Here is a 115,343-nt window from a genome sequence, read left to right on the forward strand (position 1 = left end):
GTAGCGGAGCGTAGACAGATCTACGTGAGCAACGGAAGGCCCGGCTGAATTCAAGATTCGCTGTCGAATCAGCTTCTTGTATAGGCCACGTGATCTGAAGATGATTTTTTGAACAACCGCTAGTAAAGGTGTTTTACTTGTCACTATTCCCGGACTATGTTATAATTTTTTTGGCAATCATGAAGATAGAACCGTTGTTTAAAGAGTGGGGAAACCCACTCTTTACTCTTTGGTATACAGGAATGAACCTATGGAGGTAATGTACGCTTGAGCACACCGAAGATCAAAGCGACCGTGGAGCAAATGGTCACGCCTTATTTGGAGGAAAATGGCTTTGAGCTGGTTGACGTGGAATACGTCAAAGAGGGGAGCAATTGGTTCCTCCGCGTATTTGTGGATAAGACGGGCGGTATTGATATTGATGACTGCGGCCGAATCAGCGAATATTTGAGTGAGCGTCTTGACGAGAACGATCCGATTCCTTCGGCGTATTTTCTGGAGGTATCGTCACCCGGCGCAGAACGTCCGCTTAAGAAAGCCGAGGATGTATTGAGAGCAGTTGGTAAAGACGTGTTTATTACTACATATGAACCGGTAGACGGCCTGAAAGAATTTGAAGGCCGACTTCTTTCCTTTAACGACGATGAGTTGGTCGTAGAAGCAGGGAAGAAGAGTCACGCCATTCCATATAGCAAAGTTGCCAGCGCCAGATTAGCCATCATTTTTTGATATGAGTTGGCCTTTTTTGTAGCTTTCGCCTGCGGTATTTTTATATCTTCTAGATTGGCCGCGGCGGGCGCGGCTTTACTTATGCAAAGAAATATGCATCTGCAACGTTTAATTGTATGTGATTATGTGTGACCTACAGGGGACTATTGAAAGGGGGAACTCGAGGCAAATGAGTATGGATTTTATCGAAGCCTTGAATGAATTAGAAAGGGAAAAAGGGATCAGTAAAGATATCTTGTTCGAGGCGATTGAAGCTGCGCTGATCTCCAGCTATAAGCGTAACTTTAATACGGCGCAAAATGTACGGGTAGATATGAACCGCCATACTGGAGCAATCAAGGTATTTGCCCGCAAGCTGGTCGTTGAGGAGGTACTCGATCCGCGTACGGAGATTTCGTTGCCAGCGGCCCGGGAGATCAACGCCAATTATCACCTTGATGACATTACCGAAATCGAGGTGACACCTCGGGACTTCGGCCGGATTGCGGCACAAACTGCCAAGCAGGTTGTGACCCAGCGTATTCGCGAAGCGGAGCGTGGTCTAATCTACAACGCTTTTGTCGAGAAAGAAGACGATATTGTTACGGGTATTGTGCAACGTCAGGATTTACGCAACATTTATGTTGATCTTGGCAAGATTGAAGCGCATCTTCCACTGAACGAGCTGATGCCTAATGAGAAGTTCAAGCACGGAGATCGTATCAAAGCCTACATTACGAAGGTGGAGAATACGACGAAGGGACCGCAAATTTTGTTGTCCCGTACGCATCCGGGTTTGCTGAAGCGCTTGTTCGAGCTGGAGGTTCCGGAAATTTTTGACGGCGTGGTGGAGATTCGCTCCGTGGCTCGTGAAGCTGGCTTCCGTTCCAAAATTGCCGTGTATTCCCGCAACAGTGAAGTGGATCCGGTAGGTTCGTGCGTAGGCCCCAAGGGGACCCGGGTACAAACCATCGTGAACGAGCTGCGCGGGGAGAAGATTGATATTGTACGTTACTCTGAGGATGTGGAGGAGTACGTAGCCAACGCGCTGAGCCCTTCCAAGGTGCTAGAGGTGCAAGTATTTGAAGCGGAGAAGATGGCACGTGTTATTGTGCCGGATTATCAGCTTTCATTGGCTATCGGTATTAAGGGGCAAAATGCTCGTCTTGCCGCCAAATTGACCAGTTGGAAAATCGACATTAAGAGTGAGAGCCAAGCGGAAGAGGAATTCGGAAGAGAGAAGACGGAACAAAGCGAATTGCCTCAGGATTCCATCTCCGTAGATTAACCCGGGAGGTGGCGTGATGAAGACAAGAAAGGTACCATTGCGTAAGTGCGTAGCCTGTCAGGAAATGATGCCTAAGAAAGCATTGATTCGCATTGTGCGCTCCCCGGAAGGGGAAGTGTCGATCGACCTGACAGGGAAGAAGTCGGGGCGCGGGGCTTATCTGTGTGGTAAGGAGGCCTGCTTCAAGCTGGCCCAGAAGAACCGTGCGCTGGATCGTGCGCTCAAGGCCCCGGTAGGGGTTGAGGTATATGAACAGTTAGCTCGCGACTTCCTGGCCGTGGAGGAACAATTTAACGCCGCTGGGGCGCAGGAAGAGCATGAAGATGAATAGGCAGCCTTTATCGGGGCTTGGCTTGGCCATGCGAGCCGGGAAGCTGGTGACCGGGGATGAGATCGTGACGAAGGCGATTCGTTCCGGTGAGGCCAAGCTCGTCATTGTAGCGAAGGATGCATCAGACAATACTCAGAAGAAGTTTCGCGACAAATGCGGAACCTACAATATCCCCTTGATGGTCGGATTTGACCGCGAGCGGCTCGGAAACAGTGTAGGGAAGCCGGAAAGGGTTGTCATGGCCCTCATCGATCAAGGGTTTGCCGATATGATTCGTAAAGCGATCGTGAAAACGTCGGAGGTGGAGTATATTGAGTAAACAAGAAAAACAAGATAAGCTCAGAGTGTACGAATATGCCAAGTCGCTCAATATGAGTAGCAAGGAAATTATTACCATTCTTAAACGGCTGGATATCCCGGTGAACAACCACATGAGTGTCATGGAGAACAATGCCGTGACCCGGGTGGAGCAGTTCTTCAAAGATATCAAGAGCAATGCGGCAGCGAAACGCGAGAACTCGGGGCGTTCGGAGGCTTCTGCCAAATCGTCGGCTTCAGCTTCCGCAGGAGGAAGCCAGACACCGAAAACTTCAGCCGGAGAGGGCTCCGCAACACGTGGAGAGCAAGGACGCCAGACCCAAGGTAACCATAGTTCTGCAAGAAACCAAAATCAACAGGAAAAGCAGGTAAGCATGAATAATAGAACAAATACAACTCAAAATGTAACGAGCGGCAGCACGACTGTCCAGGAAAGACAAAACCGTCCGACCAGCAATCAGCAAGGAAGTCGCCCACACGGGCAACAAGGCGGCGCAAATCGTGGCCCTCAAGGAAATAACCGCAGCCAGGGTCAGGGTGGCGCTCCGCGTCAAGGCCAGGGTGGAGGAGCCCCGCGTCAGGGTCAAAGTCAGGGTGGTGGCGCACCACGCCAAGGTCAAAGTCAAGGTCAAGGCGGGGGCAATCGCAATGGACAGCAGCAGAACCGTAGCTATACTTCAAGCAATAACAGCGGTGGAAGCGGCAATAACCGCAGTCAAGGCCAAGGTCAAGGCCAAGGTGCCAGAAAAGGAAACAATAACGGTGGCCGCAGCCAAAGAGGCTTTGATGATCGCGGCGGCAATTACAGAAACAATCGTGGTGGTAAAGGCGGCCGTGGTGGTAGAGGCGGCAACCAGCAACCGCCACGCGAGAAGATTGATAACACGCCGAAGAAAATCATTGTACGGGGTACAATGACTGTTGGCGAAACAGCTAAACTGCTCCATAAGGACGCTTCAGAAGTAATTAAGAAGCTGATCATGCTTGGAGTTATGGCTACCATCAATCAGGAACTGGACATCGATACGATCTTGCTCTTGGCAGGCGACTTCGGAGTCGAAGTTGAAGTGAAGATTCCGGTGGAGGAAGATCGCTTCGAGACACTTGAAGAGGTTGATGAAGAAGCCGATCTGAAGGAACGTCCTCCGGTTGTGACGATTATGGGTCATGTTGACCACGGGAAAACCACACTCCTGGATGCCATTCGCTCGACCAATGTGAGCAGTGGTGAAGCTGGGGGAATTACCCAGCATATCGGTGCTTATCAGGTAGAAATCAACAACAAGAAAATTACCTTCCTGGATACTCCGGGTCACGAAGCTTTTACCGCTATGCGTGCTCGCGGAGCGCAGTTGACGGACATTACCATTATCGTAGTAGCGGCAGATGACGGCGTTATGCCACAGACGGTTGAGGCAGTTAACCATGCCAAAGCAGCAGGTTTGCCGATTATCGTAGCAGTGAACAAAGTCGACAAGCCGGATGCAAATCCGGATAAAGTGAAGCAGGAACTGACAGAGTACGGACTCGTGCCGGAAGAATGGGGCGGGGACACGATCTTTGTCAATGTTTCGGCGAAGCAAAGGATCGGTCTGGAAGGCTTGCTCGAAATGATTTTGCTCGTTGCTGAAGTTAATGAGTATAAAGCTAACCCGAACAAACGGGCTCGCGGGCTTGTCATTGAAGCCGAGCTCGACAAGAGTCGTGGACCTGTAGCGCGCATCCTGATACAGCATGGTACGCTTAAAGTTGGGGATGCCTTTGTGGCAGGGAACTGCTTTGGACGCGTTCGGGCCATGGTCAACGATCGGGGTCGTCGCCTGAAAGAAGCCGGACCTTCCACGCCGGTGGAAATTACCGGTCTGACCGAGGTCCCTCAAGCGGGTGATCCGCTTATGGTGTTTGAAGACGAGCGTAAAGCACGCTCCATTGCCGAGAAGCGGGCAAGCGATCAACGTCAATCGGATCTGGGTGTGAATACACGGGTAACGCTGGATGACTTGTTCCGTCATATCAAAGAAGGCGAGATCAAAGACCTGAACGTCATTATTAAAGCCGACGTACAGGGTTCGGTCGAAGCCCTCAAAGGCTCGCTTGAGAAGATTGAGGTTGAAGGTGTACGCGTGAAGATTATCCATAGTGGTGCCGGAGCTATTACAGAATCCGATATCATTTTGGCAGCAGCCTCCAATGCTATTGTTATCGGCTTTAACGTTCGTCCGGATAGCCAGACGAAGGCGACTGCCGAGCAAGAGAAGGTGGATATCCGTCTTCACCGGGTAATCTATAATGCGATTGAAGAGATCGAACAAGCGATGAAGGGGATGCTTGATCCGGTCTATAAGGAAGCAGTCATTGGCCATGCTGAAGTCCGCAATACGTTCAAGATCAGTAAAGTGGGCACAATCGCTGGCTGTATGGTAACCTCGGGTAAAATCACCCGTTCTGCGGAAATGCGTTTGATCCGCGACGGGATTGTCATATATGAAGGTAAAATCGATTCTTTGAAACGGTTTAAGGACGACGCCAAGGAAGTTGCACAAGGTTATGAATGCGGAATTACCTTGGACAATTACAATGACCTTAAAGAAGGCGACGTCATCGAAGCGTTTATCATGGAAACGGTGCAGCCGAAGTAAGGTAGGTGTGAACAATGGCCAAAAATCGTACCGGCCGTGTAGGAGAGCAGATCAAGAAAGAACTCAGTGTGCTCATTCAAAGTGAACTCAAGGACCCGCGCATCGGCTTTGTTACCGTGACCGGCGTCGAAGTCACCAACGATCTTTCGCAGGCCAAGGTGTATCTCAGTGTATTTGGCGACGAGGAGAAGAAGGATGAGTCGCTGAAGGGAATTGAAAAAGCGACCGGTTTCCTGCGGACGGAGCTTGGCAAGCGAATCCGACTTCGCCATATTCCAGAGCTAATCTTCAAGATCGATGAATCGATTGCTTATGGAAGTCGAATTGAGAAGCTCTTGGGAGATATTACACACGATAAATGAATGTAAAAGGAGACGGCAATGCAGACCATGAATCGGGAGCTGCATCAGAGCAAACAATTTCTGATGGAGCATGACCACTTTCTCGTAGTGTCGCATGTACAGCCGGACGGAGACGCAGTCAGTTCCACCCTAGCGGTGGGCTGGCTTCTGTCATGTCTGGGTAAAAATTACGTTATGGTCAACGAAGGACCTATCCCCAAACGGATGGGTTACTTGTGGCAAGCGGATCAGATACATGATCTTTCGGCAGTTCCGCTGGATCGGAAATTCGAGTATGTCATTTGCGTGGATTGTGCCGATTTCAAACGGGTTGGAAAAACCAAGGAATGGTTCGCGGATGGGGCAAAGCTGTTGAATATTGACCACCACCCGACGAATGATGCCTTTGGAGCCGTCAATTTGGTGGTGTCTGATGCAGCAGCTACGGCTGAAATTTTATATGATTTTGTAGTTTATATGGGGCTTGAATTGAATAAGGAAGTGGCCACAGCGCTTTATACCGGGCTTCTGACGGATACAGGCGGATTCCGCTATTCAAACACAACCCCGAAGGTGATGGAAATTGCCTCCAGATTACTGGAATACGGAGTAGATGGACCGGCTCTGTCCGAGCTGTTGCTTGAACAGATGACGCTGCCGCAGCTGCGCTTGCTAACCAGGGCTTTGAACGGTTTGCAGATAAGCGAAGATGGACTGATCGCCTGGGTATCGATCACTGACGAGGATCTGCAGGTGACTGGCGCCAGCCATGAGGATATGGAGGGTATTGTGAACTATCCTCGCAATATTCAGGGAGTGGAGACCGGCATGTTATTCAAGGTCATTGATGAACAGGCAGTCAAAGTGAGCATGCGCTCCGCAGGTAAAGTGGATGTGGCGAAGGTAGCGAAGCACTTTGGCGGCGGCGGACATGTCCGGGCTGCAGGCGCTCGGATGGAAGGGACGCTGGATACCATAGTTCCTCAAGTTCTGGAGCAGGTGAGGCTGCAATTATGACATCGTACGAGGGCATATTGCCTATTTATAAGCCGACTGGCTTTACTTCGCATGATGTGGTTGCCAAGTGCCGAGGCATCCTGCGAATGAAGCGTATCGGGCACACCGGTACACTGGACCCTGCGGTAACCGGCGTGTTGCCCTTATGCCTGGGACGGGCTACACGGATGGTTGAATACTTGCAGGAAATGCCGAAGGAGTATGAAGCCACCCTTGTACTGGGAATAGCTACCGATACAGAGGATATGACGGGGAATGTGGTAGAACAAGCTGATCATATTATCGTGACGGAAGCTCAGGTACGAGAGGTGCTGAGCCGCTTTATCGGTACAATCTCGCAAATTCCGCCGATGTACTCTGCCTTGAAGCAGGATGGGAAACGTCTTTATGAGTTGGCCCGTGAAGGCAAGGTCGTGGAGCGGCAACCCCGTGAAGTGACCATACATGAACTGGAACTGTTATCGTTCCAAGCAGAAGGGGCTCATCCGCAAGTCTCCTTCCGTGCTCTTTGCTCGAAAGGGACTTATATTCGTACACTATGCGTGGATATCGGTCAAGCTTTGGGGGTTCCTGCCGCTATGAAGCAGCTTGTACGTACGATGTCCGCCGGATTTACAGGGGAGAAGTGCTTGACGTTGGAGGAAGTAGCCCGTCATGCTTCGGCTGGAACCTTGCAGGAGTACATATTTCCGGTGGACTATGGTGCCCGGCATCTTCCCGCTCACACGGTGGTTGCCGAGAAGGTGGCTGGCGCTTTGCAAGGCCAACGCCTCTCCGCTGCGGTAGTTGCCCCAACTGTCACACGTGGGGAGACGATTCGCCTTTATGATCCGGAGCAGCGGTTTCTAGGTATTTTTCGAGCCGAGGAAGAGTCTGGGGCTGTCAGGGCAGTTAAAGTCTTCTTGCCTGAGTAGGCCAAAATGGCGAGTTCAAAAAGTCGGGTTTACAGGACCAAGAAGGTTGGATGAAGCTAGGGAGTGAGTAGCGGAGCTACACGTTTTCGGAGAAAACGACTTCGGAAGCATGGGTACGTGAGCAACTGAAATGTTTCTGAAGGAAACATACTACGGAAGCATATGCTAGGCCCGGTTGAATTCAAGATTCGATGTCGAATTTACTTCTCGAACAGCTTCGTCCTGGGAAGACGACTTTTTGAACCTCTAATAAGTTAAAATGCTAATCCGTGGGAAGTGGCAGGTGATATGATATGCAAACGATCAGATTGGCTTATCCGTTAACTAAACAATTTATAGAACAAAATTCCCGGCCTCAGGTGCTGGCTATCGGACAGTTTGATGGACTGCATTTGGGACATGCGAGTGTTATTCAATCCGCGGTACGACTAGCGTCGGAGATTGGCTTGCCTGCTTCCGTGATGACGTTTCATCCACATCCGAAGGAAGTGATGAAGAAGGGGGATTACGACGGCTACTTGACACCGCCTGGGGAGAAAGAACGCATTCTTCGGGAGATGGGTGTGGAGTACGTGTACATTGTCGAATTTGATGATGCCTTTTCCCAAGTCAGTCCTAAAGATTTTGTGACGGGTATTCTCGTCCCTCTGCAAGTGCATACGGCTGTGGCGGGCTTTGACTTTCATTATGGTTATCGTGGTGAAGGAAATGTCGACATGCTTCGCGAGCTAAGCGGAAATGCTCTGGACGTTCACACGGTCCCTCCGTTTCTAATTGACGGGGAGAAGGTAAGCAGCTCCGAAATTCGCAAAGCGTTGCAAGAAGGGCAAATTGAGCAGGCGAATCGCTGGTTTGGCCGCTCTTATTCATTGAGGGGAACCGTGATGCACGGAGAGAAGCGTGGTCGCCAGCTTGGCTTCCCAACAGCGAATCTTAAGCTGTCGGAGCATTATGTAGTGCCTGCCAGCGGCGTTTATGCCGTGCGAGCAACCCATGGGCAAGACAGCTATGGCGGGGTCATGAACGTAGGAGTCAAGCCTACGTTCCATGAAGATGGCAAAGTCTTCTGGCTGGAAGCGCACTTGTTTGACTTCTCGGGAGATTTGTACGATCAGGTTCTCTCCGTAGAACTGGTTAGTTATATTCGGCCAGAGCGCAAATTCAACTCGCTAGACGAACTCATTGCGCAAATTGGCCATGATGCAGACACAGCCAAGCAGCTGCTAAGTGTATTGCCGTAACGGCATTTACTTTTGTCTGGAGGCTATGGTATACTATGTAACGTTGTTATGCGGAATTTATTTCTTGCTGGCAATAGGAACCTTGGCTTGGTCGTACGGTTTCACCGCCGGCAACGAGGCCAATGGCGATTTGATATGAAGGAGGTGAACAGGATGGCATTAACTCAAGAACGTAAACAACAATTGATCCAAGAGCACAAGACTCATGAATCCGATACCGGATCTCCAGAGGTGCAAATTGCTATCCTTACGGAGAACATCGTGAATTTGACGGACCACTTGCGTACGCACAAGAAGGACCATCATTCCCGTCGCGGTCTTCTGAAAATGGTTGGTCAACGTCGTAAATTGTTGGCTTACTTGAAGAACAAAGACGTAAGACGTTACTCCGCTTTGATCGAGAAGCTCGGATTGCGTCGTTAATATGCAATGTTTGATCGAAGCAGCCTAGTTGCATGGCGGACGCTGGCATAGCGTGCGCCGTGCGGCCAGGTTGTTTTTTACAAATCAGACCTTCCCATAAACTATTGGAACGAGCGGCTCCGTCAGGAGCTTTTGTTACGAATGGGGTTATCTCCCGTAAAGCAGGAAATAATGAACCCAGTACCGAACTTTTATTCAAGATAAGGAGGGATTTCATGGAGAATCAAGTGAAAATGCAGCTAGGGGGAAGAACCCTGGTGCTGGAAACTGGCCGTTTGGCCAAGCAGGCAAATGCAGCGGTCATGGTTCGGTATGGTGATACGGCAGTATTGTGTACCGTCACAGCATCCTCGGAACCGAAAGACCTGGATTTTTTTCCGCTGACGGTTAACTATGAAGAAAAATTGTATGCTGTGGGTAAGATTCCCGGCGGATTTATCAAACGTGAAGGACGTCCCAGCGAAAAGGCGATCTTGGCGAGCCGCCTGACGGACCGTCCGATTCGTCCGTTGTTCCCGGAAGGGTTCCGTAATGACGTACAAATCGTCAATTTAGTCATGAGTGTGGATCAGGATTGCGAGCCGGAAATTGCTGCTATGATCGGGACTTCAGCCGCGCTTAGCATCTCCGATGTTCCGTTCAATGGGCCAATCGGTGGTGTCGCTGTCGGACGTGTGAACGGTCAATTTATCATTAATCCGGACATTGCCCAGCAGGAAGCCAGTGACATTTATGTCGTTGTTGCCGGGACTAAAGATGCCATTATGATGGTTGAAGCCGAAGCCAATGAAGTGCCGGAGGATGTGATGCTTGAAGCGATCATGTTTGGTCATGACGAGATCAAGAACATCGTAGCGGTCATTGAAGAATTGGTGAAGGTAGCGGGCAAAGAAAAGATGCAAGTAAAGCTGCATGCTGTTAATGAGGACGTGAATGCGGCGGTTCGTGCATTTGCTCAGGAGCGGCTGGTGGAAGCGGTCAAAATTGTCGAGAAGCATGCGCGTCAGGATGCTATTGATGCCATTAATGAAGAAACGGTGGCTCACTTCGAGGAGCAATACATAGAGACGCCTGAGTTGCTTGGCGATGTCAAGGAAGTATTGCATGATATCGTGAAGGAAGAAGTGCGTCGTCTGATTACTCATGACAAGGTTCGTCCCGACGGGCGCAAGCTGGACGAAATTCGTCCGATTGAATGCGATACCGGCCTGCTGCCGCGCACACATGGTTCAGGCTTGTTCACACGTGGGCAAACGCAGGCGCTTAGTATCTGTACGTTAGGTGCGCTGGGCGACGTGCAAATTCTCGACGGGATCGACCTGGAGGAATCCAAGCGCTTCATGCACCATTATAACTTCCCTCCATTTAGCGTAGGTGAAGCTCGTCCGCTTCGGGCTCCGGGCCGTCGTGAAATTGGACATGGCGCCTTGGGTGAACGGGCATTGTCCAAGGTAATTCCTTCGGAGACGGAATTCCCGTATACGATTCGTCTCGTATCCGAAGTGCTTGAATCCAACGGATCTACCTCGCAGGCCAGTATCTGTGCCAGCACCTTGGCCATGATGGATGCAGGTGTACCGATTAAAGCTCCTGTAGCTGGTGTGGCGATGGGCTTGATCAAGGACGGAGAACATGTGTCGATTTTGACAGACATCCAAGGGATGGAAGATCATCTTGGCGATATGGATTTCAAGGTGGCTGGTACTAGCGAAGGTGTAACTGCTATTCAAATGGATATCAAAATTGACGGTATCGACCGGCAAATTCTGACCGATGCGCTGTCACAAGCTAAAGAAGGCCGGATGTTCATCTTGTCCAAAATGACAGAGCGGATTCAGAAGCCGAATGAGCAATTGTCTCCATATGCACCGAAGATCGTAATCATGCAGATCAATCCGGACAAAATTCGTGATGTGATCGGAGCTGGTGGCAAGATCATCAACAAAATTATTGAAGAAACCGGTGTGAAGATCGACATTGAGCAGGATGGACGTGTATTTATCGCATCGACCAGCCAAGAGATGAACAGCAAGGCCCAATCCATTATTGAGGGCATTGTTAAGGAAGTTGTTGTTGGCGAAATTTATGTCGGTACGGTAAAACGGATTGAGAAGTTTGGTGCATTTGTAGAAATCTTGCCAGGTAAAGACGGACTGGTGCACATCTCTCAACTGTCTACAGAGCGTGTAGGCAAAGTGGAGGATGTAGTGGCGATCGGCGATACCGTAACCGTGAAGGTTACCGAGATTGATCAACAAGGCCGTGTAAACCTTTCACGCAAGGCTGTATTGACTGCGGAAACGGAAAAATCTTCTTAAATAAGAGGAAGCTGATTTTTGAACAAATACTTGTTTAAATGTAGAAGCTGCGGGAAAAGAGACAGAATATTAATTCTGGCTCTTTTTTAGTACTATTTTTCCTGAGTGTATGGGCGCAGACTTGCCAGGTTGTTGCATAATCCCACGCTTGTCAACATAAGATGGGACAACAACCAAAGGAAAGGGATGGGCCTTTGCATGGATCGGAACAAGTTTGCCATCATCGCAATATGTATTGCCTTGGTGATGATTCTGGGACAGTTCGCGGGAGTTCGTGCGTTTGTGCAGCGGGGGAATGATACGGAGGTTGATAGCTTTGCCTTCCGATTGCTGACGGGTCAGATCGATGGGGAAGCAAATCAGGAGACACAGGAGCCAGGCGACGGTCGCGATACGTTATCCAGGGAGGAAGCCCTGATTCGCCAAATTCGTCAGGCTGCTATTCAGCATCGCATAGAACCGATAGATGCCGTAGTAGACCGGGTATGGAAGGCGATTCCGGGTTATAACGGCCAGGAAATTGATATTGAAGAGACTTATGAGCAAGCAAAGCGCTTGCCCAAGGATACGCCAATTCCCTACGTATATAGGGAAATCACTCCCAAGGTGATGCTGGATGATTTGGGTCCCCAGCCTATATACCGGGGAAATCCGAATAAACCGATGGTCGCTCTGATGATCAATGTAGCTTGGGGCAATGAGTTCCTAACCCCGATGCTGGATACGTTGGACGAGATGGAGGCCAAGGCGACCTTTTTCCTTGATGGAAGCTGGTTGAACAAAAATGAAGCCTTGGCCCTGGAAATTAAAAAGCGGGGGCATCAGATTGAAAATCATGCCTACTCCCACCCGAATATGAGTCAGTTGGAGTCCACGCGGGCCCGTCTGGAAATCACCAAGACGAAGAAGCTGCTCCAGGAGCGGCTTGGTATAGAAAACCGCTGGTTTGCGCCACCTTCGGGAGACTTTGACCAGCAAACGGTAAAGCTTGCTGCCGAGGAAGGCCTGAAGACGGTGCTCTGGACTGTAGATACAGTGGATTGGAGGAAGCCGCCGGCCTCAGCCATCGTCTCCAAAATCGACAGCAAGATCGCCCCTGGCTCCTTGGTGCTGATGCATCCGACAGCTTCAAGCCGAGATGCGCTAAAGGATATGATCAAGGTGATTCGGGGCAAGGGACTGGTGCTAGGTACTGTAGAGCAAACGCTGTCTTCAGACCGGGTGAAGCAACCGCAAAGTTGAGCTTGCTCGCTTTTTTTGATAGGATAGGGATGCATTTATGATGCTTTTTTGAAACGGGTTTTGCGGGTTGCAAAACTTTGAAGGAGGGCCTTAGATGAACAGGCTACAATTAAAAAACGGCCTTCGGGTGGTGATGGAGCGAATACCGACTAGCCGTTCGGTATCGTTTGGCATTTGGGTCAAGACGGGCTCGCGTAATGAAGTACCGGAACAAGGCGGAATATCTCATTTTATCGAGCACATGTTGTTCAAAGGAACAGAGCGCTTTGGTGCCAAGGACATCGCCGAGCAGTTCGACGCTATTGGCGGGAATGTCAATGCGTTTACTTCCAAGGAATATACATGTTATTATGCCAAGGTACTGGATGAGCATCTGCCAATTGCGGTTGATGTGTTGTCTGATATGTTCTTCCGCTCCTTGCTGGATGAGGAAGAGCTGAGGAAAGAGAAGAATGTTATCGTTGAGGAAATTTCGATGTATGAGGATACTCCGGACGACATCGTGCATGATTTGGTCTCCCAGGCGGCTTACGGTGAGCATCCGCTGGCCTTGCCGATTCTTGGAACCGAAGAGAAGCTTCAGACGATGAGTTCTGAGCATCTGCGGAACTATATGCAGGAGCATTATACCATCCAGAACACGGTCATCAGTGTGGCCGGAAATATTGATGATGGAGTAATCCAACTGCTTGAGAAACATTTTGGAGATTTCTCCAATCGGGGAGTATCCGCGTTGCCTAGTGCGCCGGACTTTTTGGGCGGTTTGGAGTACCGGCGCAAGAAGACGGAGCAAAACCATATCTGTCTCTCATTCCCGGGTCTCCCGATTGGTGATGACAAGCAATATGCGATGGCCTTGCTGAATAACACCCTTGGCGGCGGGATGAGTTCCCGGCTGTTCCAGGAAATTCGCGAGAAGCGTGGATTGGCTTATTCGGTCTATTCCTATCACAGCTCCCATGCCGATAGCGGGTTGTTTACGGTGTATGCCGGAACTGCGCCTCGCCAGACCAAAGAAGTGCTGGATCTGACCAAGGAGATTTTGGCTGATGTGTCTGTAAACGGCATGACGGACAAAGAACTGAGCAAAGGGAAAGAGCAGCTAAAGGGCAGCTTGATCCTGAGCCTGGAAAGCACGGGAAGCCGAATGAACCGCTTGGGTAAAAATGAGCTGATGTTAGGCCGGCATTATACATTAGATGAGATGATAGCTCGTATTGAGGCAGTAACTATGGATGATGTTAACGCAGTGTTAAAGAGAATGTTCCAGCAGCCGTTTTCATTAGCTATGGTAGGCTCGTCCGATCGGGTAATATCGGGAATAAGGAGAGATGAACTTGTCATTTGAAGTACAACTCCAGCGTCTAGCAGGGAACGAAGATATTGAATTGCCACGTAAAATGTCTGAGCTGGCCTCCGGGTTTGACCTGTATGCCGCCGTCAGTGAGGAGCTGACATTGGCACCCGGACAACGCTTGCTCGTACCCACCGGGATTGCGATTGCTATGCCAGGAGGCCTGGAAGCGCAAATCCGTCCACGCAGTGGACTGGCATACAAGCACGGGATTACTTGTCTGAATTCGCCGGGAACCATCGATGCGGATTACCGCGGCGAAATTAAGGTGCTGCTGACGAATTTGGGCCAGGAGGCCTTTGTCATTCGCCGCAATGAGCGTATTGCGCAAATGGTCTTCCAGATCGTGCCTGAAGTAGAGCTTGTTCAGGTGGACGAGCTGACCGAGACGGTTCGCGGCGCCGGTGGCTTTGGACATACGGGAACCAGATAGGGACACAGCTTCAAACTCAAAACCTTCAATGATCGCCTTTGTGCGGATATCATTGAAGGTTTTTTTGCGTTTCACCACATTTCGGCTGTTGGCATAAGATGGTTTATACTGTGTTGCTTGGAAGGAGTGCTATCTGCGAATGCTGACCGGAATATCGATTGTATTCCTTGGTGGAGACGCCCGTCAGGTAGAAATCATTAATAAATGCTTGGAACTGGATGCCGGAGTATCGGTTGTTGGTTTCGACCATCTGGACCCTCCGCTTACAGGAGTATCCCAGGAGAAGATAAGCCCTGCTTTGCTGGCTAACGCTGATGTAATCATTCTTCCAGTAACCGGTTGTGATGATCAGGGGACCATTCCGGCACCGTTCTCGGCAGAGCAGCTTGTCATTGAGCAGAAGTGGTTCTCGTCTATCCGCCGAGGCACCTTGGTGTATACGGGCATTGCCAAGAAGCTGCTCAAGCAAATGGGAACAGAGCATGGCTTTCGTATTATTGAATTGCTGGAACGTGATGATATCGCCATTTACAATTCTATTCCTACAGCCGAAGGTGCTGTAATGATGGCGATTCAGAATACGGATATCACGATTCATGGATCGACATGTATTGTGCTGGGCATGGGGCGCACCGGATTTACCCTGGCCAGCACACTGCAAGGGCTGGGAGCAACGGTGAAGGTTGGAGTACGGCGGGAGGACGATGTGGCAAGAGCTGTGCAAATGGGCTGGAAGCCTTTTGCAACAAGGGATTTGGCTGCGAATATTGGGGAAGTTGACTTGATTTTTAATACAATTCCGACTATGATAGTCACAGCGCAAATCATCTCGAAATTGCCCCGTAGAACAGTTGTTATTGATCTGGCTTCCGCTCCTGGAGGAACGGACTTCCGCTTCGCGGAGAAGCGGGGGATCAAGGCAATTCTGGCTCCCGGCATCCCCGGAATCGTGGCTCCCAAAACGGCTGGAATCATTATGGCCAATACGACGTGTCAGTCGATTTTGGAAGAGTATCATTTACGGGGGGATGAAGAGTGAATTGGCAGGGGAAAACGGTAGGATACGCTATTACGGGCTCGCATTGCACGTTCGCCGAGGTTATGCCGCAGATTCAGCGCTTTGTGGACGGAGGCGCAAAGGTGGTACCCATTATATCCCATACGGTACTAATGACGGACACCCGGTTTGGCAAATCGGAGGATTGGCGGAAACAGTTGAAAGATATTACCGGGAATGATATCATTTCTTCAATTGTGGAGGCTGAGCCGCTTGGTCCAAGCAAATTGCTTGATGTCTTGGTTATTGCTCCCTGTACAGGGACTTCAACAAGCAAGCTGGCGAATGCCGTAACAGATAGCCCTGTATTAATGGCGGCAAAGGCGCAGCTGCGCAACGGACGCCCGCTGGTTATTGCCGTGTCCACCAACGACGGTTTAGGATTTAACTTGGCGAATATCGCCAAGTTAATTGTAGCGAAAAATATCTACTTTGTGCCGTTTGGTCAAGATAATCCGACAGCCAAACCTAATTCGCTGGTCGCGGACATGAGTTTGGTGCCGGAGGCTTGTTATGCGGCGCTGGAAGGTAAACAGCTTCAACCCTTAATTATTGAACGCTTTCATGCTTGAATTTCGTCGCATTCATCATACAGTAGAGTTTCGGAAGAGAGACTACGCTCCGGATGAGCAACAGAACATGAATATCGCAGGGGGAAGCCCTGCGACGCCGAATAGTGGACTTGGAACGGGTGGAACGTGCCTTGTAGATTGCTCTGGGGGCGCAGCTTTGGAATGCTGTAGAATTGCGGAGAGATCAGAAAGCCAGGGGTTCCGGGTGAGATGGGTGTCATTATCCATCCGGTGATCGCTGGTTGTTGAACAAACGGAATGAAGTCATCGCTTTACTCCGCATTTAGTTAACTGGAGGAATACCCATGCGCATTTTGGTACAAAAATTTGGCGGCACGTCTCTATCTACACAAGAAGCCAGGGAGCATGTCGTTTCACACATTCGCCGGGAGCTGAACAATGGTTTCCGGCTCGTCGTGGTGGTTTCAGCCATGGGACGGAAAGGCGACCCTTATGCCACGGATACTTTGCTTGGACTGGTAGCCGAAGGGGGCGGGAGCTTGCCGCTTCGGGAGCAGGACATGTTGATGGCCTGCGGCGAGATCATTTCAGCATCAAAGCTTTGCAGCCTGCTGACGGAACGGGAAATATCATCCGTTGTTCTTACCGGTGCACAAGCAGGCTTCCGAACGGATGGCCAATATGGCAATGCTAGAATTCTGGACATTGTCCCGACCAGGGTGCTGGAAGAGATGAAGCATAAGGATGTCGTCATCGTGACGGGCTTCCAGGGACAGAACCAGAGCGGGGACTTTACGACGCTGGGCCGTGGCGGCAGCGATACGTCGGCAACGGCGCTTGGCGCTGCCCTGCATGCGGAGATGGTCGATATTTATACGGACGTGAACGGTATTCTGACGGCGGATCCGAGAATCGTAGAGGATGCCAAGCCACTGGAATATGTCAGCTATGCAGAAATTTGCAATATGGCGCATCAAGGTGCCAAGGTTATTCATCCGCGTGCGGTCGAGATCGCTATGCAGGCCGGCATTCCGGTGCGCGTGCGTTCCACTTTTTCGGAAGGGGAGGGGACGCTTGTGGCTAACCCGGAAGGCTTTCGGGATGTGCAAATGGGTGTGGTTGACCGCTACGTGACCGGTATTGCTTATGTGGCCAATATTACGCAGATTCGGGTCGAGTCCGAGGATGCGGGAGTTCATCATCTGCAACTTCAGGTCTTTAAAGCGATGGCGGAAAACGCGATCAGCGTTGATTTCATTAATGTGACCCCGTCGGGGGTCGTTTATACGGTGTTTGACAAGGATGCGGACAAGGCGCTGGCTGTACTTCAGACGTTGAAGCTATCGCCGCAAATCTGCTCCGGCTGTGCCAAGGTATCGGTGATTGGGGGGGGCATCAACGGAGTTCCGGGCATCATGGCCAATATCGTTGAGGCTTTAACCGATCAAGGTATTCAGATTTTGCAGTCAGCAGACTCCAATACGACGATTTGGGTGCTTGTGCATAAGGATGATATGGTTGATTCATTACGAGCCCTGCATGCCAAGTTTGAACTCGCAAGGTAATAGACAACAGAGATTATGAGATTAACATAAATTGCACAGCGGGAGATGGGAGGAGGAAATGGCGTGATTGATTTTGGACGAATGATTACAGCCATGGTAACGCCTTTTGACAATCAAGGAAAGATAGATTGGGATCAGGCTGCAAGCTTGATTGATTACTTGGTGGAGGAACAGCAATCCGATAGCCTTGTGGTCTGCGGTACGACAGGGGAATCGCCAACTCTGACGGATGAGGAGAAGCTGGAGTTGTTCTCCTTTGCCGTGAAGCATGCAGCAGGTCGTTGCAAGATCATTGCCGGTACAGGCAGCAATAATACCGCTCATTCCATTCATTTAACCAAGCAAGCCCAGGAGCAAGGGGCCGATGGCATATTGCTGGTCGCTCCTTATTACAACAAGCCGAACCAGGAGGGGCTTTATCAGCATTTTAAAGCGATAGCGGAGGCAACTACGCTGCCGGTGATGTTATATAATGTGCCAAGCCGTACGGCCGTTAGTCTGACCGTGGAAACAACGCTGCGCCTGGCTCAAATTCCTAATATCGTCGCCACCAAGGAGTGTGCTTCCCTGGATCAGGTTGCGTCTGTAGTTTTGGCCGCTCCGTCTCACTTCAAGGTGTATTCTGGTGACGATTCCTGTGCATTGCCCGCCCTTGCTGTGGGGGCTTACGGGATTGTCAGTGTGGCCAGCCATATTGCCGGCCGCTCCATTCAGAGCATGATCCATTGTTACCTGGAGGGTAAGGTGGCAGAAGCGGGCAAGCTGCACCGTGAGCTGCTTCCGTTATTCAAGGGGCTGTTCGAGTGTCCGAATCCGGTAGCTGTAAAATATGCATTGAGTGAAACCGGTCATCCGGTGGGCTCGGTGCGATTGCCACTGGTGCCGCCCAATGAACAGGAAGCATCCCGGATTCGCGACTTATTATAAAGCTAACACTCCAGAAAACAAACCTATGCTGTGCTTCCAGAAACCGATGCCTTTTCAGATGGCATCGGTTTTTTTCATGTCGAGAAAGGAAAGGTTAAATAGAGGTAAACGGTGCTGACTTGTGTTTTGCCAAAATAATCATGTATAATGGTGTCAAGTGACTGGGTGCGGTGAATTTTTATGAAGATAATGACTTTGAGAACGGCAAGACCGTCCATATATTCGAGGCGGTTGTTTATTCCTGCGAATATGTTGTCGCCATGCAGTGATCGGAGCCATTTCCATATGAAATACGAAAACAACGTCCAATAAATTAGGAGGGTTAGATAGACTTGTCTAAAAAAATGAATAATGAGAAATTGACGATTTTCGCCTTGGGCGGCGTCGCAGAAATCGGTAAAAACATGTATGTCGTCCAATATGGCAATGACATTGTAGTCATTGACTCCGGCTTGAAATTTCCAGAAGAGGACATGCTCGGCATTGATATCGTCATTCCCGATATCACTTACTTGACGGAAAATCGCGACAAGGTAAGAGGGATTGTGCTGACGCACGGACACGAGGATCATATCGGCGGATTGCCTTATGTACTGAAGAATTTGAACGTACCGGTCTATGGTACGAAGCTGACTTTGGGACTGGTGGAGAATAAGCTCAAGGAAGCGGGACTGCTCGGCGAGACCAAACGGGTACTCATCCATGCCGATTCCGTAATCGAGCTTGGCTCAACGATGAAAGCGAGTTTCTTCCGTACCAACCACAGTATTCCCGACTCGGTCGGCGTATGTATTGAAACACCGGAAGGCAATGTCGTTCACACGGGAGACTTCAAATTTGATCATACACCAGTCAATGATCAATATGCAGATTTGCACCGGATGGGCGAAATTGGGAAAAACGGAGTTTTAGCTCTTTTGTCGGATAGCACCAATGCAGAGAAGCCAGGCTTCACTCCTTCTGAGAAAAATGTTGGCCTTGTGCTAAATGATATATTCAGTAAAGCGAACCAACGTGTGGTTGTGGCTACATTTGCTTCCAACGTGCACCGGATTCAACAGGTGATCGATGCAGCTTATGCAACGGATCGCAAGCTGACGATCATCGGACGCAGCATGGTGAATGTGGTGTCCATCGCCAGCGAGCTTGGTTACTTGAATGTTCCTGATGGCATATTGATCGAGCCTGAGGAAGTAAACAAGATGGCTGCGGATCGCGTGGTTATTCTTTGCACGGGTAGCCAAGGAGAACCGATGTCGGCTCTGACGCGCATGGCCCGTTCGACGCATCGCAAGGTTGATATTTTACCGGGAGATACCGTGATTATTGCGGCTACGCCGGTTCCGGGCAACGAGAAATATGTAGGACGAACTATTGATGAATTGTTCCGTTTGGGAGCAGAAGTGATTTACAGCGGCTCTAATTCGGGAGTTCATGTATCTGGTCATGGTAGTCAGGAAGAATTGAAGCTGATGCTGAATTTGATGCGTCCGAAATATTTCATTCCCATTCACGGTGAATACCGTATGCTGCGCAAGCATGCCCTGCTGGGTGAGTCTGTCGGGGTAGATCCGGAAAATATATTCCTGATCGACATTGGCGAAACGATTGAAATTCAAAATGGCCAGGCTCGCAAGGCGGGCAAAATTCCCGCTGGTAACGTCTTGATTGACGGTTTGGGTGTGGGAGATGTCGGAAATATTGTATTGCGGGACCGCAAGCTGTTATCCCAGGACGGAATTCTGGTCGTTGTGGTTACACTAAGCAAGCAAGATGGTAAAATCGTGTCGGGACCGGACATTATTTCTAGAGGTTTTGTTTATGTTCGGGAGTCCGAAGGACTGTTGGATGAAGCCAATCGCATCGTCTCCAGTACCTTGGAGAAGCTGATGAGTGAGAATGTGAACGAGTGGGCTTCTCTGAAGACGAATGTTAAGGATTCGCTGGGACGTTTTCTGTTTGAGCAAACGCGCCGTAGACCGATGATCCTGCCGATCATCATGGAAGTATAACGATAAATACAAAATTTTGATGCTATTTACCTGCATACAAAGATTAATGCACACAGTCGCCTCTTCTTCGCACTGGTAATTTTGGACGGTTACCAGCGGGAGAGGGGGCTTTTTTTGTTTATGCGGCGATGGTCAGTTTTTCTTCTGTATAGAGTCAGGAAGGTAGTCGGCATACTAAAGATTACATATCAACTTTTTGAGTTACCTCGAAAAGAAGGCTAATGGCCAAACCGAAAGGAAGGCTTACCATGAATCCTTACTTAAATCAACCAAATTCCCGTGAAGAATCCGAGCTGCCTGCCATTCAGCCCCCACCAGCCGATCCCGGGCCCAAGGAGGCAACGGTTCCCGAGATCATTCAGCAGCTTGGGCAGACCAGCGTGCCCACACAGGGCGAATCCAATGTCTATTGCTTGACGATTATTGGTCAAATTGAAGGACATCTGGTGCTGCCTCCGCAGAACAAGACCACCAAATACGAGCACTTGATTCCTCAACTTGTAGCGGCTGAGCAGAACCCTCGTATTGAAGGATTGCTAATTATTTTAAACACGGTGGGCGGCGATGTGGAGGCAGGATTGGCGATCGCTGAGATGATCTCCTCATTAACGAAGCCCACCGTTACGGTCGTTATCGGAGGGGGGCATAGCATTGGTGTGCCCATTGCTGTGGCTGCGGATTATTCTCTGATTGCCGAAAGTGCAACCATGACCATTCATCCTATCCGAATGACCGGGCTAGTCATAGGGGTTCCTCAAACTTTTGAGTATATTGAAAAGATGCAGGAACGGGTGGTACGATTCGTGACTGCTCACTCACGCATTACGGAGAAAGACTTCAAGGAGCTGATGTTCAAGACAGGTGAGCTGAATCGGGACATTGGAACGGCTGTTGGCGGCAATGATGCGGTGAAGTATGGGCTGATTGACGCGATCGGTGGCATCGGAGAGGGACTGACCCGACTGCATGCTTTAATGGACACCAAGCGGCAAACGAGTAATTCGGGAGGGATGCCACAATGACTCATTACACGATATTGCCAGAGGAAGCTTATTGGGAGAATGCGGAGAATCAAGCGGCCTACAACGAAATCGAGCTGCAGGGAATTTTGATGCAAGTACGGATGGAGGGGGGCAACAGGGCTACGATTATTCGTCTGCTCCGCTGCCAATTAGAGGATTATCTGAATCCCGACCTGGCACCGGGCCGAGAGATTGCTTTCTTCCCGGTACTTATGGCGAAAGAGCAAAATTAAGAACATATGCCCGCATTCCTCCTAGGTTCCCCCTAGATGAATATGGTATAATATTCAACTAGGGGGTGTTTTCGTTTTGGCACGGAAACGGAAGAAGAGGAAAGCTGCCCTGGGCAGTATGCTTAAATATGAAATATACGGAATCATCCTGATTACGTTATCCATTATAGCTTTGTCAGGGGAAGCGGCTGTTGGCAGAACATTGTCCAAAATGGCGGCACTGGTCCTCGGCAAGTTTTATTTTGTGATACCGCTGGTTGGCATTTACTTGGGCCTTTCCGTAATGATTCAACGGAAATGGCCCAATCGCTGGAATACGCGGCGGAGTGGAGTGCTGCTCGGCGTGTTGGCACTTTCACTGATGAGCACTATCTCCGCTATGGGACAGAAGCTGGCTCCTACGGGATCACTCGGAACGGGAAGTATTCTTGGACAAATTCATCGTGATTTGCAAGGCTCATTGTTCCAGTCTCCAACGCCAGACGCTGGCTTTAGCTTGCTTGGACTGGACATTAGTGGTGGCTATGTGGGCGGCTTGGAATTCGCTCTGCTGTTCTCTTTGTTCGGTATGGCAGGGGCCAAATTGATCATGATCGTTATGCTGGCTATCAGCTTTATGCTGATTACCGGCTTATCCTATGTGGATTTGTTCCGCCTTCTGCGTACCAAACTGGGCACGCTGGGAGAGCAGCTTGGCCAGAAGATTCGCATGTTGCGTCCAGTGCCCGTTCGCGGACGGCCGAATAAGATGAAGAAACCGTCACCGGTAGCGTCTATGGCGGAGGAAGACCTGGAGGAAAATGAAGAAGAACTGTACGCTCCCAATAGCGAGGAAGAGGCTCCCGCAGTGGCCTCCGCCGTCCGCAAGAAGCCGGTATTCTTCCAGTTATTTGGTTACAAGGGGCGTCAGAAGCAACCAGAGGTACAAGCCTCCGACTTGGTGGAGACCGAAGAAGCTGCTCATGGAGCAGATATTGCGGTCCACGAAATGCCAGGGAGAGAAATTAACTGGAACGAGCTGAGCTATGCCAGCAAAGGAACAAAGGAATCACTTGGCAACGAAGGACCAGATTTACCCGGGACGGACAAGGGAAGCACGGGCCCGATTATTCGCGATTTCTTCGATCATATTCAGCGGGAAAGCCTGCAAAGCGAGGAAGAGCAGGATGACAGTGAACTGGACAGTATTGCTGCTTCTCCTGTGGAACCGTTTGGCGAGGATGCGGAGCAAAGTCCCGACTTTCCGGATAGTCTAGATAGCAACGAGGGTGGGGCGATAGGCGGAGAGCTGGATGGTGAGTTCCCGGACAGTGGTGAACCTGCTCTGGTAACACCATCACCTAAGCCGGCTCCAAAGCCGTATAAGCTCCCTTCCTTCCGTCTGCTTGCGAAGCCGACAGGGGCTGGTAAAGCTGGAGATCAGGCCGATTATATGCAGACGGCACGCAAGCTGGAGGCGACGCTGGAAAGCTTTGGTGTTCGTGCCAAAGTGTTGGAAGTTGTGCGGGGACCCGCAGTTACAAGATATGAAATTCAGCCTGATATCGGGGTGAAGGTGAGCCGGATCGTCAACTTGACGGATGATATTGCGCTGGCACTGGCTGCCAAGGATATTCGGATGGAGGCTCCGATTCCCGGCAAGTCTGCTATTGGTATTGAGGTGCCGAATAATGAAGTGTCGGTAGTTACGATGCGTGAGGTCATGGAGACGCCAACGTTTATGGAAGCTGAGGCTAAGCTAACCATTGCCTTTGGCCGAGATATTTCGGGACAGACGATTGTGGGCAACCTGGCCAAGATGCCGCATTTGCTAGTAGCTGGGGCTACAGGCTCGGGCAAATCGGTGTGCATTAACGGGATTATTACCAGCATTCTGTTCAAGGCCAAGCCGGACGAAGTGAAATTTCTGATGGTTGACCCGAAGATGGTTGAGTTAAATGTATACAATGGCATTCCGCATTTGCTGGCTCCTGTGGTTACCGATCCACGCAGGGCATCGCTTGCGCTGAAGAAGATCGTTGTCGAAATGGAGAAGCGTTATGAACTGTTCTCCAAATCGGGAGCTCGTAATGTGGAAGGCTACAATAAAATGATGAAGGATAACCCTGAAGCAATTTTGCCTTATATCGTGGTAATTGTAGATGAGTTAGCCGATCTGATGATGGTTGCAGCCAGTGATGTTGAGGATGCGATTGCTCGACTGGCCCAAATGGCTCGTGCCGCCGGCATTCATTTGATCATAGCTACGCAGCGGCCTTCTGTAGATGTCATCACAGGGGTCATCAAAGCGAATATACCATCACGGATTGCGTTTGGCGTATCCTCCCAGGTCGATTCGCGGACGATTCTTGATATGGCCGGAGCTGAGAAATTGTTAGGCCGCGGTGATATGCTGTTTATGCCAATGGGAGCCTCCAAGCCGGTTCGTGTGCAGGGTGCTTTTATGAGTGATCAGGAAGTGGAGACCATTGTTAATTACGTTAGAGGCCAAGGCCAAGCTGAATATGATGAGAGCCTGGTGCCGGAGGTAGACGACGAGGTGCAGGAGCATGAAGAAGTATTGGACGAGCTGTATGATCAAGCCGTTCAGATTGTACTTGAAGCCAAGCAGGCTTCAGTTTCCCTTTTGCAGCGTCGTATGCGCGTGGGGTACACCAGGGCAGCGCGTCTGATTGATTCCATGGAAGCCCGGGGAATCGTGGGGCCTTATGAGGGCAGCAAACCACGTGAAGTGTTAATGTCTATTGAGCAATATAAGATGGGCAAGATAGGATAAGATGCAAGCCGATATGCGGATTTACCGTATGTCGGCTTGTGCATTTATGAGCGATCTATTCGCCAGCTTTGGTGACACCTTAACGGATGGCTTATATCAAGGAATGATGAAGCTGGCGATCAATGTTAACCAAATGGAGCGAAATAATAAGCAGGAGGCGTAGACAAATGTGGTTGACAATCTTGATCATCGCACTGGTGGTGACTGGAATAGCTTGGTTTCTAAGAGGGCCTTATTCCAAAACGAAAGCGGAATTTGACCGTCAGGCAGCGAATTATGTCAGCAGCCTGGTGCCAAATGAGTCCACGGTGTTTACATTAACAGATATTCAGAAGCTTCCCCAGCCGGTTCAGGCTTATTTCAGGTATTCCGGTTTTCTGAATCAGCCGAAGATGTCCTACATGAAAATATCGTTTAAAGATGTTGATTTTGTACTGGCGCCACAGAACAAAAGACTGAAAATGGACTATACTCAGTATAATTTCGCGGATGAGCCTGTCAGGCTGGCCTACATCGATGCTGCCCTATACGGCATCCCCTTTGAAGGACTTGATACTTATATTGGCGGTCATGGAGGAATGAAGGGAGTGTTAGGAAAGGGGATTTCCTTATTTAATCAGCGTGGTAACGAGATGGATCGGGCATGTCTCGTCACTTTCCTGTCGGAAAGTCTAATTCTGCCCAGCGTTGCTTTGCAGCCTTATGTGGCTTGGGAGCCGGTACATGACCCCAATCAAGCCAAAGCGACGATTACCTATGGAGGTCTTACGGCCAGCGGAATCTTTACGTTCAGCGAAGAAGGGGAACTGCTGGCTTTTACCACAGAGGACAGAGCCATGATTACTCCAAATGGGCAGTCTCGGCAAGTCTCATGGTCGGCTCTATTCAAGGATTATCAATTTATCAACGGAATGCGGCTGCCAACTCATTTGCAGGCGGTGTGGAATGAGGAGCAAGGTGATTTTATCTATTTTGACAGCCATCAATTTGCAGTGAGTTACCGATAGCTCCAGCGAAGCAGACGGGGCGTTTAGCTTGCCTGAATTTTAGGGTGCATAGGAAGGGAGGGTGCTTGTCATACTAAAGTTACCCATCCTTGTTAATCCACTAAAAGAAAGGTAGAGCTAAACGTATGAATAAAGCAAAAGTCTGGTTAGCCTTCGGTCTAGTGCTGTTTCTGTTCGGAATCGGATACGGAGCAAGTACTTTATGGCATACGGTTCAGGCCAGCGGGGTCCCTTCTCAGGAGGCGGAGCCTGTGTTCAGCGATCAGGTGATTGATTATGGGGCATATGGCAAGGACGTGTATGAGCTCCAGGGCCGACTATCCTACCTTGGCTTTTACCATGGCAAGCTGGATAGTCAATTTGGTCCCAAAACCCGGGATGCTCTGAAATGGTTCCAATCGGAGTTCGGGATGCCGGTCGATGGTCTGGCTGGTCCAAAAACAAAGCTCAAGCTATATAATGCCACGAAAAATTGGAAGCCGGGTATGGAATACGCGAATAGCGGCGGCGGTGGTACAGGCGGCAAGGGAGGAGGAAATGCCGGATCTGGCGGGAATGTCAAAGCCGAATCTGAGTTGGCTCCGTCCAATACCATGGGATTGTCTGAGAATGATTTGAAGATAATGGCCAATGCCGTTTACGGTGAATCTCGCGGAGAGCCATTTGAAGGACAGGTGGCTGTAGCAGCCGTCATTCTGAACCGGGTGAAATCTCCAAGCTTCCCGAACACGGTATCTGGCGTTATTTTTCAACCGGGTGCATTCACTGCAGTAGCCGACGGGCAAATCTGGCTGGAGCCTAATGAGAGAGCCAGGAAGGCAGTGCAGCAGGCGCTTAATGGCTGGGACCCCAGCGGCGGATGCTTGTACTACTTCAACCCTAATACGGCCACATCCAAATGGATTTGGACCAGACCACAGGTGAAGACCATCGGGGAGCATATTTTCTGCATGTAAAATAAATAGGTTCAAAAGGTTACTACGGAAGCTTAGGTTTGGCCGGTTGAATTCAAGATTTGATGCCGAATTTACTTCTTGGATCCCTTAGAGATCAGAAGATGACTTTTTGAACTACCTCTAAGAAAGTGGAAGGAGCAGCCGATTGTTGTCAGGTTGCTTCTTTCCTTTGAATTGGTATAGAATGGAACTGGATTTCAGGATTGATAAAGTCTCTGGCAAAGGAGTTTTCGTTTTGAACAAAACGGCATTTGAACGCGGCAGTGTGGGGCATATTCGGTTGCATGTATTACCGACCAAGCGATTTAAGACGTTTGCGATATCCCTCTACGCAGGTTTGCCGCTGAATGAACAGAAGGTTACAACTACGGCGCTTACCCCCTTTGTTCTGCGGCGGGGTACGGAATCCTATCCGGAAACGACTCAGTTCAGAGAGCAATTGGAGCATTTGTACGGAGCCGGATTCGGGTTTGATGTATATAAACGCGGAAATTACCAGCTTGTTCAGTTTCGTATGGACACAATCAATGATTCCTTTGTACAAAGTGAAGGATCGTTGCTGGATAAGAGTTTTGCCTTTCTAGGCGAGGTGTTTACCAAGCCGGCCTTGGAGAACGGAGCCTTTCGTACAGGTTATGTCCATTCGGAACGGGAGTCGGTTCGTAAGAAGCTGGAAGGTATTATTAATGATAAAATCCGTTATGCCGCCGAGCGCTGCATGGAAGAGATGTTCAAGGACGATCCCTATCGTCTACACCCCCTGGGCGAACGTAAAGAACTGGATGCCATTACGCCAGAGTCGCTATATGCGGCTTATCAAGAATGGCTGCAGCAAGCCCACTTGGACCTTTATGTGGTGGGAGACACCTCTCTGGCCGAGGTGGAAGAGCTGGTTGCCAAGCATTTTAGCTTAAACCGTTCGTTCACTCCGCAATATGAGCCGGAGAAGGTAAGCTTGCGCTCTGGAGAAGTGAAGTCGGTCACGGAAAAATTGGATGTTAATCAAGGCAAGCTGAATCTAGGGATGCGGACATCCATTACATATGGGGATGAACGTTATGCCGCCGCCTTGTTATATAACGGAGTGCTTGGAAGCTATCCGCACTCCAAGCTGTTTATTAATGTGCGGGAGAAAGAGAGCCTGGCTTATTATGCAGCTTCCCGATTTGATGGTCACAAAGGGATCGTAAGTATTCAATCTGGAATCGAAATTGCTAACTATGAGAAAGCACTGCAAATTATTGAAGCCCAATTGGCCAGCATGCGTGCGGGAGAGATTAGCGAACTGGAGATGTCGCAGACAAAAGCCATGATTCGCAACAGTTTGCTGGAAATGCAGGATTCTGCTTTCGAAATGATCGCATACGACTTTAACCGCGTATTGTCAGGTAAGGAGCGTTCTGCCGAACAATTGCTTCAGCAAGTGGAGCAGGTGACGGTTCGCGATATTGTGCAGGCTGCGGAAACCGTACAATTGGATACGATATACTTTCTAACAGGGCGGAAGGAGGAGTAGCCGGATGGATACTATTCGTTACGATGCGTTGCAAGAGACGCTTTATTATGAAACGATGGATAACGGTTTGCAGGTTTTTGTACTGCCCAAACCCGGCTTCCAAAAAATATATGCTACGTTTTCCACGAAATATGGTTCTATTGATAACCATTTTCGTGTAGAAGGTGAAAAAGACATTGCAGTCCCGGACGGTATCGCTCATTTCTTGGAGCACAAAATGTTTGAAGAGCCAGAAGGCGATATTTTTGCTACCTTTGCTTCCCAAGGAGCTTCGGCTAATGCGTTTACAAGCTTTGACCAGACGGTGTACCTGTTCTCAGCTACAGACAACATTCCGGCTAATCTGGAGACATTAATTAATTTTGTCCAACATCCTTACTTCACAGATGAAAATGTGGAAAAGGAAAAAGGCATCATTGGCCAGGAGATTGGCATGTACCGCGATAATCCGGATTGGCGAGTTTATTTTGGCTTGATTGAAGCGATGTACAAGGTCCATCCGGTACACATCGATATCGCCGGAACGGTAGAATCGATCACCACGATTACCAAAGAAACCTTGTATACGTGTTACAACGCCTTTTACCATCCCAGCAATATGCTGTTGTTCGTTGTAGGAGGTGTTCAGCCAGAGGAAGTGTTCGCCTTGGTGCGCCGCAATCAAGCGGCGAAGAAATATGAGCCGCAGGGTGCCATCGATCGGTTGTTTGATGATGAGCCTCAGGAGGTTTCAGAGAAACGGCGGGAATCGCGTTTGCCTGTATCACTGCCAAAATGCTTGTTCGGCTTTAAGGAAACCCGTCTAGGCTTAAGCGGGGAGGAATTGCTGCGTCGGGATTTGACGACCAAGCTAGCGCTGGATTTGTTATTTGGCTCCAGCACAAAGCTGTATCAAAAGCTTTATGATGCAGATCTGATCTCGGATAGCTTTGGTCATGAATACAATAGCAACCCCAATTATGCTTTCTCAGCGATTGGTGGGGATACAAAGGACCCGGACCGCTTGCTTGCTGTTATCCGCGAGGAGGCAGAGGCCCTGTTATCCACCGGCTTTAAGCAGGAGGATTTCGAACGGGCGCGCAAGAAGAAAATTGGCGGTTACCTGCGTATGTTGAACTCGCCGGAGAACATTGCCCATGAGTTTACCCGTTATCGGTTCCGGGGCGGAGATTTATTTGCAGTATTGCCGCTGTATGAGTCGTTGACGCTGGATGAAGTGAATACCCGGCTGCGCGAGCATATGGATTGGGAGCAATTAGCCGTATCTCTCGTGGTGAGCCCATAGATGACACAATTGCATGGGGGAGGGAAAAAGTTTACCGATATGACCGTGCTGATTACCGGGGCAAGCCGGGGAATTGGAGCCGAGGTCGCTCTGAGGTTTGCCTCTGTAGGCATGAATGTGGTCATTCATTACATGAATTCTCACGAGGCTGCCAATGAGGTTGCCCGTAAATGTCTTGAGCTGGGGGCCAAGGCTTACACTATGGCGGCTGACCTGAGAAGCAAGGAAGAGATTGTTCGAATGAAGAAACGATTGGATCATTTTGGGCTATATCCTGATATTCTGGTGAATAATGCAGGGATATCTCATTATGGTCTGCTTTCGGATGTAACCGAAGAGGAATGGGACGATATAATGAACGTAAATTTAAAAAGTGTCTTCCTGTGTACCCAACTATTCATGCCATATATGATTAATCAACGTTTCGGGCGAATCATCAACGTTTCTTCCATTTGGGGGATCTCCGGAGGGTCCTGTGAGGTGGTCTATTCGGCAGCCAAGGGGGGAGTTAATGCCTTTACAAAAGCATTGGCCAAGGAGCTTGCTCCTTCAGAGGTGACTGTCAATGCCATAGCCCCGGGTCCGGTAAAAACCGATATGATGGTAAGATTTGACCCGGAGGAACTGCGGCAACTGGAAGAGGAAATTCCGGCCGGCCGCCTAGGCTCACCGGAGGAGATATCGTCGCTCGTTTATTTCCTGGCTCTGCCGGAATCAGGTTATATTACCGGTCAAATCATCAGCCCCAATGGGGGATGGCTCACTTAAAGCGGTTGTTCAAAAAAAGCCGCCTGAGGCAAATGTTACAAGGGTTTTGGTGGTTCTACACCGCATAAAACCGCTGTTAATTTCGCATATTACAACTGTTGAGCTTAAATCGTCAACCAAAGGAGGATTTATCATGTCAACAGTACTCAAAAATTTTGATAGCTGGAAGAAATTCCTTGGAGAGCGCGTGGAGGATGCTGAAAAGGTAGGCATTAGCGATGAGACTATCACTAATTTGGCCTACGAAATCGGGAGCTTTCTGGATCACAAGGTGGATCCGCAGAATGAATCCAACCGTGCAATCAAGGAAATTTGGGATGTGGGTACCGAGGAAGAGCGGAAAACCATTGCCCGTTTGATGGTCAAGTTGGCCAAGAAAAACGCATAGATGGCCCCTTGAAAAGCTCCCGATCTGGGAGCTTTTCACCCATTTATCCTATTGGCTTGCCTTTCATTTTCATTTTATATATCATAAAACACATATGAACATGCACGTTAAATATATTCTCTAAAAAGATCCACCAGGTTTAGGGATTTTTTGACAAACAGGCAGGAATTAAGACCTAATTTGTCGAATGGTGTATGAGCGACTGAAGAAGGTGCTTGGCAATGACGCAGAAACAATGGTATTTAGAGTATACAATACATAAAAATCGCCCGGGACTTTTGGGGGATATTGCCTCTATGCTGGGGATGCTGGAGATTAATATTTTGACGATCAACGGTGTAGAAGGCAAAACGCGGGGGCTGTTATTGGAAAGCGACGATGATGGAAAAATCGAGCAAGTCAGCAAAATTTTGAGCAAGGTGGATAGCATCACAGTAACCGCCCTACGCAATCCGCGGCTTGTTGATTTGCTGGCCGTTCGGCATGGCCGCTATATCGAGCGCGATTCCGATGACCGCAAGACGTTTCGGTTCACGAGGGATGAACTTGGTATTTTGGTTGATTTTCTCGGCGAATTGTTCAAGAGGGAAGGGCATCAGGTGATCGGGCTTCGGGGAATGCCGCGGGTTGGCAAGACGGAGTCGATTATAGCCGGTAGCGTTTGCGCAATGAAGCGGTGGACCTTTGTCTCTTCAACATTGCTAAGACAAACAGTGCGAAGCCAGCTATCCGAGGATGAGGTTAATCCCCATAACGTATTTATCATCGATGGGATCATCAGTACCTTGCGCTCCAACGAAAAGCACTATCAATTGCTTCAGGATTTAATGGCTATGCCATCTACCAAGGTGATTGAACACCCCGATGTTTTTGTGAAAGAATCGGAGTATAGTTATGATAACTTTGATATAATTATTGAATTGCGTAACAATCCAGAGGAGCAGATCGTTTACGATACGTTTAAGACAATTTATACAGACGATGTGTAATGACATACTAAATATAACTTGATTGCAGGAGGTGATGGCCGTGTCGGATTTGGGGCAACAGTTACGGGAAGCTCGTCTTGCCCGTGGTTTGTCGCTTGATGATGTACAGGAAATGACGAAAATTCGCAAACGCTATTTAGAAGCCATCGAATCGGGTGATTACAAGGTGCTGCCGGGTAGTTTCTATGTCCGGGCATTTATTAAAACATACGCGGAAACGGTTGGTGTAGATGCAGATGAACTACTGGCTGAACACCGCCAGCATGTTCCCGATGCGACTCCCGAGGCGACCATGGAGCCGGTGATCCAGAAGCGCCGGAGCCGTCAGCATTCAGAGCGTAATTCAAAATGGCTGTCTACAACGCTGATGTGGTCCTTCGCTATTTTGATTCTTGTCGTCATCTATATGTATTTTACCTTATGGGGCAATCCGGGCCGGAATGCGGACGGACCTGAGCCAGATCCTACACCGGTGACTGAAGGTAAAGCGCCTGAAAGCAATAACGACAGCGACCAGGGGAATACAGGAAATTTGCCGGCGGATGGGGATGCCGTAGGCGGCAACAACGGCACGGAGAATGGAAGCGGGAACGATGCGGGTACAAATGCAGGAACGGATCTGAACAATGAAGAGAACGCAACAAATGAGCCTGGAGATGGTACAACAGGTGAGTTGACGCTTGTGCCGGACGGTAAACAGGGAAGCACAACCAAATATAAGGTGCAAAATGCTGGAAATACACCTGCGATGGTTACTATTACAGCAACCGGTGAAAGCTGGGTAGAAGTCAGAAAAGGCAGCCGAAAGGGCGAAAAGCTGTATTTTGGAGCAACGAAGGACGGCGATGTACTGACGTATGAAATTGGTCCAGAGGGCTTGTTTGTGATCTCCGGGGCTTCAAAGAATACAACGATTACAGTGGCAGGGGAAACGCTGGAGGATGGCAAAGCGACTTCAAGATTTTTGCTTAATCTCGATAACGGAGAGCCTGCTGGCGAGGATTCCGCAACGACGGAAGACGAGAGTATCGATAGTGGCGGAGAATAATATGAATCGATATACGCCGGATGTGATTAGAAAAGGATGGGTGAAGAATGGCTTCGGAAAGTGCCTTTGATATTGTCTCTAAAATGGATATGCAAGAATTAACTAACGCCATTGATCAAACGGAACGGGAGATTGCCAACCGCTTTGACTTCAAGGGAAGCAAAAGTGAGCTTAAGGTGGAGAAAGATGTGCTCGTTGTTGTCTCCGATGACGAGTACAAGCTGAGCGCTGTCATTGATATTTTGCAATCGAAGATGATCAAGCGAGGATTGCCCATCAAGAACTTGGACTATGGCAAGGTAGAGCCTGCTTCCCTTGGAACAGTCCGTCAGCGCATCAACCTGAAGCAAGGCATCGATCAGGAAAACGCCAAGAAAATTAACGTCTTAATTCGCGATTCCAAGCTAAAGGTGAAGAGCCAAATCCAGGGTGATCAAATTCGAGTTACGGGTAAAAGTAAGGATGATCTGCAGCAAGTGATGCAAATGTTGCGCAAGGCGGATTTGACGGTAGATTTGCAATTTACTAACTTTAAATAATTGTTATGATGGTCTCTTGCAGTCCTTGACGGGCTGCGGGAGGCCCTTTTCATATTTTTGACAGCCAATGCAATGGAATATTATACTTGTATAGGTTGTTAAAATCCTTGCTAGAGTAGGATGAATGGGGCTCGAAATACGATGGAGGACAAGACAGATGACTGAAAAAGTAAAAATCGTGACACTTGGCTGCGAGAAAAATCTGGTCGACTCGGAGATTATGTCCGGATTGATTGATCAACGTGGTTATTCCCTGGTAGATGACCAGGAAGACGCGACCGTTATCATTGTCAACACGTGCGGATTCATCGATGCGGCCAAAGAGGAATCGGTAAATACGATTTTGGAGATGGCCGAGCTTAAGGATACCGGCAGACTTAAGGCGCTCATTGTCTCTGGCTGTCTGACGCAACGGTACAAGCAGGCCCTCATGGAGGAAATGCCGGAAATCGATGGAATTGTCGGAACAGGGGATTTTCATCATATCAACCGGATTGTGGACGAGGCGTTGAAGGGTAAGCAGCCGGCTCTTGTTGGTAATCCCGTCTTTAACTACGAACAGGCGCTGCCCCGCAAGCTGACAACGGCACGCTATACGGCATATGTGAAAATTGCTGAAGGATGCGATAACAGTTGTACCTTCTGCAGCATCCCGATGATGCGCGGGAATTTTCGCAGTCGGTCCATGGAATCCATCCTTGAAGAAGTCAAGAACATGGCTGATCAAGGGGTCAAGGAAATCAGCCTTATTGCTCAGGATTCCACGAATTATGGGACGGATTTGTACGGTGAATTCAAATTGCCGGAGCTGATGGATAAGGTTAGCGAGGTAGATGGGATTGCCTGGGTGCGTTTGCACTATGCATATCCTGGTTTCTTTACCGATGAACTCATCGAGGTTATGGCCCGCAATCCGAAGATTTGCAAATACGTGGACTTGCCGTTGCAGCATAGCGAAGATGCCATTCTGAAGAGAATGCGCCGTCCGGGACGGAACCGCGATGCCCGCGAACTGATTCATAAAATCCGGGAGCGTATTCCTAACGTTTCCTTACGTACTTCCTTAATCGTTGGATTTCCAGGCGAAACTGAAGAGGATTTCCAGCGGTTGAGCGAGTTTGTAAAAGAGATCAAGTTTGACCGGCTAGGGGTTTTTACTTACTCCAAGGAAGAAGACACGCCAGCTTCTCGTTTGCCAAATCAAATAGACGAAGAAGTTAAGGAATGGCGAGCCAACACTTTAATGGAAATACAACGCGAAGTAGCCAATGCCGAGAGCGGCAAGTATATCGGTCAAGTGCTAGATGTGTTGGTTGAACGTTATGATGGACGCAGCGACATTTATGTGGGACGCTCCCAGTATGATGCTCCGGAAATTGATGGCGAGGTATATATTACAAATTGTAAGACTTCGATTGGCGAGTTGACGAAAGTGCGAATTACGCATGCTTATGATTATGATTTGTCCGGGGAGGCCGTTTTGTGAATTTGCCCAATCGCATTACATTAACACGTATTTTTATGATTCCAGTAATGCTGGTGTTCCTGCTGGTGGATGCTGGCTGGCTCTCTTACGAGCTTGCTCTGGGCGCTTATTCCTTGCCGGTGCATCAGCTAATTGCTGCTATTTTGTTCATTATAGCCGCAAGTACCGATGGCATTGATGGCTATATTGCCCGCAAATACAATCTGGTGACCAATCTCGGCAAGCTGCTTGATCCGCTGGCGGATAAGCTGTTGGTAGCTACGGTACTGATTGGTCTTGTTGCGATGGGGAAATGCGATCCCTGGATTGCGGCTATTATTATTAGCCGTGAATTTGCCGTTACCGGCCTGCGTGAGGTTGCACTGCTGGCTGGTTCGGTCATTGCCGCCAGCAAATGGGGAAAGGCAAAGACGGTTACGCAAATTATTGCCATCTCCGCATTGCTGCTGAACAACTTCCCCTTCCAGTGGTTATCGATCCCTTTTGATGAGATTGCCATGTGGTTGGCCGCTGTCATTACGCTGTATTCGGGGATTGATTACTTTGTGAAGAACAAAAGTGTGCTTTCTTTTTCCAAAGCGTAATCCGGGACAAGCCGGAAACGATCAGAGGGGGCTTATTGAAGATGAAAGCGGAAATTATTGCGGTGGGAACAGAACTGCTGCTGGGCCAGATTGTCAATTCTAATGCACAGTATCTCTCTCAGGAGCTGGCTGCTCTAGGAATTGATGTGTATTTTCAAACGGTGGTGGGCGATAATATGAGCCGACTTGCTCATGCTGTGGAGACGGCGGCAGGCCGGGCGGATGTATTAATATTTACCGGAGGGATCGGTCCTACCCAGGATGATCTGACCAAAGAAGCGTTAGCGGGTGTGCTAGGGCGTTCATTGTATGAGGATGCCGAGGCCATGGATAACGTGGAGCGTTTTTTTCAAGGACGTGGTGTTCCTATGACAGAGAACAATCGGCGTCAAGCGCTGGCGATTGAAGGGGGAACGCCGCTGCCTAACGAGACAGGCCTGGCGGTAGGGAATGCCATCGAGCAGGATGGCAAGTTCTACATTGTGCTTCCGGGTCCGCCGAAGGAAATGAAGCCGATGTTCGAGCGCCAGGCAAAGCCCTGGATTTTAGAGCGTGTATTGACCGGAGAGCAGCCAATTTATTCGAAGATGCTGAAGTTCGCCGGGATTGGAGAATCGGCTCTGGAGACCAAGCTGCTTGACTTGATTCAAGAGCAGAGCGATCCAACGGTCGCCCCCTATGCGAAGGAAGGCGAAGTTACGATTCGTATATCGACAAAAGCAACGGATGAACAGGCGGCCATGCATAAGCTGGATATCGTAGAACGAGAGATCGCCTCACGCTTGCCGGAGCATTTGTATGCCAACGTAGATGTGCCTATCGAGCAGGTTATTCTTGATACTATGAAGGAGCGGGGCTTGACGCTGAGCGCAGCGGAGAGCTGCACCGGGGGCCTGCTTATGGAGATGTTCACAGCCTTGCCCGGCAGCTCTGCTGTATTCCAGGGAGGTATCGTTTGTTATTCCAATGCCCTCAAGGAGAAGCTGCTGGGTGTTCCCCATGAGCTGTTAGAGGGAGAAGCTGCTCCCGGCGCGGTGAGTATGGAAACGGCCAAGGTATTGGCTGAACAGGTTCGTCTTACGGCAGACACTGATTTCGGGCTCTCCATCACCGGTGTTGCCGGTCCGGGTCAATCGGAGCGTAAGCCTGCCGGTCTTGTCTATGTTGCCATTGCAAGACAGGCTGCTGACACGGAGGTATTTGAACTTAACATTAAAGGAAACCGTGATGCCGTACGCCTGCGTTCGGTCAAGACGTTGCTGTATCGGCTGTGGCGCGCCCTTCAGGAATAGGTTATCATGCCAAACAGAGATCGCCGTTAGCTCGTCAGCCAGCTCCCAGCCTTGACGTTTTTGCGGATATTCACCTATAATCAGGGTACGGAAGAACCGTGGCAAACTGACTCAGTTGTGCTGCGGTTCTTTTTTATTTGGATTAACTAAAGAAGGAAAATAAGCGACTGAGTCCTTACGAAGAAAGGGGGCTAAGTCTCGAAAAGGAGTGGTTGCACCGGAAGGTCATGCCGGTTGAGATATGTGGTGAACAATCAACTCCATGCTGACATGGGAATACAAGCATAGGTTGGAGCTTGTATCGGTGGCATCCCGTAATTGTTGAGCATACCCCAAGAAAAAAAATACGAATATATGTTCGAAAAAAGTGCTTGGCAAACCTACCAAAACAAGGTACAATTATAAACGAAAAGATGAACTAAGCGGTTATTTATTATGTATTTTATATAAGGATGTGAGCTGATTGTCAGATCGTAAAGCAGCGCTGGAGATGGCGCTTCGCCAGATAGAAAAGCAGTTCGGTAAGGGGTCGATCATGAAGCTGGGTGAATCGACACATATGCAAGTGGAGATCGTTCCGAGCGGTTCAATTGCCTTGGATATTGCGCTTGGCACAGGTGGACTTCCACGGGGACGGATTATTGAAGTGTACGGACCGGAATCGTCAGGTAAGACGACCGTAGCATTACATGCGATTGCCGAAGTGCAAAAGATTGGTGGACAAGCTGCCTTTATCGATGCGGAGCATGCACTGGACCCTTCCTATGCAGGCAAGCTGGGCGTAAATATCGACGAGCTGCTATTATCCCAACCGGATACAGGAGAGCAGGCGCTGGAGATTGCGGAAGCGCTCGTGCGCAGTGGGGCGGTAGACATTATCGTCATTGACTCTGTAGCAGCCCTCGTTCCTAAGGCTGAGATTGAAGGCGAAATGGGCGATTCTCATGTGGGCTTGCAGGCCCGCTTGATGTCGCAGGCTTTGCGGAAGCTCTCCGGGGCCATCAGCAAATCCAAGACGATTGCGATCTTTATTAACCAGTTGCGCGAGAAGGTCGGCGTAATGTTTGGTAATCCCGAGACAACACCAGGTGGCCGGGCTTTGAAATTCTATTCGACAGTGCGTTTGGATGTGCGTCGGATTGAGACAATCAAGATGGGCAATGATATGGTCGGGAATCGTACAAGAGTCAAGGTAGTCAAGAACAAGGTAGCCCCACCGTTCAAGCAGGCAGAAATTGATATTATGTATGGTGAAGGTATTTCCAAGGAAGGCAGCATCATTGATATCGGCGTAGAACTGGATATTGTAGATAAGAGTGGTGCGTGGTATTCCTTTGCTGGTGAGCGTTTGGGTCAAGGTCGCGAGAATGCCAAGCAGTACTTGAAGGAGCATGGCGACATTGCCGATGTGATTGAACAGAAGATTCGGCAGGCCAGCAACCTGACCACTTCCGTAGCTCCGACCTCCGCTGAAGAATTGGAAGCTGAGCAACAGGAAGAACAAGCGCTTCTTGAAGATAAATAGTCTTTTAGCCTAGACGCTAGTGAGCGCTCTGATCCTCGGCTGTTGCCGGGGCAGAGCGTTTTTTATTGGTATAAATCGCCGGGAGGGATCTGGTTTGGATAACGGAATGAAGGATCACGGGAACTCGTGGCCAAGACCGGGCGAGAGAGATCGTGGAGGAAAAAAAGAGGAACGGGAAATTGTTGATATCTCTGACGAATCCTTTTGGCAGCCTCTGCCGAAAACAGTAGAAAAGGAGCAACGCCAGGAGATAGAAGAGGACATCCAGAGGTTGGATGCTTTGCCTGAAGATATGGAGTTGACTATCACCTCGGTATTGATGCTGAAACGCCCCAAGCACAGCTATCAGATTCGTTTTGGCAGCTACAGTCTGGAGGTTCACGAGGATGTAATGATTAAATATCGCATGATTAAAGGTGCGGTATTTACCAAGGCTGAACTGGAGGACATTGTGGCTGCGGATGAGCGCCAGCAGAGCTATATCCATGCTCTGAAATATTTAGGCATGAAGCCGAGGACAGCCTATGAGATATCCCAACGTTTGGGTGAAAAAGGGTGGGGCCAGCCTGTGATAGAGGATGTTTTGACCCGTTTGCAGAGCGAGGGGTATATCGATGATGCTGTGTACGCTCAGGAATGGGTCTCCCAGCGAGTGAGGAACCGTGGCAAGGGGAAGTTATGGGTCGGACATGAACTTCGCCAGAAGGGGGTCTCCAAGCCCTACATTGAGGAGGCACTGAGCCGCTTAAGCGAAGAGGATGAGTATGATAGCGCCCTGCAGCTAGGGAGCAAGAAGTGGAGAAGCCTATCGGGGGAGCTGCTTGATAAAAAGCGGAAGACAGGAGCTTTCTTGCAACGCAGAGGATTTAGCGGCGGGGTTGTCTCGCGGGTGATGCGCGAGCTTGGCGGACGGGGCGACATGAATGGATTGGACGATTGGGAAGAAGAATAGGATTAGGCAGGTAACTCCTGTCATGGCTTGACAATATCTTTTGTCAAATAATAAAATGAAATATGAACCTATATCGCATCATCCCTTTTTTTCCTTCCAAAACAACGGGTGGCGATGGATTCTGTTCTTCAATCATGAAGGCAAGGCACGGCCTTTAAGCGGTGCGTTGCTGCGTGAAACCGCCGAACTAAATGGGCAAGTCATGTATGTTTTAAATGATGATGAACTAAGGAACGAAAGTAACTAAAAACTGCAAACATCCCAAGGAATGCCTTGGAGGAAACAACGGGGAGGTGAACAGATGAGTCCTGTAATCTGGAGCGTTCTCGTTGCAGCCGCTTTATTCTTTGGGTTCGTGATCGGATATTTTATTCGCAAGTCTCTTGCCGAAGCTAAAATTTCCAGTGCCGAACAAGCTGCCGTTCAGATCATAGAAAATGGTAAAAAAGAGGCAGAAGCACTGAAAAAGGAAACGGTTCTGGAAGCTAAGGATGAAGTCCACAAGCTAAGAGCCGAAGCTGATAAAGACATTCGTGAACGTCGGAATGAAATACAACGACAAGAAAGACGATTGTTGCAAAAAGAAGAGTCGCTGGATAAAAAATTAGAATCGCTGGAACGTAAAGAAGAACAAGTGGTCAGCAAAGAGAAACGCATTGAAGAGACACAGCAGCAGATTGACTTGATTTACAAAAATCAAGTGCAGGAGCTGGAACGGATTTCTAATCTCTCGATGGAAGATGCTCGTACGATCATCTTGAACAACGTGGAGCAGGAAGTGCGCCATGAAACTGCACAGATGATTAAGGACATTGAGCAGCAGGCAAAAGAAGAAGCGGATAAGAAATCCCGGGAGATTATTACGCTTGCTATTCAGCGTTGCGCAGCCGATCATGTTGCGGAGACTACGGTGTCCGTTGTAACGTTGCCTAACGAGGAAATGAAAGGTCGGATTATCGGCCGGGAAGGCCGGAATATCCGTGCTCTTGAGACGCTTACCGGGATTGATCTCATTATCGACGATACGCCGGAAGCGGTTATTCTGTCAGGCTTTGATCCGATTCGCCGTGAAATTGCCCGTACGGCACTGGAGAAACTGGTGGCAGACGGACGGATTCACCCGGCAAGAATCGAAGAGATGGTAGAAAAATCGCGTCGGGAAGTGGATGAACGTATTCGCGAATATGGTGAGCAGGCTACCTTTGAGGTGGGTGTGCATGCACTGCATCCTGACTTGATCAAAATTTTGGGACGTCTCAAGTTCCGGACAAGCTACGGTCAAAATGTATTGAAGCACTCGATGGAGGTTGCTTACCTGGCAGGGCTGATGGCCGGGGAGCTTGGCGAAGACATTACACTCGCCAAACGGGCAGGCTTGCTGCATGATATCGGTAAAGCGCTGGATCATGAAGTGGAAGGATCTCATGTCGAAATCGGCGTAGAGCTGGCTAAGAAATACAAAGAGCATCCGGTAGTTATCAACAGTATTGCCTCGCACCATGGCGATTGTGAAGCGACTTCCGTTATCGCTATGCTGGTTGGCGCAGCCGATGCTTTGTCAGCGGCAAGACCAGGGGCACGTCGTGAAACGCTGGAAACGTACATTCGACGTCTTGAGAAGCTCGAAGAAATCTCCGAGTCTTTTGAAGGAGTCGAGAAGTCGTTTGCCATTCAGGCGGGTCGTGAAGTCCGTGTTATGGTACAACCGGAAAAGATTGATGACGCGGAAGCGTTCCGGTTGGCGCGAGATATTACGAAGACGATTGAAAGTGAACTGGATTACCCGGGGCATATTAAAGTCACCGTGATCCGCGAGACGCGGGCGGTTGAATACGCCAAGTAAAGGTTATGCTGAAGAAGTGGCCCCTCGCGGGCCGCTTTTTCATTGCCTGACCAGGGCTTAAAGCATCTGCTGCACTCAAGGCGGCTGGTTTGCAAGTGAAGGAGGGTACAACATCAAAGTTCTATTTATCGGAGACATTGTTGGAAATACGGGACGTAAGGCGCTTAAGGCAACATTGCCCCATTTGAAATCCAAGTACAATCCGCATATTATTGTGGCCAACGGGGAGAATGCGGCAGCGGGGCGGGGAATTAACGCCAATATTGCCAGAGAGTTCTTCGAGCAAGGCATTCATGGGTTAACGATGGGCAATCATACCTGGGACAATAAAGAAATATTTGATTTCATTGACGATGAGCCGCGGATGGTTCGTCCTGCGAACTTTCCTCCGGGAACTCCTGGCCTGGGTTTTACCGTGGTTAAGGGAAATGGCAAAGAGCTGGCGATTGTTAACCTCATGGGCCGGACCTTCCTGCCGGCGATAGATGATCCTTTTCGAGCTGCGGATGAAATTGTGGCTCAGTTGGCCAAAAAGCATAAATGTATTTTAGTGGATTTCCATGCCGAAGCGACCTCGGAGAAAATTGCCATGGGCTGGCATCTGGATGGCAGAGCTTCTATGGTAGTAGGTACGCATACTCATGTGCAAAGCAATGATGACACAATCCTTCCACAAGGAACGGCCTATTTGACGGATACCGGCATGGTAGGCTCACGTGAAGGCATCCTTGGTATGGAGCGTACGGCGGTGTTGCGTAAATTCACAACTCAGCTTCCGGTCCGCTTCCAGGTCTGTGAAGGCAAATGGCACTTTCATGCGGTCATTGTCGATATTGATGAAGCTACCGGCAAAGCGCAGAAAATACAAAAGATCCGTCTGCTTGAGGACGAATGGCTGATGGACTAGGAAGGCTTGGCTTTGCTGAAATCATCGATGTCCTTGCTGTCAAGGCATCGCGAAGTTTGTCTCCGAGAAAAAGAAGGAATTATTTGAGTTCTCACGAATATCTTCTAAGTAGTGGAATTCAACTAATTTCCCAGGGAGGTACGAACGATGGAAGTATTAAAGGTTTCAGCAAAATCCAACCCCAATTCCGTTGCCGGCGCTCTTGCTGGAGTTCTTAGAGAACGTGGCGGCGCTGAATTGCAAGCCATTGGGGCAGGTGCTCTCAACCAAGCCATTAAAGCTGTAGCGATCGCCCGGGGATTTGTTGCTCCAAGCGGTGTGGACCTGATTTGTATTCCGGCGTTTACGGATATTGTTATTGATGGTGAGGATCGTACGGCCATTAAATTGATTGTTGAACCAAGGTAATTATTACGATAGAAAGACCGCCTGTTTACAACGGTAAACAGGTTTTTTTGTGTTTGTTTTTCATAACCTAAGATAATATGAGAAATATTCAGAAACCTCTATAAGGAGCAAGGAGGAAGTTCGATGAGTCTACCCGTAAGTGATTTTCATTGTGACGCATTATCCAAGCTGCAATTGAATCCCAAGCTGAATTTTGCCGGATCCCGGAAGCTGGACGTAAACTTGCGCCGGATGAAGCAAGGGGGAATCCAGTTGCAATGCTTTGCTATTTTCTTGTCTGAAAAGCTGGGAGCTCCCCGATTCGGACATATCCAGGAACAAATAGACCTGTTCTATAATCATATCGTTCGCTTGGGGGTACGCCCTATAGGCTTCGCCGAAGACTTGAAGGAGCTGGAACAATCCCGGGGAATCGGTGGCTTGTTATCGCTGGAGGGGGCGGATGGCCTGGAGGGAAATCTCGATCATGTACGCAAATGCTTTGAACGGGGCGTGCGTATTCTTGGCTTAACCTGGAATTATGCCAATTGGGCGGCTGACGGCATTCTTGAGCCGAGAAACGGAGGACTGACACAGGCAGGCAGAGAACTCGTGGAATTGTGTCATGAGCTTGGTATGATTCTTGACGTGTCGCATTTATCAGTAAAAGGCTTCTGGGAGCTGCAGGAACTGGCCGAAGCAGCGAGTCGGCCGTTTATAGCTTCGCACTCCAATGCCTACAGTGTGTGCGATCACGCACGCAACTTAAGGGATGACCAGATTGAAGCCATTATCAGACTCAACGGACGCATCGGCTTGACCTTTGTTCCATGGTTTGTGAAGAAGGGCCGACATCCATCAAGCCATGATCTACTCCCTCATATTGAGCATATATGCGCACTCGGAGGTGCTGATCATATCCTATTTGGCTCCGATTTTGATGGGATCGAATCGCATTTAAGACATTTAAGCCATGCCGGCGATTACGCCAAATTCCAAGACATGCTGCTAAAGCATTATCCAGAAAGGCTTGTTCGCGGGTGGTTGTCCGGCCACGCAGCCGCATTCCTGCGGGATTGGCTACCCTTACGCAAGAAAGCGCTTTAATTCATCCAATTGCGAGATAGAAATGATCGAAAACTACTATATGAAAAAAGGCGAGAAAACGCTTGCTTTTTATACGGACGCGACATAAAATTGACATGAATCTGAAACACAATGTTCACAAAATTTCGCGTTTATATTCTTTTTTCCATTGCGATACGATTAAAGGGGTGGGCGATCTTGATTAATCAATTGTCTTGGAAGATCGGTGGTCAGCAAGGTGAAGGGGTTGAAAGTACGGATCGCATTTTCTCGACGGCCTTAAACCGGTTGGGGTACTATCTGTATGGATATCGGCATTTCTCCTCTCGAATTAAAGGAGGGCATACCAACAATAAGATACGGATCAGTACCAAGCCGATTCGTGCAATTTCCGACGATTTGGACATCTTAGTCGCTTTTGACCAGGAAAGTATCGATTTAAATGCGCATGAGCTTCGTAGCGGCGGGGTGATCGTGGCCGACGCCAAGTTTAATCCAACGGTTCCGGAAGGCCAGAAGGCTCGTTTGTTCCCGGTACCGATTACGCAGCTAGCTGAAGAACTGGGCACATCATTAATGAAAAACATGGTTGCTTCCGGAGCCTCGTGGGCGTTGCTCGGACTTCCGCTGGACGTTTTTAATCAAGCTGTGGAAGAAGAGTTCGGCCGGAAAGGCCAAGCCATCGTGGAGAAAAATATTGAAGCCGTGAAGCAAGGCGCGGAGTACGTGTTAGAGCTTGCAGGCGGGCCGCTGGAAGAATTCCGGCTTGGGCCTGCGGACGGCAAGCAGAAGCTGTTCATGATCGGGAATGATGCTATCGGTTTGGGAGCCGTTGCGGCAGGATGCCGGATTATGAGTGCTTATCCCATCACGCCAGCTTCAGAAATTATGGAATACCTGATTAAGAAGCTGCCTAAATACGGCGGAACTGTGGTGCAAACGGAGGACGAGATTGCGGCCATCACGATGGCGATTGGCTCCAGCTATGCAGGTGTGAGAACGATGACTGCTTCGGCTGGCCCCGGCCTGTCTCTGATGATGGAGGCGATTGGTCTGGCTGGCATGACAGAGACTCCGGTCGTCATCGTGGATACACAGCGTGGTGGACCGAGCACCGGTCTTCCAACCAAGCAGGAGCAAAGCGATATCAATGCTCTAATTTATGGAACTCACGGGGAAATTCCGAAAATCGTCATTGCGCCAAGCTCGATTGAGGAATGCTTTTACGATACGGTAAAGGCATTTAATCTGGCGGACAAATATCAGGTGCCAGTCATTGTGGCTACGGACCTGCAGTTGTCCCTGGGCAAGCAATCCTGTGAACCGCTGGATTACAATCAGGTAACGATCGACCGCGGTTATTTGGTGAAGGACATTCCGGATCGCGATGATTCCAGCATATTTAACCGTTATGCACTTACTGAGAATGGCATTTCACCACGTGTTCTGCCAGGAGAGAAGAACGGAATCCACCATGTTACCGGGGTGGAGCATGATGAGTCGGGACGCCCATCGGAAAGTCCGGTTAACCGGAAGAAGATGATGGATAAACGCTTGCGGAAGCTAACTCAATTAGAAGTGAAAGATCCGGTTCATTTGCAGGCGCCTCATACTGAACCTGATTTGCTTATTATCGGTATGGGTTCCACTGGCGGTACGATTGATCAGGCACGATTGCGCTTGGCTGAGGCTGGAGTGACCACTAACCATATGACGGTTCGTTTGATGCATCCGTTTCCGACGGAGCAGGTATTGCCGCAGATCGTCAAGGCAAAGAAGGTCGCTATCTTGGAGAATAACGCCACCGGCCAATTGGCCAATCTGATCAAGCAAAATGTTGGGTATCATAATAAATTGGTTAACATTCTTAAATATGATGGAAATCCTTTTCTTCCTTTGGAAGTTTATAAAGAGTGCCTGAAAGCCGTCTCGGATCAAGCCAAAACGCAGGAGGAGCTGGTTAGAAATGGCAACCTTTAAAGAGTTCCGCAATAATGTAAAACCGAACTGGTGCCCGGGCTGCGGTGATTTCTCCATCCAGGCTGCTATCCAGCGGGGAGCGGCGAATGTCGGTCTGGAGCCAACGAATTTGGCCGTCATATCCGGTATTGGTTGCTCCGGCCGAATTTCGGGCTATATTAACGCCTACGGTCTGCACGGTATCCATGGACGTGCGCTGCCCATTGCCCAAGGGGTGAAGCTGGCTAACCGGGACCTGACCGTCATTGCCTCGGGGGGCGACGGGGATGGCTTTGCCATTGGGATGGGGCACACCATTCACGCCATACGCCGCAATATTAATATCACTTACATCGTAATGGACAATCAGATCTATGGATTAACCAAAGGGCAAACTTCTCCGCGCAGTGGAGAGGGCTTCAAGACGAAGAGTACGCCGGAAGGCTCCATTGAATCTACGTTGTCTCCACTGGAAATTGCCCTGGCTTCGGGCGCAACATTTGTAGCCCAGTCATTCTCTAGCGATATCAAGCAATTAATCTCATTAATTGAACAAGGAATTCAACATGAGGGCTTCTCCTTAATCAATGTGTTCAGCCCCTGTGTCACCTTTAATAAGGTGAATACCTATGATTGGTTCAAGGAGAACATCGTTAATCTCGATACGATCCCGGATTATGATCCCGGTAACCGTGCCTTGGCGATGACCAAGCTGATGGAGACAGGCAGCATGATTACCGGCCTGATCTATCAGAATAAGGAGAGAAAGAGCTATGAGGACTTGGTGCATGGCTTTAGGAAGGAGCCGCTAGCTCATCAATCCTTAGCTTTACCTGAGCCTGAGTTTGACAATCTTGTAGCAGAATTTAGATAATTGATCAAAAAGGCGTCCATTTCCCATGGACGTCTTTTCCTTTTTGGCGGCAATAGGTGTATAATGAAGAGCGATGTCAATTGTTAACGATATAGAGAATATACGAGGAGTGTTAGTAGACATGAGCAAAATTGTATCTGTCGGCGTATCTGCACGTCATATCCATCTGACCCAGGAGCATATCGAAATCTTGTTTGGACAAGGATATCAGCTTACTGAATTTAAGCCTTTGTCGCAACCTGGCCAATTTGCTGCCAATGAGCAGGTAGCTGTCATCGGAACGAAAGGGCAATTTGATAAGGTTCGTATTTTGGGCCCGGCTCGTCCGGCTTCCCAATTGGAAATTTCCCGTACAGATTCCTTTGCAATTGGTGTAAAGGCTCCGGTTCGCGAATCCGGGAATATTGATGGAACGCCTGGAATTACTGTGAAAGGTCCAGCCGGAGAGATTGAATTGAAGGAGGGCGTCATTGTCGCCGCCCGCCACATCCATTTTCATACCTCGAATGCTGAGAAATGGGGCATTAAGGACAAGCAATTGCTGAAGGTTCGTTTGAGTGGGGAGCGTGGTCTCGTATTGGAGAATGTTATTGCCCGCGTATCGGACAACTTTTCCTTGGATATGCACATCGATACAGATGAAGCCAATGCAGCAGGTGCCAAAACGGGCGATACGGCTGAAATCATTGATTAATCAGCCAACAATATGATTTAAATAAGTAAAGGACTGGCCTTGGCGCTATATTCGCCGAAGGCCAGTCCTTTTTTTGCTCATACGTCTGATGATCCGGGGATAGCTCTAATGCTGCGGCATTTGCTTGGACAATCCCTTCATTTGATCAATGACTTGCTCAAGGGTGGACGAACAATTTCCATAAAGCTGCTTGGTTCTATCATCTGTGGCTGAGCGGGCCAATGATTGCAGCACCTCTTCACATTTTTTGAGCTGGGCTAACAGGACAGAGGCTTGCTCCTGAGGCTGCGGAATATTGATCCGATCATCGTAAAGGTCGACGTAGAATTGGCCGTAAGCGTCAACTTGTCCCAGGTTGACCTGTTCAAGTGAGACGCCCAGCTTCTTGAGCTCGTTATTCAGCCAGCGGTGACTAAGCCCGAGAGCGGCCATGGGCTCGTTCATGATGTTGCCGCTAAGAATAATAGTCTGTGGCTCCGGCTCCGGGGGCACCTTAAGCCCAAGCTGTGCGGGGGTGAGAGGCTGATGCTCTGTTTTCAACAAAGCATTGATTTGTCCATCGGGTTCCATTACGGCAAATTCCACTTCAGCTGTTTTGAAGATGCTCTTCTTCCTTAACTGCTCCAGTAGTTCCTCATTGGTGAGTCGTTCTTTTTTTAAATTACCCTCCAATATTTTTCCATCCTGAATCAAGACTGTGCTTGAGCTGTCAATCCAGCTTCGAAATCGTTTGCTCTTAAGCTGCACATATTCCACACTAATGGAAATGAGAAACCAGACACCTACTGCTACCAGCCCAATATACCATTCGACATCGACATCAAGGGAGATATAAGCTGCAAGACTGCCTATCGTGATGCCAGTTGTGTATTCAAAGAAGCTAAGCTGGGAGATTTGCCTCTTGCCGAGCAGCCGGGTGATGATAAATAGCACCACCGCCGCTAACAACGTACGCAGGATGATCTCTACCCATATTGGCATATATATGCTCCTTTCTCAACGGGGAAGAGCTTGGAAATATATGTTGATTATTTGCGAAAAGAGAAGCTTTTAACAAATCCAATATATGGGATTTTCGCTCCAATAGTTGTCCATGCTCAACTTCGACTCCTTTAACCTATAAACTTCACGAATAAAACGTATACATTACCCTATTACACAGTATAAAAATTAGAGATCAATAAGTAAAGAAAATAATTTTCTAAATTAACGGATATTAAGAAAAAAATAAACATAATCATTTACAAAGAGAATTTGTTCTGTTAATTTAGTACACATGAAACAGCCAAATCACAAACAAGGAGGAGTTAAGCAGATGGAAGCATTGGATGTCATCGTCGTGGGAGGTGGCATTTCCGGCGTCATGGCTGCCGTAGCGGCCGCCAAATCAGGAGCAAAGACGCTGATCGTAGAATCACAGGGTTATCTGGGTGGTACTCTGACGGCGAATGGCGTAGGGCCTATGATGACCTTTCACGCTGGGGAGAAGCTGGCTATACAAGGCTTAACCAATGAGTTGATCAACAGGTTGAGAAGAATAGGCAAATCGCCGGGACATATTTTCGACACCGTAGGATTCACGTATTCGGTTACCCCGTTCGATGCCGAGGCACTTAAGGTGGAATTGGAATCTATGATTTTGGAAAATGGAGGGCAAATTCTGTACCACACGATGCTGGCGGAGGTGCACACCAAGGATCAGCGAGTCACTGAGATCACCGTATGCAATAAGTCTGGCTTAAGCAAGCTTGCGGCCAAGGTTTTTATAGATGCCACAGGTGACGCAGATCTGTCCGTGCGTGCTGGAGCAGCTTTTACCAAAGGGCGGGAAAGCGATGGAGCCATGCAGCCGATGACGCTGAAAATGAAGATGATCAATGTCGATATCGCCAAGGTGAAGGCCTATATTCATGCGCATCCGGAGGATTTCCCGCTATACAAAGGGGATACCTCCATTATTGAGCAAGCTCCAAGATTGTCAACCGCAGGTTTCGTCAGCCTGTTCCAGAAGGCCAAGGAGCGGGGCGAAATTTCCATCCCGCGTGAGGATATCCTCTTTTTTGAGACCAATACTCCGGGCGAGGTTATTTTGAATACAACGCGCATTCTTGGACATGACGGAACAGATGCCTGGAGCCTTAGCCGTGCAGAGACAGAGGGAAGGAAGCAGTGCAGGGAATTGGAGCGTTTCGTTAAAAAATATATACCGGGCTTTGAAAACGCTATCGTGGAATCAACCGGCCCTTCTGTGGGTGTCCGAGGTTCCCGCCAAATCATCGGTCTATACACGCTGACTGCTGCCGATATCCTCTCCCAGACTGCATTTGAGGATACGATTGCCCATTCCGGGTATCCCATCGATATTCATAACCCTGACGGGGAAGGGACGAAGCATGAGAAGTTGGAGTGGGGGGGAATGTACAGCATTCCGTATCGGTGTCTTGTGACACCATCGCTTGATAACGTCATCGTTATCGGACGCTGTTTGTCAGCTACCTTTGAAGCCCAAGCTGCGGTGAGAACGACGCCGACCACAGGGGCGATTGGACATGCGGGCGGGGTTGCAGCTGCGCAGGCCGCTTTGCATAATCTGCATGTCCAGGAGGTGGACGTGGCCAGGGTGCAGCAGGTATTAAAGGAACAAGGAGCTTATCTGGAGGTATAAGAGGCTGAAGGACAACTCCAATTTGAACACTAAAAGTGCGTGTTCAAAAAGTCGGGTTTGCAGGACCGAGAAGGTTGGAGGAAGCCAGGAACTGAGTAGCGGAGCTACACGTTTTCGGAGAAAACGACTTCGGAAGCATGTGAATTCAAGATTCGATGTCGAATTACTCCTCGAACAACTCCGTCCTGGGAAGACAACTTTTTGAACAACCTCTAAAAGGAGATTTGAACGATGAGTTCGATAATGTGGATACAGGCAATTGGCATTTTACTCGTATTTATTTTGTTTGCAGTGTTAATGATGACCCGGAAGCTTCCTACTATTCTGGCGCTGCCCAGCATGGCGATTTTGTTTGCACTGATTGCCGGCGTACCCTGGTCTTCAGGCGCCCCTGATACAGCTACGATCAGTGCGACGATTTTGGCTCAAGGCTCCATGCGGTTATCTACCGCGATTGCCGGCTTGATCTTCGGGGCCTGGTTTGGACAAATTCTGAACAAAGTAGGCGTGACCAAAGCGATCATTCGCAAGGCCGCAGAGTTGGCGGGAGACAAGCCGATTTTGATCGCGTTGTTATTCTTTGTAACCGCTTCGGTGATCTTCTCCGCCGCAAGTGGCTTGGGGATGGTTATCCTTGTAGGTACCATTATTATTCCGATTATGCTAACCGCCGGCATTAGCCAATTTCTGTCCTCGGTTGTATTACTGACCTCCGTTGGCGTCGGGGTCCTGTTTAATGTATCGAACTGGGCGGTTTATGTGGATGTGATGGGTCTGCCGGTGGCGACGATCGCTAATTACACCCTTATCGCCGCTTTGCCGTTGATTGTGATCAGTATGATTATGATCGTCTATTACGCCCGCCGAGATGGAAAGGGCCGCAAGGCATGGGCGATGCCGGCTAACTCCCCGTCCTCCGATGGCCGGAAGGTGCCTACGATCGCTCTGATCAGTCCGCTGGTCCCTGTAGTTATGGTCTTCGTATTTAAAATGGATATCGTGCCCGCTGTCATTATTGGCGCGGTGGCTACACTGCTCTTGTCTTGGCCAAAACGTCCGGTGCATGTACTTTCCAGCTCTTTGGTTGAGGGCATTCAGGACGTAGCCGGAGCTTTGGGATTGATGATTGGTATCGGGATTCTGGTAAATGCCGTTATGGCGCCACAGGTGACGGCTATTATTTCGCCGTTAATCGAGTCGGTATTGCCGGGAAGCCCACTCATGTACATCCTGTTCTTTACGATCCTGTCGCCATTAGCTATTTACCGTGGTCCTTTGAACGTATGGGGACTGGGAAGCGGTATCGCAGCTTTATTTGTTGGAGCAGGCATGACTCCGATTGCAGCTATGCTGGCGCTTCGGGTGGTCAGCAACGTGCAAGCGGTGTCCGACCCTACCAACTCGCATAACGTTTGGGTAGCGGATTTCACCAAAAGTGATATCAACGACATTTTGAAGCGGACTTTGCCTTGGATGGTGACCGCTGTACTGATCTCGATGATCTGGGGCGCGTTTGTTGTTTTTTAAAGATTATAGAATTTATAAGTTTTCAGCGGAGCTGAACAATTCAATAATCGCGTAGTACATCAATAGATGTTTTTCTTACGGTGGATGCAAGCATTTAGCAGTATGGGAAAACGGATGGGGAGCCGGTATGAATTGGCATCGAGTAAATGTCCATATCGGTGCAGAGCCTATTGGGCCACCATGCTCGTAGAGAGATAGGAGGGAGCCATGAAATGGGTAGAAAAGTAAGAGTAGGCATCGATGTCGGCGGGACATTTACGGACGCGGTTGTCCTGGATAATGAAACATTTGAAATTATAGAAAAGATGAAGATTCCGACCACTCATCATGATGAAGACGGTGTAGCCAAGGGGATCGTGCAAATTTTGCAGACCATCCTGCAAAGCAAAGGGATCGCCCCGGAGGATGTGGCTTTTATTGCCCACGGGACTACGCAGGCGACGAACGCGCTTCTGGAGGGAGATGTGGCGAAGGTGGGCATCCTCGGCATGGGGGCAGGCATTGACGGCCTCAGTGCGCGTAGTGAATCTAATCCGGGGCAGATCGAACTGGCGCCCGGCAAGTATCTTCACACCTACCATACGTATCTGGATTCCAGGCATTTGCAGGATGAAACGGTGGAGCAGGCTCTGAATGAGTTGCTGGGCCAAGGGGCGGAAGTCATCGTCGCATCGGAAGCCTATAGTGTGGATGATCCGGCTAACGAGTTGATTATCGCCCAGGCGGCTGCCAGGCGCGATGTGTTCGCAACAGGTGGACATGAAATATCACAGCTGTATGGTCTGCGAACGAGAACAAGAACGGCGGTCATTAATGCCAGCTTGATTCCGAAAATGATGGAAACCGCCAATATGACCGAGAAGTCTGTCGTAAATGCCAACATTACCTCTCAATTAATGATCATGCGCTGTGATGGCGGGGTCATGAGCATCGAAGAGGTACGGAAGCGTCCGATCCTGACGATGCTCTCCGGGCTTGCGGCAGGTGTTGCAGGGGCGTTGATGTACGAGAAAATTTCCGATGGTATCTTTTTCGAGGTCGGCGGCACCAGCGTAGATATTTCCGTCATCAAGAACGGAAAAGTCATGATTCAGAATGCGCAGGTCGGCGGACACCGCACTTACCTGCAATCGCTGGATGTTCGTACATTGGGAATCGCAGGCGGCAGTATGATCCGCGTGGCGGATGGCCGAATTACCGATGTGGGTCCGCGAAGCGCCCATATTGCCGGGAAGGCCTATGAATGCTTTGCTTCCCCGGCGCAACTGCAGAACGCGGGTGTTGTATTTATCAGTCCACGTGAAGGTGACGCCCCGGAATACGCCATTATTCGAGGCGGCTCCGGAGAGGAATTCTCGTTGACTTTGGCAGGAGCAGCCAACCTGCTTGGCTACGTTCCCGAGGGAGACTATGCTTATGCCGGGAAGGAGAGCGCCCGTCTGGCCTGGGATGCCTTGGGCGCACATCTCGGCATATCCGGGGAGGCAGCGGCCCGTCAGGTCATGGACCTTGCTATCGAGAAAACGATGAAGACGGTTAATGAGATGATCGCGGATTATGAGCTGGACCGATCCTTTGTCACTCTAGTGGGCGGAGGAGGCAGTGGGGCCGTCTTGATTCCGGCCATGGCCGAAAAGGAGCAGATGAAATGGCAGATTGCCAAGAATGCGCCGTACATTTCCACGATTGGCGTGGCCTTGGCCATGGTGAAGGAACAGATCGAACGCACGGTTATCAATCCCACGGAGGCGGACATCAAGCGGATTCGCAGTGATATTATGGAAAAAATCGTTCAGTCCGGAGCCAGCGAGGAAACGGTAGAGGTTACCATTGAAATTGATAATCAGAAGAACATCTTGCGAGCTATCGCTACCGGATCGACGGAGCTTCGCTCCAAGGATTTGGGGCAGGCCGCAATGACGGAAGCCGAGATGCGGGCTATTGCCGCAAGCTCTATCGACGCCTCGGCGGATAGCATGTTCCTGGCCGCTAAAACAGGCCGTTGGCATTTGTTCGTCAATGAGGAGGTACGCAAAGCGTTTTTTGGCTTGATCAAGAGGAAACGGACCTCGGTCAGTGTGGTAGACAGGGAAGGCGTTGTGCGCTTTAAGCAGGCCGGGGTGCGCTATGGGGAGTTCAGCAAGAAGCAACGGGATGAGGGCTTTGTTGCTTTTCTCGATGAGCATACGATTTATTCGGATGCCAACGCAACGATTCCGAAGGTCTTCTTGTTCTTCCGCGAGAAGATGCTGGATTTGACAGGAATGCAGACAAAGGAGCAATTGCTGTCGATCGTGGACATGGAGACGGAGCTGCTTAGCGAAGAGGAAGCTTGGCTTGCGGTTGCATATCAGTAGTATGCCGGGTTAGAGCGAGGGGAGAGTGCATGGTGCAGATGGCGAACGGGGAAAATGTGGTGCAGATGTTCGAGCTTGGCGCTTTAGGGCTTGACGACGAAATATTGGCTTTGGCCGAATTGGAGCGGGACCCGGTATTCCATAAGCTGGACGCCGGCAGATATGGCTATTATCTTAAGCATTCACTGCGGGCGGGAAGACAGGCTGCCCGCCCGCTTCAGGGGCAGGACATCCGTATGCTCCTGAGAGAAGCGGGTATTGAGTTCATGGTGGCCGAATCTGCGGGGACAGGCGCCATGAAGGTGGCGCTGCGAGCCCAATTGGATTGGAGCGGGAAGGTACCGCATATTATGGTATACCGTGAATCTCTGCGTCAATTGCAGACCGCGGCTGAGGCCAATGGGGCCCTCGGCCCGGTTACCTTTGAAAAAATCGTGGACATTCATTTGGCTCATGAATACTATCATTGGCTGGAATATCGCAGCGGACAATTTACTAATGAGCTTCTGGAGCCGGTAGAGTGCTGTAAAATAGGCCCGTTCCGAAGGAAGGCTACGGTCTTGCAGACCAGTGAAATCGCGGCGCACACCTTCTGCAAGGAAATGCTTGGACTTCCCTATTTGCCAAGCCTGCTGGACCATATGTACTTGATTCAAACGGGGGAAATCAAGGTGGAGCAATTCGCGAGAAATGTGAAAAAGTGGAAGATGATTTTAGCTAGTATGGACTCCGTATGCTATAATAAGTAAATCGTTATTGCGCGAGACCGTTTTCAGAAGAAGCGGTATTCGCACAAGCAGGAGGACATGTCATGGCTTCGCAAGTACCCGCGGTAATTGCAAAAATTATTTCGCTCAACAAGAAGTTTACTTATGGTGAAAATCAGATTGCCCAGTTTGTCATTCATCATCCCGAGTTCATTACCCAACATACGATCACGGCGCTGGCCAATGAGATTGGCGTTTCGGAGACCAGCATTAACCGTTTTTGCAAAAAGATTGGCTTCAAAGGCTTCAATGATTTCAAGATTGCCATCGCTCAGGATACCTTCTACCGGGAAATGCAAACGCGGAAGAAGGAGCGCCGGGAGATTACCCCGATCGACGGGCTGGCGCTTGATTACAACGAGCTTGTGATCAATACCTCTGCCATGATCTCCGAGGATACACTGCGTTATGTAGCGGAGGCGCTCAAGCAGGCCAGACGCATCCATATCTTTGGGATATTCGATTCCTTTCTGTCGGCTATGGCCCTTAAGAATCGGCTGTCCTTGATCGGCATCAGTGCGGAGGCCAGCAGCGACAGCCGGGCGATGAAGATCGCAGCGTCGCAGGCTACGCCGGAGGACGTTGTCATTGCGTTTTCCCGTTCCGGGGCAACGCAGGAGCTCATTGCTGCTGTGTCAGCGGCCCAGATGAATCAGGCCAAGACGGTGGCGATTACCTGTTATGATTCATCCCCAATTACGGAAGCGGCGGAGAAGAATATCATCGTACCGGACAAGATGTCGGTCAACAACAGCGCGATGATGTCGAACCATATTACCTTCTTGTTCGTCGTGGATGCAGTCATGAGCCTGCTGATTTCTTCGGACAAATCTTATTTGAAGAAGAAGCTGGACAGCGAGGGGATTATCTCCAGCCGCCCCTCCGTCACAGAATACTATTAATCTCGCGACTTTTAGAACATGGACTAGTAAGAAACGGCCCGCCATCATGGCGGGCCGTTTCTTTTTTCATCTATACAAGAGCGAGTCAGGTTGATCGTTATATTATGATTTGCTTAATGCCAATTCCAGACGAACCTGAATGTCATTTTCAGTAGACAACACAACACTATGCGGATTCTCCAAGCCGAAGTCGTCGAAGGTAACCATTGTGCTGCCGGACAGCAGCAGTTGTTCATCCTTGTACATGACTGTGCCAGCAAAGGTAACCTCCTTATCAATGCCTCGCACATTCAATGTTCCTGTCATGGTGAAATCGTAGGTGGCGCCTTCGGTCCAGTCTGTTGGCAGTCCCTCAAAGCTTGATGTCTTGAAGATAGCATTCGGAAATTGAGCTACATCGAAGTAGTCCGCGGATTTGATATGCTCGTCCCGCTGCGCATTGCTGGAGTCCACCGTGTTCATGTCGATAGTTCCCGTAGCTGTACTTTGAGCCAGGTCGTTCACATCAAGCTGCCATTGTCCGCTAACGACATTGTTAACGAAGTTAACCGTTTCTTTAGAGGTGGTAACAGAGAAGTACACCTTGGAGTCATCAGTAATCTCCCAATTGCCATTCACCAGATCCTGGGAGATCGCTGCTCCAGATGCACTGGCTGTTTGCTCGGAATTATTGCCGGAAGGATTGTTTGCAGGAATGATGGATTCAATCTCAACGTTGTTTCCCAAGTAATTGTTCATCAGAGCATAAGCGCCGCCGCCGATGATGCCTGCTGACAATACACCCGTAATCAGCCAAGTAATTGTTTTTTTCTTCACAGTAGTTCCTCCTGAAAGCTTTATTATTTTCTCTGCGTAAAAGTCTAGCAAAGTAACATGTCAGGAAGATGTCAAACTAAAATTTGTTATTTAAGTTTCTATTTCCCCTTGCAGGACGGGAACGTCTATGTCAAATTAAAGATTACATTATGCACTATCAAAAGGTTGGAGGGGTCCGTGTGAAGGCGATCCTGATTGTGGAGGATGAGGAAGCCATCTCGCGTGTGCTTGCAGCATACTTGAAGAAGGCAGGCTTTCAGATTGCCCGAGTTAAGGACGGGCAAGAAGCCATGGAGAAATTTGAAGCAGGTGATTACGCTCTGGTCTTGCTGGACGTTATGCTGCCGGGGATGAATGGCTGGGAGCTGCTGAAGCAGATTCGCTCGAAGAGTCCGTGTCCGGTCATTATGCTGACTGCCCTCGGACAATTGGAGGAGCGATTGGAAGGATTAGAGAACGGGGCCGATGACTATATGACCAAGCCGTTTGTCCCCGAGGAAGTAGTTGCCCGGGTACAGGCTGTGCTGCGAAGAAGACCCCATTGGACCGATGGCGATAGCAAACGCTACTTCGGCAACCTGCTGTTGGATTACGCCTCTCGTTCTGTTTATTTAAATGCGGCCGAGGTATCTCTGACTCCACGAGACTTAGCGCTGCTGCTTTTTCTGGCTGAATATCCGAACCGGATTTTTACCCGGGAGCAACTCATTGAGCAAGTATGGGGTAATGATTATGACGGTAGTGATCGGGCGGTTGATTTATCCGTTAAAAGATTACGTCAAGCCTTGACCAACTGGCAGGCGGACGCAGGAGAAATACGCACATTGCGAGGAACGGGGTATCAATTTTGGATCGGAGAGTAAAGCCGCGGAAGCTGACTTCCATTTTGACCTATTGGACGGTTCGTTATTGTATCATTTTGTGCGTGGGCTTCGTGATGATCTGGCTGATCGCCATATATGGCGTACGGGCTACAGCGATGGATAGCAGGCTAAAAACCGCCGGTCTGCTTGGACAAGAGCTGGCCGATTACGTTGCGTCTACGGAGGGTCAACTGGTGATTCCCCAGAACATGGATGAACGCCTGAAGAGTCGGCTGGATTATTTCAATTTTCAAGGCGATCTGTGCTTGTTCATAGCAGATCAGGAGGGGCGTCTATTGTTCTCTGTGCCTGAAACAACCCAAGAGATCATCGATCGGCGAATGAATGAGGATTATACCGATGTGGAAGAGCCGCAGACGAAGGCAGTAATTACTCCCGTACAGCATAACGGAGTTCGATTGGGACAGGTTACCTTCCTGCTGTCGAAGCAATCTTTGGCTTCAAATCCACATGAAATTACGATAGCACTTGTCGCCCTGTTCACCTTGATTATGGCGGGCTGGCTGACGATCTACTTGCTGTCGCGCAAGCTGAGTCGCCCGATTCGCCAAGTAGCTGAGGGAGCGCATTTAATTCGCGAGGGCCATTATGATATTAATCTGGAGGTAGCTACAAGCGAGCGTGAAATTCAAGAATTAGTGGATGCCTTTGGTGATATGGCCCAACGCCTGAAACAGCTTGAGGACTGGCGAGCGTTATCGCTGGCCGGGGTTACACATGAATTGAAGACACCTGTTACCTCGATTAAAGGACTTCTGCTGGCGGTGCGGGAAGGGGTCGTCACCGAAGAAGAGAGTGGAGAGTTTCTGGACATTGCTCTTCAGGAATCAGGAAGGCTGGAACGGATGGTGGCGGATTTGCTGGATTACAACGCCATGTCTGCCGGAAATGTACAAATATCATCGGTGGAGCTGGATTTGAATGGACTCATCTCGGAAATTGTATACCAATGGGGGCTGACAAACAGGCTTCCAGATGCTGAGGTCAAGCTTGCGCTGTCGGAACAGAAGGTACACTGTATTGGAGACCCGTTGCGTATTCAGCAAATTGTACTGAATTTGCTCAACAATGCACGTCAGGCCCAGTCTGAAACTTCTCCGGCAAAGATTGAGGTTCGTATCGTTGTTGCATCTGGAAAAGCGATGATTGAAGTTCAGGATGATGGAACCGGAATTTCCCCGCAGGAAGTCCCATATATCTTTGATCGATTCTTTCGAGGTGCCCAGAAGAAGCTGCGCACAAGAGGGCTGGGTCTGGGCTTGACCTATAGTCAATTGCTTGCGCGGGCCCAAGGAGGAGAACTGGAGCTTGTCCAGACCTCTGCTCAGGGAAGCATCTTCCGCTTACGGCTTCCTCTTGCTCCCGAGTAAGGAATAGTGCGGGTTCAACCCGTTATTCAGCCCATTTTCGTATATTAACGGGCGGATTTCAGATTGTTGAGAAAGTTGGTTTTCCGTACATTTCAGATAAAAGAGCCCTTAGCCTATAAGGGTTCTTCTCCATAGAAATGGTACGTCACGCCCTTTCCCGACAATCTGAGGATTTCCCACTGGCGAGAACTAGCATCAAGAGAGTGGGCAGTAGACGGAGATTGCACGTGAATGGGCGCCGAGTCGGTTTCCATAAGCGTTTGCCCTGTTTTGGGCACCGGGAGTTGTGGAATCGCCAATAAGCCTATGGTATAATTTTTTATTGATGCTTATAGAAGTTGTTCAAACCGTTATCTATTGATTACGAGGCGGGTCAGGAAGCAGATTGCACGCGCTACTATATAAATTGAACGAAAGAACATTGGTCATCATAGATTCAACTTATATAGCAATTTTAGAACGAATCAATGGTTTGACATGAAATATAAAGCGATATCGAAATGAGGAAGTGAAGCGAACGATGAAGGACCCCAAACAGCAAAACAAGCCTCTTGATAAGGACTATTCCCAATATTTCAACTTCAGCGATGCCAAGCTGATTAGTGAAGAAGACGGGAAGACGACTTATCGTATTCGCGGGCGCAATATTCAGATCAATTCCAACCCTGACTATAAACAAGGCAAGCGCCGGGGCAAGGAAGACATTCAGGTTCATTACGACTTTAGTATTCCCGATGAGATGAAGAGCTTTGGGGAAGGCAAGTATTACAATATTACAACCTATGGTTGTCAGATGAACGAGCACGATACGGAGACCATCAAGGGCTTGCTGGAGCAAATGGGCTATCGTTCCACCGAGGATCGCAAGCAGGCTGATATTATTCTGCTCAATACGTGTGCTATTCGCGAGAATGCTGAGGATAAGGTGTTTGGCGAACTGGGTCATCTGAAGGGGTTGAAGACAGAGAAGCCTAACCTGCTGCTCGGCGTCTGCGGCTGCATGTCGCAGGAAGAAGGCGTGGTCAAGCGGATCATGCAAAGACATGGATTTGTGGATATGATCTTTGGAACCCACAATATCCATCGGCTGCCGCATTTGATTCAGGAAGCCATCTTCAGCAAGGAGATGGTCGTCGAGGTCTGGTCCAAGGAAGGCGATATTATCGAGAACCTGCCGAAGAAGCGGGAAGGGATGCGGGCTTGGGTGAACATTATGTACGGCTGTGATAAATTCTGCACGTATTGTATCGTACCGTTCACGCGAGGCAAGGAACGCAGCCGCCGCCCTGATGACGTTATTGCCGAAGTCCGGGAACTGGCAAGACAAGGCTATAAGGAAGTAACCTTGCTGGGACAGAACGTGAACGCTTACGGCAAGGATTTTACCGATATGGATTACACTTTTGCTAATTTAATGGATGATATTCGTCAAATCGACATTCCGCGTGTGCGATTTACTACGTCACATCCACGGGATTTTGACGATGCGCTCATTGAAGTGTTGGCCAAGGGCGGCAATCTGGTGGAGCACATCCATCTGCCCGTGCAATCGGGGAGCAGTGAAGTGCTGAAGAAAATGAGCCGCAAGTATACACGTGAGCATTATGTGGAGTTGGTGCGGAAGATTAAGGCCAGCATCCCGAACGTCGTATTGACGACAGATATTATTGTAGGATTTCCGGGGGAAACGGAAGCTCAATTTGAGGAAACCCTGTCATTGGTGCGGGAGATCGGTTATGATTCGGCCTACACCTTCATCTACTCTCCACGGGAGGGTACGCCGGCAGCGGCCATGGAAGATAACGTGCCCATGGAAGAGAAGAAGGCCCGGCTGGCTCGCCTGAACGATGCGATCACGGAATATAGTCGGCGCAGCAATGACGGAACGAAAGGCCAGATCGTGGAAGTGCTGGTTGAAGGGGAGAGCAAGAACAATGCGCAGGTGCTGGCTGGACGCACCCGCAGCAACAAGCTGGTTCATTTCGAGGGAGACAAGGATTTAATCGGCACCTTTGTGCATGTGGAAATAACAGACCCGATGACTTGGTACATTAAAGGCAATCTGGTACAAGAGACTGCCAATTTAGCATAGTCCAAGGAGGTTGTAACGGTGGAGCATAAAGAACAAAGCGATTGCGGCATTCCCAAGTTTGATTCCCGGGAGCTGGTGATTCGTGAAGATATCATGTCTAAAGCCAGAGAGCTGGCCGAATTAATCGGAACAAGCGAGGAAGTACAGCAGTTTCAGAAGGCAGAGAAGTTGATTCAGCAGCATGAACGGGTGCAAGGGCTGATCAGTATGATCAAGAAGAAGCAGAAAGAAATCGTCGCTTTTGAAAGCTTCCAGAACCAGGCGATGGTCCAGAAGATTGAACGTGAAATCGAGGAGCTGCAGGATGAACTCGATGGCATTCCGCTGGTCACTGAGTTCCAGCAGAGCCAAAGTGATATCAATTACTTGCTGCAACTGGTCGTTTCGGTGATTCGAGATACCGTCTCCAGCAAGGTCAATGTAGAATCCGGCAGCGAACCGGCGGTGACGTCCGGTTACGGGGAATAAGCTGAATTCGTCGGTGCGAAAGGCATGTCAAGGCATGCCCTCCGCACCTTTTTGAATAGAGTTTAAGCGCAGTGGATGGTTTCATCAAGAACATAAGATAGATATAGAGACAGGCATAGGAGGATTTACATGGATTGGAATGAAGAGGTCAGTCGCCGTAATGAACAGTCCTTCTGGGGGTTTTTGGGACTCAAATTGATTTCTGCTGATTCAACTCGGGTTGAGATTGGGCTTACGGCAGTGGATTCACATTTAAATGCGATGGGCATTGTCCACGGGGGCGTGTTATCATCTATGATGGATCAAGCGATGGGAACGATGGTGGCTACGCTGAAGGGAAAGCTTGGGGTGACGACGCATCTCAACGTCAACTTTCTGAGTCCGATGCAAGCGGGAGAGCTTGTGGTTACGGCTTTTCCTCTGCACGAGACGCATCGCACCCTCACGCTTCGTTCAGAGGTGCGAGATGGAAAGGGAACTCTGGGCTGCATCTCCACCGCCACCTTTCGGCTCCTAAAATAGTGGTAAACCCGAAATGCCAGGCCAGGCTATGTAAGTAAGAAGCTTAAAGCTTTCTTGAAGAAAGCTGCACCGGAAGCATGTTGGCCTTTGCGAGTGGATTTCTACTTCATCTGAATTTATAAAACAAGAGAAATTCATGAGCAACAGCGATCATAAGAACATTTTCTCGTCTGCTTCTTTGCATGTAAATAATAAGTTCAACTTACATAAGACAGGGTTGGCATTATCATATGACTGATGTGGTGATACGTGATGAACAATGAACAAGAGCATGACGAATCAATTAATGAGGTTAAGAAATATCGCACACCTGATGGTATTCCGGCAGATATTGTGATGTTTACACTAACCCGGCAGGAGCGTAAGGCCTCCACCAAGTCTCTGCCCCATTTCGACTTGAAGGTCATGCTGATCCGCCGGCGAAGTTGGCCGTTTGCCGGGGCTTGGGCTCTGCCCGGAGGTTTCTCTCAGGAAGATGAGTCCCTGTATGAAACCGCTCGCCGGGAGTTGAAGGAAGAGACGGGGGTTGACGGCTCTCATCTGGAGTATCTTGGGGTATACAGCACACCGGGCCGGGATCCTCGTGGCTGGATTATTTCTCATGCTTTCTTTGCATTGGTGGAAGAGTGGGTACTGGAGAAACGCCAATCTGCGGATGATGCACAGGAGGTTGGCTTGTTCACTGTGCGCGAGGCTCTGGAGGAGCTGCAGCTTGCTTTTGATCACCGGGAGATTTTGCAAGACGCCTATAAGCGCATTCAGCAGCAGATGCTTCATACGACTATTGCCAAGCAATTTTTGCCGCCACATTTCACGTTGGGTGAATTGTATCAAGTGATTCAAACGGTTGTTCCCGATTTTGCCGAACTGAACTTTATTCGTAAAATAACATCGACACGCAGCCGTCAGGGCATATTGGAAGAGGTGCATGACGAGAATGGCAACCCGATGCTGTCCAATCAGTATTCCCAGCGGCCGGCACAATTGTACCGGTTTACCGACTTTACCCCTCAGTTGTCGATCTATACATAGCAGGGTACAGAAAGGATGAACTTACATGCCAGCCACGGGGTTAGCATTGCATACCGATAAATATCAGATCAATATGATTTATGCCCATTGGGTGAATGGCACACATCTGCGGGAGACGGTGTTTGAAGCTTATTTTCGCAAGCTGCCGTTCGGTAATGGATATGCCGTATTTGCGGGTCTTGAACGGATTGTGAACTATATTCGCGGGCTGCGCTTTACGGAGGAGGACCTAGACTACCTGGCCAGGCAAGAAGAGAATTACCAGCCGGAATTCCTTGAGCTGCTGCGAGGCTTTCAGTTCAAGGGAACGTTGTTGTCGATGCAGGAAGGGGCTATCTGCTTCCCCAATGAGCCTTTAATTCGGGTGCAGGGCACCATCATGGAGACTCAATTGATCGAAACGGCGATGTTGAACTTTATGAACTTCCAGACCTTGATTGCAACCAAAGCCTCCCGCGTCAAGCAGGTCGCTGAACATGATGTGCTGCTGGAATTTGGCACACGCCGTGCTCAGGAAGCCGATGCGGCGATCTGGGGAGCAAGGGCAGCCTATATCTCCGGCTTCGATGCCACGTCCAATCTGCTTGCAGGGGAGCGTTTTGGCATTCCAACCAAGGGGACACATGCCCATTCCTGGGTCCAGATTTTCGATTCGGAGCTGGAGGCTTTTGAATGGTATGCCAAAGCACTGCCTGATCAGGTATCGCTATTAGTTGATACATTCGATACGTTAAAGAGCGGAGTGCCGAATGCGATACGGACTGCGCGGGTACTGGAAGCGGCCGGGAAGCGTCTGAGCAGCATCCGGCTGGACAGCGGCGACCTGGCATACCTGTCGATTCAGGCCCGAAAAATGCTGGATGAGGCGGGCTTGAATTACGTTAAGATTGTGGCCTCCAATGACCTGGACGAGAATACAATCTTTAACCTTAAGGCGCAAGGAGCACGGATCGATATTTGGGGTGTGGGGACCCAATTGATTACCGCCGCCGATCAACCGGCCTTGGGCGGGGTCTACAAGCTGGTGGAGAAGGAGAAGAATGGCCGGATGGAGCCGACCATCAAGATCTCCGGCAATCCCGAGAAGGTAACAACACCGGGGAAGAAGGATGTTTGGCGCATTGTGAGCAGGGAGAGCGGCAGAGCCATTGCCGATTACGTCTGCTTTCCGCATGAGCAGCAAGCTCATACGGGAGGGAATCTTCGCTTGTTTGATCCGGTGCACCCTTATATTAAGAAGACGGTGAAGAATTTCCAGGCAGTAGCGATGCTGCAAACCATATTCGAGAATGGTGAGCTGGTCTATGAGCTTCCGAGCCTGGAGCAAATTCGCCAGCATCATCGTGAACAGTTAAACCTGTTCTGGCCCGAGTACCTGCGGAAGATGAACCCGGAAATTTACCGGATTAGTCTAAGCCAGGAGGCTTGGGAAATGAAGCAGAAAATGATTGAGGAATACGTACAGCAGCAAGACGATTAACATACATAGAGCACAGGAACCAGGGACTCGCCTGCCCAGTGAACTGTGACCCTATTGAGGACACCTTTTGAACAAAGCCCCCACCTAGGCAGCTAATAGATGACTTCTGAATTCATCAGGAGTCATTTTTTTGTCAAAAGAAAGAGGGTGCTCCAAAGTTTACTTTTGGGACACCCTCTCTGATTCTGTGGGCAAGTTGCTTGCCTGCGGTCTGCTCACACTTCCTTTCCCGCGTTGCTTCTCCAAATAGATGCCTCTCCATGGGTAGCATAGATATTTCGCCAACGATATAAGCCTTTCTTTGGCTTTTCGTGCCGCATCCACCTTAAATTCTGAGGCGTAAGTAATGGTTTTGTCCGTCACTTTTTTCAAAGGTCCATCTTACGGGCCACAGTTCACAGAGCGGAGACAGTCCTTTTTTTGCCTGCTTATTATTTCTCGGGAAAGCGCAAAAAACGCTATAAATCGGCGGGCCGCAGGTTCATTCGACAAAGCGCTCAACTGGTAATCATGGCTCCGCCGTTCACATGTATGACTTGCCCGGTGACATAGCTGGAATCATGGGAGGCCAGGAAGACGTACACAGGCGCCAGTTCAAACGGCTGGCCTGCCCGTCTCATCGGTGTATCCAGCCCAAAGGTCGAGACGTATTCAGCAGAAAAGCTGGAAGGAATGAGCGGTGTCCAGATGGGGCCAGGTGCGACAGCATTCACCCGAATACCGCGATCTACCAGAGATAGGGATAGGGAGCGGGTAAAAGAAACAACAGCTCCTTTCGTAGACGAATAGTCAATCAGCAGCGGAGCCCCCTGGTAAGCCGTTACGGAAGCCGTGCTAATAATCGTGCTGCCAGGCTTCAGGCAGGGAAGAGCGGCCTTGGTGAGGTAGAACATCGGATAGATATTGGTAGCATAGGTCTGATGTAGCTGTTCGGCGGAAATATGCTCAATGCTATGCTGCGGATACTGCACGGCCTGATTCAACACCAAAATATCAATTGTGCCAAAATAGTGAAGCGTATGTTCTACAATAGCCTTCGAGAAAGCTTCATGCCGCAGGTCACCGCAGATCAGCAGGCAGCGTTGGCCTAGCTCTTCCACCCGCTCTTTAGTCGCCTTGGCGTCCTCATGTTCGTATAAATAAACGATGACGAGGTCTGCGCCTTCCTTGGCAAAAGCGATGGCAGTCGCCCGGCCGATACCGCTGTCGCCTCCCGTAAGGATGGCCACCTTGCCCTTGAGCTTGCCGCTGCCCACATAATCAGGGTTTTCCGAGATGGGGCGGGGGACCATCAGCGTTTCCAGTCCAGGCTGCCGCGGTTGATGCTGAGGCGGAAATGCAATCGGCTGAACGTGGCACTTCACTTCCGAGCCGTAGTAGGGATACATCGGAATCATCGGTTTTTTCCTCCTAAAATATCGGTGTTGCCCTATCTTATTCCTTTCGTCTGTGGGCGGTGCATACGCCTAGAACGAGAATGTCTTTATGACATTAGTTACATAAGTCACAACACATTTATGATAAATTTTAAAATTAAGAAAGAAATATTTATCTGTATTTTTTTTGCGCTCTTATGAAAACGTCGTTATGAACTCGCCATGTGCGAAGAAGGGAGTCAAACGCGTGGTACAACTACCGAAATTAAATGATCTAGGCTTTTTTGAAATCCGTTTGGAATCCATTGGTGGACTAGGTGCCAATCTGGCGGGGAAAATGCTGGCTGAGGCCGGAGTAGAAGGGGCTGGGCTGAATGGAGTGAGCTTCTCCTCCTACGGTTCGGAGAAGAAAGGCTCGCCGGTCAAGGCGCATATTCGCTTCTGTGATCTGAACACGCCAATTCGCGATACATCGCCGGTGGAACGTCCACATATCGTAGGTATTTTCCAGGAGGCGCTGGCTAAGACGGTCAACGTCATCAGCGGTATTTATGCTGACAGTACGGTGCTCGTTAACTCTCGCAATACGCCGCAGGAATTGAAGGAACGGATGAAATTAGTTGGTGGAACGATTGCAGTTATCGATGCTACCGGAATTGCTTTGGAAGAGAAGAACCGTGTCAATATGGCCATGCTGGGAGCGATGTTCCGGTTGTGTCCATTCCTGGACCCGGAAACGATGAAGGATGTTATTCGCAAATCGCTGGAGAAGAAATATCCGCTGACGGTGGCTCCGGCTCTGGCTACGTTTGACCGGGGCTACAATGAGGTTGTCTTTGAGACGTTTGCCTTGCCGGAAGGTGTCAGCATGCCAGCCTTTGTCCGTGCCGATACACCGGTATTGGGGTATGAAACCCAGCCGATAGGCGGAGTTATTGTGAACCCGGGCAACAGCATTCTGAAGGACCTCAGTATTTCGCGTTCCGGAATGATGCCACATTTCAGGGAAGAGGCCTGTATTAACTGTGCCCAGTGTGATAATGTATGCCCGGATAACTGCTTTGTGTGGGAGGAGCGTCCTGACAAGAAAGGGCGCCCGCAAATGTTCCTCAAGGGGATTGACTATCAATATTGCAAGGGTTGCCTGAAATGTATCCATGCCTGTCCGACCGATGCTTTGTCCGGAGAACGGGAAGAGGAAGGATATTCGGCTGAGCATAGGGTTCCACATTTATTTGATTTGGCGGCTCGCTGATTGAGGTAGTTCAAGAATAAAGCAGAAAGGTGGCAGAACAATGGCGATCGATTTAGAACAGGAACGCCGCGCGGGTACTGCCCCGCAACGCGTGGTTTATGAGTCAGGCAATGAAATGGCGGCCTATGCGGCCAGCCAAATCAATTATCATATTATGGGGTATTTTCCGATCTCCCCATCCACTGAGGTAGCTCAATTTCTTGATCTGATGAAAGCAAATGGCCAGCATGATATCAAGCTGGTTCCCTCGGATGGAGAGCATAGCTCCGCAGGGATTTGCTATGGAGCATCGACGGCCGGAGGCCGGGTATTCAATGCAACCAGTGCACAAGGGTACCTCTATATGCTGGAGCAGATGCCTGTTCAATCGGGAACACGGTTCCCTATGGTCATGAACCTGGTTTGCCGTTCCATTTCAGGACCATTGAATATTCACGGCGACCACTCGGATTTGTATTTTTCACTGAACACAGGATGGCCGATTCTGATGTGCCGCGATCCGCAAGCCGTTTACGACATGAATCTGATTGCCCTTAAGCTGGCGGAAGATCCTGAAGTGAGACTCCCCGTGCTGGTGGCCTCGGACGGTTATTTCACCTCTCACCAGAAGCGCCGGGTACACACCTTTGCCAAGCAGGAGGACGTGTGGAAGTTCGTAGGCAAGCAAGCGCCAGAGGGCTTCGCGCATACACTGGACCGCAATAATCCCATAACCGTTGGACCTTATATGAACGAACCGGACTATATCAATAACTGCTACCAGCAGTCGCAAGCCATGTATAATGCGGAGCATGTATTTGAGCGGATCTCCGATGAATATGCGATGTTGACCGGACGCGAATACAAGATGCTGGACCTGTACCGCATGGAGGATGCGGAGGTTGCTGTCTTCCTGATGAACTCGGCCTCCGAGATCATCAAGGACGTTGTTGACGACCTGCGTCGTCAAGGGATCAAGGCCGGATCGATTGCGCCAAACATGATTCGTCCGTTCCCGCAAAAGCAGATTGCCGAGGCATTGAAAAATGTCAAGGCGATTACGGTAGGTGACCGTGGTGATTCCTATGGGGCTTACGGCGGCAATATGGTCAATGAGATCAAAGCGGCCTTGTTCACACACGGGAACCATACTACCCAGGTCATTAGCCGGATTTATGGGCTGGGTGGCAAGGAATTCTATGCCGAGGACGGACATCATTTGTTCCAACTGGCTATCGATGCCGTGAAGAAGAACCGTGTTGAGGTTCCGTTTGATTATTACGGTCATACCGCTGGCGATAAGGAAAAGCTGCCCAAGCGTGTTTTGAATCCATTGAAATTTGAGGATTTGAAGACCGGTCTTATTACTGTAACCAAAAATGAAGAAACGGGTAAGCTGGGTGTACGCATCCCACCGCTCCGTTCCTTGACGAAGAAGCCCAAGCGGATCGCTCCAGGGCATGGTGCGTGTCCAGGCTGCGGCATATTCTCCGGGCTGGAATTGTTCTTCAAGGGGATTGAAGGGGATATTGTCGCCTTGTTCCATACGGGCTGTGCGATGGTGGTAACTACAGGTTATCCGTATTCCAGTCATAAAGCGACCTACATTCACAACTTGTTCCAAAATGGCGCAGCTACCCTGTCGGGTGTGGTGGAAATGTTCTGGGAGCGCAAACGCCGAGGCGAGTTGGATGATTTGGGCTTGCAGGATGATTTTACCTTTGTCATGGTAACAGGTGACGGCGGAATGGATATCGGTATGGGACCGGCTATCGGCGCTGCATTGCGTAATCATAAAATGATCATCATCGAGTATGATAATGAAGGTTATATGAATACAGGGGCTCAGCTTTCCTATTCCACACCGCTGGGACACCGTACTTCAACGTCCAATATTGGCAAGGTGCAGAAGGGGAAAACATTCCAGCATAAGGATACAGCGCAAATCATGGCAGCAACGAATATTCCGTACGTCTTTACCGGTAGTGAGGCTTATCCGCAGGACTTGGTGAAGAAGGCTGCGAAAGCTCAATGGTATGCACAAAATGAAGGCCTGGTTTATGGTAAAATTCTGATTGCATGTCCACTTAACTGGATCTCTCCGGATGACCAAGGGACGAACATCGTGGATGCCGCGGTTAACTCGTGTTTCTTCCCGCTCTATGAAGTGGAACAAGGGAAAACCGCGATTACGTACAATCCGGAGGAGAAGAACAAGCGTGTACCTCTTACGGACTGGCTGAAGACGATGGGCAAGACGCGTCATTTGACGAAGCCGGAAAACGCCGAGGCCTTGGCCGAATTTGAACAAGAGGTAGAGCGGCGTTGGAAAGTGCTGCAAGCCAAACACGAAAATCCTTATTTGTAAGGTGGTTTTTGGAGATGGACCAACAATTTCGCGCTTTCCGTATACATCAGGATGCGGAAGGATTTCGATCAGGCATAGAACTGGTAGATGCTTCCGTACTTCCTGATGCGGATGTCACCATCGCGGTGCGTTATTCCAGTGTGAACTATAAGGACGGCTTGGCCAGTCTACAGGATGGCAAGATCGTCCAGCGTTATCCCTTTATTCCCGGGATTGATTTGGCCGGGGAGGTCATGGCTTCCCGCGATGAACGTTTTCACCCCGGAGATGTGGTGCTCTGTACCGGTTATGGATTAGGCGTATCCCATGAGGGGGGCTATGCAGAAGTGGCCCGGGTTCCCGGCGATTGGCTGTTGCCGTTGCCTCAAGGCCTGACGTCTCTTGAAGCGATGGCGATAGGAACCGCCGGCTTTACCGCGGCGATGTCTGTAGAGCGGCTGCTTCATAATGGCCTTGCGGCTGAACAAGGACCTGTTCTGGTCACCGGGGCCACGGGCGGTGTCGGCAGCATGGCCGTGTCGATATTAGCCAAATTGGGTTTTGAGGTGGTAGCCTCCACCGGGAAAGTAGAAGCTGGCGATCGGCTCAAGGCCCTGGGAGCTTCTGCTGTGATAAGCAGAGAAGAGGTCTCGCAAAGCAAACGCGGCGTATTATCCAAGGAGCTGTGGGCAGGTGTAGTTGATCCGGTGGGCGGACCAGCTACCGGCGAGATTGCCAAATCGGTCAAATACGGCGGAAGTATTGCCTTATCGGGGCTGACCGGCGGCGGAAGATTTGAGACGTCGGTACATCCTTACATTTTGCGTGGGGTAAGCTTGCTGGGGATTGACTCGGTTTATTGCCCTGCAGAATTACGGGCTGATCTTTGGAGCAGGCTTGGCGGGGCATGGAAGCCGGAGACGGCGCTGGAGCACTTGATTACAACGATCTCTTTGGAGGATTTGCCTAAAGCGCTAGCTATGATTTTGCAAGGTCAGATGCTTGGCCGACAGGTTGTAGCCTTGTAGATTTAATTCATATAGCTAAGAATACAGGGTGGCACTCATGAGCTAAAATGAGCTGCCGCCTTTTTATTTCCCCTTTTTTTATCGTATGAATGTTTAATTTGTACAAAGACGAGAGCAAAAAAATATGCCATACTAGCCATAAACAAGGAGTTATTCTGGAAGTCGGTTGTCTACGATTTAATTTTGGCTGGTTCAGATTGAGCTTAACGCTTCATGGGGAGGGAGAAGAGGATGAACGAGGCTCCGAAGGCGCCCAAAGATCCCGATGTCCGGCGCAGCAGCTTTTACGTCATGTATGAGAACAGGATTGAGGGCACGCTCAGGCCAGACGGGACATATTCTCATGAGATTTATCTGGAAGGGAGATTAGTAGAGAAGGCGAGATATATGGGTGGAGTGATGGATGAAGAGATCCTCCGCTTGCTCCAGGACTGTGAGGGCGTGCGTCGCCTGGTGCATAGTATTGGCGTTACGGTGAAGGCTGACCATGCTCAGCCAAGCCCGGTGCAATTCGTGTACCAGAACTGGGGTCATACGAGCAAATACGAGTCTGGTACCCGAATTGAACTGACCTGCCTGGCGGATGGGTCTGAGACACTGCTCAGCATGGAGGAGGTGGAGTGGGGGACAGATGATGACGTACCTGGCAGTTTTACCTTTATTTTTGCCCGGCCAGGGGAAAGGGCTACGGTCAGCGTCGTATTTTATTTACATAAAGGCTTTCATATTCCGGACATTTCCCCGGAGGGAGCCATCGCTTTTGATTCAGAGGCTTATCGCCGGTTGATTGCCAGCTCTCTTCTCAACCGAGGGCATAACCGACGATTGAAGGCAGCTATTCAAAAAGCAAAACGTGGAGAAAAGGTCACGATCGCTTTCATTGGCGGTTCGATCACACAAGGCGCCGGTGCAGTCCCGATTCACGAACAATGTTATGCCTATCAAGCCTGTGAGCGATTCAAGCAAAGATTCAGCCCCGGTGGCGAGGCGGAGATTCAACTTATCAAGGCAGGCGTGGGTGGGACCTCTTCGGAGCTAGGGGTGGTCCGATATGAACGAGATGTGCTCCGGGAAGGGCAAGTTGCTCCGGATATCGTAGTTATCGAGTTTGCCGTCAACGATGCGGGTGATGAGACGGAGGGGAATTGCTTTGAGAGCTTGGCGTTAAAGGCCTGGCAGGGTCCAGGCAACCCGGCGGTTATTTTATTGTTCAGCGTGTTTGCCGATGACTGGAATTTGCAGGAACGCTTGGCGCCTGTAGGTTGGCATTTTGATTTTCCAATGGTGAGTGTCAAGGATGCCCTCGTTCCGCAGTTTCGGCTCACCAAAGCGGAAGGGAATATCATCTCCAAACGGCAATTTTTCTATGATATCTACCATCCGACCAATGACGGCCATCGTGTGATGGCGGATTGCCTGGATGAATTGTTCCGCGTAACGGACGCTTTACCGTTGGATGACGGAGAGGCGGTTATGGGCAAGCCGCCGATCATTGGTGATGATTTTGTTCATCTCAAGCTGCTGGACCGTCATCAAGCAGAACGAGTTGCTGAAGTTGAGCCTGGGGGATTTACAGGGCTGGATACGGATTTGCAAATGGTAGAAATGGATGCCCATTCCTACCGCAGCGCTCAATTTCCGGATAATTGGATGTATGAACCGCATCGTGGGCGGCCGGAATTTTGCCTCAAGCTCTCCGGCAAACGCCTTATTCTGATTTTTAAGGATTCGGGCTCGGCTGAGTTTGGATGCGCGGAGCTATGGGTGGATGGGCAATATCTCAAAAGGCTGGACCCCCATGAAAATGGCTGGACCCACTGCAATCCCGTTTTATTGTACAACGAGCAGGAGACCCGGGAGCACACGGTCATCATCCGCATGGTCAAGGGGGAGGAGCATAAGCGCTTTACGGTGCTAGGCTTCGGCTATGAGTGAGCAGCAAAGGTCTAGTATTTTTGGGCTGAACAAGGGGAGTATCCAGATTCAAGGCATAATCCCCTCCTCAATCAAAAAAATGAAAGCGCTATCTAAAAAGGTTTGATAGGCATATAATTTATATCATAAATCATAAAAGGAGCCATGCAGATGAACGATGTTAATACCCATGTGGCAGAAGCTGTTGTGCTTGTTCAGCAAGGTCAGGCAGTCCCCGTTTATATGGATGAACAGGGTCAGGATTATGCTGGAATCAGGCGTGTCTCTTCCTCACTGGCCGGAGACATTCAGCTTGTTACTGATGTCTTGCCGGAGCTAATCACTGACAAAACGCGGCTGAGCAAGTCAGCGGTCATAGCAGGGACCATCGGACAAAATGATATCATTGATTCCTTAATCGCAGAAGGACGGCTTGAAGTGACCTCATTGCGCAGCCTGAGGGAAAGCTTCATCATCTCCGTTGTGGAAAATCCATGTCCCGAGCTTGATCAGGGAATCGTAATTGCAGGCAGTGAGAAGCGGGGGACTCTGTATGGCTTGTACCATATCTCCAGGCTGATCGGAGTCAGCCCATGGGTTTATTGGGCAGATGTATATCCGGCGAAGCAGCCAGAGCTGGTCTTCACGAAGGAACAACTGGAATTTGCCTCGAAGGAGCCTTCGATCCGCTACAGAGGCTTCTTCTTGAATGATGAATGGCCTTCACTGGGGTCCTGGTCCAGAGACCATTGCGACGGATTTAGTGAGCGGATGTATGAACAGGTATTCGAGCTGTTGCTGAGGCTGAAGGGCAATTTCCTGTGGCCGGCCATGTGGAGTGCTGTATTCAGTGAAGACGGTTTAAGCTACCCGTTGGCTAACGCCGCACTGGCCGAGGAATATGGGATTGTGATGGGAACCTCGCATCATGAGCCGATGTGCCGGGCCGGAGAGGAATGGAAGAAGACGCATCATTTATATGGTGAACATGGCTTGTGGGATTATTGGAGCAACCAAGAGGCTATTACGAAATTCTGGGAGGCTGGTGTCGTTCGCAACAAGCCGTTCGCTAATGTCATTACACTTGGCATGCGCGGAGAGCAGGACTCTGCGCTTGGAGGTACTTTGGAAGAGAATATCCGGCGCTTGAAGGAAATTATTCTGACGCAGAAGGAATTGCTGCGCAGACATGGGCTGGAGCGCGCGCCGCAAGCCTTGACGATTTATAAGGAAGTGGAGGCGTTCTGGTACGGAACAGACGAGGTACAGGGGTTGCAGGATTGGGACGTACTGGATGATGTCACCATCATTATGTCGGATGATAATTTCGGCAATATGAGAAAGCTGCCCGAGGAAGGCCGGCGAAATCGCCAGGCGGGCTGGGGGATTTATTATCATTTTGATTATCATGGCGCTCCGAATTCCTATGAATGGGTGAATACGGTTCCTCTTGAGAAGATATGGGAGCAGATGTCGCTAGCCTATGATTATGGCATCAAAGACCTTTGGATCGTGAACGTAGGTGATCTGAAGCCGATGGAGCTGCCGCTCTCTTATTTTATGGAGTTAGCCTATGATTTTGAAGCCTGGGGAACGGCTCAGCCTAATCGTACAAGGGAATTCCTTCAAGGATGGGTGAAGCAGCAGTTCGATCATGCGGTCGTCGCACCAGAAGCACTCGGCGGCATTGCCGAGGTGCTGGAGAAGTATACTAGAATGAATGGTCAGCGCAAGCCGGAGGTTACTTATGCGGACACCTATAGCGTATCTCATTATGATGAAGGGCAGCGAATGCTTGCAGAGGTGCTGGAACTTGAGCGGCAAGCCGGGGTGTATTATAGCATGATTAGCGAGCCGCACAGGGATGCCTATTACCAGCTTGTGTACTATCCTGCCGTGGCTAGCGCTAATGTGAAGAAAATGCAGATTTATGCCGGGTTCAATCAGAAGTACAGCAGCTTCACGCCTCCCAGCCTACGATCCAATGATTATGCCGATTTAGTAGAGGAAGCGATTGCTCGAGATAAGCAGCTCCAGCAGGAATTCAACCACCAGTTATCCGGCGGAAAATGGAGTGGAATGATGTCTTCTGCTCATATCGGCTATGCGAATTGGAACGATGAAGGCTGGCAGTATCCGGCTTACAGCTATGTCGTTCCGCAGAAGAATGCCTGGATGATGGTAGACGTTGAAGGAACCCTTGGCGGATTCGGCTCCGGAACACTGGCACTGCCGACTTTCACCAATGTTCATAAGGAAAGCTATCGTGTGACGATTAGCCATGCCGGGGAGCAGGTCCTGGATTACTGCGTGAAGCCAAATGCAGACTGGATCAAGCTGGAGCGACAGCAGGGAAGCTACCTGCAGGGAGAGGATCTCTATGTTTCTCTGGATTGGGAGCAGGTGAAGGCTCCATTAGCTGGAGAGATCGTGATTACTTATGGTCATCAGCCCGACGCTCAGACGGTGAGAATTACCGTTCATGCACAGATCATATCTACTGATGCCCTTCCTCCTATGACCTTTGTTGAGACGAATGGTGTGGTTGTCATGGAAGCTGAGCATACCTGTGATCGAAAGGGTGGGCAAGGAGCTTTTTTTGAAGTGATTGAGAAATATGGACGTTCCTTATCCGCCGTGAAGCTATTCCCGACAACGTTGCGGTATGAGCGATACCAGGAGGCTCCTTATCTGTCATATCGTCTATGGGTGGCTGAACAGGGCATTTATACTGTTACTGTTCATACTGCTCCTACAAATCCACTGACGAAGAAGGGACAGCTTCCCTATGCTATAGGAATGGATGATAACGAGCCGGTGATCGCCCAACTGCTGCCCGCGGAATTTGTGGCGGGTGAATCGCGACATTGGGAACAGGCAGTGTTAAATAATGTTCATACCCATGCAACGCAGCATGTGCTTGGGTCTGGCTTGCATACCCTGCGTATTTATGTGCTGGATGCGGGATTGGTACTTCAGAGGCTTATAGTATCGAGGGTTTCACTTCCATTCTCCTATTTTGGTCCACCTGAAAGCTACTTTAAGCGATAGTTCAAGAAGTCATCTTTTGCTCACAAGGCGATTCAGGGAGCGGATTTGGTCGCAGTATTACCAAAAGGTAGGGAGGGACTAGCATGATGAACGTATTGCTCGTGGATGATGAGCCATGGGTTCTGGAGGGATTGCGTACGATCGTTAATTGGAACAAGCATGGGTTTCAGATTTGCGGGGAGGCAGCTAATGGGCATTCTGCCTGGTCGTTGATGGAGCGTTTGCAGCCTGATTTAGTGCTAACGGATATCCATATGCCCTCCATCAGCGGGCTTGAATTGATTAACCGATCTCATCAGGAGCTGAGCCATCCCCCTCGGTTTGTCATTCTGAGTGGCTACGATAATTTTGAATATGCGAAGACAGCACTTGAGCAGCAGGTGGAGGATTATCTTCTTAAACCGATCGACGAAGATGAGATTGAATTAGTATTAGAGCAGGTGAAGAGAACTATTTTGCACGAGCAGGCTGCTACGGAGCGCTGGCTTCTTGACCGCAATTTGTACGGAAAAGGCTTGATTCACCGCTTGCTGCAAGGGGAGGATCATCAAGAACTGGTCTATGAAGCAGCCGATTGGCTCCAGATTGAGAGTTATGAGAAGGTCGCATGTCTTCTGATCGATGCCAACATAGGAGAGAGGGAATGGAATCAGCTGGTCAAGGAGCGAATCCAATCGTTTTTGCCAGAGAGATGTGCGTATTTGGAGGGAAGAGGGGTTCTGCTCGCCGGCGAGCGTTCCTACGCCTTGGATCAGCTTGAAGCCCTGGGCAGAAGCATAGTTGATGAGGGCAGCGATGATTTTATTGTGATGATGGCGGCGGGGTACGGCGAAGGGGGGGTGCTTGCCTTGAGGACAGCCTATCAACAAGCATTATCCACTCTGGAACGAAAAATTAACGATAGAAGGGGAGGCACGGCCAATCTGAATGGCGGTGAGCAGAATGACAAGATGAGAAGCGTGAACAAGAACGCTTTGGCCGCCTTAATGAATATCTTGTGCTCTAATGACCACTCAAAGCTTGAGCCGGCAATGGATGCTTTGCTGGCCGAGCCATCCTCTAGACGACCTGCCAGCGATATGGAGTATATCCGTATCCAATTGCTTGCGCTGGAGATGGAGATTCTTAAGCAGTTGAAGGCATGGGGAGGCAATGCTGAGCATTTCGCTGAAAGATTGCAACCGGGTCTGAGCGTGTTTATTGAAAGGCTTAATCATGCAGAGATACGCAGGTATACCGCCGATTTATGTAGGCGGAGCATGGAAGTTCTCGGAGAACAACGCCAACGCAGTGAGGCAAATACCATCTTCCAGGTTGTTCGGTATGTGGATCAGGAATTCCGGACAAAGCTTCAGTTGCAAGATCTGGCCCGCAGGTTCCATATGAATTCAAATTATATGGGGCAGGCCTTCAAGCAGCAAACCGGTCGAACCTTCCGTGAATATTTAAATGACAGGAGAGTAGAGGAAGCGAAGAGGTTGCTGCGGCAGACCCGGATGAGCATAGCCGAGGTGGCCGCACATTCCGGTTATCCCAATGCAGATTATTTTGTCAGTCAGTTCAAGCGGATGACGGGTGCTGCTCCTTCTGTTTACAGGAAGCAGCAGTGACAAGGCTGAGCACGGAGTAAAGACATGTACTGTACGGAAGGGTGGGAATGTACTCAACATGAGAAGAATGCGGTTCCGCAGTATCGTTAATGATATTCCACTCAACTACAAGCTGATATTGATCTATCTCATCGGCATTTTACTGCCTTTAATGATCATAAGCTGTCTGTTCATGGACCGGATGTCCGAGCTGATTCGGGAGCGGGAAGAACAGAATTTGCAAATTTCACTAGAGCGGGCAAGAAAGGATATTCACAGCATGATTGATGGGGGAATGTCAGTCAGTCATGCCTTGATTACCGATAAATTGTTGTCTGAAGCGATGGATCGCGTCTATGAAAGTCCATTGGATTTCTATAATACCTTCGACGAGCAGCTCCGACATCGGGTAACCTCCTATATACCTGTTAATAATCAGATTCAGCGTATTGGCATCTATACGGACAATCCCAGCATCGTGTCCGGCGGAGATTATTATCTATTAGATCAATCCGTACGCTCTAGTAGCTGGTATCAACAATGGCAAACCTTCAAAGGCTCTGTGAAAGTATCTGCCTACCGGGATCGATCCATGAACGATTCCGCAGCTACCTCCCCATACCTTAGTATTATTGAGCGCATGGATGATTACGCAGCGGATCATTCCTTTCAGAAGCTGGTGCGAATCGACTTCTATCTTAGCCGCTTCTATGATGTAATTGCCAGGGAACGCCATTATCTGGAATTATATCTGGTGAATGAATTGGGGCAGGTTATCGTATCCACGGACGACCGCTATCAGGGAGAAGGGGATGCTGATTATATCTTGTTTGATCATATTGGGGCAACGAATAAGGAAATACATATGGTTCCTATCGGCAATGCCAGCTATGTAAAGGGCTGGAAGCTTATCGGTGTGCCGCAGGGAACACGGGTGAAGCAAGCTATGCTGGATATGCGCCTTTATTTTGGCATTCTGGCAGGCATAATCACCTTGCTGACCTCCCTGTTTATGTATGTGATGCTGCGCTCCTATAATGACCGGGTGAAGCGCCTGTCCAGACAGATGCAAAAGGTGAGGAACGAGAAGTTCGATCGGATTGACATGGATGGCGGCCGTGATGAGATTGGTCAGCTGATTGGCAACTTCAATATGATGACGACGCAAATTCATTCGTTAATTAACAACGTCTACAAGCTGGAAATACAGCAGAAAAGCCAGGAAACCGAGCGTATTCGGGCAGAGCTTAATTTGCTGCAAAGCCAAATGAATCCGCATTTTTTGTTCAACACGCTGAACGCCCTGTTAGTGGTGAGCACGAAAAATAATTATGTTGACGTAAAAAATATTATTAAGGATTTATCCAAGCTGCTTCGTCGTTTGCTGAACTGGAAGGACGATTTGGTTCCGCTAGAGGAAGAGATTAGTTTTACCGTGATGTATTTGGGGATTGAGAAGTTTCGTTTCCGGGACAAATTTGAATACCACATTAAGGTTGACGAGAAAGCCCGTCATTATAAAATACCGAAGCTGAGCATTCAGCAGTTGGCGGAAAATGCCTGTAAGCATGGTATACAAGCCATTGAGGAGTTGGGCATCGTAACCATACGTGCTGAAGTGATCGGCGATCATTTAAGCGTAGTTATTGCTGATAACGGTAAGGGGATGGAGAAGGAGCAATTGCAAGAGGTGTTATACCATATGCGCAGTACAGAGGACCCTGGTGGAAGCAATATAGGTATCCGCAATGTCTATCGGCGCCTGGAGCTGTATTATGACAACAAGGTTCAATTCGATGTAGCAAGTCAGGCTGGAGAAGGGACACAGGTAGCATTCAAAATTCCGTTGCATCTGCTTGAGCGGCAGGAGGAAGGAGGGCACAGCCATGGCGTATAAGGTGCTGCTGATTGATGATGAGCCATGGGCACTGGAGGGGCTCCAAATGATCGACTGGGAGGAACTTGGCTTTCATGTATGCGGCACCTGTAGTAATGGAGTGCAAGGCTTGAAGCTGATGGATGAACTGGGGCCTGATCTGGTGATGGTGGATATCCATATGCCGGTGATGGATGGCCTGGAGATGATTCAAGCCTGGCGCAAGAGCGGAAGGCAGGATACGAAATTCGTTATTCTGACAGGCTACAGCGATTTTGAATATGCCCGCAAAGCGCTTAAGTGCAGGGTGTCCCGATACTTGTTAAAGCCGCTCGATGAGGAGCAAACGTATCTGGAGATTCGAGCCATCCAACAGGAACTAAGGGAGGAACGGGCGCAGCTTCAGATTTCCAAGGCGGCTCGGCGGGAGAAGGAACGGCTGTTGATCAAGGAACAGCTGACAGCAAACGTATTATCCCAGCCCGACAGAGCGGAGCTGGAGTCCCTCTCATTGCTGGCGGAATATTGGAATGTGGGGGTGATACGGGCCCCGAAAAGGGAGATGGTTCGGATTAGACCGGCGACTGCCAAATCCGCAAGCGGACGCTCTCCTATGTATCTTGTTCAACTGCGCCCTGATATTTTCTGCCTTGTATTCGGCTGGTGCGAACACCAGAAAGCCCGGGAAGGGGAGTGCATGGAGGCACTGGCCCGCTGTCTGGCGGGTTGTCGTGCATGGATCTCCATAGGGGTTGGCCAGCCGGTTGGCTCGCTTATGGAAATTGAAACTTCTTTCAGGACAGCAGTAGATGCACTGATTCATACGTTCTATGAGTCTGGAAAGAACAGGATCATGTATTATGCTGACGTGAAGGAACGTGAATTTCAAAGCTGCTATCAACAGACAGAGCTTCTGGAGCGTATTCTGGAAGCATTTCGAGTGCTTGATGCTACCGATTATGAGGAGGCCGTAGATTGGATAGATCACTCCTTTCGTGAAGCAAGCATTTATCCGAATGAGGCTCGAAAAATTATCATCTATCTGCTTCATGAGATCAGCATGTATATGAGTGGGCAGATGAAACAGGCCGCAGGGCCTTCTCCTCGCTTGTTTGATATACCAAACCTGGATGAAGCCTTGACCTTTGACGAATTAATCGGAATGCTGCGCTCCTGTGGGCGCGTGTGCTTCGATTGGTTGCTGCAAGAAACTTCGGCAGAGGCGCAAGGAATCGTTCAGGACATTAACGAATATATCGGGGCGCACTTTCGTGAGCGGCTGACAATTAAAAGGCTGGCAGAGCGATTTTTCCTTCATCCGGCTTACCTTGGGCAGCTACTGATGCGCAAGAACGGAGTGAATTTCCATGAGTATCTACATCACTTGCGAATTGAAGAGGCCAGCCGATTGCTTCGGAGCCATCATTATAAAAACAGCGAGGTTGCGGAGCTGGTTGGCTACACAAGTTATCAATATTTTTTGCAGCAATTTGAGAAGCGTTTGGGGATGTCGCCTAACGAATACAAGAAAACCTAAGATTTGCAAGGATATAGCTATAATTCGCATGTAGTTCCAGCCCCTGTATCAATCTTATAATAAAATCAGCTTTATGAAAGGGCTTTCATTTTTGAAAAATAATTATTCTGGAGGTGCTTTATGGGGGACAGAAAAAGAGTGCTGCTTCGGTTTGGAGCTGTGCTGTTGCTGGCCTTAAGCGTTACTGTTGCCGGCTGCTCGGGTGGCAATTCGAAGGGGGCAGATGCGGGTAAGACAAACAGTGCTGGGAGCAGCGAGGTAGGGCCGGATCAACCGATTGAAATCTCTGTGTTCTTGGGAGAAGCGGGACAACAGCCTACTGCGGATAACAAAATTTATAAGAGAATCAAGGATGAGCTTGGTGTTACCTTTAAATTTGAATTTCTGGCAGGAGATAAGAACCAAAAGCTTGGTGTCATGATTGCTGGTGCTGATTATCCGGATTTGATTACGGCAGATACAAAGCTGACGGCAGCCGGAGCGGTCATCCCGCTGGAGGATATCATTGAGCAACATGCTCCTAACCTCAAGAAGCATTATGAGAAGTATTGGAATCAAATGAAGGATCCTAACGATGGGCATATCTACTACTTGCCGAACTATGGCGCCTATAACAGTGAGGTTTCTGATACCTATTACAGTGGCCCGGCATTCTGGATTCAGAAGGCGGTGCTTAAGGAATTCAATTATCCGACGCCCAAGACGCTGGATGAATATTTCGAGCTGATTGCCAAATACAAGGAGAAGTATCCTACCATTGACGGCCAGCCGACCATCGGATTCGAGATATTGAACTATGACTGGAAGAACTGGGGGTTGCTCAATCCTCCACAGCATTTAATCGGTCATCCAAATGATGGCGGTGTCGTGGTGAAAGATGGCGTTGGTGAAATATTTGCCGACAAGGATTATGCCAAGAAATACTACCAGAAGCTGAATGATATCAACGCTCAGGGGTTGCTGGATAAGGAAACATTCACTCAGAACTATGACCAGTACATGGCGAAGCTCTCAAGTGGTGCGGTTCTGGGTATGTTCGACCAGCATTGGAACTTCGGCAGTGCAGTTGATTCCCTGAAGACGCAGGATAAGCTGGAGCGGACTTATGTGGGCTTACCGCTGGTATATGATCTCAGCATCAAGGATTATTACATGGATCGTCCTTCACTAAATCTGAACAACGGTTTCGGGATTACGGTAAATGCCAAGGACCCGGTCAAAATTATCAAGGTGCTTGATAAGCTCATTGAGGAAGACTGGCAGAAGCTGCTGGCCTGGGGGGTTGAAGGAGAGGATTACCAGGTCAATGAAGAGGGGCGCTTCATTAAAACGCAAGAGCAACGTGATAATGCTAGTGATGCTACATGGAAGCTGGCTAACAAAGCCGATGCTTATTATGGAACAGCGCCCAAAATTGAAGGGTATTTCAGTGACGGCAATGCTACAGCGGCGAGCAACCAACCCGAGGAATATCAAGCAAGTTTGAAGCCTTTTGACAAGGAAGTGCTGGCCGCGTACGGATTCAACAGCTATGTTGATTTCTTTAGTCCTCCTCCTGAGAACCCGATTTACTATCCTGCCTGGTCCGTTGATTTGGTTGAGGGCTCTCCAGCCAAGATAGCTAATACCAAGCTAAACGAACTGTCTACAAAATATTTGCCCAAAGCGATATTGGCCACGCCGGCAGAGTTTGAAGCGACATGGAAGGAATATGTTGATGAAATTCATAAGCTTGACATCAAAGCCTACGAGGACCGAATTAATGAGGTATTGAAGTGGAGAATCGACAACTGGACTGTGGAATAAACGCGCTGGACTTGAGGAAGGGAGAATGAAACTTCCTTCCTCTCAATCTAAGGATGGATAGGGAGATCGATATCATGGAGGAGATTGTGACAGAAGCAAGACCCCTCAAGCCGCCGGTAAAGCGTCAGAGACGACGGTGGTCGTGGAATACAGTGAAGGAGCAAAGACAGCTTATCTATATGTCTGTGCCGCTGCTCGCTTATATTATTTTGTTTGCTTATGTACCGGTTACAGGCTGGACCATGGCTTTCCAGGATTACAAGCCTGCGCTAAGCTTTGGTGAACAGACCTGGGTGGGATTCAAGCATTTCCAATTTCTCTTTACAGATGATAATTTTATGCGAGTGCTGCGGAATACGCTGGCTATGAGCATCATTAATTTGGTCTTGGGGTTTGTTACAGCCATTATCCTGGCCTTGCTGCTTAATGAAATCAAGAAGACGTTCTGGAAGAGAACCGTACAGACGATCTCATACCTGCCGCATTTTCTGTCGTGGATTATCGTTACGGGAATTGTGGCTACTTCCCTTGCTTCCGATGGCATTATTAATGATCTGTTAATGAAGCTGAACCTGATTGACAAGCCGATTATTTGGCTAAGCGAAGGCAAGTATTTCTGGGGGGTAGTGGGGGCTTCCCATGTATGGAAAGAGCTTGGCTGGAATACGATTATTTACCTGGCCGCGATGTCCTCCATTGACCCGGCCTTGTACGAAGCCGCCGATATTGACGGAGCGAACCGCTATCACAAAATGTGGAGCATCACGTTACCGGGCATTCGGCCAACGATTGTCATTTTGTTGATCATGTCCGTTGGTCATATTCTGGAGGCCGGCTTTGAAGTGCAGTATTTGCTGGGCAACGGATTGATTATGGACTGGTCGGAAACGATTGATATCTTTGTCCTCAAATATGGGATTGCGCAGGGCAATTATTCTCTTGCTACCGCAGGGGGCATTTTCAAAACCTTTGTCAGTATTACTATGCTGCTGCTCGCCAACTGGACCGCCAAGCGGCTAGGGGAGGAAAGGCTGCTATGATGAGAAAACAAGGAGGTATTGAGCCGCTCGTTTTTCACACATTAAATACCCTGTTCATGATTATCCTGGTCATTGTGACCCTGTATCCTTTCCTGAATACGATCGTTGTTTCGTTTAATGCGGGAAATGACACCATTCGCGGCGGGCTGTATTTATGGCCAAGACAATTCACGCTGCAAAATTATAAAGCGGTATTTGCTTCGGGAACGATTTATGATGCCTTCATGATCTCGGTGGCCCGTACGGTGCTATCGACAATTCTCAACATCTTCCTCACGACGATGTTGGCTTATGCCATTAGCCGGAGGGAGTACATTTTCCGCAAACCAATCACAGCTATATTCGTACTAACCATGTATTTTAATGCCGGGCTTATTCCGAACTACTTCTTGATGAAGGACCTGCATTTGCTCAACAATTTTCTGGTCTATGTGTTGCCGTCCATGATCAGCGCCTTTAATCTAATCGTCATTCGGACTTATATCGGCACGATTTCCGAGAGCTTGGTGGAATCAGCCAGAATTGATGGGGCTGGAGATTTCAAAATTTTCTGGAGGCTTATTTTCCCGCTCTGCAAGCCTGTGCTTGCTACGATTGCGTTATTTGTGGCTGTGGGTGCATGGAACTCCTGGTTTGACGCCTTTATCTATACCTCCTCCAGACAGGAGCTGAGCACGTTGCAATATGAATTAATGAAGCTGCTCTCTTCGAGCATGAATGCGAATAGCAACCCTGCTGTAGCTAACGGTGTAGGGATGGAGCATATGACCCAGGTAACGCCAATTTCCATCCGAGCGGCCATTACCATTGTGGCCTCGGTTCCCATTTTGCTGGTCTATCCGTTCATGCAAAAATACTTTGTCGTTGGACTGAATGTAGGGAGTGTCAAAGAATAGATGAACGAACCGAGATGGTCTGCAATGACTCATTACTCCAATCCGATCCTCCCGGGTTTCTATCCGGACCCTAGTGTGACCAGAGCGGGATCCGATTTCTATCTGGTATGCAGTTCCTTTGAATATTTCCCTGCCGTGCCGATATTTCGGAGCAGGGATCTGATTCACTGGGAGCAAATCGGGCATGTGCTGGATCGGATCAGTCAGCTTGATTTAACCTCGAGAAGAAGCTCAACGGGCATTTATGCGCCAACGCTACGTTATCATAAGGGCATATTCTATATGATCACCACCGATGTAGGTGGGATCGGCAATTTCTATGTGACAGCCACTGAACCGGCCGGGCCTTGGTCAGACCCTATTCGTGTGCCATATGGAGGTATTGATCCTTCCTTGTTTTTTGATCATGACGACAGGGCTTATGTAACAGTTCAGCAAGGAGCTGATAAGGATTCCCATATTATCCAGTATGAAATTGACATAGTTACTGGAGAGGCGAAATGCGCGCCCCAGGTGGTGTGGAGGGGAGATGGCGGTCCTTGGATTGAAGGGCCGCATTTATACCGCATTCAAGATATGTATTACCTGATGTCTGCCTCTGGCGGCACGGGTAAGGCACATCGTGAGATCATCGGGCGCAGCCGTTCTCCATATGGTCCCTTTGAGCCAAATCCCAATCCGATATTAACGCATAACCGCCTTGAGCATCCTCTGCAATGTCTGGGCCACGCTGATTTAATTGAAGATTTGAACGGCAAATGGTGGGCCGTATTCCTTGGAGTGCGATGGATAGAGGGCAACTATAGTGTGCTGGGCAGGGAGACCTTCCTGTCCCCTGTCGTCTGGCAGGACGGGTGGCCGCAGATTGATAATAATGAGGGAACGGTAGATCTGAATATGACGGTGACACACAAGCAGATGGAACCGTTCCACAGCACCGAACCGCATAGAGCCGTCTGGCGTGACCATTTTGATAGAGAAGTGCTGGGGCCAGAATGGGTATTCATACGGAATTCTGCTGATGGCTACTATTCTCTGAATACAGAGCATGAGGGATTAACACTATACGGACAGACGGGTACGCTTGGGGACTTGGGACCCATCACCTTTGTAGGCCATCGGCAACAGCATATGAAGGCAAGCTTTACTACATCTTTGTCCTTTGCCCCCATGGCGGAGGGCGAGGAAGCCGGATTATGCGTACGCCGGGATGAGGATGCCCATTATGAAGTCGGAATCCTCCATTCGGGAAGCAGCCCGCTGCTTATAGCTCGTCTTACCGTACGCGGTCAGTCGCAGGTGGTGTATGAAGCAAAGCTAACATCCACCTCCATACTGCTCCGCATTGATGCCTTAGGGCAGGAATACGCCTTGCTGTACTCCGAGGGACAGGATAGCTGGACCCATATAGCGGCTGGCACAGCGAGGGCCTTGTCTCCCGAGGACTCTGTGCGGCATATGTGCTTTACAGGTGCAGTAGTTGGATTATACGCAACGGGAAATGGACGATCAAACAGCTCGCCGGCATGCTTCGCTTGGTTTGATTATCAGTGGGACCATTGATTGGCATAGGATTTGCGCCGGATGCGGCATATAAGGACGGCATATAGGGTTAGGTGCATGCCTGGACAAAGCAGAGAAATACGGAGAAAACAAGGGTTGCACGACGGGGCCGCTTGGTGTAAACTCGCATTCATATGCTATTTCCATTAAGGGGATGAGATAGGATGCGAATGACGCCTGTTTACATATTGTCCGGATTTTTGGGGAGCGGCAAAACTACGTTGCTGCAGCGCCTGATCACACATTGGCAGGGGCAGGGATTACGACCGGCCATCGTCATGAACGAGATTGGGGATGTGAACCTGGACGGGTTGCTGGTATCTACCGAGGTACCTATGGCTGAAATGCTGGGAGGCTGCATTTGCTGCACGATCCGTGGTGACTTAAGCATACAGCTTGCCGAGCTAATAGAACAGGAGCATCCTGATTTGATCGTGATTGAAGCGACCGGGGCAGGGAATCCGCTGGAGATCTTCGATGCCGTTACCGAGGTATCCTTATATATGAAGCTTGATCTCAAGCCAATGATTACGGTGGTTGATGCTTTGCATTTAGCCGATCTTCATGCCTCCCAGCAAGGTAAAACCTATCGTCTGATGATAGAGCAAATCCGCTGTGGTTCGGTATTGGTCCTCAATAAGCTGGATCTGATCGATGTAGAGCGGCAACAGGAATTAACAGAGTTTCTACAACATACGAATTCATTTGCTCGCATTATTCCGGCAGTTAAGTGTGAAGTTGATGTGGCAGGTTTGCTTGAAGGAGATGGAGCAAGATCGTCATTGATGGGGGAGACAGCAGCGGTACATGGGGAATCACCTCAGGAGAAGCAAGCCCACCAAGAAGAAGAGCCTCATGTGTGCCACTCTGGCTGCCAAGATCATGAACATCATCACCATCATGATGATGAGCGTCATAAACACCATCATAGCGGTGGCCATCATGAGCCTAATCACGCACATGCTTCCCATGAGCATGTGACGGTGTATACTCATTATTTTCACGGTCCGATAGATAGCACTGAGTTTGAGCGTTTTATCGCCGAGCTGCCTCGCGAGGTTTATCGCGGGAAGGGGATTTTGCGCTTCTCTGATACCAGCAGCCGATTCCTGTTCCAATATGCCTATCGGGAATCCGATTATCTTAAGGTTACGCCACAAAAGGACGTACCTGATGTAGCTGTATTCATCGGTGAGCATTTTGACCGGAGCCGGATTGCCCAGCGCCTGGAGGAAATGGAGCAGAAGCAACGCGATCTTGCCTAAACCAAGCATAAGAAGAAGCCGCTCACGGGATAATCCCAAGCGGCTTCTTCTTTGCTTGTAGGCTTTTTGATTAGCTTGGGTTAACTGCAACCGAAGCTATGGGAGGAGCTTGTATGGTTGGGGCCTCAGCGGCACCTGCTTGCAGCTTATACATTTGATAATAGCGTCCACCCAAGGCCAACAGTTCCTCGTGGTTGCCGCGCTCAACAATTTCACCACGATGCAAGACCAGAATTTGATCGGCATTGCGAATGGTGGAGAGGCGGTGAGCAATGATGAATGTGGTCCGTCCCCGCTTCAATACCTCAAGCGCCGACTGAATCAAGCTCTCTGTCTCTGTATCGATATTGGCTGTCGCCTCGTCAAGAATAAGAATGGCAGGGTCAAAGGCCAAGGCCCGAGCGAAAGAGATAAGCTGACGTTCGCCGGCAGACAGGGTGCTTCCTTTCTCTACTACGGGTTCATCAATACCCTTGGGCAAGTGAGCCAGAATCCGGTCGGCGCCAACGTCGATCAGCGCTTGCTGAGCAGCTTCTCTGGAGATTCGCTCATCCCCTAGAGTAACATTAGACAGAATCGTACCGGTGAAGAGATAAGGGTCCTGGAGCACGATGCCCATATGTTCGCGAATCCACTGCTTCGGCAAATCCTTGACAGGCTGGCCATCAATGGTGATTGTGCCTTGCTGTGGATCGTAGAAGCGAAACAGCAGGTTGATGATGGAGCTCTTGCCTGAACCGGTATGCCCTACTAAAGCAACTGTCTGGCCTTGCTTGGCCTCGAAGGAGATATTTTTGAGCACATAATCCTTTTTGTAAGCAAAGGATACATCTTTGAACGCTACATCTCCCTTGTAGCGTGGCATTGAGCCGTCTACCACCGGTTCTCCAGGCTCATCCATAAGCTTGAATACCCGACCGGCGGATACCATGGAGGAGTCGAGTATGGCCAATTGATTGACCATTCCAGTGATGGGCTGAAACAGCCGCCCCAATACGTCGACGAAGGCATACAGCACACCGAGTGAGAGGATTCCGGCACCATTAAGCTGTGCAGAGCCGAAATACCATAGTACTGCGGCGAAGGCTAGATTACGAATCACGTTCACCAGGTTATGCGAGGTGAAGGCGTTGAGGTTGAGCATCTTGTTCTGATGCTTCATATAATCCTCATTCAAATTCTCGAATTCTTCCTTCGTTTGCGCTTCGCGACGGAATATCCGGATAATCGACATGCCCTGAATGGACTCGTTAATGATGGCATTGATCTCACTAAGGCGTGAGCGAATAACTGTATTGTATTTTGTAGCGAATTTGCGATAAAGCACGATCCATAAATAAATCATCGGTACAACAAACAGACAGATCAAGCCCAACTGAACGTCCAAAATGAACAGGGCAACGTAAACGCCCAGCATATTGATGATGCCGGAGAAGAAGTTGGCCAGTACGACGATGAACAAATCTTTAACTGCCTCCGTATCATTAGTGACACGAGAGACGACCTTGCCTGCCGGCAGATTATCGAAGAAGTGCACCGGCAGACGCTGAATATGGGCGTATACATCCATGCGCAGCTTCTTGATAACTTTGTTCGCCGAGGACTGCAGCCAGTAGGTTTTGCCAAATTCCGTCACAATCGAGATTGCCAGGAATACCAGATACCATCCCACCAGTGAGATAATTCCAGGCACCTCCGGCTTGTAAAAGGAAAATAGCTCAGTTGCACTTAGCTTCTCTGCCGCATAAGCAGTGCTTGTGCCATCCTGCTGCGTTAGGGTAAGAACGCCGTCCTGATAGCTCCTATTGCCGGAGATATCAGGAACAGAAGCATCCACAAAGACGAAGCTCTTGCCGACCTGGAGCACGCGGGCTTCGCTGCCCTTGGCTTCATTCACTGCAAAACGGTCGCCTCTCTTAAAGCTTCGTCCATCATAATTTACCGTGCTTGCGTCTTGTGCGGACGTTTCAAAAAATGGCCGTTCAATCGCCAGCATATGGTCATCGATCATGGCGCGGGCCAGGAAGGGACCGGCGAGTTCTGCAGCTACACCGATCGCCAGCATGACAAGAGCCAGAATAAAAGTGTTTTTTGCCGTTAAGGCATATTTGAATAATGCTTTTCCCGTATGAGCATGCATAGCTTAAGACACCTCCACGTCCGTCAGGTGGGATTCCACCTGCTGACGTTCGTATTGTTCCCGATACCAGCCACCTTGGGCAAGCAGCGATTCATGGGTACCTTGCTCGATAATATGACCTTGCTCAAGCACGATAATCCAATCGGCATGCTCGATGGCAGACAGCCGGTGAGTGGAGATCAGCGTAGTTTTGCCTGAACGCTGGTCGCGAATATTCTGAATGATTCTGGCCTCGGTGCGGGCGTCAACCGCCGAGAGCGCATCATCGAGGATCAGGATGTCTGGATCCGCAATGAAGGCACGAGCCAGGGATACGCGCTGCTTCTGTCCGCCGGAAAGGGCTACGCCTTTCTCACCGACTAGTGTATCCAGTCCATCGGACAACGTACCCAGATCCTGGTCGAAGGCCGCTGTGCGAATCGCTTCGAGAATGACCTCGTCGGAAGCATCCTTGAGCCCAAACTGAATGTTCTGGCGTACCGTCTTGGAGAACAGGATTTGTTCTTGCGGAACGTAGCCTACCCAGCTATGCAAGCGTTCCAGCGCGATCTTTTGAATCGGCACGCCGGAAATAGATATTTCGCCGCTGCCAAGCGGGTATTCATGCAGCAGCTGCTTAAGCAGGGTGGACTTCCCGCTTCCAGTCCGGCCAACAATACCAAGCGTCTGGCCGCGATGAATGGTCAGGTTGATATGCTCCAGGTTATTGATGGTCGATGTTGGGTAGCGGAACGTCACGTCGGAGAATTGGATAGATTCCGGCTTGGAGACGGCTACGGGATGGGCATCATCCGCGACGTCAGGCTTGACGTTCAGCGTCTCGTTTACCCGATCCAGCGAAGCGCTGCCACGTTGCATGATATTAATCAGCTCACCGATGGCGAACATCGGCCAAATCATCATTCCAAGGTACATGTTAAAAGATACGAGATCACCCAAGGTTAATTCATTATGAAAGACAAGATAAATACCGTAGGTCAATCCGATGGCATAGCTCATGCCAACGCAAAGCCGGATGGTAGGCTCAAAGTAGGCATCCACCCTGGCTACGGCCAGATTCTTCTGATAGACATCATTGGTAATATCTTCAAAACGTTGTTCATCATGGCGTTCCTGTACATAAGCGCGAATGACGCGGACACCTGCTACAGATTCAAGCACCTGATCGTTCATATCCCCAAAGGCATCCTGAGCCAGCGTAAAACGCTCGTGGATAATCTTCCCGTAAATTTTCATCGCCAGCGCGATAAAGGGGAGGGGGATAACAGCGGCAAGCGTTAGCTTCCAGCTAATCAGCGTACTCATTGCAATGAAGATGGTTGCCAGATAAGCGGTGGAATCAGACAGCGTCAGCATTCCGAAGCCAGCTGTTTGTGCTACAGAACGCAAATCGTTTGTTGCCCGAGCCATCAGGTCGCCAGTCCGGGTTCGTTCAAAAAACGGCGGCGTCATCCGCAACAAATGGTTCATAAAGCGGGTGCGCAGCAGTCGCTCGACCAGGTTGGACCCGCCGTAGAGGGAATGCATCCATATGTACGTAACGTAATAAATCAACATTAGTACGACAATGATGAGTAAAATATAGCGGATCAATGAAGCCCAGGTGATTGTGCCAGCTACGATCTCATCAATCGCGCTGCCCAGCAGTCGTGGTGGAGCCAGTTCAGCAACGCCAACTAAGATGAGTAGAACCAGGCCGATAGTATAACGCCTTTTCTCTTGCCGGAAGAACCAGCCTAAATTTTTTAGTACCGAGAACATGGAGTTCCCTCCTTTAAATCGTTCAATGAGATTGCCGAAAAAACCTCTGTAGCTTACATAACCGAACAAAAAGTCGCAAAAAAGGCATATCGTTTGGAAAACGATATGCCTTAAAGCCTTCACATGTATCGCGTCCGTTACTTGCTAAAGAAGCAACGCCGCAAATTGTTATTCCCCTAGCGTAATGAACACGTAAGGGAGGGGCTAGCGCTAAATGCGATTCAAACCTACAGGGGTTGCTCCGGTATTTAGTTGTGTGTATTGCATCTGATATGGACTAGGAACCAACTTAATTTTGAACACCTTCGCTCACCCTTTCTTAGAATTTTTTTGAATTTTGGTAATTACTTGAAATGAAATCTCGTATGCTCCCGATTTTAGCACCGGTCTGCTGAAGGTGTCAACGGTATTTTATAGAATTAGGCTAGTTTTCCCGTTGCAGTCTATAATTATTTGGCAATCGCTGCCGGTTTGGTCTACAATAGATGGTAAACGAGGAGGTGGAGCATCTGATGATCAATGTGACACATGAAGCTGCCGAATGGTTCAAGCAGGAATTAGGTCTTCAGGCAGGGCAAGCCGTACGTTTCTTTGCACGCTATAGTGCAGGAGGCAAGCTGCATCCGGGATTCTCGCTGGGGATCGACGTAGACCAACCGATATCGCCGGGCATGGCTTCCAAGGTTGAGGGAATCACCTTCTACATGGAGGATCAGGATATGTGGTACCTGGATGGCTACCATCTGAATGTTTTATATGACCAAGGTCTGGGCGATATTGAATACCAATATGAGGCAGCGAATACTCATTAAGCATAACCAGGGCAGGGTAAGGCATGAATCAGGAAAAGAACCTGAAACTCCACTTCACAGTGGATCAAGGTTCTTTTCTTTGTGTTTATGGACTCTATGGGACTCCCGGGCTGCAAAACCTGGGATTAAATGATACCGTCTTCCATAGCGTATTCGAAATCGCCGATATCAAATACCTGAACCGGCACTTCTGCTTCGATAATCCGGCGAATGAGCTCTAGTTGGTCGGTCAGAACGGGCACGTGCTCTCGCTCGGCGGTCAACACGACCTCGGTCTCGATGGGATCAAGAAATTCGCCGTATTGCTCATTATCCAAGGCATTAATCACGGTCCAGGATACAAGATCACCGAACAGGATCGAAGGGCTCTTGGACCAAGGCACCGCTAAAGACCGCTCAAGCTTCTTGCGGTTCAGCGGCTCTTCCAGATAAGCTATCAGTTCGGAAATTTTCTGCTTCACATGCATATCGTCGACGGGATCGCTCATCAGCGGCTCCGGACTATCTTTAAATTCATAAAGCTCCATTACAGTGGTGTAGGGGACAATATATTCAACCGGCACCTGGGGCACCAGCAATTCTCCGTATATCGCTACCATCACCGCTTCAATGACAAATCGGCGTGACATGGTCATCCTCCTAAACGACGTGCAGCTCGGGATGCCCATGGGAACCCATGGGACAGCAACAATTGATTTACTAAGGAGTATACCACAACCAAAGGGTGAATTCAGCCAAAGCCATGAAAAGCCAAAGCCATGAAAATCCGCGTTAATGCAAAATTCGTTACAGCTTCCCGACCATGAGGGACAGGATTCCCGCAGCAATCAGCGGGCCGACCGGAACGCCTCGAAAAAATGCAACCCCCAGCACCGTTCCAACTAATAGCCCGGCTACGATGGTCGGCTGATTACTCATTAGAGCAGCCCCGCGACCACCCAGCCAAGCCACCAGCATACCGACGGCAATGGCCGCTAACGACTGCCAGTGGAAGAAGGAGCCCCACAACGTTTGAAGCGAGATGCGCCCACTGGCAACCGGTGTCATGACGCCGATGGTCAGAATGATAATCCCCAGGGTGAGACCGTACTTCTCCAGCCAGGGGAAGGCGTAGTTCAAATGCAGCACTCTGAGCAGCAACAATACAATCATCGCTATGGTAATGGGCATATTGCTGCTGAATATCCCCAATGCAGCAAGGAGCAGCAGCAATAGGGATGTGATATCAACTTGATTCATGCGTTTACCTCCCGTGCCAACTTGGGCACTAGCTGTTGGATGGAAATGCCGAGATTAAATGTTCGGCAATCAAACGTCCGTGGCCGCGACCGGTCTCAATAAATACCTCGTTAGCATTGCGACCTGAGGCAATAACCCCTGCGACATACAATCCAGGCACATTGGTCTCCATCGTATCGGGGTTAAATACCGGTTTCTCCATGTCGCCAGCCATCTCGACACCAGCCGAGAAGAGCAGCTTGCGATCAGGACGGAATCCGGTTAATGCCAACACAAAATCATTGGCGTGCTCGGTGGTTCCGCCATCTATTCCCGATTCGATCACGACGTGACCGGGGTGAATCTCGATGACCCGTGAATTCAGGCGTAAATCGATGTTTCCCTTACTTACCGCGCTTTCAAACAGAGGACGAACCCAGGGCTTGATATTACCCGACAGATCGCCCCCGCGATAAACGACGGTTACCTTGGCATCTACCCGAATTAACTCCAAAGCGGCATCCACTGCGGAATTGCTGCCTCCAATAATCGTGACCTTCATTCCCGTATAGGGATGAGCCTCCTGAAAATAATGCGACACCTTATCTTTATCTTCTCCCGGAATGCCCAAAATATTGGGGTGATCAAAGTATCCTGTTGAGAGAATAACGTGGCGTCCAGCATACTCTGCTTGCTCGCCGTTACGCTTAAGCGAATGAACGATAAAGCTTCCATCCTGTTGCCGATGAATGGCGGTTGCTTCCTCATAAGCAGAGATGGGCAACTGATAGTGTTCACTTACCCTCCGGTAGTAAGAAAGCGCCTCATGACGAAATGGCTTGTCATTAGGGGAGGCAAAGGGAACATCGCCGATTTCCAGCAGTTCAGCAGTACTGAAAAATTGCATATAAGTAGGGTAAGAGTAAATGGAGTGAACAAGGCAATGCTTCTCCAGTACGAGCACTTGCAGCTCGCGTCTGCGGCATTCAATGGCCGCGGATAATCCGCACGGACCGGCACCGATAACAATAACATCCAGCATAGGGACCTCCTGATTTACATAGGTTTCAAACCTTTTCAAAACAATTACATCCTACCGCAAATGCCGGGGAATAGCTAGACATGAGCTGAATTACCCTAATGTGAAGAATGTGTCAATCCTATGACATCTATCGTTTTCAAGGTTCAAATTCAGATTTTTTGAGTAAACTAATATTGTAAGCGTATACCTCAAAATTGAAGTAATGGATTGAGGAGGTGCCGAACATGCTGTCATGGTTTAAAAGACGAAAACCCGCTCGTGCCGAAGTCCCTGTAGCGATGGAAGTGTCCCTGGATGAGGTCAGACGAGCCGTGCTTCGTTATGAAGCAGAGATGCCCGAAGGTATAAACCGGTTATCCTTACTGCTTCCGGATGGAAGCCTGGATATGAAGCGGCTGTCGCGATATCTAGGCGGAATGACGGATCAACGCTTTTACTTGTCAAGAGAAACCTATGAAATTTTTACCGAAGAGGAACGGGAAATTCCTTATTATCTGGATATGGTTCAGGGAGCCTTGGACAGCTACGTGGAAGAACATGGCAAGCTGCCCGTGCTGGAGCAGTCTCCGGACTTTGAAGTGGATGTCAAGATGCTGATGAGGGAACATTATCTGAAGGAGCTTCCGCCGTTCGCCTTGTATGTTACGGAACAGGAATTGATGCTCACCCACCGTCCCAAGCAAGTCATATAAAGTCGGGCGCAAACCGAAGAACCTTCGCGTTTGCGCTTTTTTATTTGACAGGCTGATTTACAATAGAGAGAGACATCTTGGGAAAGTGGGGAAGAGGGTTGCTGTTAAAAGCTGTTTTATTTGATCTTGATAATACGTTAATGGACCGGGATAATACATTTCTCAGCTTTACCTGGCAATTGGTGCGGGAATGCCTGGTGCCCATGGAGAAAGACGATGCGGACAAGCTTGTTGCGGAGATTATTGTGCGTGACGCGGATGGTTACAGAGAGAAGGAAGGATTTTTCCTTGAACTGATCGATATTTTACCTTGGCAACAAAAACCCTCGCTGGAGGAGCTTCAGCGTTATTATAATCAGTATTACATGACACATGCCAAGGTGATGGATCATGCGATCGACACGCTGCAAGCCTGTCGCAACATGGGGCTTCGGCTAGGGATCATTACAAATGGCCATAGCCAGTTGCAGCATCGAAAGATTGATTTGCTTCACTTGCCTGACTATTTCGATGAAATTGTCATCTCGGGAGAAGTTGGACTGAGTAAGCCCGATCCGCAAATTTACAGATTGGCCTTGGAACGTCTTGGTGTGGGCTCGAATCAATGTATTATTGTTGGCGATCATCCACGCAACGATATTTGGGGAGCTGCTCAGGTAGGAATACAAGGAATTTGGCTGCGCAGAAAACATGAATGGGATGAAAAGCTGACAATGGGGAAGCCCTGGAGAACGATTATGGAGTTGGACGAGGTTCCAGGATTGCTTCCCCAATTTGAGGCGGGAGGTGTCAAGAAATCCTAAGCGGAAGCCAGTTCAATACGTCCTGAATTCGCGTATCCCAATAACTCCATTCGTGGGCGCCAGGTCCTTCCTCATAGGTTAGCGGAATATTCAGGCGGTTGCAGGCCTCGCGGAAGGTCTGATTATCCTGGTAGAGGAAATCCTCTGTGCCGCAGCACTGATAGAGCGCAGGCATGGCTAAGCCCTGCCGGGCTTTTTCAGCAAAGGGCTCAAGCAACGTCAGCAGATCATTTTCTGTGCCCTTTGGCCCGGATTCGCCAAATATGCTCAGGAATAAGGAAGACAGCTCTTCCGCGTGTTGGGCACTACTTGCAATATCGAGTGCGCCGGACAAGCTGGCTGCGGCGGCGAACATTTCCGGCTTGCGCAGTGCCAGCTTGAAGGCGCCATAGCCCCCCATAGACAGCCCGGCGACAAATGTATCCTCGCGCCGCCGGGACAGTGGGAAGAAGGAGCGGCATAACCGGGGGAGCTCCTCGCTAATAAATGTCCAATAGCGGTTGCCGTAGGCCATATCTGTATAAAAGCTACGATCTACCTGGGGCATCACGACAGCAAGGCCAAGCTCTGCAACGTAGCGTTCAATAGAGGTGCGCCGCAGCCATATCGAATCATCATCCGACAGGCCATGCAGCAAATACAGGGTGGGGTAAGGTCCGGATATTTCCGGGGTCTCCATGCCAATTTGTGATTTGGCAGACTGCGGCAGTATCACCGTCATTGAGGTGCTGAGCCCTAAAGCTTCCGAGAAAAAACGAGTTTGAAATAATGCCATCTGGTATGCTCCTTTATCATGTATTCGTTTTCAAAATCAACTTAGTTTAATTATACTCGATACGGTTGGTAATTCTAAATATTTCAGATCGTTTGCAGGCAATTCGTGCTAAAATCAATTTATCGGATTTGTTCCAGGGTATCGAAGTAACAACGCTGGGGGTGGATCAAATGAATGATTTCCCCTGGAAAAGAAATCTGTACGTGCTTTGGGCTGGTGTTTTCTTTTGCAGCACCGCTTATTCCATGGTCATACCGTTTATGTCTTTATTTATTGCCCATGATCTAGGAGTTACAGAGCACCTGACTTTCTTGTCAGGCTTTGCTTTCGGTATTACTTTTTTGGCAGGAGCCTTGATCTCTCCCTATTGGGGATCGCTTTCGGACAAGTATGGCCGCAAGCCTATGCTGCTGCGCTCAGGCTTTGCTTTATGTGGAGTATATATTTTGAACTCCTTTGTACAGGACCCCTATCAGCTTATTGCTGTGCGTATCCTCTCGGGATTGCTGGCTGGTTACGTCCCTTCGGCCATTGCATTGGTGGCCACAAATACGCCTGAGAAGCATGTCGGCTTTTCCCTCGGAATTATGTCCACCGCAGGAGCGGCAGGAAGTATTATCGGGCCGCTGGTAGGAGGCTCTCTTACTAAATTTATCGGATTTCGCGAGTCATTTTTGGCTGCCGGAGGCGTGGTGCTTTTCTCTGCCCTAATCGCCTTGATATTTGTGAAGGAACAGAATTTTGACCGCAATCGTGAACGTTCACATGTGCTTGATGATCTCAAGGAAGCAAAGGCCAATCGTCCCTTGATGGGCAACCTGTCGATCGTGCTGCTTGTTACAGCATCCGTGATGGTGCTGGAGCCGTTGCTCTCGCTGTATGTACTCGATCTTGGAGCTTCGGTCGCGGATGCTTCCTTCAGTTCGGGTATTATATTTTCGGCAGTAGGCATTTCCACTGTCATCGCCGCTCCGTTCTGGGGCAAAATCGGTCAGCACATCGGTTACCGCAACACGCTCATGATCGGCTTGATTGGAGGCGGAGTGGGCAATATTATGCAGCATTTCATCCATGATCTGGTGGCATTCGGGGTGTTGCGGTTCGTATATGGCTTATTTTTTGCCGCTGTCTTTCCAGCGCTTAATGCACTTATTGTCCAGTCCACCCGATCCGAGTTTCGTGGTCGGGCATTTAGCCTGAACCAATCGGCCAGTCAACTTGGCAACATGATTGGTCCCATTGCCGGGGGAACGCTGGGAGGTTGGATTTCGATCCCTGTCGTGTTTGTATTAAACGGCCTGTTGCTTGTGATTACCGCATTAACCTTGAAGCTCAAGCCTATGCTTGGAGCGGGGAATGATGGCAAGCAACAGGAGCAGGGCACTCGCGGCCTCAGATAGTGAATGCATCAAGTCGTGAATCGCCAGAATCTAAAGAAGTGTAAAAGGAAACAGAAGGCTCCCTTCCTGAATTTAGCCGGGAAAGGAGCCTTCCGTACGTTTATCGGGGAACAGCGAATTAGTAAAGTGAGAGAGCCAATGAGTCAAATTCGCTCTTGCTGTGCAATATGGCCTCAGAACCTTCAATTTCAATACTGATCAGTGAACTCAAGCATCTCTTTAAGGCTTGTTTGCCGTTGTAGTACTTGTATTCGAGCGCACTGGTCAGCAATCTCAATGTGCGATGTACAGGTTGCTTGCTGTCAACATCGAAGTAAACCGGGACCATGTTGTCTTGAAAGTTAATCAGAATTCTCATAAATAATCACCTCTATACAGTGGTTTCATACTACTGATCATAAAATAGAAATCTTAAAAAAAGCTTAAGAAAACCTTATGTTTAGATAAATGTTTGTGCGACAAATAACAGGATAGAAATTCCATAATATTGTTTAGATTTATTACGAAACATAAATTTGAAAAGTTTCAATTCTATCAAAATTTATGCCTCGAAGAACTTGTGTTTATGGGTAATATGTAATGATTTGGGATATATTCCCGAGTATATACAACTTGAAAATGTTATAATGCTTACATCAGTAGTGTGACGTTATACCCGAAAATAGGTTATATAGTACCTAAATAAAGTTTAAATGCTAAATAGCGACTAGTCATTCTGAAGGAGCTGGACAGATGTTGATAACGAATTCTGCTCGCAAGCGGATGCTGAGCCTGGAAGCCAAGGAATGGGCGTTCCTGGTTCAGAGTCTGGGAATGAAGTCTTGGCCTGATCATCCTTTTTCCGCTTTTTTGGGGCTAGAGGAATTATCGGAGAAGGCTTTGCAAGAGGGCAGAGATCTGCTTGAGTCCAAAGGTTACCTGGTGTCCGGGTTTTCGGGCGAAGAACTGAATCTGCCTCCGGGAATGATGAAGGACGTGAGTGCCGTGCTGCGAGCAGTAAAGGGCTGCCGTCTTACCTACCACAGCGGCCAGCAAAGCTATGACGAGTATTGTCACTTTGCGGGTGATTACGTTATGCGCCTGGAATGCTTGTCTCGTAACCATTCGGGCAAATATAACCTTGAGCGTGGCGGAACAGGGCAGATATGCGCAAAGCTCGCGGATAAAATGAAATGGAGTACGCGTATCTCCGGTCAACTCCCCGCTTTGCTCATGTCAAGAAAGCAATACGAGGCCGTGCTGAGAGATGCCCCAGAGCTTGAACTGAATGCCTTGACAGACAGGCTCGCCCGAATTACAGATGATGCGGAAGGCAGCATTGCGCTGGCCCGGTCTATTTGGATGCGCATCGCCTATGGAGATATTCAGTGCTTTACCCTCCATCAGGAAGGCTGGGAGCGGCAGCATATCCAGTTCATGAATAGCGAGTATACAAGCTGGCTTATTCGTTCAAGCACAAATCATGAAGAGGATTGGATGATTGCGACTCCTACGCCCAGCCAGGCATTTCAGGAGATGCTGCAGCAATGGCTGTACCAGCCTGTGGACCTTTAGAAGCGTCAAGAATAAGTATTCAGACAACCGTATGGTTAAACTACATTTGAAAATGGGTATTCTGAAATCAATGGATACATGCTTGTAAAGAGCCTATGAATCGAATGGAGTGTGACGATTATGACGGGAAAACGGGAAGGACACAGCGGTCGCTTTGAGGGCAAAACGGCCATTGTGACAGGGGCAGGTTCTGGCATTGGCAAAGCGACGGCCATGAAATTGGCCAGCGAAGGGGCAAAGGTGGCGTTATTTGACCTCTTGGATGAGCGAACGGAGCAGACTGCCGAGGAGATCAATGCCTTGTTCGCAGGTGCTGCTCGTGCTTTCGATGTAGATGTCTCCGATCCGCAGCGGGTAGAACAGGCCGTTACCGAAGCGGCTGAGCAATTTGACCGGATCGACATTGTCTTTGCCAATGCAGGCATTAACGGCAAGCTGGCACCGGTGGATGAATTGAGCTACGAAGAATGGGAGAAGACGTTGAACATTAACTTGACGGGCACCTTCCTGACGGTCAAATACACGGTTCCTTATCTGAAAAAGCAGGGCGGCAGCATTATCATTACAAGCTCGATTAATGGCAACGACAAGTTTTCGGGCTTTGGCATGTCCGCCTACAGCGCCACCAAGGCTGGCCAGGTAGCCTTTGCGAAGATGATTGCCCTGGAGCTGGCCCGTTACCGGATTCGTGTTAACGCCATTAGTCCGGGAGCCATCGCCACGAATATCGACAAGTCTACGGAGAAGAGCAAAGAACTGGAGGATATTATTATTCCTGTGGAGTATCCCGAAGGCTCTCAGCCGCTGGAGGGTGGTCCGGGGAAGCCGGAGCATGTTGCCGATCTCGTTGCCTTTCTCGCCTCTGATGAATCCATTCATATCACCGGAGCTCGTGTTGTGATCGATGGGGCAGAATCCCTGCTTTAAGGGTATGAAGCCAACTGAAAGGTCAACCCCAAAAGCGTTGGTATCATGGCGTTTTTGGGGTTTTGTGCTTGGTGGAGCCAACTCGAGAGCAAAGCTTATTCACCTTTGAGAATGGATTTCTAACGTTTGAACTTAGGAAGTGGAGAAATTCATAGGCAAAAGCTAGATCAGCTATAACCTGCGAATAACTGTTTTATAAAATCCAGTATCTATTAATGATCGGCTAACAAGGTATTCATGGTTTGGCAACAAATTTTCCATATAAGGGATAGACGGAGCATAAATCCAGGTTCCTCCTGGGATAAGTGATTTCAAAATTTCCATGTAAACTTTTGCATAGGAAATATCCAGCCCATCATGTTGTAAGAAATGGTGAAGAAAGTGACTGGTAAAAGAAAGATTGGATATAATCGTTCCCCATTTGTGGTTTCCATATTTAAACTCAAGCCAATTCCCTTTTATAAAGTAACCTCTATGAATCTGCGAGCGGTCCATTCCATAAGCTTCCAACCCTTGTTCTCTTAAATATTCAACCAAATATCCATGTTCCCCACAACCAATATCCAATATCGGTTCTTTTAAAATGTTCCTATCCATACTTAATAACTTCATTTGAAAGGCTGATGAATATTCAGTTGATATGAAATGCTTCGCATAACTATTAGAGTTACAGTTAATTTGGTAGATGACTGGATTTGTTTTTCTTATAAACCAACGAATCCGTTCATAATGTCGTTTTTCGATTTCTTCAATGGGTAATTTAGCAGTATCGCGTAACGTCAACAAATAGATTTGTCGAATGATCAACGTATCTCCATTATTAAAATTGATATAGGGATCTGTTTGATAAAATGTCGTAATGAATCTATTTATGATTTTTTGTAGCAGAACGTCTAATTCTTCATTTGTAAATTCAACTGATTGCTCATGTAGCAATCGAAGTGCTTTTATCGTGTTTGTATTAAAATGGATTTGATTTTTTACAGTACAAAACAAGTTTTTGAATGAGCTTTGTTGAAACTGCTGATTTACCACATCAACTAATTCTGTCACGCTAACTTTCATGCCTGTACATCGTACTCCTTTCTTAAATGAAGTGTAAAAAAAGTTACCGAAGTTTCCGCAATATGTTGTTTAAGCAGTATTTCATCCTGTATTAATCCTCTACCATTTATATAATTTGATACCTCGCCTATAATATAGCAATGCACATCATGTAAGACACGGTGTATAGATTTTTTATCAGGCTTATTTAAATAAATACCAGTCCAGATATCGCTTAACCATTCAACCATGGTCTCCACAGTTTTCTCCGTAGCGATTTTATCTTTATCGGGTCGCGCAACGTCAATGTAATCCAGCCATGCAAGACGAAACCAGCCTTTATTATCCAAATAAAATTCGGACAAAAAATAATAAAACTGATAAAGCTTGGCCTTGGGATCTTGTATACCTTCAAGAATCAAGTCCATTTGTTGAATAAACTTTGTCACAATTTCCATATGTGCTTCCCAAAGCAAGTCATTAAAAGAGGGGAAATAATTATATAAATTCGTATGAGCGCAGCCGAGAACACGAGCAATTTCTCGAAGATTTATTTTTCTAATGTCGCTTTTGTCCTTTAACAATTCAAGTGCGGTTTCAATGATTTGCTGTTTCGAGATGCTTTTTTTCATAAATTATCGCCTTTCTAATTACCATTGGTAATTAAAGTTTGCATCTCTTTTGTATCATTGTCAATCCCCTCATCTATTGACACTTCCCGTTTTAAGCAGGCTTGTATATGTAGGGATGGACGCAGGGGACCCAGGCCATGCTATGATAGAAATATATATAGATTGGATGGAGGCGATGGAGATGTTGTCCTGGCTGGCCGAGCAGAGGATTGCAGAAGCAATGCGGCAGGGAGAATTCGACCATTTACCCGGAGAAGGCAAGCCGCTGAAAATAGAAGATTTGTCCGGTGTGCCTGAAGAACTGCGGATGGCGTATAAAGTCATGAAAAATGCAGGGTATGTTCCCGAGGAAATTCAGTTGCGCCATGACCTGGTGCGCCTTGACGACTTGATTGCCGCTTGCGGAGATGAGCCGGAGTTGGTGTCCCTTCAACGTAAGCGTTCTGAGCAGCAGCTACGCTTGAATATGTTGGCGGATCAACGTGGGTTGTACCATAACCCGGCATTTCAGCAATATGAAGGAGCGATCCGCCAAAGGCTGGAGTAACCATGATCAACGATGAATTTTTTACGGAAAGCCCGTTAGGGGATAAGTCGTCGAATCATGGCTTCTGTCAGCATAAAGGGCGTGTGGGAGACTTGCTCCAGCTTGAAGCCGGTGATCAATTCGCTAGCCTTGACTGGCTCTGGCTGCTCCACAAGCCCACTGATGTAGGCAAGCCATCCAATAACGGCTTCGGGCCGGGTTCCGGCGGAACGGAGAGCGGAGAGGCCCAAATCACCATGACGTTTAGCCAGACGGTGGCCATCTTCGCCCATAATTAACGGAGCATGAGCGAAGGCTGGTGGTGTAAGTCCCAAAGCATTATATAGCTGGAGCTGACGTGGCGTAGAATCGAGCAGATCTCCGCCTCTCAGCACATGGGTGATCCCCATAGCTGCATCATCGACGGTTACGGCCAATTGGTACGAATATAATCCATCGGCACGGCGAACCACGAAATCACCCCCGCTTCCAGGCGGGAAATGCTGTGGTCCGGCGATGCCGTCAACAAATGAGGTGGCCGCATCATTCAGCGCAAAGCGTAGCGAAGGGGCCTTGAGCCTGGCTTTCTGCTGTTGCTCGGCAGGACTTAGTGTGCGGCAACGACCCGAATAAGAGATCCCTTCGGAAGCTAAGCCATGGGGGGCATTCGCAACGGAGAGAAGCTCCCTTCGACTGCAGAAGCAAGGGTACAGCCTGCCGTCCTGTTGCAGCTGATGAAGAGCTCCCCAGTATAGCTGAGTGCGCTGGCTTTGCCAGTATGGACCATTGCTGTTCCCGGCCCCCGGGCCTTCGTCCCAATCCAGACCAAGCCAGCGCAGGTCCGCCATGATATTTTCTGCAATTTGCGGCCTGGAGCGCTGGATGTCAATATCCTCGATACGCAGCACAAATACTCCGGCGGCAGCACGTATCTGCAGCCAGGATAGCAGGGCAATCTTGGCATTGCCCAAATGCATATCCCCGGAGGGGGTAGGGGCAAATCGTCCGCGCAGCATACATTCACTTCCTTATTCATTCATTGTATCTACGTTCAGTGCTATAAAAGTAGTATAATTATACAGCAATTTGGCCTCGGCTTGCAGCTATTTGCTTGATGAACGTGTATGTTCAAAAAGTCAGGTTTCCAAGCATCAAGCTACTTTTATATTGTAAGGAGAGAAACATGACTATTGTACCGATGCCGATCGACGAAGTTATTCCTGAGGTAAAGGCAGCCCTGAGCAAGGCTGGAGTCGCGGTGCTGCTGGCGGAGCCGGGGGCGGGGAAAACAACACGAACTCCACTTGCTTTGCTAAGCGAACCATGGCTGGAAGGACAGCATATTTTATTGCTGGAGCCCCGTCGCCTTGCCGCGCGCTCGGCTGCCGTATATATGGCAGCACAGCTTGGCGAGCCCGCAGGAGCAACCGTGGGCTATCGTATGCGCGGAGATAGCCGCGTATCCGATAGGACGCGGATCACTGTCGTGACCGAAGGGATTTTGACACGCATGTTGCAGCAAGATCCGGCTTTGCTGGGCACGGGGCTCATCATTTTTGACGAGTTCCACGAACGCAGCCTGCATGCGGATCTTGGCCTGGCTCTGGCGTGGCAAAGCCGTGAGCTGCTGCGCGAAGATCTGCGGCTGCTGGTAATGTCGGCTACCCTGGACCCGGCGCCGATTGCCGGGCTGCTGAATGGAGCCCCAGTCGTGCAAAGCGCGGGCCGCATGTATCCTGTGGATACGATCCATGTCGGGGGAGCATCAGGCGAACCGCTGGAGCAAAAGGTGGAGCGGGCGGTTCGTCGTGCACTGGCGGAGCATGAAGGCAGCTTGCTTGTCTTTCTACCGGGAGCGCGGGAAATTCGGCGCGTCGGTGATACATTGCAAGCAGGGGGATTGCCGGCTGGCGTCCTGCTGGCACCGCTATACGGAGCGCTGCCGCAAGCAGAGCAGCGACGGGCTATCGAGGCGCCTCCCGCAGGGCAGCGCAAGATCGTGCTGGCCACGTCCATCGCCGAGTCCAGCTTGACGGTGAACGGTGTGACGGTAGTGATCGATAGCGGGCTGCGCCGTACATCGCTTTTCTCACCTCGCACCGGCATGAGCCGACTGGTCACCGTGCGAGCCGCACGGGACTCCGTCGATCAGCGGCGAGGGCGGGCCGGGCGTACAGCCCCGGGCGTATGCTACCGCCTCTGGAGCGAGGAGGCTGACCGCCAGCTTGAGGCGCGCACGCCACCGGAGATGCTGGAGGCGGACCTGGCGCCGCTGGCGCTGGAACTGGCCGCGTGGGGAGCAGCCACGCCGGATGAGCTGGCGTGGCTGGACGCTCCGCCGGCGCCGCCGTATGCCCGCGCCGTGCAGCTACTGCGTGAGCTGGGGGCGCTGGACGAGAACGGCCGTGTCACGGCACACGGCCGCCGCATGGCTGCGCTCGGGCTGCATCCGCGCCTGGCGCATATGCTGCTGCGCGCCCGCGAGCTTGGGCTTGGCGCGGAAGCGTGCGCCCTGGCCGCGCTGCTGGAGGAGCAAGGCCTGCTGCGCGGGCCAGCCGGCGGGGGCGCGGACCTGCGCAGCAGCCTGGCGCTGGTGCTGGCCGCCACGGGGCAGCCGGCATCCGCGCCAGGAGCCGCTGCAGGCGGTGCCCATGCCGCCGCGGAAGCCGCGGGCCGCTTGCCCGGCGCACGGGCGACACAGGGCCGCGACGCCTTGCAGCGCATCGCAGCCCTGGCGCGCCAGTGGGCGCAGCGGCTCGCGGAGCTTGAGCCAGCGGCCCCGGCGGCTGTGGCTTCGGCTGGCAGCGAAGCCATCCGGGCCAGCGCGGGCAGTGCGTCCTCAGCGGCGATGGCCTTAGCAGCAGACCGCTGGTGCGGCCTGCTGGTGGCCTTCGCCTATCCGGAGCGCATCGCCGCACGCCGTCCGGATGGCCGCTATCTGCTGCGGAGTGGGCGTGGCGCCCACCTGACGACAAAGGATTCGTTAGGCGCGGCTTCCTTCCTCGCTATTGCCGAAATCGACGATGAGGGGGCAGAGGGGCGAATCTGGCTAGCGGCTCCGCTGAACGAAGAAGATCTGTACCACTACTGTGCGCGGGATATTCGGGAGGAACGGAGTGCTGTTTGGGACGAGGCTTCGGGTACGGTTCGCGCCCGAATTCGCCGTACACTGGGCGCCATTTTGTTGAAGGAGCAGCCTGACCCTGAACCAGGTCCCGAGCAAATCGCTCAGGCCTGGCTGGATGCCGTTGCCACGAAGGGAGTGGGGATACTTCCCTGGACCGACAAGGCCCGCAAGCTGCAAGCGCGGCTGCTGTTCCTGCATCGGCTGAACAGCGATTGGCCAGACGTGTCCGATGAGACCTTGTCCGCAACGGCAGAAGAATGGCTGGCTCCCTATGTAACCGGCGTTCGCAAGCGTTCTGATCTGCAGGCCCTATCCTTGCACAGCATTCTGGAGCATCGGCTTACCTGGCCCCAACAGCAAGCACTAAACGATGAAGCACCTACTCATCTGCTGGTTCCCAGCGGCTCGAACATTCAGGTGCATTACGAAGGGCCGCAGGCTCCGTATGCCGCTGTGCGGCTTCAGGAGGTATTTGGACTAATGGAGACACCATGCGTTGGCTTTGGCCAAGTTCCCATCACGCTGCATCTGCTGTCTCCAGCAAGCCGCCCCGTACAGGTGACAGCCGATTTACGCAGCTTCTGGGCTAATACCTATTTTGATGTCAAAAAGGATCTGAAAGGCCGTTACCCCAAGCATTATTGGCCTGATGACCCGCTTGAGGCCACCGCAACGCGCAGGGTACGTCCGCCGGAGGGCAAACGATAGTCGGGTAGAGATGCCGATAGATTTACACAAATTTAACAATATAGGACAGACTACTTGGCTTGCAATCGCAGCGTTCCTTTTGGGGCGCTGTTTTTTTGCGCCTGCGCTGTTATTCCTTTCTCTCATTTTATCCAATTATTTCTGAAGATTCGAGAAAATAATAGAAATTTATCCTTTAATCGCCATTTTAATTGTGATTCAATAGATTTGTAAACTTTTACAATATCATATAGGAGGGGATTGCCCGGACCAAGCAGAAAGTTAGGCCAACTTTAGCAGATTCATAGGAAAGGCGGTTTGCTTACGTGGTTTGCTTACTTTATTCCATTTCTATTTCATCACATTAAATACGAGAGAGAGGGATCTAAGTTATGCATTCAAAAAGACATGCACGTTTCGCCAGAAAGTGGAAGCTGTTCACGCTGACCTGTTTGGCCTTGTCTCTGCTTCTTCCGGGAGGTCTCTTCCAGCCTGAATCCGCAAAGGCAGCAGAGGATTACAAGATTGTGGCCTATTATCCGTCATGGGGAGCCTATGCGCGCAATTTTAACGTTTATGATATTGATGCTTCCAAAATTACGCATATTAATTATGCCTTTGCCGATATCGCCTGGGATGGACGGCATGGTAATCCTGATCCTACAGGGCCTAATCCGGTCACATGGCCTACCCAGGACGAGAAGGGACAGACGATTCATGTTCCCAATGGCACGATTGTGCTGGGAGATCCGTGGATTGATACCGGCAAGCAATTTCCGGGCGATGTTTGGGATCAGCCCTATGCGGGCAACATTCATCAGTTAAACAAGCTGAAGCAAGCCAATCCTCATCTGAAAACAATTATTTCGGTAGGTGGCTGGACCTGGTCCAATCGCTTCAGTGATGTGGCAGCCAGTCAAGTCACTCGCGAGACCTTTGCTAATTCAGCCGTAGATTTCCTGCGCAAATTCAATTTTGACGGGGTCGACCTGGATTGGGAATACCCGGTTTCGGGCGGACTTCCAGGCAACAGCTACCGTGCGGAGGATAAGCAAAATTACACAAAACTGCTGCAAGAAATCCGTACCAAGCTGGATGCGGCAGGTGCGGCCGACGGCAAACATTATCTGTTGACGATTGCTTCCGGCGCATCACCCGCCTTCGTGAACAATACGGAGCTTGGCAATATCGCTTCGATTGTGGATTGGATTAATATCATGACTTATGATTTCAATGGAGGATGGCAGCAGATGACTGCCCATAACGCTCCGCTGTACTTTGATCCGGCGGCTGAAGCTGCCGGTGTGCCAAGCGCCTCGACCTTCAATGGAGATGTGGCGGTCCAGGGGCATCTGAATGCAGGAGTTCCGGCCAGCAAGCTGGTACTTGGCGTACCTTTCTATGGACGGGGCTGGGATGGAGTTACTGGCGGCGACGGGCAATATCAAGGGGCAAGCGGGGCTTCCTCATCGGGAACGTGGGAGCCGGGCGTGTTCGATTTCAGCGATTTGGAAGCCAACTACATCAACAAAAACGGCTATACCCGCTACTGGAACGATACCGCCAAGGTGCCTTATTTGCACAATCCGTCTAGCGGGCGGTTCATCACTTACGATGATACGCAATCCATCGGCTTCAAGACCGATTACATCAAGAATCGTGGCTTGGCTGGAGCTATGTTCTGGGAGCTGAGCAGTGATCGTAACAAGACGCTGCAAACCAAGCTGCGGAATGATCTTGGCGGTACGGTTACCCCGCCGGAAGATACGACTCCACCGACAACTCCCACCGGTGTAACCGTTGCTGGCCAGACAAGCACCTCCATCACGTTAACATGGCAGGCTTCCTCTGATGATGTTGGCGTAGCGGGCTATGTAGTCTACCGCGATGGGGCACAGGCTGCCGCCGTGAATGGTACAACAGCGACCATCAGTGGTCTGACCCCATCCACGACTTACAGCTTTACTGTGGTAGCCCGAGATGCGGCGGGCAACACGTCTCCCGCAAGCGGAGCGGTAAGTGCAACAACGGAAGCGGGAACCATTCCGGGCGATACGGTTCCACCCACCGCACCTGGCAATTTGAGCGTGACAGGCAAGACCTCGACAACAGTATCCTTAAGCTGGGAAGCCGCTACCGATAATGTAGGTGTAGCTGCTTATGAGGTTTACAATGGAAATCAACTGGCGGCATCGGTCAGTGATCTGACGGCAACTATCAGTGGCCTAACCCCATCGACGTCGTATACCTTCACTGTGGTAGCAAAGGATGCTGCGGGGAATAGCTCACCGGCCAGCAATGCCGTAACGGCTGTGACGGATTCCGGGGATACGGGAGTTGAGGCCTGGGCGCCTTATACGGCGTATACCGTCAACCAACTCGTTTCCCACAACGGCATTATTTATAAAGTGATCCAATCGCATACCTCGTTGCCTGGATGGGAACCGGATCAAGTACCTGCTTTGTTCCAGGCTCAATAGAGGTGGACAGTTGTGGAATATATTACCCGCTTATTTAGAAGGATTTCTCCTTGAAATTCAGGTATCAGGGACTGGAAAAAATATAGCGTGAACGCTTCCAATTTTATGGTTGACGCTGGACAATGGTTGAACTATTATAATCACATAACCGAAATGAATTGACCTTTGGCGTGTTACCATGAATGAATGGGCATGAGCCAAGAAGAGTAAACCCGCAACATGGGATTCTTTTCTTGGCTCTTTTTTATTGCCTGTCCAATTGGGTAATATTGCATCAAAAGTCAGAAACAGTTGGTTCAAGCGTTGCGTAGAGAGACACACAGAATTTGTTGGGGGAGGAAATCATTTTGTTGTTGAAATGGAGAAAGAAAAACATGGAGAAGAAGGCTGTAGAAATTGCGTCTCCACTTACCGGGGAGGCCGTAGCCTTGACCCAGGTTCCTGACGAAGCCTTTGCCGGGGGGCATATGGGCCCAGGCTTAGCGATTGAGCCCACCGAGGGAAGATTGGTGGCCCCGTTTGACGGAAAGGTTGTTCATGTGATCAAAAGCAGCCATGCGTTGATGATCGAGAGCCAGACAGGTCTGCAATTCTTGTTTCACCTGGGCATCAATACGGTCTCGCTTAAAGGCGATGGCTTTGTCACCCATGTTGCGGCAGGCGATCAAGTCAAGGCAGGTCAATTATTGATTGAATTTGACATCGCCAAAATCCGGGCAGCCGGCTATCCGGTCATTTCGCCAATTATAGTAACAAACGCTGAAGAAGCAGCGAGCAGTGTAGAAATTGTCACCGGTCCTGTGACGGCAGGCAGAAATGTTGTTTTGAAGGCGGTTTTACAATAATAAACTAAAGGTCAGGAAAGGATGATTCAAGGATGCTAGCTTTTCTCCAGAAAATCGGTAAGTCATTAATGCTGCCGGTTGCAACATTGCCTGCTGCAGCTATTCTGCTCAGGTTCGGAAGCATCGACTACATTAACGAATTTCACTTGGGACAGTCGGTTGGGGGATTCCTGAACACTTACATTGCTCCATTCCTGGCGGCAGGCGGGGGAACGATATTTGATAATCTTCCGCTTATTTTTGCCGTTGGTGTGGCAATTGGTTTGGCCGGGGATGCTGTAGCGGCTTTGTCAGCGGTTATCGGCCAGTTAATCCTGTTGAACGTATTGGACCGGGTACCGGGAATTTTCCCGGAGCTTATGCAATCTCCTGATACGAAGCTCAACATGGGGGTCCTGGGCGGAATTATTGTAGGTTGTATCTCCGCGTATCTTTACAAGCGATACCATAACATTAAGCTGCCGGATTGGCTGGGCTTCTTTGGAGGCAAACGTTTTGTACCCATGATCACTGCGTTAACGATGGTTGTCGTCGGCTTGATTCTTGGTCTGATCTGGGGACCGGTACAGAGTGCGCTTGATACGTTTGGCAACTGGGTCACCAGCCTCGGCGGGTTTGGCTCGGCTATTCATATCGTAGCCAACCGCTTATTGATTCCATTTGGTCTGCATCACATTCTTAATTCCATCGTTTGGTTCCAAATCGGGGATTTCACCAATGCTGCCGGAGATGTCATTCACGGGGACTTGCACCGCTTCTTCGCCGGTGATCCAACGGCGGGCATGTTCATGACAGGCTTCTTCCCTATCATGATGTTTGGTCTGCCGGCCGCAGCTTTTGCCATCATTCATACGGCCAGACCGGAAAGACGCAAACTGATTAGCTCCATCTTCCTCGGAGCAGCGCTTGCTTCTTTCTTGACAGGGATTACTGAACCTCTTGAATTCGCGTTCATGTTTGTGGCCCCTTTGTTGTATGGCGTTCATGCCTTGTTGTCTGGAGTTGCCGCGTATGTTACTTATGCGCTGGGCATGAAGCTGGGCTTTGGATTTTCAGCAGGTTTCATTGACTATGCTATTAACTATCAAATTTCAACAAAACCTTTGTTATTGATTCCGGTAGGCTTGGTTACAGCTGTTGTCTATTATGTGATCTTCCGCTTCATGATCGTCAAGTTTAACTTGAAGACACCGGGGCGCGAAGCGGCAGATGAAGTTGGTGAGGTAGCTGAAGCAGATACATTAACTGCTACTCCTGCTACAGGATCGGCATCGTCCATGGATAGCAGATCAGCCAAAATATTGGCGAACATCGGTGGTCCGGAGAACGTGGAGTCGGTGGATGCGTGTATTACCCGCCTTCGCCTGATCGTCAAAGACGACAAGATGGTAAATGATGCCGGATTGAAGCAGCTTGGCGCAGCAGGCGTCATGAGATTAGGCAAAGGCGCAGTCCAAGTCGTATTCGGGCCACAATCCGAAGCGATCAAGGATGATATCAAGAAATTGCTGTAAGATCAAACTGTTGAGCGATAATACTCCTTTTCAACAGTCCGACGGCAATACACGTAAAACATCAGCAGGGCGGAAGGGCAATTCCGCTCTGCTTTTTCTATTTACGGTTCAAGGGGGAAATAGGATTCATTTTTGCTACTTTTCTGCTGGACTTGCCAGTTCGGTGCGTCGTTATGTAAAGTTAAGTCGATAAGGGTTGAAGCAAATAAGGAGGTAGGTGCAAAGTTGTCATACAGATTTACAAAGTGGATGATCTTGATTGTTCCTACGCTAATCGTCGGCTTATGGGAATACGTACGCCACCAATTTTTAATGCCTTATATATCTATGGATTTGGGTAACGTATTGACCCCGGTGATTTTATTTGCGGTTAGTATAACATTGCTGAATCGTTGGTTCTCTTATCTGGAGCAAATGCAGGAGGAATTGCAACGGGAGCGGGCGTTAAAGGCCAAGCTGGAGCAACGGGAGCAGCTTGCCCGTGAGCTTCATGACGGCATAGCCCAGTCGCTATTTCTGTTATCGGTGAAGGTCGACCGGGCACAGCGGCAACACAGTGGGAGCAGCGGAGATGAGGAGTGGCATGAACTGCGAAAGGCCATTCACAAGGTTAACCGTTATGTCCGTGAGGCCATCTCGGATTTGCGAATTCCTGCTGATATCAAGGAGGAGGGAGCGGCTAGCGCGTCCATGCCAGCATTGATCCGGCAAATGGCAGCCGAGCAGCAATTGGTTCTGCATATGGATTGGCAGCTACGTGAGGAAGCGTGGTCGACGAAAGCCAGGATGGAGCTATTATCCTGCATTCGTGAGGCTCTTTTTAATGTAGGAAAACATGCTGGAGTCTCGGAGGTATGGATTGAAGCCAGTGGTAATGCCGAATCCTTTCAAGCAACTGTAATGGATCATGGAAGTGGCTTTGCCATTCAGGAGGCAGCCGAACCAGGACGTTATGGCTTGCAAATTATGCGGGAGCGGGCTAGTGGAATGGGGTGGACGCTGCAGGTGACCTCCCGTCCGGGAGCTACCACGTTGCAAATTACGGGAGGGGTGGACGTATGAAGGTGCGGGTGCTGGTCGTTGATGATCATCCTCATGCGCGGGAAGCGATCGGAGATATTCTGGCAGAGGATCCAGACTTTGAGATTGTAGCTTACGCCGAGAATGGTGATGAAGCCATCTCGCAGACCGAGCTATGGATGCCGGATTTAATTTTGATGGATATTCACATGCCTGGCAAAGACGGGCTGGAGGCAACGCGGGAAATCAAGCTGCGTTACCCCTATGTCAAAATTGTGCTGATTACCGTATCGGATGATGCCGCCCATTTATTTGAGGCATTGAAGCAAGGGGCACAAGGTTATCTGCTGAAGAATCTGGAGCCTGGCACCTGGCTGGAGTACTTGCGGGCCATCGCCAGTGATGAGGCCCCGTTATCCAGCGAATTGGCGCTTCGTATCCTGCAAGAATTCTCTCTAATGAAGAAAGAGGCGGGCGAGCCGTCACCACTAACGGCGCGAGAGCGAGAAATTCTTGGATGGGTCGCCCAGGGGATGACGAATCGCGAGATTGGTGCAGTGCTGCATATTTCTGATCAAACGGTCAAAAACCATCTGAAGAACATTTTGCAGAAGCTGCATTTGGAGAACCGGGTGCAATTAACCAGATACGCTCTGGAGCAGGGATGGGTGGATCGCCGCCGTACTTAACGGCCTTAAATGAGGACACCAGGGATACATAACATGAAACTTATTTTGTTGTGACAGAAATCACAATCACTGTTTGCTTCCCATTCTAGACTTGAAGTAATAGCTTCAAATGAAGGAGGGGACGTAGATGAGCTACCGTTGGATATCAATGATAGGTCTGTTGGCCGGGATACTTCTGCTGGCGGCTTGTGCGAATGCACCGGGGCGTTATATTGGAGAAGAGCCATCTGCACTGAAGGGGCCAGCCAAGGAGTTTACTATACATGCCAAGCCATCCGGTTATGATACCAAGGAGATCAGGGTCAAGCAGGGCGATACGGTGCGGATCAAGCTAGTGAACACTCAAGGGATGCATTCCTTGAAAATTTCCGGCTATAACCAGGAAGTGCGGGGCGGGAAGACCATAACCTTTGTTGCAGATCAAGCGGGAGAGTTTGAATTCTCATGCAATATCTCTTGCGGTAAGGATCATAAGCAAATGAAGGGTACTTTCATTGTTAAATAAATAAACAAGCGGGTAGTCCATTGAGGAGGACAACCCGCTTGTTTTATATGGAGATTTCCTTCAAAAATGCCCAAGTTCTTCCTTGGCGGCTTCAGACATATTGGCTGGGGACCAGCGTGGCTCCCAAACGATATCCACCTCCGGATCTGTGATGCCTAGCTGATCATTCAACGCAAAGCGGACACCACCTACGATGGTGTCATGCATCGGACAGCCCGGCGTGGTTAAGGTCATCTGAATATAAACCTGATCGTCTTCCTCCCGAATGTCATATACCAGTCCAAGATCAACAATGTTTACGCCAAGCTCCGGATCGTAGACCTGGCGTAAGGCTTCGCGAATTTGTTCGATTCTGTTCATAGAGCATTCCTCCAGCTTGAATTTAATGGGCAAATACCAAAGCGATTATTGTGATATAAGCGAGGGAAACAACCGAAAGCACCGCGCCCCCCAGTGCAACAGCCAGCGAAGACCCAAGAACAAGCCCTATTAGAACTGTCAGATTGGCACACAAGATAAGGGTTAAGCCAAGATTGACCTTGCGATCATCCAGCAGATCAGCCAGTACTGGTGTTCCCGGTTTACCCGCTTGTTTGCCGTATTTATAGGTCCACCATAGGAAAGGTACAATCTTGGATACATAACCGAGTACAGTAAAGGATACCCAGCAGCTTAGATATACCCAACCTGCAACCAAGACAGTGGACGTATCCAGCAAGTTGTCCGGCAGCAGGATGGCCCGGATGACGAACAAGGTGGCGAATAAAGCAAGCAGTTGGCTTCCAGTAACGGCCCATTCAATGCCGGCCCCAGGGCTGCGCTTGTGCTTTTTTTTACGGATTCGCAGCAAATGAATATTGTAGGTCCAGAGTGCGATAACAATCAGTGCCAGAGCGGCAATCTTAAATCCGATGGGGGAGCCCAGTAGAAAGGAACCTGCCCCCAGAAGCACCCCGATATTCCACAAACCAAGCACGATATACTCCAAGCGGATCGGATAGTCATGGGATAAATAAAACATGGGTAGCAGTTTGTAGCTGAAGCCAGTGATCAGAAGACCAAACCACCCTAGCGTTCCCAGCCAGATATGGGCGCCGAACAGGTTCTCATGCCATTCGCTACCCCAGCCAGTAGCAAAGCCGATTCCCATCGTCATACCGGTTAAGCCGGTTAACAGCAAAAAGGTCACAGCACAAGCGGTGCTGAGGGTGATGGCATTCCAAAGCTTTGCGCGCAGCAGCGTTGCGGCCATATTCCAGACGAATAGCACGATGCCGGAGAACGCAATGGTGGCAAAGCCGCCAATCCAATACGTATCTCCTTGCACGAAGCCTAGCAACAAGCCAAACAATCCGACGGTAAACAAGACATAGTGGATATAGCCCAACCGTTCGCTGTAGAGATTAGTTTGCAAAATAACATGAATTAATTGGTAAACGGCGCCCATCGCCAGCATAGTTGCCCATCCCAATACAAATAGATGGACCTGGAACCAGCCAGCCGGGCCGCGGATATCCTCGCCTAGCCAGCCTGTAAGTGACATAAGCGAGGTGGCGTGAAAGAGGATGAATCCGAAAATCCCGGTAACAATAAATAGAAAAGGCAGACGGGACATTGCCGGCATAGCAGGTCACCTCCTTAAGGCTTGCGTATCTTCACCTTGGCTGATCCGTCGGGTTGCTCATCAACGGTATAAGTACAGCCCAGGTTGTTCAACTCCTCAATCAGAAAGACGGGTATACGATCGTTGTGGATGTGTACCTCTCCACCCGGCTTGCTGCGGCCAATGGCAGCAAGGGTACGAACCATGGGCTGGGGCGGTTCCAGCCCGCGATTGTCCAGTTCGATGATGACTTGCTTCGGTTCCCCGGAGCAGTCCTGAGCATCAGAGGAAGCATTCGGACGGTTTTCTTGTATTATCGCTTCAACGGAACCCTCGGGCTGCTGTGCCAGCCAGTCCTTGTGCTTTTTGTGAACAAAAGTGGTTACCCAATGCTCCTTCTCCTGCATCTCCGCTTTACCGGCAAATCCTTTCATCTTCAGCAAGCCAATCAGCGGTGTGGGCTTGAAGGTGGCATGGAGGACGAAGATGTCGTCTTGCTCCACCGTTTTGAGGGTATCCATGATAAGCTGAAAGGGCTCAAGCTTATTTCTGAGCTGTTCTCGTACATCCAATTCAATGACTTTGGCATCTGCCTGGTTCATATCGATCACCTCTTTAATTTATTGAAAATTTCTCATACACAGGAGTTGATTAATGGTTCATCGCAGGCCCTCCATGATCCAGTCCGTCATGAGTAGCCCGTAGGATGGCAATGGCTCCTTTGAAGGCATCGTTTAGCTGATGGGTCAATACGGAGTAATCGCCATCTTCTGTCACCGTAAATTCAACGACGGCTCCGCCCCCAGCAGGGATCAGGACCGTTTGCATGCCATAAAGGACGTTTTGCGGATTCCCATCCAGATAAACGCGGTCAAAGGTAGTACCAACCACATGGAACGAGGATACATGATTAGGTCCTGCGTTCATGACATACAGGCGTACCTTGTCACCGACCTTGGCTAGCAGGGGCTTCTCCTTGAGAGTGAAATCATCTCCATTAAACACCACATATTCCGGGTCGCCGTGCTGAAAATCATCCAGGTCATTCTCCGCATACCATTCGCTCTGAACCAGTGTATAGGACTGATCAATTTCACTATCGGTCTCATAGCCGTCTTCAGGCTCAACGATGATGGTTCCATACATGCCGTTGGCGACATGGAGCAATACGGGACTGGCTCCGCAATGATACATGAATACGCCTGGCGTGTCTGCCGAGTATTCGAAGGTACCTTGCTCGTCAGGCATAATCTCGATGAACTTGCGGCTTGGCGCGGCATGGACCGCATGAAAATCCATGGAATGGGGCATCTCCGGGTCCCTATTGACGAGTGTAAATTTAAGCAAATCGCCTTGTTTGACACGC

At 49.7% G+C, this 115,343-nt stretch carries 100 protein-coding genes (1 of these 100 running past the window's edge); 83 read left to right on the forward strand and 17 right to left on the reverse strand.

What is annotated here, in order from left to right:
- Positions 1 to 267 precede the first annotated feature (267 nt).
- From rimP to pduL, 44 genes are all read left to right on the forward strand, one after another.
- Positions 268 to 729 (forward strand): ribosome maturation factor RimP, encoded by a 462-nt coding sequence (gene rimP / locus C557_RS0113340; protein ID WP_018752374.1) that lies wholly within the window; start codon positions 268 to 270, stop codon positions 727 to 729.
- Between the two features lie 169 nt (positions 730 to 898).
- Positions 899 to 1,996 carry a transcription termination factor NusA gene (gene nusA / locus C557_RS0113345; RefSeq protein WP_018752375.1) on the forward strand — a complete coding sequence of 366 codons (1,098 nt, stop codon included), beginning with the start codon at positions 899 to 901 and terminating at the stop codon, positions 1,994 to 1,996.
- A 16-nt stretch (positions 1,997 to 2,012) separates the two neighbouring features.
- Positions 2,013 to 2,327, forward strand: a complete 315-nt coding sequence (gene rnpM, locus C557_RS0113350) for an RNase P modulator RnpM (protein ID WP_018752376.1) — start codon at positions 2,013 to 2,015, stop codon at positions 2,325 to 2,327.
- The gene (locus tag C557_RS0113355) at positions 2,320 to 2,646 is read left to right on the forward strand and encodes a L7Ae/L30e/S12e/Gadd45 family ribosomal protein (RefSeq protein WP_018752377.1); all 327 of its coding nucleotides are present in this window, start codon (positions 2,320 to 2,322) and stop codon (positions 2,644 to 2,646) included. The genes rnpM and C557_RS0113355 overlap by 8 nt, the downstream gene beginning before the upstream one ends.
- A complete protein-coding gene (gene infB, locus C557_RS0113360) occupies positions 2,639 to 5,284 on the forward strand; it encodes a translation initiation factor IF-2 (protein ID WP_018752378.1) in 2,646 nt (881 codons plus the stop codon). Before C557_RS0113355 ends, infB begins: the two co-directional genes overlap by 8 nt.
- A 14-nt stretch (positions 5,285 to 5,298) precedes the next feature.
- Complete coding sequence (rbfA, locus tag C557_RS0113365) at positions 5,299 to 5,646, forward strand: 30S ribosome-binding factor RbfA (protein WP_018752379.1); 348 nt, start codon at positions 5,299 to 5,301, stop codon at positions 5,644 to 5,646.
- 18 nt (positions 5,647 to 5,664) lie between these two features.
- A complete protein-coding gene (locus C557_RS0113370; protein ID WP_018752380.1) occupies positions 5,665 to 6,642 on the forward strand; it encodes a DHH family phosphoesterase in 978 nt (325 codons plus the stop codon).
- On the forward strand, positions 6,639 to 7,556 hold the full coding sequence (truB, locus tag C557_RS0113375; protein WP_018752381.1) for a tRNA pseudouridine(55) synthase TruB: 918 nt from the start codon (positions 6,639 to 6,641) through the stop codon (positions 7,554 to 7,556). The genes C557_RS0113370 and truB overlap by 4 nt, the downstream gene beginning before the upstream one ends.
- Positions 7,557 to 7,849: 293 nt before the next feature.
- On the forward strand, positions 7,850 to 8,797 hold the full coding sequence (locus C557_RS0113380) for a bifunctional riboflavin kinase/FAD synthetase (RefSeq protein WP_018752382.1): 948 nt from the start codon (positions 7,850 to 7,852) through the stop codon (positions 8,795 to 8,797).
- A gap of 153 nt (positions 8,798 to 8,950) precedes the next feature.
- On the forward strand, positions 8,951 to 9,220 hold the full coding sequence (gene rpsO / locus C557_RS0113390; protein ID WP_018752384.1) for a 30S ribosomal protein S15: 270 nt from the start codon (positions 8,951 to 8,953) through the stop codon (positions 9,218 to 9,220).
- A gap of 215 nt (positions 9,221 to 9,435) precedes the next feature.
- On the forward strand, positions 9,436 to 11,538 hold the full coding sequence (pnp, locus tag C557_RS0113395) for a polyribonucleotide nucleotidyltransferase (protein WP_018752385.1): 2,103 nt from the start codon (positions 9,436 to 9,438) through the stop codon (positions 11,536 to 11,538).
- 198 nt (positions 11,539 to 11,736) lie between these two features.
- Positions 11,737 to 12,780: a polysaccharide deacetylase family protein gene (locus C557_RS0113400; protein ID WP_018752386.1), complete on the forward strand. Its 1,044-nt coding sequence runs from the start codon at positions 11,737 to 11,739 to the stop codon at positions 12,778 to 12,780.
- 94 nt (positions 12,781 to 12,874) lie between these two features.
- Positions 12,875 to 14,128 carry a M16 family metallopeptidase gene (locus tag C557_RS0113405; protein ID WP_018752387.1) on the forward strand — a complete coding sequence of 418 codons (1,254 nt, stop codon included), beginning with the start codon at positions 12,875 to 12,877 and terminating at the stop codon, positions 14,126 to 14,128.
- The gene (dut, locus tag C557_RS0113410; RefSeq protein ID WP_040677015.1) at positions 14,112 to 14,567 is read left to right on the forward strand and encodes a dUTP diphosphatase; all 456 of its coding nucleotides are present in this window, start codon (positions 14,112 to 14,114) and stop codon (positions 14,565 to 14,567) included. The genes C557_RS0113405 and dut overlap by 17 nt, the downstream gene beginning before the upstream one ends.
- 139 nt (positions 14,568 to 14,706) lie before the next feature.
- Positions 14,707 to 15,606, forward strand: a complete 900-nt coding sequence (dpsA, locus tag C557_RS0113415) for a dipicolinate synthase subunit DpsA (protein ID WP_018752389.1) — start codon at positions 14,707 to 14,709, stop codon at positions 15,604 to 15,606.
- Complete coding sequence (locus tag C557_RS0113420) at positions 15,603 to 16,196, forward strand: dipicolinate synthase subunit B (protein ID WP_018752390.1); 594 nt, start codon at positions 15,603 to 15,605, stop codon at positions 16,194 to 16,196. The genes dpsA and C557_RS0113420 overlap by 4 nt, the downstream gene beginning before the upstream one ends.
- Before the next feature lie 305 nt (positions 16,197 to 16,501).
- Positions 16,502 to 17,722 carry an aspartate kinase gene (gene dapG, locus C557_RS0113425; RefSeq protein WP_018752391.1) on the forward strand — a complete coding sequence of 407 codons (1,221 nt, stop codon included), beginning with the start codon at positions 16,502 to 16,504 and terminating at the stop codon, positions 17,720 to 17,722.
- Between the two features lie 66 nt (positions 17,723 to 17,788).
- Entirely contained in the window at positions 17,789 to 18,649 is an 861-nt protein-coding gene (gene dapA / locus C557_RS0113430) for a 4-hydroxy-tetrahydrodipicolinate synthase (RefSeq protein ID WP_026263472.1), read from the forward strand.
- 332 nt (positions 18,650 to 18,981) lie between these two features.
- Positions 18,982 to 20,661, forward strand: a complete 1,680-nt coding sequence (locus C557_RS0113435) for a ribonuclease J (RefSeq protein WP_026263473.1) — start codon at positions 18,982 to 18,984, stop codon at positions 20,659 to 20,661.
- A 248-nt stretch (positions 20,662 to 20,909) separates the two neighbouring features.
- Entirely contained in the window at positions 20,910 to 21,683 is a 774-nt protein-coding gene (locus C557_RS0113440; RefSeq protein ID WP_018752394.1) for a ClpP family protease, read from the forward strand.
- Positions 21,680 to 21,916 (forward strand): YlzJ-like family protein, encoded by a 237-nt coding sequence (locus C557_RS0113445; RefSeq protein WP_018752395.1) that lies wholly within the window; start codon positions 21,680 to 21,682, stop codon positions 21,914 to 21,916. The genes C557_RS0113440 and C557_RS0113445 overlap by 4 nt, the downstream gene beginning before the upstream one ends.
- A gap of 118 nt (positions 21,917 to 22,034) precedes the next feature.
- Positions 22,035 to 24,692: a DNA translocase FtsK gene (locus tag C557_RS0113450; protein WP_154656238.1), complete on the forward strand. Its 2,658-nt coding sequence runs from the start codon at positions 22,035 to 22,037 to the stop codon at positions 24,690 to 24,692.
- A gap of 1 nt (position 24,693) precedes the next feature.
- Positions 24,694 to 24,855 carry a hypothetical protein gene (locus C557_RS25265; protein WP_018752397.1) on the forward strand — a complete coding sequence of 54 codons (162 nt, stop codon included), beginning with the start codon at positions 24,694 to 24,696 and terminating at the stop codon, positions 24,853 to 24,855.
- Positions 24,856 to 24,859: 4 nt separating this feature from the next.
- Positions 24,860 to 25,699 carry a DUF6544 family protein gene (locus tag C557_RS0113460; RefSeq protein WP_018752398.1) on the forward strand — a complete coding sequence of 280 codons (840 nt, stop codon included), beginning with the start codon at positions 24,860 to 24,862 and terminating at the stop codon, positions 25,697 to 25,699.
- 125 nt (positions 25,700 to 25,824) lie between these two features.
- Complete coding sequence (gene sleB / locus C557_RS0113465; protein WP_018752399.1) at positions 25,825 to 26,655, forward strand: spore cortex-lytic enzyme; 831 nt, start codon at positions 25,825 to 25,827, stop codon at positions 26,653 to 26,655.
- 235 nt (positions 26,656 to 26,890) lie between these two features.
- Complete coding sequence (gene yfmF, locus C557_RS0113470; RefSeq protein WP_026263476.1) at positions 26,891 to 28,171, forward strand: EF-P 5-aminopentanol modification-associated protein YfmF; 1,281 nt, start codon at positions 26,891 to 26,893, stop codon at positions 28,169 to 28,171.
- 4 nt (positions 28,172 to 28,175) lie between these two features.
- A complete protein-coding gene (yfmH, locus tag C557_RS0113475; RefSeq protein WP_018752401.1) occupies positions 28,176 to 29,456 on the forward strand; it encodes an EF-P 5-aminopentanol modification-associated protein YfmH in 1,281 nt (426 codons plus the stop codon).
- Positions 29,457 to 30,224, forward strand: coding sequence for an elongation factor P 5-aminopentanone reductase (ymfI, locus tag C557_RS0113480; RefSeq protein ID WP_018752402.1), 768 nt, complete (start codon positions 29,457 to 29,459; stop codon positions 30,222 to 30,224).
- Between the two features lie 133 nt (positions 30,225 to 30,357).
- Positions 30,358 to 30,612 (forward strand): DUF3243 domain-containing protein, encoded by a 255-nt coding sequence (locus C557_RS0113485; RefSeq protein WP_018752403.1) that lies wholly within the window; start codon positions 30,358 to 30,360, stop codon positions 30,610 to 30,612.
- A 221-nt stretch (positions 30,613 to 30,833) separates the two neighbouring features.
- Complete coding sequence (locus C557_RS0113490; protein WP_018752404.1) at positions 30,834 to 31,601, forward strand: DUF3388 domain-containing protein; 768 nt, start codon at positions 30,834 to 30,836, stop codon at positions 31,599 to 31,601.
- A 40-nt stretch (positions 31,602 to 31,641) separates the two neighbouring features.
- Positions 31,642 to 32,649, forward strand: coding sequence for a helix-turn-helix domain-containing protein (locus C557_RS0113495; protein WP_018752405.1), 1,008 nt, complete (start codon positions 31,642 to 31,644; stop codon positions 32,647 to 32,649).
- 47 nt (positions 32,650 to 32,696) lie between these two features.
- Complete coding sequence (locus C557_RS0113500) at positions 32,697 to 33,188, forward strand: YajQ family cyclic di-GMP-binding protein (protein WP_018752406.1); 492 nt, start codon at positions 32,697 to 32,699, stop codon at positions 33,186 to 33,188.
- Positions 33,189 to 33,345: 157 nt separating this feature from the next.
- Positions 33,346 to 34,674 carry a 30S ribosomal protein S12 methylthiotransferase RimO gene (gene rimO / locus C557_RS0113505; protein WP_018752407.1) on the forward strand — a complete coding sequence of 443 codons (1,329 nt, stop codon included), beginning with the start codon at positions 33,346 to 33,348 and terminating at the stop codon, positions 34,672 to 34,674.
- Positions 34,671 to 35,258, forward strand: a complete 588-nt coding sequence (gene pgsA / locus C557_RS0113510; protein ID WP_018752408.1) for a CDP-diacylglycerol--glycerol-3-phosphate 3-phosphatidyltransferase — start codon at positions 34,671 to 34,673, stop codon at positions 35,256 to 35,258. Before rimO ends, pgsA begins: the two co-directional genes overlap by 4 nt.
- A 41-nt stretch (positions 35,259 to 35,299) precedes the next feature.
- Positions 35,300 to 36,550, forward strand: a complete 1,251-nt coding sequence (locus C557_RS0113515; RefSeq protein WP_018752409.1) for a competence/damage-inducible protein A — start codon at positions 35,300 to 35,302, stop codon at positions 36,548 to 36,550.
- Between the two features lie 463 nt (positions 36,551 to 37,013).
- A complete protein-coding gene (recA, locus tag C557_RS0113520) occupies positions 37,014 to 38,075 on the forward strand; it encodes a recombinase RecA (RefSeq protein ID WP_018752410.1) in 1,062 nt (353 codons plus the stop codon).
- A 94-nt stretch (positions 38,076 to 38,169) separates the two neighbouring features.
- A complete protein-coding gene (locus C557_RS0113525) occupies positions 38,170 to 39,027 on the forward strand; it encodes a regulatory protein RecX (protein ID WP_018752411.1) in 858 nt (285 codons plus the stop codon).
- A 301-nt stretch (positions 39,028 to 39,328) separates the two neighbouring features.
- Positions 39,329 to 40,870, forward strand: a complete 1,542-nt coding sequence (gene rny, locus C557_RS0113530; protein ID WP_018752412.1) for a ribonuclease Y — start codon at positions 39,329 to 39,331, stop codon at positions 40,868 to 40,870.
- Between the two features lie 112 nt (positions 40,871 to 40,982).
- A complete protein-coding gene (locus C557_RS0113535; protein ID WP_026263478.1) occupies positions 40,983 to 41,777 on the forward strand; it encodes a TIGR00282 family metallophosphoesterase in 795 nt (264 codons plus the stop codon).
- A gap of 147 nt (positions 41,778 to 41,924) precedes the next feature.
- A complete protein-coding gene (locus tag C557_RS0113540; RefSeq protein ID WP_006211249.1) occupies positions 41,925 to 42,185 on the forward strand; it encodes a stage V sporulation protein S in 261 nt (86 codons plus the stop codon).
- A 123-nt stretch (positions 42,186 to 42,308) separates the two neighbouring features.
- Positions 42,309 to 43,271 carry a dipeptidase gene (locus tag C557_RS0113545; RefSeq protein WP_018752414.1) on the forward strand — a complete coding sequence of 321 codons (963 nt, stop codon included), beginning with the start codon at positions 42,309 to 42,311 and terminating at the stop codon, positions 43,269 to 43,271.
- A gap of 177 nt (positions 43,272 to 43,448) precedes the next feature.
- Positions 43,449 to 45,230: a 2-oxoacid:acceptor oxidoreductase subunit alpha gene (locus C557_RS0113550; RefSeq protein ID WP_018752415.1), complete on the forward strand. Its 1,782-nt coding sequence runs from the start codon at positions 43,449 to 43,451 to the stop codon at positions 45,228 to 45,230.
- Positions 45,217 to 46,083 (forward strand): 2-oxoacid:ferredoxin oxidoreductase subunit beta, encoded by an 867-nt coding sequence (locus tag C557_RS0113555; protein ID WP_018752416.1) that lies wholly within the window; start codon positions 45,217 to 45,219, stop codon positions 46,081 to 46,083. The genes C557_RS0113550 and C557_RS0113555 overlap by 14 nt, the downstream gene beginning before the upstream one ends.
- A 121-nt stretch (positions 46,084 to 46,204) precedes the next feature.
- The gene (gene pduL, locus C557_RS0113560) at positions 46,205 to 46,777 is read left to right on the forward strand and encodes a phosphate propanoyltransferase (protein WP_018752417.1); all 573 of its coding nucleotides are present in this window, start codon (positions 46,205 to 46,207) and stop codon (positions 46,775 to 46,777) included.
- Positions 46,778 to 46,882: 105 nt separating this feature from the next.
- Here pduL and C557_RS0113565 read toward each other — a convergent pair whose 3' ends face one another.
- Complete coding sequence (locus C557_RS0113565) at positions 46,883 to 47,758, reverse strand: DUF421 domain-containing protein (RefSeq protein WP_018752418.1); 876 nt, start codon at positions 47,756 to 47,758, stop codon at positions 46,883 to 46,885.
- A gap of 334 nt (positions 47,759 to 48,092) precedes the next feature.
- On the opposite strand from C557_RS0113565, the gene C557_RS0113570 reads away from it, so the two are divergent.
- The 5 genes from C557_RS0113570 (at position 48,093) to C557_RS0113590 (ending at position 54,995) form a co-directional block, all read left to right on the forward strand.
- A complete protein-coding gene (locus tag C557_RS0113570; protein WP_018752419.1) occupies positions 48,093 to 49,442 on the forward strand; it encodes an FAD-dependent oxidoreductase in 1,350 nt (449 codons plus the stop codon).
- A gap of 231 nt (positions 49,443 to 49,673) precedes the next feature.
- Entirely contained in the window at positions 49,674 to 50,969 is a 1,296-nt protein-coding gene (locus C557_RS0113575) for a transporter permease (RefSeq protein WP_018752420.1), read from the forward strand.
- 212 nt (positions 50,970 to 51,181) lie between these two features.
- Positions 51,182 to 53,326 carry a hydantoinase/oxoprolinase family protein gene (locus tag C557_RS0113580; protein WP_018752421.1) on the forward strand — a complete coding sequence of 715 codons (2,145 nt, stop codon included), beginning with the start codon at positions 51,182 to 51,184 and terminating at the stop codon, positions 53,324 to 53,326.
- Positions 53,327 to 53,355: 29 nt separating this feature from the next.
- Positions 53,356 to 54,075, forward strand: coding sequence for a hypothetical protein (locus C557_RS0113585; protein ID WP_018752422.1), 720 nt, complete (start codon positions 53,356 to 53,358; stop codon positions 54,073 to 54,075).
- Positions 54,076 to 54,137: 62 nt separating this feature from the next.
- Positions 54,138 to 54,995, forward strand: coding sequence for a MurR/RpiR family transcriptional regulator (locus tag C557_RS0113590; RefSeq protein ID WP_018752423.1), 858 nt, complete (start codon positions 54,138 to 54,140; stop codon positions 54,993 to 54,995).
- Between the two features lie 102 nt (positions 54,996 to 55,097).
- Here the strand turns inward: C557_RS0113590 and C557_RS0113595 are convergent, their stop codons facing one another.
- Entirely contained in the window at positions 55,098 to 55,811 is a 714-nt protein-coding gene (locus C557_RS0113595; protein WP_018752424.1) for a YceI family protein, read from the reverse strand.
- Positions 55,812 to 55,990: 179 nt separating this feature from the next.
- On the opposite strand from C557_RS0113595, the gene C557_RS0113600 reads away from it, so the two are divergent.
- The 7 genes from C557_RS0113600 to C557_RS0113630 all read left to right on the forward strand — a co-directional run bounded on the left by C557_RS0113600 (position 55,991) and on the right by C557_RS0113630 (position 63,659).
- The gene (locus tag C557_RS0113600) at positions 55,991 to 56,674 is read left to right on the forward strand and encodes a response regulator transcription factor (protein WP_018752425.1); all 684 of its coding nucleotides are present in this window, start codon (positions 55,991 to 55,993) and stop codon (positions 56,672 to 56,674) included.
- The gene (locus tag C557_RS0113605) at positions 56,659 to 58,065 is read left to right on the forward strand and encodes a HAMP domain-containing sensor histidine kinase (protein ID WP_018752426.1); all 1,407 of its coding nucleotides are present in this window, start codon (positions 56,659 to 56,661) and stop codon (positions 58,063 to 58,065) included. Before C557_RS0113600 ends, C557_RS0113605 begins: the two co-directional genes overlap by 16 nt.
- 520 nt (positions 58,066 to 58,585) lie before the next feature.
- Positions 58,586 to 60,157: a tRNA (N6-isopentenyl adenosine(37)-C2)-methylthiotransferase MiaB gene (gene miaB / locus C557_RS0113610; RefSeq protein ID WP_018752427.1), complete on the forward strand. Its 1,572-nt coding sequence runs from the start codon at positions 58,586 to 58,588 to the stop codon at positions 60,155 to 60,157.
- A gap of 18 nt (positions 60,158 to 60,175) precedes the next feature.
- On the forward strand, positions 60,176 to 60,625 hold the full coding sequence (locus C557_RS0113615) for a YlbF/YmcA family competence regulator (RefSeq protein WP_018752428.1): 450 nt from the start codon (positions 60,176 to 60,178) through the stop codon (positions 60,623 to 60,625).
- 129 nt (positions 60,626 to 60,754) lie between these two features.
- Positions 60,755 to 61,147: a PaaI family thioesterase gene (locus tag C557_RS0113620; RefSeq protein WP_018752429.1), complete on the forward strand. Its 393-nt coding sequence runs from the start codon at positions 60,755 to 60,757 to the stop codon at positions 61,145 to 61,147.
- 252 nt (positions 61,148 to 61,399) lie between these two features.
- Positions 61,400 to 62,179, forward strand: coding sequence for an NUDIX domain-containing protein (locus tag C557_RS0113625; RefSeq protein ID WP_018752430.1), 780 nt, complete (start codon positions 61,400 to 61,402; stop codon positions 62,177 to 62,179).
- 25 nt (positions 62,180 to 62,204) lie between these two features.
- Positions 62,205 to 63,659 carry a nicotinate phosphoribosyltransferase gene (locus C557_RS0113630; protein ID WP_018752431.1) on the forward strand — a complete coding sequence of 485 codons (1,455 nt, stop codon included), beginning with the start codon at positions 62,205 to 62,207 and terminating at the stop codon, positions 63,657 to 63,659.
- Between the two features lie 497 nt (positions 63,660 to 64,156).
- On the opposite strand, the gene C557_RS0113635 is transcribed toward C557_RS0113630, so the two are convergent.
- The gene (locus tag C557_RS0113635; RefSeq protein ID WP_018752432.1) at positions 64,157 to 65,056 is read right to left on the reverse strand and encodes an SDR family oxidoreductase; all 900 of its coding nucleotides are present in this window, start codon (positions 65,054 to 65,056) and stop codon (positions 64,157 to 64,159) included.
- A 226-nt stretch (positions 65,057 to 65,282) separates the two neighbouring features.
- Here C557_RS0113635 and C557_RS0113640 point away from each other — a divergent pair, with 226 nt between their 5' ends.
- From C557_RS0113640 to C557_RS0113705, 13 genes are all read left to right on the forward strand, one after another.
- Positions 65,283 to 66,290 carry a 2-oxoacid:acceptor oxidoreductase family protein gene (locus tag C557_RS0113640; protein ID WP_018752433.1) on the forward strand — a complete coding sequence of 336 codons (1,008 nt, stop codon included), beginning with the start codon at positions 65,283 to 65,285 and terminating at the stop codon, positions 66,288 to 66,290.
- Positions 66,291 to 66,330: 40 nt separating this feature from the next.
- Positions 66,331 to 68,637 carry a thiamine pyrophosphate-dependent enzyme gene (locus C557_RS0113645; protein WP_018752434.1) on the forward strand — a complete coding sequence of 769 codons (2,307 nt, stop codon included), beginning with the start codon at positions 66,331 to 66,333 and terminating at the stop codon, positions 68,635 to 68,637.
- A 14-nt stretch (positions 68,638 to 68,651) separates the two neighbouring features.
- Positions 68,652 to 69,644: an acrylyl-CoA reductase family protein gene (locus C557_RS0113650; protein WP_018752435.1), complete on the forward strand. Its 993-nt coding sequence runs from the start codon at positions 68,652 to 68,654 to the stop codon at positions 69,642 to 69,644.
- Between the two features lie 231 nt (positions 69,645 to 69,875).
- A complete protein-coding gene (locus C557_RS0113655) occupies positions 69,876 to 71,579 on the forward strand; it encodes an SGNH/GDSL hydrolase family protein (protein WP_018752436.1) in 1,704 nt (567 codons plus the stop codon).
- Between the two features lie 150 nt (positions 71,580 to 71,729).
- Positions 71,730 to 74,609: a glycosyl hydrolase 115 family protein gene (locus C557_RS0113665; protein WP_018752438.1), complete on the forward strand. Its 2,880-nt coding sequence runs from the start codon at positions 71,730 to 71,732 to the stop codon at positions 74,607 to 74,609.
- Between the two features lie 83 nt (positions 74,610 to 74,692).
- Complete coding sequence (locus C557_RS0113670) at positions 74,693 to 76,219, forward strand: response regulator transcription factor (RefSeq protein WP_018752439.1); 1,527 nt, start codon at positions 74,693 to 74,695, stop codon at positions 76,217 to 76,219.
- A 58-nt stretch (positions 76,220 to 76,277) separates the two neighbouring features.
- Positions 76,278 to 78,095 (forward strand): sensor histidine kinase, encoded by a 1,818-nt coding sequence (locus tag C557_RS0113675; RefSeq protein ID WP_018752440.1) that lies wholly within the window; start codon positions 76,278 to 76,280, stop codon positions 78,093 to 78,095.
- Positions 78,085 to 79,611 carry a response regulator gene (locus C557_RS0113680; RefSeq protein ID WP_018752441.1) on the forward strand — a complete coding sequence of 509 codons (1,527 nt, stop codon included), beginning with the start codon at positions 78,085 to 78,087 and terminating at the stop codon, positions 79,609 to 79,611. The genes C557_RS0113675 and C557_RS0113680 overlap by 11 nt, the downstream gene beginning before the upstream one ends.
- A 120-nt stretch (positions 79,612 to 79,731) precedes the next feature.
- The gene (locus tag C557_RS0113685) at positions 79,732 to 81,417 is read left to right on the forward strand and encodes a type 2 periplasmic-binding domain-containing protein (protein WP_018752442.1); all 1,686 of its coding nucleotides are present in this window, start codon (positions 79,732 to 79,734) and stop codon (positions 81,415 to 81,417) included.
- Between the two features lie 74 nt (positions 81,418 to 81,491).
- The gene (locus C557_RS0113690; protein ID WP_018752443.1) at positions 81,492 to 82,457 is read left to right on the forward strand and encodes an ABC transporter permease; all 966 of its coding nucleotides are present in this window, start codon (positions 81,492 to 81,494) and stop codon (positions 82,455 to 82,457) included.
- Complete coding sequence (locus C557_RS0113695) at positions 82,454 to 83,353, forward strand: carbohydrate ABC transporter permease (protein WP_018752444.1); 900 nt, start codon at positions 82,454 to 82,456, stop codon at positions 83,351 to 83,353. The genes C557_RS0113690 and C557_RS0113695 overlap by 4 nt, the downstream gene beginning before the upstream one ends.
- The gene (locus tag C557_RS0113700) at positions 83,354 to 84,916 is read left to right on the forward strand and encodes a glycoside hydrolase family 43 protein (protein WP_018752445.1); all 1,563 of its coding nucleotides are present in this window, start codon (positions 83,354 to 83,356) and stop codon (positions 84,914 to 84,916) included. It abuts the gene before it with no gap.
- A 164-nt stretch (positions 84,917 to 85,080) separates the two neighbouring features.
- Positions 85,081 to 86,181 carry a CobW family GTP-binding protein gene (locus C557_RS0113705; RefSeq protein WP_018752446.1) on the forward strand — a complete coding sequence of 367 codons (1,101 nt, stop codon included), beginning with the start codon at positions 85,081 to 85,083 and terminating at the stop codon, positions 86,179 to 86,181.
- Positions 86,182 to 86,251: 70 nt separating this feature from the next.
- On the opposite strand, the gene C557_RS0113710 is transcribed toward C557_RS0113705, so the two are convergent.
- Positions 86,252 to 88,321 (reverse strand): ABC transporter ATP-binding protein, encoded by a 2,070-nt coding sequence (locus C557_RS0113710; protein WP_018752447.1) that lies wholly within the window; start codon positions 88,319 to 88,321, stop codon positions 86,252 to 86,254.
- A gap of 3 nt (positions 88,322 to 88,324) precedes the next feature.
- Positions 88,325 to 90,082, reverse strand: coding sequence for an ABC transporter ATP-binding protein (locus C557_RS0113715; protein ID WP_018752448.1), 1,758 nt, complete (start codon positions 90,080 to 90,082; stop codon positions 88,325 to 88,327).
- Between the two features lie 512 nt (positions 90,083 to 90,594).
- Here C557_RS0113715 and C557_RS0113720 point away from each other — a divergent pair.
- Positions 90,595 to 90,894, forward strand: a complete 300-nt coding sequence (locus C557_RS0113720; RefSeq protein WP_018752449.1) for a HesB/YadR/YfhF family protein — start codon at positions 90,595 to 90,597, stop codon at positions 90,892 to 90,894.
- A 125-nt stretch (positions 90,895 to 91,019) separates the two neighbouring features.
- On the opposite strand, the gene C557_RS0113725 is transcribed toward C557_RS0113720, so the two are convergent.
- From C557_RS0113725 to C557_RS0113735, 3 genes are all read right to left on the reverse strand, one after another.
- On the reverse strand, positions 91,020 to 91,523 hold the full coding sequence (locus C557_RS0113725; RefSeq protein ID WP_018752450.1) for a hypothetical protein: 504 nt from the start codon (positions 91,521 to 91,523) through the stop codon (positions 91,020 to 91,022).
- 157 nt (positions 91,524 to 91,680) lie between these two features.
- Positions 91,681 to 92,133 (reverse strand): DUF441 domain-containing protein, encoded by a 453-nt coding sequence (locus C557_RS0113730; protein WP_018752451.1) that lies wholly within the window; start codon positions 92,131 to 92,133, stop codon positions 91,681 to 91,683.
- 28 nt (positions 92,134 to 92,161) lie between these two features.
- Complete coding sequence (locus C557_RS0113735; RefSeq protein WP_018752452.1) at positions 92,162 to 93,154, reverse strand: YpdA family putative bacillithiol disulfide reductase; 993 nt, start codon at positions 93,152 to 93,154, stop codon at positions 92,162 to 92,164.
- Positions 93,155 to 93,378: 224 nt separating this feature from the next.
- Here C557_RS0113735 and C557_RS0113740 point away from each other — a divergent pair, with 224 nt between their 5' ends.
- Both C557_RS0113740 and C557_RS0113745 read left to right on the forward strand, forming a co-directional pair.
- Complete coding sequence (locus C557_RS0113740) at positions 93,379 to 93,846, forward strand: DUF3939 domain-containing protein (protein WP_018752453.1); 468 nt, start codon at positions 93,379 to 93,381, stop codon at positions 93,844 to 93,846.
- 98 nt (positions 93,847 to 93,944) lie between these two features.
- Complete coding sequence (locus tag C557_RS0113745) at positions 93,945 to 94,649, forward strand: HAD family hydrolase (RefSeq protein ID WP_018752454.1); 705 nt, start codon at positions 93,945 to 93,947, stop codon at positions 94,647 to 94,649.
- Here the strand turns inward: C557_RS0113745 and C557_RS0113750 are convergent.
- The gene (locus C557_RS0113750) at positions 94,636 to 95,424 is read right to left on the reverse strand and encodes an alpha/beta hydrolase (RefSeq protein ID WP_018752455.1); all 789 of its coding nucleotides are present in this window, start codon (positions 95,422 to 95,424) and stop codon (positions 94,636 to 94,638) included. The two genes, C557_RS0113745 and C557_RS0113750, sit on opposite strands and share 14 nt — an antisense overlap.
- Positions 95,425 to 95,594: 170 nt before the next feature.
- On the opposite strand from C557_RS0113750, the gene C557_RS23550 reads away from it, so the two are divergent.
- Positions 95,595 to 96,824 carry an MFS transporter gene (locus C557_RS23550; RefSeq protein WP_018752456.1) on the forward strand — a complete coding sequence of 410 codons (1,230 nt, stop codon included), beginning with the start codon at positions 95,595 to 95,597 and terminating at the stop codon, positions 96,822 to 96,824.
- A 118-nt stretch (positions 96,825 to 96,942) separates the two neighbouring features.
- On the opposite strand, the gene C557_RS0113760 is transcribed toward C557_RS23550, so the two are convergent.
- On the reverse strand, positions 96,943 to 97,182 hold the full coding sequence (locus tag C557_RS0113760) for a hypothetical protein (RefSeq protein ID WP_018752457.1): 240 nt from the start codon (positions 97,180 to 97,182) through the stop codon (positions 96,943 to 96,945).
- Between the two features lie 374 nt (positions 97,183 to 97,556).
- Here C557_RS0113760 and C557_RS0113765 point away from each other — a divergent pair, with 374 nt between their 5' ends.
- Together C557_RS0113765 and C557_RS0113770 are read left to right on the forward strand one after the other, a co-directional pair.
- The gene (locus C557_RS0113765; protein ID WP_018752458.1) at positions 97,557 to 98,378 is read left to right on the forward strand and encodes a hypothetical protein; all 822 of its coding nucleotides are present in this window, start codon (positions 97,557 to 97,559) and stop codon (positions 98,376 to 98,378) included.
- Between the two features lie 120 nt (positions 98,379 to 98,498).
- Positions 98,499 to 99,305 carry an SDR family oxidoreductase gene (locus C557_RS0113770; protein ID WP_018752459.1) on the forward strand — a complete coding sequence of 269 codons (807 nt, stop codon included), beginning with the start codon at positions 98,499 to 98,501 and terminating at the stop codon, positions 99,303 to 99,305.
- Between the two features lie 171 nt (positions 99,306 to 99,476).
- On the opposite strand, the gene C557_RS24215 is transcribed toward C557_RS0113770, so the two are convergent.
- Entirely contained in the window at positions 99,477 to 100,370 is an 894-nt protein-coding gene (locus C557_RS24215; RefSeq protein WP_018752460.1) for a class I SAM-dependent methyltransferase, read from the reverse strand.
- Positions 100,367 to 100,981, reverse strand: a complete 615-nt coding sequence (locus tag C557_RS0113780) for a TetR/AcrR family transcriptional regulator (protein ID WP_018752461.1) — start codon at positions 100,979 to 100,981, stop codon at positions 100,367 to 100,369. Before C557_RS0113780 ends, C557_RS24215 begins: the two co-directional genes overlap by 4 nt.
- A 175-nt stretch (positions 100,982 to 101,156) precedes the next feature.
- On the opposite strand from C557_RS0113780, the gene C557_RS0113785 reads away from it, so the two are divergent.
- Entirely contained in the window at positions 101,157 to 101,528 is a 372-nt protein-coding gene (locus C557_RS0113785; RefSeq protein WP_026263483.1) for a DnaJ family domain-containing protein, read from the forward strand.
- Positions 101,529 to 101,563: 35 nt separating this feature from the next.
- On the opposite strand, the gene gluQRS is transcribed toward C557_RS0113785, so the two are convergent.
- Positions 101,564 to 102,523 carry a tRNA glutamyl-Q(34) synthetase GluQRS gene (gluQRS, locus tag C557_RS0113790; protein WP_018752463.1) on the reverse strand — a complete coding sequence of 320 codons (960 nt, stop codon included), beginning with the start codon at positions 102,521 to 102,523 and terminating at the stop codon, positions 101,564 to 101,566.
- A 167-nt stretch (positions 102,524 to 102,690) separates the two neighbouring features.
- Between gluQRS and hrpB the strand changes: the two genes are divergently transcribed.
- From hrpB to C557_RS0113825, 7 genes are all read left to right on the forward strand, one after another.
- Positions 102,691 to 105,342, forward strand: coding sequence for an ATP-dependent helicase HrpB (hrpB, locus tag C557_RS0113795; protein WP_018752464.1), 2,652 nt, complete (start codon positions 102,691 to 102,693; stop codon positions 105,340 to 105,342).
- Positions 105,343 to 105,713: 371 nt separating this feature from the next.
- Positions 105,714 to 107,801: a glycosyl hydrolase family 18 protein gene (locus C557_RS0113800; RefSeq protein WP_018752465.1), complete on the forward strand. Its 2,088-nt coding sequence runs from the start codon at positions 105,714 to 105,716 to the stop codon at positions 107,799 to 107,801.
- Positions 107,802 to 108,148: 347 nt separating this feature from the next.
- On the forward strand, positions 108,149 to 108,646 hold the full coding sequence (locus tag C557_RS0113805; RefSeq protein ID WP_018752466.1) for a PTS sugar transporter subunit IIA: 498 nt from the start codon (positions 108,149 to 108,151) through the stop codon (positions 108,644 to 108,646).
- 32 nt (positions 108,647 to 108,678) lie between these two features.
- On the forward strand, positions 108,679 to 110,160 hold the full coding sequence (gene nagE / locus C557_RS0113810) for an N-acetylglucosamine-specific PTS transporter subunit IIBC (RefSeq protein ID WP_018752467.1): 1,482 nt from the start codon (positions 108,679 to 108,681) through the stop codon (positions 110,158 to 110,160).
- 225 nt (positions 110,161 to 110,385) lie between these two features.
- Positions 110,386 to 111,222: a sensor histidine kinase gene (locus C557_RS0113815; protein ID WP_018752468.1), complete on the forward strand. Its 837-nt coding sequence runs from the start codon at positions 110,386 to 110,388 to the stop codon at positions 111,220 to 111,222.
- Complete coding sequence (locus tag C557_RS0113820) at positions 111,219 to 111,869, forward strand: response regulator (protein ID WP_018752469.1); 651 nt, start codon at positions 111,219 to 111,221, stop codon at positions 111,867 to 111,869. The genes C557_RS0113815 and C557_RS0113820 overlap by 4 nt, the downstream gene beginning before the upstream one ends.
- A 127-nt stretch (positions 111,870 to 111,996) precedes the next feature.
- A complete protein-coding gene (locus C557_RS0113825; RefSeq protein WP_018752470.1) occupies positions 111,997 to 112,374 on the forward strand; it encodes a cupredoxin domain-containing protein in 378 nt (125 codons plus the stop codon).
- A 60-nt stretch (positions 112,375 to 112,434) separates the two neighbouring features.
- Here C557_RS0113825 and C557_RS0113830 read toward each other — a convergent pair whose 3' ends face one another.
- The 4 genes in view from C557_RS0113830 to C557_RS0113845 are tightly spaced (at most 49 nt apart) and all read right to left on the reverse strand, a layout consistent with a single transcriptional unit that may run on beyond the window.
- Positions 112,435 to 112,734, reverse strand: coding sequence for a metal-sulfur cluster assembly factor (locus C557_RS0113830; RefSeq protein WP_018752471.1), 300 nt, complete (start codon positions 112,732 to 112,734; stop codon positions 112,435 to 112,437).
- Positions 112,735 to 112,756: 22 nt separating this feature from the next.
- Positions 112,757 to 113,998 carry a heme-copper oxidase family protein gene (locus C557_RS0113835; protein ID WP_018752472.1) on the reverse strand — a complete coding sequence of 414 codons (1,242 nt, stop codon included), beginning with the start codon at positions 113,996 to 113,998 and terminating at the stop codon, positions 112,757 to 112,759.
- Between the two features lie 14 nt (positions 113,999 to 114,012).
- Complete coding sequence (locus tag C557_RS0113840) at positions 114,013 to 114,579, reverse strand: DUF2249 domain-containing protein (protein WP_018752473.1); 567 nt, start codon at positions 114,577 to 114,579, stop codon at positions 114,013 to 114,015.
- A 49-nt stretch (positions 114,580 to 114,628) separates the two neighbouring features.
- A protein-coding gene (locus tag C557_RS0113845) for a multicopper oxidase domain-containing protein (protein ID WP_018752474.1) crosses the window boundary here: on the reverse strand, positions 114,629 to 115,343 show its 3' portion. 287 nt of this gene lie beyond the right edge of the window; 715 of the gene's 1,002 nt are visible here — the last part of the coding sequence; the start codon falls outside the window, past its right edge; its stop codon occupies positions 114,629 to 114,631.

Origin of the sequence: Paenibacillus sanguinis 2301083 = DSM 16941 (assembly GCF_000374825.1) — a bacterium.
GTDB lineage: Bacteria > Bacillota > Bacilli > Paenibacillales > Paenibacillaceae > Fontibacillus > Fontibacillus sanguinis.

Excerpts from the sequence above, each read along its gene's own strand:
- pnp (WP_018752385.1), top strand. The coding sequence starts at position 9,436 with ATGGAGAATCAAGTGAAAATGCAGCTAGGGGGAAGAACCCTGGTGCTG.
- C557_RS0113800 (WP_018752465.1), top strand. The coding sequence starts at position 105,714 with ATGCATTCAAAAAGACATGCACGTTTCGCCAGAAAGTGGAAGCTGTTC.
- C557_RS25265 (WP_018752397.1), top strand. The coding sequence starts at position 24,694 with ATGCAAGCCGATATGCGGATTTACCGTATGTCGGCTTGTGCATTTATG.
- C557_RS0113540 (WP_006211249.1), top strand. The coding sequence starts at position 41,925 with ATGGAAGTATTAAAGGTTTCAGCAAAATCCAACCCCAATTCCGTTGCC.
- C557_RS0113820 (WP_018752469.1), top strand. The coding sequence starts at position 111,219 with ATGAAGGTGCGGGTGCTGGTCGTTGATGATCATCCTCATGCGCGGGAA.
- C557_RS0113580 (WP_018752421.1), top strand. The coding sequence starts at position 51,182 with ATGGGTAGAAAAGTAAGAGTAGGCATCGATGTCGGCGGGACATTTACG.
- sleB (WP_018752399.1), top strand. The coding sequence starts at position 25,825 with ATGAATAAAGCAAAAGTCTGGTTAGCCTTCGGTCTAGTGCTGTTTCTG.
- C557_RS0113625 (WP_018752430.1), top strand. The coding sequence starts at position 61,400 with ATGAACAATGAACAAGAGCATGACGAATCAATTAATGAGGTTAAGAAA.
- gluQRS (WP_018752463.1), bottom strand. The coding sequence starts at position 102,523 with ATGCTGCGCGGACGATTTGCCCCTACCCCCTCCGGGGATATGCATTTG.
- C557_RS0113715 (WP_018752448.1), bottom strand. The coding sequence starts at position 90,082 with ATGTTCTCGGTACTAAAAAATTTAGGCTGGTTCTTCCGGCAAGAGAAA.
- C557_RS0113400 (WP_018752386.1), top strand. The coding sequence starts at position 11,737 with ATGGATCGGAACAAGTTTGCCATCATCGCAATATGTATTGCCTTGGTG.
- C557_RS0113670 (WP_018752439.1), top strand. The coding sequence starts at position 74,693 with ATGATGAACGTATTGCTCGTGGATGATGAGCCATGGGTTCTGGAGGGA.
- C557_RS0113785 (WP_026263483.1), top strand. The coding sequence starts at position 101,157 with ATGGAGATGTTGTCCTGGCTGGCCGAGCAGAGGATTGCAGAAGCAATG.
- C557_RS0113485 (WP_018752403.1), top strand. The coding sequence starts at position 30,358 with ATGTCAACAGTACTCAAAAATTTTGATAGCTGGAAGAAATTCCTTGGA.
- C557_RS0113760 (WP_018752457.1), bottom strand. The coding sequence starts at position 97,182 with ATGAGAATTCTGATTAACTTTCAAGACAACATGGTCCCGGTTTACTTC.
- C557_RS0113685 (WP_018752442.1), top strand. The coding sequence starts at position 79,732 with ATGGGGGACAGAAAAAGAGTGCTGCTTCGGTTTGGAGCTGTGCTGTTG.
- C557_RS0113440 (WP_018752394.1), top strand. The coding sequence starts at position 20,910 with ATGAATCCTTACTTAAATCAACCAAATTCCCGTGAAGAATCCGAGCTG.
- C557_RS0113630 (WP_018752431.1), top strand. The coding sequence starts at position 62,205 with ATGCCAGCCACGGGGTTAGCATTGCATACCGATAAATATCAGATCAAT.
- C557_RS0113675 (WP_018752440.1), top strand. The coding sequence starts at position 76,278 with ATGAGAAGAATGCGGTTCCGCAGTATCGTTAATGATATTCCACTCAAC.
- C557_RS0113555 (WP_018752416.1), top strand. The coding sequence starts at position 45,217 with ATGGCAACCTTTAAAGAGTTCCGCAATAATGTAAAACCGAACTGGTGC.
- C557_RS0113730 (WP_018752451.1), bottom strand. The coding sequence starts at position 92,133 with ATGAATCAAGTTGATATCACATCCCTATTGCTGCTGCTCCTTGCTGCA.
- C557_RS0113635 (WP_018752432.1), bottom strand. The coding sequence starts at position 65,056 with ATGATTCCGATGTATCCCTACTACGGCTCGGAAGTGAAGTGCCACGTT.
- C557_RS0113700 (WP_018752445.1), top strand. The coding sequence starts at position 83,354 with ATGAACGAACCGAGATGGTCTGCAATGACTCATTACTCCAATCCGATC.
- dpsA (WP_018752389.1), top strand. The coding sequence starts at position 14,707 with ATGCTGACCGGAATATCGATTGTATTCCTTGGTGGAGACGCCCGTCAG.
- C557_RS0113545 (WP_018752414.1), top strand. The coding sequence starts at position 42,309 with ATGAGTCTACCCGTAAGTGATTTTCATTGTGACGCATTATCCAAGCTG.
- nusA (WP_018752375.1), top strand. The coding sequence starts at position 899 with ATGAGTATGGATTTTATCGAAGCCTTGAATGAATTAGAAAGGGAAAAA.
- C557_RS0113655 (WP_018752436.1), top strand. The coding sequence starts at position 69,876 with ATGAACGAGGCTCCGAAGGCGCCCAAAGATCCCGATGTCCGGCGCAGC.
- C557_RS0113380 (WP_018752382.1), top strand. The coding sequence starts at position 7,850 with ATGCAAACGATCAGATTGGCTTATCCGTTAACTAAACAATTTATAGAA.
- C557_RS0113585 (WP_018752422.1), top strand. The coding sequence starts at position 53,356 with ATGGTGCAGATGGCGAACGGGGAAAATGTGGTGCAGATGTTCGAGCTT.
- miaB (WP_018752427.1), top strand. The coding sequence starts at position 58,586 with ATGAAGGACCCCAAACAGCAAAACAAGCCTCTTGATAAGGACTATTCC.
- rny (WP_018752412.1), top strand. The coding sequence starts at position 39,329 with ATGAGTCCTGTAATCTGGAGCGTTCTCGTTGCAGCCGCTTTATTCTTT.
- C557_RS0113370 (WP_018752380.1), top strand. The coding sequence starts at position 5,665 with ATGCAGACCATGAATCGGGAGCTGCATCAGAGCAAACAATTTCTGATG.
- rnpM (WP_018752376.1), top strand. The coding sequence starts at position 2,013 with ATGAAGACAAGAAAGGTACCATTGCGTAAGTGCGTAGCCTGTCAGGAA.
- C557_RS0113500 (WP_018752406.1), top strand. The coding sequence starts at position 32,697 with ATGGCTTCGGAAAGTGCCTTTGATATTGTCTCTAAAATGGATATGCAA.
- C557_RS0113765 (WP_018752458.1), top strand. The coding sequence starts at position 97,557 with ATGTTGATAACGAATTCTGCTCGCAAGCGGATGCTGAGCCTGGAAGCC.
- C557_RS23550 (WP_018752456.1), top strand. The coding sequence starts at position 95,595 with ATGAATGATTTCCCCTGGAAAAGAAATCTGTACGTGCTTTGGGCTGGT.
- C557_RS0113770 (WP_018752459.1), top strand. The coding sequence starts at position 98,499 with ATGACGGGAAAACGGGAAGGACACAGCGGTCGCTTTGAGGGCAAAACG.
- C557_RS0113355 (WP_018752377.1), top strand. The coding sequence starts at position 2,320 with ATGAATAGGCAGCCTTTATCGGGGCTTGGCTTGGCCATGCGAGCCGGG.
- C557_RS0113750 (WP_018752455.1), bottom strand. The coding sequence starts at position 95,424 with ATGGCATTATTTCAAACTCGTTTTTTCTCGGAAGCTTTAGGGCTCAGC.
- C557_RS0113405 (WP_018752387.1), top strand. The coding sequence starts at position 12,875 with ATGAACAGGCTACAATTAAAAAACGGCCTTCGGGTGGTGATGGAGCGA.
- C557_RS0113565 (WP_018752418.1), bottom strand. The coding sequence starts at position 47,758 with ATGCCAATATGGGTAGAGATCATCCTGCGTACGTTGTTAGCGGCGGTG.
- C557_RS0113680 (WP_018752441.1), top strand. The coding sequence starts at position 78,085 with ATGGCGTATAAGGTGCTGCTGATTGATGATGAGCCATGGGCACTGGAG.
- C557_RS24215 (WP_018752460.1), bottom strand. The coding sequence starts at position 100,370 with ATGAAAGTTAGCGTGACAGAATTAGTTGATGTGGTAAATCAGCAGTTT.
- nagE (WP_018752467.1), top strand. The coding sequence starts at position 108,679 with ATGCTAGCTTTTCTCCAGAAAATCGGTAAGTCATTAATGCTGCCGGTT.
- rimO (WP_018752407.1), top strand. The coding sequence starts at position 33,346 with ATGACTGAAAAAGTAAAAATCGTGACACTTGGCTGCGAGAAAAATCTG.
- C557_RS0113710 (WP_018752447.1), bottom strand. The coding sequence starts at position 88,321 with ATGCATGCTCATACGGGAAAAGCATTATTCAAATATGCCTTAACGGCA.
- rbfA (WP_018752379.1), top strand. The coding sequence starts at position 5,299 with ATGGCCAAAAATCGTACCGGCCGTGTAGGAGAGCAGATCAAGAAAGAA.
- C557_RS0113695 (WP_018752444.1), top strand. The coding sequence starts at position 82,454 with ATGATGAGAAAACAAGGAGGTATTGAGCCGCTCGTTTTTCACACATTA.
- yfmH (WP_018752401.1), top strand. The coding sequence starts at position 28,176 with ATGGATACTATTCGTTACGATGCGTTGCAAGAGACGCTTTATTATGAA.
- C557_RS0113725 (WP_018752450.1), bottom strand. The coding sequence starts at position 91,523 with ATGTCACGCCGATTTGTCATTGAAGCGGTGATGGTAGCGATATACGGA.
- C557_RS0113570 (WP_018752419.1), top strand. The coding sequence starts at position 48,093 with ATGGAAGCATTGGATGTCATCGTCGTGGGAGGTGGCATTTCCGGCGTC.
- C557_RS0113515 (WP_018752409.1), top strand. The coding sequence starts at position 35,300 with ATGAAAGCGGAAATTATTGCGGTGGGAACAGAACTGCTGCTGGGCCAG.
- C557_RS0113835 (WP_018752472.1), bottom strand. The coding sequence starts at position 113,998 with ATGCCGGCAATGTCCCGTCTGCCTTTTCTATTTATTGTTACCGGGATT.
- C557_RS0113460 (WP_018752398.1), top strand. The coding sequence starts at position 24,860 with ATGTGGTTGACAATCTTGATCATCGCACTGGTGGTGACTGGAATAGCT.
- C557_RS0113575 (WP_018752420.1), top strand. The coding sequence starts at position 49,674 with ATGAGTTCGATAATGTGGATACAGGCAATTGGCATTTTACTCGTATTT.
- C557_RS0113735 (WP_018752452.1), bottom strand. The coding sequence starts at position 93,154 with ATGCTGGATGTTATTGTTATCGGTGCCGGTCCGTGCGGATTATCCGCG.
- C557_RS0113650 (WP_018752435.1), top strand. The coding sequence starts at position 68,652 with ATGGACCAACAATTTCGCGCTTTCCGTATACATCAGGATGCGGAAGGA.
- C557_RS0113830 (WP_018752471.1), bottom strand. The coding sequence starts at position 112,734 with ATGAACAGAATCGAACAAATTCGCGAAGCCTTACGCCAGGTCTACGAT.
- C557_RS0113450 (WP_154656238.1), top strand. The coding sequence starts at position 22,035 with ATGCTTAAATATGAAATATACGGAATCATCCTGATTACGTTATCCATT.
- C557_RS0113490 (WP_018752404.1), top strand. The coding sequence starts at position 30,834 with ATGACGCAGAAACAATGGTATTTAGAGTATACAATACATAAAAATCGC.
- C557_RS0113780 (WP_018752461.1), bottom strand. The coding sequence starts at position 100,981 with ATGAAAAAAAGCATCTCGAAACAGCAAATCATTGAAACCGCACTTGAA.
- C557_RS0113840 (WP_018752473.1), bottom strand. The coding sequence starts at position 114,579 with ATGAACCAGGCAGATGCCAAAGTCATTGAATTGGATGTACGAGAACAG.
- C557_RS0113690 (WP_018752443.1), top strand. The coding sequence starts at position 81,492 with ATGGAGGAGATTGTGACAGAAGCAAGACCCCTCAAGCCGCCGGTAAAG.
- C557_RS0113620 (WP_018752429.1), top strand. The coding sequence starts at position 60,755 with ATGGATTGGAATGAAGAGGTCAGTCGCCGTAATGAACAGTCCTTCTGG.
- ymfI (WP_018752402.1), top strand. The coding sequence starts at position 29,457 with ATGACACAATTGCATGGGGGAGGGAAAAAGTTTACCGATATGACCGTG.
- dut (WP_040677015.1), top strand. The coding sequence starts at position 14,112 with ATGAACTTGTCATTTGAAGTACAACTCCAGCGTCTAGCAGGGAACGAA.
- C557_RS0113720 (WP_018752449.1), top strand. The coding sequence starts at position 90,595 with ATGATCAATGTGACACATGAAGCTGCCGAATGGTTCAAGCAGGAATTA.
- dapG (WP_018752391.1), top strand. The coding sequence starts at position 16,502 with ATGCGCATTTTGGTACAAAAATTTGGCGGCACGTCTCTATCTACACAA.
- C557_RS0113740 (WP_018752453.1), top strand. The coding sequence starts at position 93,379 with ATGCTGTCATGGTTTAAAAGACGAAAACCCGCTCGTGCCGAAGTCCCT.
- C557_RS0113445 (WP_018752395.1), top strand. The coding sequence starts at position 21,680 with ATGACTCATTACACGATATTGCCAGAGGAAGCTTATTGGGAGAATGCG.
- hrpB (WP_018752464.1), top strand. The coding sequence starts at position 102,691 with ATGACTATTGTACCGATGCCGATCGACGAAGTTATTCCTGAGGTAAAG.
- C557_RS0113825 (WP_018752470.1), top strand. The coding sequence starts at position 111,997 with ATGAGCTACCGTTGGATATCAATGATAGGTCTGTTGGCCGGGATACTT.
- rpsO (WP_018752384.1), top strand. The coding sequence starts at position 8,951 with ATGGCATTAACTCAAGAACGTAAACAACAATTGATCCAAGAGCACAAG.
- C557_RS0113705 (WP_018752446.1), top strand. The coding sequence starts at position 85,081 with ATGCGAATGACGCCTGTTTACATATTGTCCGGATTTTTGGGGAGCGGC.
- C557_RS0113665 (WP_018752438.1), top strand. The coding sequence starts at position 71,730 with ATGAACGATGTTAATACCCATGTGGCAGAAGCTGTTGTGCTTGTTCAG.
- pduL (WP_018752417.1), top strand. The coding sequence starts at position 46,205 with ATGAGCAAAATTGTATCTGTCGGCGTATCTGCACGTCATATCCATCTG.
- C557_RS0113590 (WP_018752423.1), top strand. The coding sequence starts at position 54,138 with ATGGCTTCGCAAGTACCCGCGGTAATTGCAAAAATTATTTCGCTCAAC.
- C557_RS0113645 (WP_018752434.1), top strand. The coding sequence starts at position 66,331 with ATGGCGATCGATTTAGAACAGGAACGCCGCGCGGGTACTGCCCCGCAA.
- truB (WP_018752381.1), top strand. The coding sequence starts at position 6,639 with ATGACATCGTACGAGGGCATATTGCCTATTTATAAGCCGACTGGCTTT.